Origin of the sequence: Labedella gwakjiensis (assembly GCF_003014675.1) — a bacterium.
GTDB lineage: Bacteria > Actinomycetota > Actinomycetes > Actinomycetales > Microbacteriaceae > Labedella > Labedella gwakjiensis.
Genome location: NZ_PYAU01000001.1, coordinates 794,554 through 907,670, shown reverse-complemented (window position 1 = coordinate 907,670; position 113,117 = coordinate 794,554). Strand labels below are relative to the sequence as shown.

At 69.8% G+C, this 113,117-nt stretch carries 109 protein-coding genes and 2 pseudogenes; 69 read left to right on the top strand and 42 right to left on the bottom strand.

Features of this window, described 5'->3' with window-relative positions; genetic code table 11:
• Positions 1-13 precede the first annotated feature (13 nt).
• Together CLV49_RS04235 and CLV49_RS04230 are read right to left on the bottom strand one after the other, a co-directional pair.
• Positions 14-793 carry an IclR family transcriptional regulator gene (locus CLV49_RS04235; RefSeq protein WP_243696720.1) on the bottom strand — a complete coding sequence of 260 codons (780 nt, stop codon included), beginning with the start codon at positions 791-793 and terminating at the stop codon, positions 14-16.
• A 2-nt stretch (positions 794-795) separates the two neighbouring features.
• A complete protein-coding gene (locus tag CLV49_RS04230) occupies positions 796-2,310 on the bottom strand; it encodes an APC family permease (RefSeq protein WP_106562413.1) in 1,515 nt (504 codons plus the stop codon).
• 245 nt (positions 2,311-2,555) lie between these two features.
• Between CLV49_RS04230 and CLV49_RS04225 the strand changes: the two genes are divergently transcribed.
• From CLV49_RS04225 to dnaB, 12 genes are all read left to right on the top strand, one after another.
• Positions 2,556-4,037, top strand: coding sequence for an APC family permease (locus tag CLV49_RS04225; RefSeq protein ID WP_106564878.1), 1,482 nt, complete (start codon positions 2,556-2,558; stop codon positions 4,035-4,037).
• A 76-nt stretch (positions 4,038-4,113) separates the two neighbouring features.
• On the top strand, positions 4,114-6,159 hold the full coding sequence (locus CLV49_RS04220) for a primary-amine oxidase (protein WP_106562412.1): 2,046 nt from the start codon (positions 4,114-4,116) through the stop codon (positions 6,157-6,159).
• Between the two features lie 7 nt (positions 6,160-6,166).
• On the top strand, positions 6,167-6,754 hold the full coding sequence (locus tag CLV49_RS04215) for a hypothetical protein (protein ID WP_106562411.1): 588 nt from the start codon (positions 6,167-6,169) through the stop codon (positions 6,752-6,754).
• Positions 6,755-6,905: 151 nt separating this feature from the next.
• Positions 6,906-7,724: a lytic transglycosylase domain-containing protein gene (locus CLV49_RS04210; protein ID WP_243696719.1), complete on the top strand. Its 819-nt coding sequence runs from the start codon at positions 6,906-6,908 to the stop codon at positions 7,722-7,724.
• An 84-nt stretch (positions 7,725-7,808) separates the two neighbouring features.
• Entirely contained in the window at positions 7,809-9,239 is a 1,431-nt protein-coding gene (locus tag CLV49_RS04205; protein ID WP_424978785.1) for a CCA tRNA nucleotidyltransferase, read from the top strand.
• 263 nt (positions 9,240-9,502) lie between these two features.
• Positions 9,503-10,831, top strand: coding sequence for an ABC transporter substrate-binding protein (locus CLV49_RS04200; RefSeq protein WP_106564876.1), 1,329 nt, complete (start codon positions 9,503-9,505; stop codon positions 10,829-10,831).
• Between the two features lie 455 nt (positions 10,832-11,286).
• A complete protein-coding gene (locus tag CLV49_RS04195) occupies positions 11,287-12,042 on the top strand; it encodes a hypothetical protein (protein WP_106562409.1) in 756 nt (251 codons plus the stop codon).
• A gap of 326 nt (positions 12,043-12,368) precedes the next feature.
• A complete protein-coding gene (rpsF, locus tag CLV49_RS04190) occupies positions 12,369-12,752 on the top strand; it encodes a 30S ribosomal protein S6 (RefSeq protein ID WP_106562408.1) in 384 nt (127 codons plus the stop codon).
• Positions 12,753-12,756: 4 nt separating this feature from the next.
• Positions 12,757-13,272 (top strand): single-stranded DNA-binding protein, encoded by a 516-nt coding sequence (locus CLV49_RS04185; protein ID WP_106562407.1) that lies wholly within the window; start codon positions 12,757-12,759, stop codon positions 13,270-13,272.
• A 70-nt stretch (positions 13,273-13,342) separates the two neighbouring features.
• Entirely contained in the window at positions 13,343-13,603 is a 261-nt protein-coding gene (rpsR, locus tag CLV49_RS04180; protein ID WP_106562406.1) for a 30S ribosomal protein S18, read from the top strand.
• 11 nt (positions 13,604-13,614) lie between these two features.
• Positions 13,615-14,067: a 50S ribosomal protein L9 gene (rplI, locus tag CLV49_RS04175; RefSeq protein WP_106562405.1), complete on the top strand. Its 453-nt coding sequence runs from the start codon at positions 13,615-13,617 to the stop codon at positions 14,065-14,067.
• A gap of 627 nt (positions 14,068-14,694) precedes the next feature.
• Positions 14,695-16,068 (top strand): replicative DNA helicase, encoded by a 1,374-nt coding sequence (gene dnaB / locus CLV49_RS04170; protein ID WP_106562404.1) that lies wholly within the window; start codon positions 14,695-14,697, stop codon positions 16,066-16,068.
• Positions 16,069-16,126: 58 nt separating this feature from the next.
• Here the strand turns inward: dnaB and CLV49_RS04165 are convergent, their stop codons facing one another.
• Entirely contained in the window at positions 16,127-16,792 is a 666-nt protein-coding gene (locus CLV49_RS04165) for a peroxiredoxin-like family protein (protein ID WP_106564875.1), read from the bottom strand.
• A 208-nt stretch (positions 16,793-17,000) separates the two neighbouring features.
• On the opposite strand from CLV49_RS04165, the gene CLV49_RS04160 reads away from it, so the two are divergent.
• The 3 genes from CLV49_RS04160 (at position 17,001) to CLV49_RS04150 (ending at position 18,653) form a co-directional block, all read left to right on the top strand.
• The gene (locus CLV49_RS04160) at positions 17,001-17,624 is read left to right on the top strand and encodes a DUF1684 domain-containing protein (RefSeq protein WP_106562403.1); all 624 of its coding nucleotides are present in this window, start codon (positions 17,001-17,003) and stop codon (positions 17,622-17,624) included.
• A gap of 91 nt (positions 17,625-17,715) precedes the next feature.
• Positions 17,716-18,402: a DUF308 domain-containing protein gene (locus CLV49_RS04155; RefSeq protein WP_106562402.1), complete on the top strand. Its 687-nt coding sequence runs from the start codon at positions 17,716-17,718 to the stop codon at positions 18,400-18,402.
• Positions 18,399-18,653, top strand: a complete 255-nt coding sequence (locus tag CLV49_RS04150; RefSeq protein ID WP_243696718.1) for a hypothetical protein — start codon at positions 18,399-18,401, stop codon at positions 18,651-18,653. Before CLV49_RS04155 ends, CLV49_RS04150 begins: the two co-directional genes overlap by 4 nt.
• A gap of 125 nt (positions 18,654-18,778) precedes the next feature.
• Here the strand turns inward: CLV49_RS04150 and purB are convergent, their stop codons facing one another.
• Both purB and CLV49_RS04140 read right to left on the bottom strand, forming a co-directional pair.
• Positions 18,779-20,161, bottom strand: coding sequence for an adenylosuccinate lyase (gene purB / locus CLV49_RS04145; RefSeq protein WP_106562401.1), 1,383 nt, complete (start codon positions 20,159-20,161; stop codon positions 18,779-18,781).
• Entirely contained in the window at positions 20,158-20,688 is a 531-nt protein-coding gene (locus CLV49_RS04140) for a low molecular weight protein-tyrosine-phosphatase (protein WP_106562400.1), read from the bottom strand. The genes purB and CLV49_RS04140 overlap by 4 nt, the downstream gene beginning before the upstream one ends.
• A 194-nt stretch (positions 20,689-20,882) precedes the next feature.
• On the opposite strand from CLV49_RS04140, the gene CLV49_RS04135 reads away from it, so the two are divergent.
• Together CLV49_RS04135 and CLV49_RS04130 are read left to right on the top strand one after the other, a co-directional pair.
• On the top strand, positions 20,883-21,182 hold the full coding sequence (locus CLV49_RS04135; protein WP_127054456.1) for a hypothetical protein: 300 nt from the start codon (positions 20,883-20,885) through the stop codon (positions 21,180-21,182).
• On the top strand, positions 21,179-22,585 hold the full coding sequence (locus CLV49_RS04130; protein WP_106562398.1) for a hypothetical protein: 1,407 nt from the start codon (positions 21,179-21,181) through the stop codon (positions 22,583-22,585). Before CLV49_RS04135 ends, CLV49_RS04130 begins: the two co-directional genes overlap by 4 nt.
• 19 nt (positions 22,586-22,604) lie before the next feature.
• Here the strand turns inward: CLV49_RS04130 and CLV49_RS04125 are convergent, their stop codons facing one another.
• On the bottom strand, positions 22,605-23,006 hold the full coding sequence (locus tag CLV49_RS04125; protein WP_106562397.1) for a phage holin family protein: 402 nt from the start codon (positions 23,004-23,006) through the stop codon (positions 22,605-22,607).
• A 120-nt stretch (positions 23,007-23,126) separates the two neighbouring features.
• Here CLV49_RS04125 and CLV49_RS04120 point away from each other — a divergent pair, with 120 nt between their 5' ends.
• From CLV49_RS04120 to CLV49_RS04090, 7 genes are all read left to right on the top strand, one after another.
• A complete protein-coding gene (locus CLV49_RS04120) occupies positions 23,127-24,242 on the top strand; it encodes a histidinol-phosphate transaminase (protein WP_243696717.1) in 1,116 nt (371 codons plus the stop codon).
• Entirely contained in the window at positions 24,239-25,384 is a 1,146-nt protein-coding gene (locus CLV49_RS04115; RefSeq protein ID WP_106562396.1) for a thiamine pyrophosphate-dependent dehydrogenase E1 component subunit alpha, read from the top strand. Before CLV49_RS04120 ends, CLV49_RS04115 begins: the two co-directional genes overlap by 4 nt.
• Positions 25,381-26,397, top strand: coding sequence for an alpha-ketoacid dehydrogenase subunit beta (locus CLV49_RS04110; protein ID WP_106562395.1), 1,017 nt, complete (start codon positions 25,381-25,383; stop codon positions 26,395-26,397). Before CLV49_RS04115 ends, CLV49_RS04110 begins: the two co-directional genes overlap by 4 nt.
• 22 nt (positions 26,398-26,419) lie before the next feature.
• On the top strand, positions 26,420-27,784 hold the full coding sequence (locus CLV49_RS04105; RefSeq protein WP_106562394.1) for a dihydrolipoamide acetyltransferase family protein: 1,365 nt from the start codon (positions 26,420-26,422) through the stop codon (positions 27,782-27,784).
• 479 nt (positions 27,785-28,263) lie between these two features.
• Entirely contained in the window at positions 28,264-29,583 is a 1,320-nt protein-coding gene (locus CLV49_RS04100) for a quaternary amine ABC transporter ATP-binding protein (RefSeq protein ID WP_106562393.1), read from the top strand.
• Positions 29,580-30,545, top strand: a complete 966-nt coding sequence (locus tag CLV49_RS04095; RefSeq protein WP_106562392.1) for an ABC transporter permease — start codon at positions 29,580-29,582, stop codon at positions 30,543-30,545. The genes CLV49_RS04100 and CLV49_RS04095 overlap by 4 nt, the downstream gene beginning before the upstream one ends.
• 54 nt (positions 30,546-30,599) lie before the next feature.
• Complete coding sequence (locus tag CLV49_RS04090; protein ID WP_106562391.1) at positions 30,600-31,490, top strand: glycine betaine ABC transporter substrate-binding protein; 891 nt, start codon at positions 30,600-30,602, stop codon at positions 31,488-31,490.
• 66 nt (positions 31,491-31,556) lie between these two features.
• Here the strand turns inward: CLV49_RS04090 and CLV49_RS04085 are convergent, their stop codons facing one another.
• Positions 31,557-32,357, bottom strand: a complete 801-nt coding sequence (locus tag CLV49_RS04085) for an alpha/beta fold hydrolase (protein ID WP_106564872.1) — start codon at positions 32,355-32,357, stop codon at positions 31,557-31,559.
• 160 nt (positions 32,358-32,517) lie between these two features.
• Here CLV49_RS04085 and CLV49_RS04080 point away from each other — a divergent pair, with 160 nt between their 5' ends.
• The 4 genes from CLV49_RS04080 (at position 32,518) to CLV49_RS04065 (ending at position 36,065) form a co-directional block, all read left to right on the top strand.
• Positions 32,518-33,177 (top strand): NADPH-dependent F420 reductase, encoded by a 660-nt coding sequence (locus tag CLV49_RS04080; protein ID WP_106562390.1) that lies wholly within the window; start codon positions 32,518-32,520, stop codon positions 33,175-33,177.
• 148 nt (positions 33,178-33,325) lie between these two features.
• Positions 33,326-34,339: a metal ABC transporter solute-binding protein, Zn/Mn family gene (locus CLV49_RS04075; protein WP_106564871.1), complete on the top strand. Its 1,014-nt coding sequence runs from the start codon at positions 33,326-33,328 to the stop codon at positions 34,337-34,339.
• Positions 34,340-34,392: 53 nt separating this feature from the next.
• Positions 34,393-35,235, top strand: a complete 843-nt coding sequence (locus tag CLV49_RS04070; protein WP_208019864.1) for a metal ABC transporter ATP-binding protein — start codon at positions 34,393-34,395, stop codon at positions 35,233-35,235.
• A complete protein-coding gene (locus CLV49_RS04065) occupies positions 35,232-36,065 on the top strand; it encodes a metal ABC transporter permease (RefSeq protein ID WP_106562388.1) in 834 nt (277 codons plus the stop codon). Before CLV49_RS04070 ends, CLV49_RS04065 begins: the two co-directional genes overlap by 4 nt.
• Before the next feature lie 13 nt (positions 36,066-36,078).
• Here CLV49_RS04065 and CLV49_RS04060 read toward each other — a convergent pair whose 3' ends face one another.
• The 3 genes from CLV49_RS04060 to CLV49_RS04050 are packed head-to-tail and all read right to left on the bottom strand — an operon-like array spanning position 36,079 to position 38,094.
• Positions 36,079-37,242 carry an epoxide hydrolase family protein gene (locus CLV49_RS04060; RefSeq protein ID WP_243696716.1) on the bottom strand — a complete coding sequence of 388 codons (1,164 nt, stop codon included), beginning with the start codon at positions 37,240-37,242 and terminating at the stop codon, positions 36,079-36,081.
• A gap of 31 nt (positions 37,243-37,273) precedes the next feature.
• Positions 37,274-37,885 carry a MarR family winged helix-turn-helix transcriptional regulator gene (locus CLV49_RS04055; protein ID WP_106562386.1) on the bottom strand — a complete coding sequence of 204 codons (612 nt, stop codon included), beginning with the start codon at positions 37,883-37,885 and terminating at the stop codon, positions 37,274-37,276.
• On the bottom strand, positions 37,882-38,094 hold the full coding sequence (locus CLV49_RS04050; RefSeq protein ID WP_106562385.1) for a hypothetical protein: 213 nt from the start codon (positions 38,092-38,094) through the stop codon (positions 37,882-37,884). The genes CLV49_RS04055 and CLV49_RS04050 overlap by 4 nt, the downstream gene beginning before the upstream one ends.
• 190 nt (positions 38,095-38,284) lie before the next feature.
• Here CLV49_RS04050 and CLV49_RS04045 point away from each other — a divergent pair, with 190 nt between their 5' ends.
• The gene (locus CLV49_RS04045) at positions 38,285-38,689 is read left to right on the top strand and encodes a Fur family transcriptional regulator (protein ID WP_106562384.1); all 405 of its coding nucleotides are present in this window, start codon (positions 38,285-38,287) and stop codon (positions 38,687-38,689) included.
• A gap of 76 nt (positions 38,690-38,765) precedes the next feature.
• Here the strand turns inward: CLV49_RS04045 and CLV49_RS04040 are convergent, their stop codons facing one another.
• Entirely contained in the window at positions 38,766-39,257 is a 492-nt protein-coding gene (locus CLV49_RS04040; protein ID WP_106562383.1) for an FBP domain-containing protein, read from the bottom strand.
• A gap of 327 nt (positions 39,258-39,584) precedes the next feature.
• On the opposite strand from CLV49_RS04040, the gene CLV49_RS04035 reads away from it, so the two are divergent.
• Positions 39,585-40,385 carry a DNA-formamidopyrimidine glycosylase family protein gene (locus CLV49_RS04035; RefSeq protein ID WP_106564870.1) on the top strand — a complete coding sequence of 267 codons (801 nt, stop codon included), beginning with the start codon at positions 39,585-39,587 and terminating at the stop codon, positions 40,383-40,385.
• An 11-nt stretch (positions 40,386-40,396) separates the two neighbouring features.
• Here CLV49_RS04035 and CLV49_RS04030 read toward each other — a convergent pair whose 3' ends face one another.
• The gene (locus CLV49_RS04030) at positions 40,397-41,728 is read right to left on the bottom strand and encodes an aspartate aminotransferase family protein (RefSeq protein WP_106562382.1); all 1,332 of its coding nucleotides are present in this window, start codon (positions 41,726-41,728) and stop codon (positions 40,397-40,399) included.
• 144 nt (positions 41,729-41,872) lie between these two features.
• Between CLV49_RS04030 and CLV49_RS04025 the strand changes: the two genes are divergently transcribed.
• A complete protein-coding gene (locus CLV49_RS04025; RefSeq protein ID WP_158261900.1) occupies positions 41,873-43,402 on the top strand; it encodes a PucR family transcriptional regulator in 1,530 nt (509 codons plus the stop codon).
• A gap of 75 nt (positions 43,403-43,477) precedes the next feature.
• Here the strand turns inward: CLV49_RS04025 and CLV49_RS04020 are convergent, their stop codons facing one another.
• Both CLV49_RS04020 and CLV49_RS04015 read right to left on the bottom strand, forming a co-directional pair.
• Positions 43,478-44,989 (bottom strand): CoA-acylating methylmalonate-semialdehyde dehydrogenase, encoded by a 1,512-nt coding sequence (locus CLV49_RS04020; protein ID WP_106564869.1) that lies wholly within the window; start codon positions 44,987-44,989, stop codon positions 43,478-43,480.
• 122 nt (positions 44,990-45,111) lie between these two features.
• Positions 45,112-46,128, bottom strand: coding sequence for a hypothetical protein (locus tag CLV49_RS04015; protein WP_127054454.1), 1,017 nt, complete (start codon positions 46,126-46,128; stop codon positions 45,112-45,114).
• A 112-nt stretch (positions 46,129-46,240) separates the two neighbouring features.
• On the opposite strand from CLV49_RS04015, the gene CLV49_RS04010 reads away from it, so the two are divergent.
• The 4 genes from CLV49_RS04010 (at position 46,241) to CLV49_RS03995 (ending at position 50,115) form a co-directional block, all read left to right on the top strand.
• Positions 46,241-47,293, top strand: coding sequence for a permease (locus CLV49_RS04010; RefSeq protein WP_424978772.1), 1,053 nt, complete (start codon positions 46,241-46,243; stop codon positions 47,291-47,293).
• On the top strand, positions 47,283-48,167 hold the full coding sequence (locus CLV49_RS04005) for a TIGR03943 family putative permease subunit (RefSeq protein ID WP_106562379.1): 885 nt from the start codon (positions 47,283-47,285) through the stop codon (positions 48,165-48,167). Before CLV49_RS04010 ends, CLV49_RS04005 begins: the two co-directional genes overlap by 11 nt.
• Positions 48,157-49,596, top strand: a complete 1,440-nt coding sequence (locus tag CLV49_RS04000; protein ID WP_106562378.1) for a hypothetical protein — start codon at positions 48,157-48,159, stop codon at positions 49,594-49,596. Before CLV49_RS04005 ends, CLV49_RS04000 begins: the two co-directional genes overlap by 11 nt.
• 63 nt (positions 49,597-49,659) lie before the next feature.
• Positions 49,660-50,115 (top strand): hypothetical protein, encoded by a 456-nt coding sequence (locus tag CLV49_RS03995; RefSeq protein ID WP_106562377.1) that lies wholly within the window; start codon positions 49,660-49,662, stop codon positions 50,113-50,115.
• A 27-nt stretch (positions 50,116-50,142) separates the two neighbouring features.
• On the opposite strand, the gene CLV49_RS03990 is transcribed toward CLV49_RS03995, so the two are convergent.
• Positions 50,143-51,552: an MDR family MFS transporter gene (locus tag CLV49_RS03990; protein WP_106562376.1), complete on the bottom strand. Its 1,410-nt coding sequence runs from the start codon at positions 51,550-51,552 to the stop codon at positions 50,143-50,145.
• A 219-nt stretch (positions 51,553-51,771) separates the two neighbouring features.
• Here CLV49_RS03990 and CLV49_RS03985 point away from each other — a divergent pair.
• From CLV49_RS03985 to rpsN, 6 genes and pseudogenes are all read left to right on the top strand, one after another.
• Positions 51,772-52,896 (top strand): annotated as a pseudogene (locus CLV49_RS03985) (DUF222 domain-containing protein); the annotation flags it as partial.
• A 17-nt stretch (positions 52,897-52,913) separates the two neighbouring features.
• On the top strand, positions 52,914-53,165 hold the full coding sequence (locus tag CLV49_RS18660; protein ID WP_425319796.1) for an HNH endonuclease: 252 nt from the start codon (positions 52,914-52,916) through the stop codon (positions 53,163-53,165).
• Positions 53,166-53,234: 69 nt separating this feature from the next.
• Complete coding sequence (locus CLV49_RS18270; RefSeq protein WP_158261899.1) at positions 53,235-53,399, top strand: hypothetical protein; 165 nt, start codon at positions 53,235-53,237, stop codon at positions 53,397-53,399.
• A 170-nt stretch (positions 53,400-53,569) separates the two neighbouring features.
• Positions 53,570-53,806, top strand: coding sequence for a 50S ribosomal protein L28 (gene rpmB / locus CLV49_RS03980; protein WP_106562374.1), 237 nt, complete (start codon positions 53,570-53,572; stop codon positions 53,804-53,806).
• Positions 53,806-53,973, top strand: a complete 168-nt coding sequence (rpmG, locus tag CLV49_RS03975) for a 50S ribosomal protein L33 (RefSeq protein WP_022897487.1) — start codon at positions 53,806-53,808, stop codon at positions 53,971-53,973. Before rpmB ends, rpmG begins: the two co-directional genes overlap by 1 nt.
• 3 nt (positions 53,974-53,976) lie before the next feature.
• Positions 53,977-54,282 carry a 30S ribosomal protein S14 gene (gene rpsN, locus CLV49_RS03970; RefSeq protein WP_106562373.1) on the top strand — a complete coding sequence of 102 codons (306 nt, stop codon included), beginning with the start codon at positions 53,977-53,979 and terminating at the stop codon, positions 54,280-54,282.
• An 88-nt stretch (positions 54,283-54,370) separates the two neighbouring features.
• On the opposite strand, the gene CLV49_RS03965 is transcribed toward rpsN, so the two are convergent.
• Complete coding sequence (locus tag CLV49_RS03965; protein ID WP_106562372.1) at positions 54,371-55,525, bottom strand: epoxide hydrolase family protein; 1,155 nt, start codon at positions 55,523-55,525, stop codon at positions 54,371-54,373.
• A 138-nt stretch (positions 55,526-55,663) separates the two neighbouring features.
• Here CLV49_RS03965 and CLV49_RS03960 point away from each other — a divergent pair, with 138 nt between their 5' ends.
• From CLV49_RS03960 to CLV49_RS03940, 5 genes are all read left to right on the top strand, one after another.
• A complete protein-coding gene (locus tag CLV49_RS03960; RefSeq protein WP_127054519.1) occupies positions 55,664-56,725 on the top strand; it encodes a trypsin-like serine peptidase in 1,062 nt (353 codons plus the stop codon).
• A complete protein-coding gene (locus CLV49_RS03955; protein WP_106562370.1) occupies positions 56,722-57,606 on the top strand; it encodes a hypothetical protein in 885 nt (294 codons plus the stop codon). The genes CLV49_RS03960 and CLV49_RS03955 overlap by 4 nt, the downstream gene beginning before the upstream one ends.
• The gene (locus tag CLV49_RS03950; RefSeq protein WP_106562369.1) at positions 57,599-58,693 is read left to right on the top strand and encodes a DUF4333 domain-containing protein; all 1,095 of its coding nucleotides are present in this window, start codon (positions 57,599-57,601) and stop codon (positions 58,691-58,693) included. The genes CLV49_RS03955 and CLV49_RS03950 overlap by 8 nt, the downstream gene beginning before the upstream one ends.
• Before the next feature lie 225 nt (positions 58,694-58,918).
• Positions 58,919-59,206, top strand: coding sequence for an HU family DNA-binding protein (locus tag CLV49_RS03945; RefSeq protein WP_106562368.1), 288 nt, complete (start codon positions 58,919-58,921; stop codon positions 59,204-59,206).
• A gap of 126 nt (positions 59,207-59,332) precedes the next feature.
• Positions 59,333-61,312 carry a bifunctional copper resistance protein CopD/cytochrome c oxidase assembly protein gene (locus CLV49_RS03940; protein WP_208019903.1) on the top strand — a complete coding sequence of 660 codons (1,980 nt, stop codon included), beginning with the start codon at positions 59,333-59,335 and terminating at the stop codon, positions 61,310-61,312.
• Positions 61,313-61,328: 16 nt separating this feature from the next.
• Here the strand turns inward: CLV49_RS03940 and CLV49_RS03935 are convergent, their stop codons facing one another.
• Complete coding sequence (locus CLV49_RS03935) at positions 61,329-62,981, bottom strand: ABC transporter ATP-binding protein (protein WP_106564866.1); 1,653 nt, start codon at positions 62,979-62,981, stop codon at positions 61,329-61,331.
• Between the two features lie 186 nt (positions 62,982-63,167).
• Here CLV49_RS03935 and CLV49_RS03930 point away from each other — a divergent pair, with 186 nt between their 5' ends.
• From CLV49_RS03930 to CLV49_RS03895, 8 genes are all read left to right on the top strand, one after another.
• Positions 63,168-64,376, top strand: coding sequence for a dipeptidase (locus CLV49_RS03930; protein WP_106562367.1), 1,209 nt, complete (start codon positions 63,168-63,170; stop codon positions 64,374-64,376).
• The gene (locus CLV49_RS03925) at positions 64,376-65,989 is read left to right on the top strand and encodes an ABC transporter substrate-binding protein (RefSeq protein ID WP_106562366.1); all 1,614 of its coding nucleotides are present in this window, start codon (positions 64,376-64,378) and stop codon (positions 65,987-65,989) included. Before CLV49_RS03930 ends, CLV49_RS03925 begins: the two co-directional genes overlap by 1 nt.
• A gap of 28 nt (positions 65,990-66,017) precedes the next feature.
• Complete coding sequence (locus CLV49_RS03920; protein WP_106562365.1) at positions 66,018-66,980, top strand: ABC transporter permease; 963 nt, start codon at positions 66,018-66,020, stop codon at positions 66,978-66,980.
• On the top strand, positions 66,977-67,879 hold the full coding sequence (locus tag CLV49_RS03915) for an ABC transporter permease (protein ID WP_106562364.1): 903 nt from the start codon (positions 66,977-66,979) through the stop codon (positions 67,877-67,879). The genes CLV49_RS03920 and CLV49_RS03915 overlap by 4 nt, the downstream gene beginning before the upstream one ends.
• Entirely contained in the window at positions 67,869-69,068 is a 1,200-nt protein-coding gene (locus tag CLV49_RS03910) for a M24 family metallopeptidase (RefSeq protein WP_106562363.1), read from the top strand. Before CLV49_RS03915 ends, CLV49_RS03910 begins: the two co-directional genes overlap by 11 nt.
• A gap of 49 nt (positions 69,069-69,117) precedes the next feature.
• On the top strand, positions 69,118-70,023 hold the full coding sequence (locus CLV49_RS03905) for an alpha/beta fold hydrolase (protein ID WP_106562362.1): 906 nt from the start codon (positions 69,118-69,120) through the stop codon (positions 70,021-70,023).
• Positions 69,957-71,030, top strand: a complete 1,074-nt coding sequence (locus CLV49_RS03900; protein ID WP_106562361.1) for an Lrp/AsnC family transcriptional regulator — start codon at positions 69,957-69,959, stop codon at positions 71,028-71,030. The genes CLV49_RS03905 and CLV49_RS03900 overlap by 67 nt, the downstream gene beginning before the upstream one ends.
• 77 nt (positions 71,031-71,107) lie before the next feature.
• Positions 71,108-72,409, top strand: coding sequence for an ATP-dependent DNA helicase (locus CLV49_RS03895; protein ID WP_106562360.1), 1,302 nt, complete (start codon positions 71,108-71,110; stop codon positions 72,407-72,409).
• Between the two features lie 18 nt (positions 72,410-72,427).
• Here the strand turns inward: CLV49_RS03895 and CLV49_RS03890 are convergent, their stop codons facing one another.
• Both CLV49_RS03890 and CLV49_RS03885 read right to left on the bottom strand, forming a co-directional pair.
• On the bottom strand, positions 72,428-72,958 hold the full coding sequence (locus tag CLV49_RS03890) for a hypothetical protein (protein WP_127054521.1): 531 nt from the start codon (positions 72,956-72,958) through the stop codon (positions 72,428-72,430).
• Between the two features lie 70 nt (positions 72,959-73,028).
• The gene (locus CLV49_RS03885) at positions 73,029-73,445 is read right to left on the bottom strand and encodes a DUF4383 domain-containing protein (protein ID WP_106562358.1); all 417 of its coding nucleotides are present in this window, start codon (positions 73,443-73,445) and stop codon (positions 73,029-73,031) included.
• A 350-nt stretch (positions 73,446-73,795) separates the two neighbouring features.
• On the opposite strand from CLV49_RS03885, the gene CLV49_RS03880 reads away from it, so the two are divergent.
• The gene (locus tag CLV49_RS03880; RefSeq protein WP_106562357.1) at positions 73,796-74,995 is read left to right on the top strand and encodes a serine hydrolase domain-containing protein; all 1,200 of its coding nucleotides are present in this window, start codon (positions 73,796-73,798) and stop codon (positions 74,993-74,995) included.
• Between the two features lie 60 nt (positions 74,996-75,055).
• A complete protein-coding gene (locus CLV49_RS03875) occupies positions 75,056-76,426 on the top strand; it encodes an L-serine ammonia-lyase (protein WP_106562356.1) in 1,371 nt (456 codons plus the stop codon).
• Here the strand turns inward: CLV49_RS03875 and CLV49_RS03870 are convergent.
• On the bottom strand, positions 76,413-77,351 hold the full coding sequence (locus tag CLV49_RS03870) for an AraC family transcriptional regulator (protein WP_106562355.1): 939 nt from the start codon (positions 77,349-77,351) through the stop codon (positions 76,413-76,415). The two genes, CLV49_RS03875 and CLV49_RS03870, sit on opposite strands and share 14 nt — an antisense overlap.
• Before the next feature lie 123 nt (positions 77,352-77,474).
• Here CLV49_RS03870 and CLV49_RS03865 point away from each other — a divergent pair, with 123 nt between their 5' ends.
• The 6 genes from CLV49_RS03865 (at position 77,475) to CLV49_RS03840 (ending at position 82,791) form a co-directional block, all read left to right on the top strand.
• A complete protein-coding gene (locus CLV49_RS03865; protein ID WP_106562354.1) occupies positions 77,475-78,254 on the top strand; it encodes an SDR family NAD(P)-dependent oxidoreductase in 780 nt (259 codons plus the stop codon).
• The gene (locus CLV49_RS03860; protein WP_106562353.1) at positions 78,251-79,075 is read left to right on the top strand and encodes an SDR family NAD(P)-dependent oxidoreductase; all 825 of its coding nucleotides are present in this window, start codon (positions 78,251-78,253) and stop codon (positions 79,073-79,075) included. The genes CLV49_RS03865 and CLV49_RS03860 overlap by 4 nt, the downstream gene beginning before the upstream one ends.
• Positions 79,072-79,845 carry an SDR family oxidoreductase gene (locus tag CLV49_RS03855; RefSeq protein ID WP_106562352.1) on the top strand — a complete coding sequence of 258 codons (774 nt, stop codon included), beginning with the start codon at positions 79,072-79,074 and terminating at the stop codon, positions 79,843-79,845. Before CLV49_RS03860 ends, CLV49_RS03855 begins: the two co-directional genes overlap by 4 nt.
• Complete coding sequence (gene nhaA / locus CLV49_RS03850; RefSeq protein WP_106562351.1) at positions 79,842-81,722, top strand: Na+/H+ antiporter NhaA; 1,881 nt, start codon at positions 79,842-79,844, stop codon at positions 81,720-81,722. Before CLV49_RS03855 ends, nhaA begins: the two co-directional genes overlap by 4 nt.
• A 103-nt stretch (positions 81,723-81,825) precedes the next feature.
• On the top strand, positions 81,826-82,344 hold the full coding sequence (locus CLV49_RS03845; protein WP_106562350.1) for a DinB family protein: 519 nt from the start codon (positions 81,826-81,828) through the stop codon (positions 82,342-82,344).
• 48 nt (positions 82,345-82,392) lie between these two features.
• Positions 82,393-82,791 (top strand): DUF5997 family protein, encoded by a 399-nt coding sequence (locus CLV49_RS03840; protein ID WP_208019907.1) that lies wholly within the window; start codon positions 82,393-82,395, stop codon positions 82,789-82,791.
• 38 nt (positions 82,792-82,829) lie between these two features.
• Here the strand turns inward: CLV49_RS03840 and CLV49_RS03835 are convergent, their stop codons facing one another.
• The 4 genes from CLV49_RS03835 to CLV49_RS18265 all read right to left on the bottom strand — a co-directional run bounded on the left by CLV49_RS03835 (position 82,830) and on the right by CLV49_RS18265 (position 85,539).
• Positions 82,830-83,705, bottom strand: coding sequence for a LysM peptidoglycan-binding domain-containing protein (locus CLV49_RS03835; RefSeq protein WP_106562348.1), 876 nt, complete (start codon positions 83,703-83,705; stop codon positions 82,830-82,832).
• 86 nt (positions 83,706-83,791) lie between these two features.
• On the bottom strand, positions 83,792-84,652 hold the full coding sequence (locus CLV49_RS03830) for an alpha/beta fold hydrolase (protein WP_106562347.1): 861 nt from the start codon (positions 84,650-84,652) through the stop codon (positions 83,792-83,794).
• A 106-nt stretch (positions 84,653-84,758) separates the two neighbouring features.
• A complete protein-coding gene (locus CLV49_RS03825) occupies positions 84,759-85,349 on the bottom strand; it encodes a DoxX family protein (protein ID WP_243696774.1) in 591 nt (196 codons plus the stop codon).
• 49 nt (positions 85,350-85,398) lie between these two features.
• Entirely contained in the window at positions 85,399-85,539 is a 141-nt protein-coding gene (locus tag CLV49_RS18265) for a hypothetical protein (RefSeq protein ID WP_158261898.1), read from the bottom strand.
• Between the two features lie 174 nt (positions 85,540-85,713).
• On the opposite strand from CLV49_RS18265, the gene pflB reads away from it, so the two are divergent.
• A complete protein-coding gene (pflB, locus tag CLV49_RS03820) occupies positions 85,714-88,017 on the top strand; it encodes a formate C-acetyltransferase (protein WP_106562346.1) in 2,304 nt (767 codons plus the stop codon).
• A gap of 9 nt (positions 88,018-88,026) precedes the next feature.
• Positions 88,027-88,833, top strand: a complete 807-nt coding sequence (pflA, locus tag CLV49_RS03815; RefSeq protein ID WP_243696775.1) for a pyruvate formate-lyase-activating protein — start codon at positions 88,027-88,029, stop codon at positions 88,831-88,833.
• A 25-nt stretch (positions 88,834-88,858) separates the two neighbouring features.
• Here the strand turns inward: pflA and CLV49_RS03810 are convergent, their stop codons facing one another.
• Positions 88,859-89,368, bottom strand: coding sequence for a hypothetical protein (locus CLV49_RS03810; protein ID WP_106562344.1), 510 nt, complete (start codon positions 89,366-89,368; stop codon positions 88,859-88,861).
• Between the two features lie 56 nt (positions 89,369-89,424).
• A complete protein-coding gene (gene deoC / locus CLV49_RS03805; RefSeq protein WP_106562343.1) occupies positions 89,425-90,153 on the bottom strand; it encodes a deoxyribose-phosphate aldolase in 729 nt (242 codons plus the stop codon).
• A 113-nt stretch (positions 90,154-90,266) separates the two neighbouring features.
• On the opposite strand from deoC, the pseudogene CLV49_RS03800 reads away from it, so the two are divergent.
• Positions 90,267-91,487 (top strand): annotated as a pseudogene (locus CLV49_RS03800) (cobalamin-independent methionine synthase II family protein).
• A gap of 27 nt (positions 91,488-91,514) precedes the next feature.
• Here CLV49_RS03800 and CLV49_RS03795 read toward each other — a convergent pair.
• The 3 genes from CLV49_RS03795 to CLV49_RS03785 are packed head-to-tail and all read right to left on the bottom strand — an operon-like array spanning position 91,515 to position 93,891.
• The gene (locus CLV49_RS03795) at positions 91,515-91,940 is read right to left on the bottom strand and encodes a pyridoxamine 5'-phosphate oxidase family protein (RefSeq protein WP_158261897.1); all 426 of its coding nucleotides are present in this window, start codon (positions 91,938-91,940) and stop codon (positions 91,515-91,517) included.
• Complete coding sequence (locus CLV49_RS03790; protein WP_106562341.1) at positions 91,940-92,833, bottom strand: universal stress protein; 894 nt, start codon at positions 92,831-92,833, stop codon at positions 91,940-91,942. The genes CLV49_RS03795 and CLV49_RS03790 overlap by 1 nt, the downstream gene beginning before the upstream one ends.
• A gap of 47 nt (positions 92,834-92,880) precedes the next feature.
• On the bottom strand, positions 92,881-93,891 hold the full coding sequence (locus CLV49_RS03785; protein ID WP_106562340.1) for a universal stress protein: 1,011 nt from the start codon (positions 93,889-93,891) through the stop codon (positions 92,881-92,883).
• Between the two features lie 204 nt (positions 93,892-94,095).
• Here CLV49_RS03785 and CLV49_RS03780 point away from each other — a divergent pair, with 204 nt between their 5' ends.
• Positions 94,096-94,593 (top strand): universal stress protein, encoded by a 498-nt coding sequence (locus CLV49_RS03780; protein ID WP_158261896.1) that lies wholly within the window; start codon positions 94,096-94,098, stop codon positions 94,591-94,593.
• A 6-nt stretch (positions 94,594-94,599) separates the two neighbouring features.
• On the opposite strand, the gene CLV49_RS03775 is transcribed toward CLV49_RS03780, so the two are convergent.
• The 10 genes from CLV49_RS03775 to CLV49_RS03730 form a co-directional block, all read right to left on the bottom strand.
• Positions 94,600-95,226 carry a response regulator gene (locus CLV49_RS03775; protein WP_106562338.1) on the bottom strand — a complete coding sequence of 209 codons (627 nt, stop codon included), beginning with the start codon at positions 95,224-95,226 and terminating at the stop codon, positions 94,600-94,602.
• A complete protein-coding gene (locus CLV49_RS03770; protein ID WP_106562337.1) occupies positions 95,223-96,917 on the bottom strand; it encodes a GAF domain-containing sensor histidine kinase in 1,695 nt (564 codons plus the stop codon). Before CLV49_RS03770 ends, CLV49_RS03775 begins: the two co-directional genes overlap by 4 nt.
• A gap of 131 nt (positions 96,918-97,048) precedes the next feature.
• On the bottom strand, positions 97,049-98,059 hold the full coding sequence (adhP, locus tag CLV49_RS03765; RefSeq protein WP_106562336.1) for an alcohol dehydrogenase AdhP: 1,011 nt from the start codon (positions 98,057-98,059) through the stop codon (positions 97,049-97,051).
• On the bottom strand, positions 98,056-98,562 hold the full coding sequence (locus CLV49_RS03760) for a pyridoxamine 5'-phosphate oxidase family protein (RefSeq protein WP_106562335.1): 507 nt from the start codon (positions 98,560-98,562) through the stop codon (positions 98,056-98,058). The genes adhP and CLV49_RS03760 overlap by 4 nt, the downstream gene beginning before the upstream one ends.
• A 13-nt stretch (positions 98,563-98,575) precedes the next feature.
• A complete protein-coding gene (locus tag CLV49_RS03755) occupies positions 98,576-100,990 on the bottom strand; it encodes a phosphoketolase family protein (RefSeq protein WP_106564864.1) in 2,415 nt (804 codons plus the stop codon).
• A gap of 71 nt (positions 100,991-101,061) precedes the next feature.
• The gene (locus CLV49_RS18115; RefSeq protein WP_127054523.1) at positions 101,062-102,126 is read right to left on the bottom strand and encodes a universal stress protein; all 1,065 of its coding nucleotides are present in this window, start codon (positions 102,124-102,126) and stop codon (positions 101,062-101,064) included.
• A gap of 60 nt (positions 102,127-102,186) precedes the next feature.
• Positions 102,187-102,624, bottom strand: coding sequence for a hypothetical protein (locus CLV49_RS03745; RefSeq protein ID WP_106562334.1), 438 nt, complete (start codon positions 102,622-102,624; stop codon positions 102,187-102,189).
• A gap of 7 nt (positions 102,625-102,631) precedes the next feature.
• Entirely contained in the window at positions 102,632-103,102 is a 471-nt protein-coding gene (locus CLV49_RS03740) for a universal stress protein (RefSeq protein ID WP_106562333.1), read from the bottom strand.
• A 4-nt stretch (positions 103,103-103,106) separates the two neighbouring features.
• A complete protein-coding gene (locus CLV49_RS03735; RefSeq protein WP_127054525.1) occupies positions 103,107-103,982 on the bottom strand; it encodes a universal stress protein in 876 nt (291 codons plus the stop codon).
• Between the two features lie 128 nt (positions 103,983-104,110).
• Positions 104,111-104,569, bottom strand: coding sequence for a hypothetical protein (locus CLV49_RS03730; protein WP_106562331.1), 459 nt, complete (start codon positions 104,567-104,569; stop codon positions 104,111-104,113).
• Between the two features lie 309 nt (positions 104,570-104,878).
• On the opposite strand from CLV49_RS03730, the gene CLV49_RS03725 reads away from it, so the two are divergent.
• The 3 genes from CLV49_RS03725 to CLV49_RS03715 all read left to right on the top strand — a co-directional run bounded on the left by CLV49_RS03725 (position 104,879) and on the right by CLV49_RS03715 (position 107,660).
• A complete protein-coding gene (locus CLV49_RS03725) occupies positions 104,879-105,637 on the top strand; it encodes a glycosyltransferase family 2 protein (RefSeq protein WP_106562330.1) in 759 nt (252 codons plus the stop codon).
• A gap of 128 nt (positions 105,638-105,765) precedes the next feature.
• Positions 105,766-106,995: a sensor histidine kinase gene (locus CLV49_RS03720; protein WP_106562329.1), complete on the top strand. Its 1,230-nt coding sequence runs from the start codon at positions 105,766-105,768 to the stop codon at positions 106,993-106,995.
• Positions 106,992-107,660: a response regulator gene (locus tag CLV49_RS03715; protein WP_106562328.1), complete on the top strand. Its 669-nt coding sequence runs from the start codon at positions 106,992-106,994 to the stop codon at positions 107,658-107,660. The genes CLV49_RS03720 and CLV49_RS03715 overlap by 4 nt, the downstream gene beginning before the upstream one ends.
• 28 nt (positions 107,661-107,688) lie before the next feature.
• On the opposite strand, the gene dacB is transcribed toward CLV49_RS03715, so the two are convergent.
• The 3 genes from dacB to CLV49_RS03700 all read right to left on the bottom strand — a co-directional run bounded on the left by dacB (position 107,689) and on the right by CLV49_RS03700 (position 113,093).
• The gene (gene dacB / locus CLV49_RS03710) at positions 107,689-109,062 is read right to left on the bottom strand and encodes a D-alanyl-D-alanine carboxypeptidase/D-alanyl-D-alanine endopeptidase (RefSeq protein WP_243696776.1); all 1,374 of its coding nucleotides are present in this window, start codon (positions 109,060-109,062) and stop codon (positions 107,689-107,691) included.
• 193 nt (positions 109,063-109,255) lie between these two features.
• Positions 109,256-109,984, bottom strand: a complete 729-nt coding sequence (gene pnuC / locus CLV49_RS03705; RefSeq protein WP_424978999.1) for a nicotinamide riboside transporter PnuC — start codon at positions 109,982-109,984, stop codon at positions 109,256-109,258.
• A 49-nt stretch (positions 109,985-110,033) separates the two neighbouring features.
• Positions 110,034-113,093: an alpha-mannosidase gene (locus tag CLV49_RS03700; RefSeq protein ID WP_106562326.1), complete on the bottom strand. Its 3,060-nt coding sequence runs from the start codon at positions 113,091-113,093 to the stop codon at positions 110,034-110,036.
• Between the last annotated feature and the right edge of the window lie 24 nt (positions 113,094-113,117).

The window sequence follows — 113,117 nt, the reverse complement described above, 5'->3', positions numbered from 1 at the left end:
CGCGGGCCCGGCCTCAGACGAGGAGCCGGCCGAGCTCCTCTGCTCCGTTCTCGAGCATCTCGAGGACGTCGCCGGGCTGCTCGATGCGGGAACGGGGCGCGGCGAAGCACACACTCGCGACAAGACGGCCGCCTTCGTCCCGGATGGGTACGGCGAGACAACCGAAGCCGGGTACGAGCTCGTCGACCTGCCGCGCGAATCCCGCTCTACGGGTGTCCTCGACGATGGCGGCGACCGACCGCGTCGAGCGGGTCGGCGTCTCGGAGACGTCCCGCTCGGCGAGCAGCAGCCGCCCCATCGCCGACGCGTCCCACTCCCTCACGATGCGGCTCTCGTCCGAGAGGGGGAAGTCCTCGTCCACATCCACGACGGCGATCCGGTCCGTGTCGTACCGAGCGAGGTGCACGCCGCCGCGAATGCCCGACCGCAACCGCGTCATGACCTCGCGCGCCGCCCGGGGCGGCGGAGACGGCGCCACGAGGTGGGCGAGCTGGAGGACCTTCCGACCGAGTGTGAAGCCCGTGAGGTCGGGCATACGCACGAGGTACTCCTCCTGCACGAGCAGGTTGATGAGCCTGTACGTCGTGGCGCGCGGCATCCTCAGCGCGTCGGACAGCTCGCGCGCCGTGACCCCTGCGCCGCGAGCCGCGACCTCTTCGAGCACGGCGAGGGCGCTGTGGATCGCCTTCGGTTGACGCGCGCGGAGGTCGTCGACGAACGGACGGGACGGGCGGTCGTTCCCGGGATCGTCACCGCGTTCCGTCGCGTCGGGTGCACGCCCCGCGTCGCTCACCGTCACCCTCCGCCGGACCGTTCCGTCCCTCCGGATCGGAGGGCTCCACCGAGCACGTCGCTCGCGATGGGCTCGTCGTGCACGCCGATGCGGTGTCGCAGTCCCGGCACGCTCCGGTGCCGCAAAAGCGCCCAGGCGAGGCCGGCGACCATGACGGCGAGGAACACCCACACGCCGAGCGAGCGTTCGCTCCGGGACTCCTCGCCGAGGAACACGACGAGGACGCCGAGGAGGAGCGCGACCGTCACGATGGAGCGCACGACCGGCGGCCACGTCAGCTCGCCGATGCGCCGCAGGAACACGGGGGCTGCCGCGCAGACGAGGACGTATGCGGTGATGTATCCGCCGGCCGCCACGACGATGAGCACCTGCATCGTGTCCCAGACGCCCGCGCCGGCGAGGGCGGCGACGACGGGGATCGAGGCGACGAGCGGCGTCGACGCCACGACGGCGACGAACGGCGTCCGGAAGCGCGAGTGGGTGTTCCCGAGTACCGCCGGCGCGAGCCCCTCCCGCCCCATGGAGAAGAGCACGCGCACGAGGGCCGTCATCGACGCGATCGCGCACGCGACGAACGACGCGGTGATGCTCGCATCGAGCAGCACCCCCACCCATTCGACCCCGAACGCGGAGGCGAGCTGGTCGACCGGCATGACGCTCTCGGACATCGTCTCGCCGATGACTTCGAAGCCGAGAACGAAGCTCGTGCTCGACAGGACGTAGACGGCGCCGGAGACGATGACCGTCCAGACGATCGCGCGGGGAATGCTGCGGAACGGAGTGCGCGCCTCGACACCGAGGGCTGCGGCGCTCTCGAAGCCCACGAAAGCCGTGAGGCCGAGGACCACGCCGACGGCGAGAGACGAGGGCGAGACCGCGGCGGGCGACAGCGCGCTCCAGTCGGCGCGCGGAGCGATCGCCTGCAGGAGCACGACGACGAGAGTGAGGATGATCGCGACGGAGACGGCCTCCACGACGAGTGCCACACGCGTCGAGACGCGGATGCCGCGAGCCAGCACGAGGGCGACCCCCGCCGCGATCGTGGCGATCGTCACCCCGAGGACGAGGGGAGACGTGTCCACTCCGGGGACGACGCGCGCGAGCAGGGCGGCCGCATAGGTTCCGGCGCCGCCGAGCGCGAACATCGAGACGAAGCCGTAACCGGTGAGCAGGGCGATCCCGGTGACGAACGACGCCCGCGTACCGAGGCCCTTCGCGACGAACGTGTACAGCGACCCGGTCGCCGCGACGCGACGCGTGAACTCGTTCACCCCCTGCGCCACGAGGAGGGCGACGACCGCCGCGAGGGCGAGCGACCAGACCTGGGCGGCCCCGGCGACCACGCTCAGGAGGAGGGGGACCGTCGTCGCCGCGGCCGATGGAGCGGTGGCGGATACCGACTGACCGAGAACGTCGGCGAAGCCGATGCTGCGGCGGGCCAGCCCGTGCATCGGCGATCGCGCGCCGATGCCGTCGACGGGTCGTGGGTCGCTGATCGCGCGTTCGAGTGCAGTCATGGCAGTTCTTTCCTGGGTCGCCGCTCACGATACGAGTGCGTCGTTGCGTCTGGACGACGGCCGTGTTTCGTGCGGGTCAACCCTGAATGAGACACCCGCCCGTCGCTGTCTCATTCACGCCCGACGAGTCGTTACGCCCGGGAGACACCGCCGCAACGCGGCCGCACCACAGTGGAGGCCAGCACCGCCAGCTCATGTTCCGCCCCCGATCATCCGACCCGACAACAGGAGACCCCGTGACCGTCATGAAGGACCCGGCGCAGACCGCCGGAACGATACAGAAGGACCGCGCGCTGAAGGGCTCCCTCGGCGTGACCGCGATCGTGTTCATGGTCGTCGCCGCGGCGTCTCCGCTCACCGTCATCGGCGGAGCGGCACCTCTCGGCATCCTCCTCGGCAACGGTGCGGGGTTCCCCAGCCTCTACGCGATCTCCGCCGTGATCCTCCTTCTCTTCTCGGTGGGACTCGCGGCGATGACGAAGGTCGTGCCGAAGCCCGGGGCGTTCTTCACCTTCGTCGGATACGGGCTCGGCCGGAAGTCGGGGCTCGCGGCGGCGTACCTCGCGCTCCTCACGTACACGACCATCCAGGTGAGCGTGCACGGCTATGTCGGCTATATCCTCCAGGTCACGGTCAGCGGCCTCGGCGGTCCGGACATCCCCTGGTACGTCTACTCATTGGCCGTCATCGCCCTCGTCGGTCTGCTCGGATACCGCCACATCGACCTGTCGTCCAAGGTGCTCGGTGTCCTCCTCGTCGGCGAGATCGGCATCGTCCTCGCGCTCGTCGCGGCCGTCGTGTTCGGTGGGAACGCTCCGGAGGGGCTGTCGCTCGCTCCCTTCACGATGGAGAACCTCACCTCGGGCAGCCCGGGTGTCGGGCTCATGTTCGCGATCGCCGCCTTCATCGGCTTCGAGGCCACGGCGATCTTCCGCGACGAGGCCAAGGACCCCGACCGAACGATCCCGCGGGCCACGTATGCCGCCGTGATCGGGATCGGCGTGTTCTACACCCTCGCCTCGTGGGGCCTCGTGATGGCCGTCGGCCCTGAGGGCATCCTCGACGTGCCGCTCGACGAGGCCGGCTCCCTCATCATCGTGACGACCGCGCAGTACCTCGGCGTCGTCGGCGAGGTCATCATCAACGTGCTCCTCATCACGAGCATGTTCGCGTGCGTCCTCTCCTTCCACAACGTGCTCACGCGGTACCAGCACTCGATGGCGAACGCCGGCGTGCTGCCGGCACGCCTCGGGGACGTGCACTCGACGCACCTCTCCCCGCACGCGTCGTCCCTCGTCCAGACCTTCACGGCGGCCGTCCTCATCGCCGTCTTCGCCGTGCTCGGGCTCGACCCCGTGCTGCAGGTCTTCACGTGGTTCGCGGGAGTCGCGACACTCGCGATCGCCGTGCTCATGGCCGCGACGAGCGTGGCCGTGATCGCCTACTTCCGCCGCAACCGCTCGGCGGACGCACGGCTCTGGAACACGGTGATCGCACCGGTGCTCGGGTTCGTGGGACTCGTCGTCTCGTCCGGCGTCATCGTGGCGTACTTCCCGATCATGGTCGGCGACGTCGACGCGACGGGGACCCCGACCTTCGGGGCCGTGAGCGTGTCCCTCCTGGCGCTCATCGTGGTCTTCCCCCTCATCGGATGGGTGCAGGGCGTGATCCTCCAGCGCCGTTCTCCCACCACCTACGCGGAACTCACCGAAGCGATCTCCTCCTGAGCCGGTGCATCAACCGCCCCAGTTCTCGAACCGAACCCATTCCTGAAACGCCCGACCTGAAACCGAAGGACGCACCATGACCATCGCCGACCTCCACACGACAGACGAGAGCACGGGAGCAGCGGGTGGGTCCCACCCGCTCAGCAACCTCACGGCCGCCGAGTTCGAGACGATCCGCTCGATCGTGGCGGGCTCCGCCGAGTTCACCGAGACCGTTCGGTTCGCGTACGTCGGGCTCGACGAGCCCCACAAGCGCGAGGTGCTCGCGTGGCAGGACGGCGACGGTCCGCTGCCCGAGCGCCGTGCTCGCGTGCTCCTCCTCGACATGGCGACGGGTCGGTCCACCGACAATGTCGTGTCCCTCACGGCCGGCACGTTCTCGACGACGCAGGTTCTCGACGGCTCCCGCGGACAGCTCCCCATCCTCGACGCGGAGTTCGAAGAGATCTGGACCATCGTCGCCGAGGACCCGCGCTGGGTCGAGGCGCTCGCGAAGCGCGGGCTCACCGTCGACCAGGTCATGTGTGTACCGCTCTCTGCCGGTTCGTACGACTTCCCCGAGGAGAAGGGGCTCCGCATCCTCCGTGTCCTCGCGTTCAAGCAGGACTACCCGGAGGACCACCCGTGGGCGCACCCCGTCGACGGTCTGAGCGCCTACGTCGACGCGGCCAACCGTCGCATCACGCGTCTCATCGACGACCAGGTGATGCCCATCCCCTCGACGAGCGGCAACTTCGACGACCCTGCCCTCCAGGGCGCACCGCTCGACACCCTCAAGCCGATCGTCATCACGCAGCCGGAGGGGGCGAGCTTCGACGTCGACGGCGACATGATCACGTGGGCGAACTGGCGCTTCCAGGTGGGCTTCGACGTGCGCGAGGGCCTCGTGCTCCGCCAGTTGAGTTTCGACGACCAGGGCGTCGAGCGGCCCGTGATCTACCGGGCGTCGATCGACGAGATGCTCGTGCCCTACGGCGACCCGAGCCCTGTCCGGTTCTGGCAGAACTACTTCGATACAGGCGAGTACCTCTTCGGCCGCTACACGAACTCGCTCGAGCTCGGGTGCGACTGCGTCGGAGAGATCCGGTATTTCGACGTGACGGTCGCCGACGAGCTCGGCGCCCCCCGCGTCATCCCGAACGGCATCTGCATGCACGAGGAGGACTTCGGGACCCTCTGGAAGCACAGCGACCTCTTCACCGGGTCGAATGAGGTCCGGCGCAGCCGGCGCCTCGTCATCTCCTTCTTCACCACGGTGGGCAACTACGACTACGGCTTCTACTGGTACCTCTACCTCGACGGCACGATCGAGTGTGAGGCGAAGCTCACGGGTGTGCTCTTCACGTCCTCGTACCCCGGCGACGCCGAGGACGGCTCCGCCTACCCCTTCGCCTCCGAGGTAGCCCCGGGGCTCGGAGCGCCGTACCACCAGCACCTCTTCTCCGCCCGGCTCGACATGATGGTCGACGGCGTCGCGAACGCGGTCGACGAGATCGACGCCGTCCGGCTGCCCGTGAGCGAGACCAACCCGAACGGCAACGCCTTCACGAAGCGCGTCACGCGGATCCGCGGCGAGGCCGAGTCGGGGCGCACCGCCGATGCGTCGGTCGCCCGGAGCTGGCTCGTCTCGAGCGCCGACAAGACGAACGCGATGGGGCGACCCACCGGTTACGTCCTGTACCCGCAGGACGCACCGACGCTCATGGCCGACGCCTCATCGTCGATCGCCAAGCGGGCCGAGTTCGCCACGAAGCACCTCTTCGTCACCCGGTACGACCCGGCGGAGCGGTACGCGGCCGGCGACTTCGTGCACCAGAACCCCGGAGGGGACGGACTCAGCCGGTTCATCGCCGACGACGCCCCGGTCGACGGCGAGGACATCGTCGTGTGGCACACGTTCGGCCCGACCCACTTCCCGCGGCCGGAGGACTGGCCCGTCATGCCGGTGGACTACGCGAAGTTCACCCTCAAGCCGTACGGATTCTTCGATCGGAACCCGGCGCTCAACGTGCCGGCCCCGGCGGACGCGCACTGCTCGATGTCGCCGGGCGCCGGAGTGCACGGCGAGCACGCTGGCCATGGTGCCGAGGGGCACCACGGCCACGCGCACCACGAGCACTGACCGGCCTGTGACGGATCTGCTGCACGTCGCGGCGCTCCTGCCGGCGACCCTCGGTGTCTGCTGCACCGCGGGTCGCCGGCGTATCGGCGCCGAGCTGTGGGCGGCGATCGTGATGCTCGTCGTGATGGTGGACCTCGCGCTCGGCGTCGTCTCCGTCCCGCCCGTCGTGTGGACCGCTGTGCTCGTGGCGACGGCTCTCGGCGTCGTCGCTCTCGGTGGCCGGTCGGGCGAGGACACCCACCCCGAACGAACCGGCCAGGGGTCGGGATCGGCCCGGCGGCGATCGAACGGAATGGTCGCGCTGGTCGCCGTGGGAAGCCTCGTCATGGCAGGGCTCGCCGCTCTCATGGCTGCGTCCGTCGGCGGGGCGGTCGGCCACACCTCGACTGCCGGGGTCGGGACCGGTCATCACGCGGCGACCTCCCTCACCGGTCTCCTCCCATCCGTCGTCCTCATGGCATCCGCGGTCTTCACGATCGTGGTCATGGGGGTGGCCGTGCAGGCGGCACGGGAACGTCGCTCGCGCCTCGAGATCGCTGAGCTCGGCAGCATGGCCGCATCGGTCGCGCTCATGGCGCTCGCCGTCTCCGCCTGATCGCCGTCGGCGCGCCGCGGTCACGGTAGCCGCGCCGCGCCTACCCGGGAGGTGCCGGAGTCGCCGGAGCACGGTCAGGAGCGCCGTCTACACTCGGGGACGTCATGATCGTCTTCCCGCCGGCGTCCGCCGCCCGTCCCATTCCGCGGCGGTGACCGCTCGTCGCTCGCGACGCCGCCCGCCCGGTCGCCGCTCGCGACGCCGGTCCGCGTCGTCGGGTCTCGTCGTCGTCGCTGTCGTCGCGTCTGTCCTCGTGCTCGGCGTCATCGTGTCGCTCGTGGCCCTCGCGACGGGGGCCGGATCCACGGTGGACGACCGATCCGGAGCTGCTCCCGGCGCCGCCGATCCCATCGTGGAGTCGAGCCGGATCGACGCCGTCCCGATCCCCGCCGATCGATCCATCGCCTCGCTTGCCGACCCCGACTGGGTCGCCGAGATCGCCGGCCGAACCGGCATCCCGATCCGGCCGTTGTCCGCCTACGCCGGCGCGGCCCTGCGGCTCGCGGAGGAGCAGCCCTCCTGCCGCCTCGAGTGGACGACGCTCGCGGCGATCGGCCGCGTCGAGACGGTGCACGCGACGATCTTCGACAGTGCGCTCGACCGCGACGGCGTCTCGACCCCTCCCATCGTGGGGATCCCGCTCGACGGCGACGGTGTGCTCGCCGTGCCCGACACCGACGGGGGAGCGCTCGACGGCGACACCGAGTGGGATCGTGCCGTCGGCCCGATGCAGTTCATCCCCAGCACGTGGGCCATCGTCGGATCCGACGGGAACGCCGATGGCGCGGCCGATCCGCAGCAGATCGACGACGCGGTGCTCACCGCCGCGCGCTACCTGTGCCGCTCCGATCGCGACCTCGCCGATCCCGCCGACTGGGTCGCCGCCGTGCACTCCTACAACCCGAACCTCGAGTACAACGACAGTGTCGCCGACTTCGCCGACCGCTACGCGACGGCCGCGAACGGCTGAGTGCGCCCGGCGCGTGCGCCCGTCGACCCACAGGTCGACCGGGCGCGACGGAGCGCCCCGCCGGCCGCCGATACGATGGGTGCCATGGTCGTGAACATGGCGGAGGCTCTCGTGCGCCTGCAGGCTCTCGCCGGCCACCCCACCGTCAGTGCACTCGCCGAGGCCTTCCGCGACGCCGGGCACGAGCTCGCTCTCGTCGGCGGTCCCGTCCGTGACGCGATGCTCGATCGCGGCACCAACGACCTCGATTTCACGACGAACGCCCGTCCCGACGAGATCCTGCGCATCGTCACGCCCATCTCCACGGCGCAGTGGGACATCGGGCGCGAGTTCGGCACGATCGGCGCGCGCATCGCGGGGGAGACCGTCGAGATCACCACCTACCGCGCCGACGAGTACGACGGGGAGACCCGCAAACCCGTCGTGGCCTTCGGCGACACCCTCGATGGCGACCTCGTCCGCCGCGACTTCACCGTCAACGCGATGGCGCTGCGGATCCCCGAGGTGAAGCTCGTCGATCCGTCCGGTGGTGTCGAGGACCTCGTCTCGGGTGTGCTCCGCACGCCGATCGACCCCGACGTGAGCTTCGGGGACGACCCCCTGCGGATGCTCCGGGCCGCCCGTTTCGCCGGCCAGCTCGGCTTCTCCGTGCATGCCGACGCGCGCGCGGCGATGCGTGACCGCGCCGCGACTCTCGACATCGTGAGTGCCGAGCGGGTCCAGGGGGAGCTCACGAAGCTCCTCTCGACCGACGCCCCCCGCGAGGGCATCCGGCTCCTCGTCGACACCGGTCTCGCCGAGCGGTTCCTGCCCGAGGTCCCGGCGCTCCGCCTGGAGATCGACGAGCACCACCACCACAAGGACGTGTACGAGCACTCGCTCACGGTGCTCGACCAGGCGATCGGCTACGAGAAGGAACGCCACCCCGGAGAAGCGCCCGATGTCACTCTGCGCCTCGCCGCGCTCCTCCACGACATCGGCAAGCCCGCCACGAAGCGCACGGAGGCCGGCGGGGTCACCTTCTACCACCACGACATCGTGGGTGCGAAGCTCGCGAAGAAGCGCCTCACAGCGCTGCGCTACGACGGCGACACGATCCGCGATGTGGCGCGGCTCGTCGAGCTGCACTTGCGCTTCTTCGGCTACACCGAGGCGGCCTGGAGCGACTCGGCGGTTCGTCGGTACGTCCGCGACGCTGGCCCGCTCCTCGAGCGGCTCCACATGCTGACGCGTGCCGACGTGACCACCCGCAACAAGCGCAAGGCCGACAGGCTCGGATTCGCCTACGACGACCTCGAGGAGCGGATCGCGGCCCTGCGCGAGCAGGAGGAGATGGACTCCGTCCGCCCCGACCTCGACGGCAACCGCATCCAGGAGGTTCTCGGCGTCCCCCCTGGTCGTGTGGTCGGCGAGGCGTACAGATTCCTCCTCGAGCTGCGTCTCGACGAGGGTCCGCTCGGTGCCGAGGAAGCCGAGCGGCGCCTGCTCGCCTGGTGGGCCGACCGGTCCGACTGACCCTCGGCGGCGGCCGTCCGGGAGTCCTGGGCTGCCCGTTCCGGTGTGTTGAGGCCACCCTCACTGGGCCTTCCCGGGTCGACGGGCGTATTCTGTCCATGGCCGTCGCGTCCCCTCGGACGTCGTGCGCGGCCGCGCGGGGCGGAACCCGAGGTCGCGAACGGCGCGACTCTCCGCCCGTCGGCCGACATCCTGCACGCGTCGGCCGATCGATCGGTGCCGTCCTCGGCGGTGCCGTCGAACCGACGTCACGAAGGACGAACATGTCACCTCGCATTGCCCGGACGGTCGCCCTGTCGGCCGTCGCCGCAGTCCTCCTCTCCGGTTGCGCCCCCGAGGCGGGGTCGTCGGCCGATGAGCCCACGACCGTCACGTTCCGCCTGTGGGACGAGACCGTGGCCGAGTCGTACGAGCAGTCCTTCGACGCCTTCGAGGAGGAGCACCCGGACATCGACGTCCAGGTGAACGTCGTGGGCTGGGAGGACTACTGGACCGACCTCCGCACCGACGTGGCGGACCAGACCATGGACGACCTCTTCTGGGTCAACAACTCCTACTACGGCGCCTACGCCGACGCCGGGAGCCTCGTCAACATCGATGAGACCCTCGGCGAGGCGGCGAAGGACGCGTGGGAGCCGTCCGTCGTCGACCAGTTCACGCGCGACGAGACCCTGTGGGGGGTGCCGCAGCTCTACGACGCCGGCATCGCCGTGTACTACAACACCGAGCTGCTCGAGGCGGCCGGGCTCACGCCGGAGGATCTCGAGGACCTCACGTGGTCGCCCGACCCGGAGGACGACACCTACACGGCGGCGGCGAAGGCGCTGACGCTCGACTCGTCGGGCCGCGCTGCGGGTGCTGAGGGCTTCGACGCCGGGGCCGTCAGCCAGTACGGCACCAACCTCGCCTACGACCTGCAGGCGATCATGCTGCCGTTCATCGGCTCGAACGGCGGCCAGTTCCAGGACGGAGAGGACTTCGCGTTCGCGGACGACGAGAAGACCGTCGAGGCCATCTCCTACCTCGTCTCGAAGATCCGCTCGGACCACGTCGCCCCGGACCCCGCGGACACCAACGAGGACGGCGACTTCAGCCGCGACGCGTTCATCGACGGGAAGATGGCGATGTTCCAGTCGGGCATCTACAACCTCAAGAACGTCCAGGACGGCGCCGACTTCGACTGGGGCGTCTCCATGATCCCGTCGGGCCCGGCCGGTCGCGTGTCGGTGACGAACGGCGTCGTCGTCGCCGGCAACGCCGCGTCGGAGAAGCAGGACGCGATCGCGGATGTCCTCGAGTGGCTCGGTTCGGAAGAGGGCGCAGCCCCTCTCGGAGAGTCCGGCACCGCCGTGCCCGGTGTGACCGACGCGCAGAGCACCTTCTTCGACTACTGGGAGAACGAGGGCGTCGACGTCGAGCCGTTCTTCGACGTCGTGGGCGACACGACGATCCCGGCTCCGACCGGACCGGACTTCGCGAAGGCGTTCGACGAGTACGACCCGATCCTCCGTTCGATCTTCACGGGTGACGTCACGGTGGAGGACGGCCTGCGCCAGGCCCAGGACGCGGCCAACACGGCCCTGGCCGGCTGACCCCTTCCGTTCCCTCCCCCCCCCCCGCCCCACCAAGTACAGCTTTTGAGCGTGTTCGCACCGTTGCACCGGTGAAAACACGCTCAAAAGCTGCACCTGGGTGGTCGGGTGACGGCTGAGGTGCGTTCGTCGTCCACAGCGAGGCGGGGGGCGCGGTCTGCACAGATCGTCGGACCCGTCCGAGGTGCGAGGGGTTCACACGCCATGCTCGCCGCATGGAGAACGTGCATTCGGCGACAAGCCGCCCCGAGTTGGCGGTATCCCGGGACTTCCGTGACATCGGGCGGCAGCGGAGGCCGTCGAACGATGCTGCGCGTGTCCGGATCCGTCGAGGCGTTCACATACGGCGTCAGGATTGGGACGGGGCTGATGCGACGTCTCGGCACCGCATTCGGATTCAGGCGGTCGCAGAGACACGACGCGTCGATGCTGTCTTCTCCCACACCTCGGCTGCTGTGATTCACGGTCTCCCGCTGCTCGACCCTCCTGGCGCCTTCGTCCACGCCATCACCGATCCGGCAGTCCGTCGGCGTGCATCCGCTATCGCATGGCACCGTCGCAAGCTGGCCGATTCCGACGTCGTCGAGATCGACGGCCTCCTTGTCACATCGCTCCCGCTCACACTGCTCGATCTCGCGAGGACGGAATCCTTCGCCGCGGCCGTCGTCGCGCTCGATGCAGCCGTCGATACGGTCGAGGCCCGACCGCGATGGGACGCGCGAACGTCGCGGATCGCTCGCGACGAGCTCGTCGCGCGGCTCGATGCAATCGCCGGCGCGGCCGGTGTCCGGCGCGCGAGAGATGCGGTGTCGTTCGCCGACGGACGTGCCGAGAGCGTCGGGGAGTCGCTGAGTCGCGTTCAGATGTTCCCGTGGGGAGTCCCTCTGCCGGACCTCCAGACCGAGGTCGAGTGCCCGTCTGGAGCGATGCGGCGAGTCGATTTCAGGTGGAGTGATGCTTCGCTCATCGGCGAATTCGACGGGCGAGTGAAGTACGGCCGTATGAGCGGCGGTGGTGACAGAGAGGTCGCCGACATCGTCTGGGCGGAGAAACGCCGCGAGGACGATCTCCGTGCCACCGGCGCGTCGGTCGTCCGCTGGCTCTGGAATGACGCCACGGACGGCGCGCGTCTCGTCGCGCTTCTCGCGCGATACGGAATCACAACCGCCAGGCGCCAACCGCGTCCGGTCTTCACGAAAGGAACACGATGAGCATCTCAATCACCACTCTGATCCCGACCACGGCACCGAGCCCGGTCCCCTCCCTCTCCGTCCCTCGCAGACAGCTTTTGAGCGCTGTTGCGCCAGTAGAGCGGTGTAACCGCGCTCAAATGCTGCGTGTGACAGGGGTCCACCGCGTGGGGGCGAAGGGAGGGCTGGGCCTTTCGCGGCGGCCGCACATGGCGCCGCGAGCCGAAGTCCGTTACGCTGGGGAGGTTGCCCGCGTGGACTCGATCCGTTTCCCGCGTTGCAACGATGCTACGCACCCTCCTGTTGCAGACCGTCTGCAGCCGTTCAAGTCCGAAGGAGGTGGGTTAGTGACGCATCAGTACGAACTCATGGTCATCCTCGACCCCGAGATCGACGAGCGCACCGTCGCTCCGAGTCTCGACAAGTTCCTCAACGTCATCCGCAACGATGGTGGAACGATCGACAACATCGACATCTGGGGCCGCCGTCGCCTCGCCTACGAGATCAACAAGAAGACCGAGGGCATCTACGCCGTCGTCAACTTCACGGCGAACTCGACCGCGACCGACGAGCTCGACCGCCAGCTGAAGCTGTCGGAAGCCGTCATGCGCACGAAGGTTCTCCGCGCCGAAGAGGGCTTCGCTCTCGTCGCCGCTGAGAAGAAGCGTGCAGAGGCGAAGGCCGAACGCGCCAACAAGGCCCCCGCCAAGGCTGCCGCGAAGGACGCCTAGTCCCATGGCCGGCGAGACGATCATCACCGTCGTGGGCAACCTCACGGCAGACCCCGAGCTGCGCTACACGCAGAACGGGCTGGCGGTTGCCAACTTCACGATCGCTTCCACCCCTCGCTCCTTCGACCGGGCTTCCGGCGAGTGGAAGGACGGCGAAGCGCTGTTCCTCCGGGCGAGCGTGTGGCGGGAGTTCGCCGAGCACGTCGCGGGATCGATGACGAAGGGCAGCCGCGTCATCGCGACCGGTCGCCTCAAGCAGCGCTCCTACGAGACGAAGGAAGGCGAGAAGCGCACGTCGATCGAACTCGAGATCGACGAAATCGGCCCCTCGCTGCGCTACGCCACCGCTCAGGTGACGCGGGCGCAGTCCTCCGGCGGTGCCGGTGGCGGCGGCGGTCGTGGCGGCGCTCCCGCCGTGTCCGACGAGCCGTGGGCCGCGAGTGCCCCCGCCACGTCGAACTCCGGTTCGGCCGATGGGTGGAACACCCCCGGCTCGTACTCGGACGACACCCCCTTCTGATCCTCACAACCGGTCGGGCGCTCTGCGCCCCGACCGGTGAGAACACTCTTCATACGTAAAGGAAAACCACATGGCTGGAAAGTCTGGCGGCCCGAGCCGCAAGCCCGCCCGCGGGAAGGGCGCGAAGAACGCTGCCCCCGCGAAGGCGATCCGTGTTGGCGTCATCGACTACAAGGACGTCCCCACGCTGCGCAAGTTCATCTCCGAGCGCGGCAAGATCCGTGCTCGCCGTATCACCGGTGTCTCCGTCCAGGAGCAGCGCCTCATCGCCCGTGCCGTCAAGAACGCGCGTGAGATGGCACTGCTTCCCTACGCCGGTTCTGGCCGCTAAGGAGCGCCCCCATGTCGAAACTGATTCTGACGCACGAGGTCACCGGCCTCGGTGCCCCCGGAGACATCGTCGAGGTCAAGAACGGGTACGCCCGTAACTTCCTCATCCCGCAGGGCTTCGCCGTCTCCTGGACGCGTGGCGGTGCCAAGCAGATCGAGCAGATCAAGGCGGCCCGCGCCGCCCGTGAGCTCGCGACGCTCGAAGAGGCCCAGTCGCTCAAGGCCAACCTCGAGTCGAACACCGTCAAGCTGGTCGTGAAGGCCGGCAACGAGGGTCGTCTCTTCGGCTCGGTCAAGACCACCGACATCGCGGAGGCCGTCAAGGCCGCCGGTCTCGGTGAGATCGACCGTCGCAAGGTCGAGATCCCCACGCCGATCAAGGTCGTGGGCACGCACGAGGCGAGCCTTCGTCTCCGCGAGGACCTCTCGGCGACGATCACCCTCCAGGTGGTCGCTGCGAAGTAAGTCTCCGGCGGCGTTCAGCCGCCTGTGACGCCGTGAAAGGGCGGCGACCGGATTCCGATCCGGTCGCCGCCCTTTCGCGTCCCCTCGCGCTACTGGTCGAGTCGCGTAGAGGATCGGTGAAGGTGAGAAATGCTCCGGTATCGCGCTCTCTCCCCGGCTGAAATCCGGGCCATCACGGCGCCCACTTGTGCACAGGTCGAAAGTCAAATCCAAACTCTCAAGCACTGGTTGAGGCTGTTTTTACCCACAACCAGTGGAAAGTCTAAGAACCTGATCAAGGCTTATTTATTTATTGAGACAGGTGGTCACCGCCCAAGTTGTCCACAGGCTGTCTGCACAAGCTCTGCGGCGTTTCGCCCATCTTTCCCACAGGGTTATCCACAGGTCATATTTGGCGGGCCGGGAGGACCATCCATAGGGTGGGGCGACGCCGGAAGGCGGCGGGCGACGATGCTCGGAACGCGAGTGTCAGAGGTTCCCGATTGACTGGCACGACAGGCGTCGGCGGAACGGCTGCCGGTCGTTTCCGTCAGCGGGCGCGGCCGGGAGGCCGGTGTCCCGTGGGACGTCTGGGCACGAGGGCACGCCACGCATCGGAAGAGCACCACACCACTCAGGAAGGGTCGTATGTCGATCGCTCATCTCGGTCTCACGGACGAGTTCTCCTCCGACGAGAGGCGCCAGGGCGAACGCACCCCTCCCCACGATCTGCTCGCGGAGCAGTCCGCCCTCGGCGGCATGATGCTCTCGAAGGACGCCGTCGCCGACGTCGTCGAGACCGTGCGCGGTGGCGACTTCTACGTCCCGAAGCACGAGATCATCTTCGACGCCCTGCTCTCGCTCTACTCGCACGGTGAGCCCACAGACGTCATCGCCGTCACGGACGAGCTCATCAAGACCGGAGACCTCCAGCGCGCCGGTGGAGCCGACTACCTCCACACGCTCACGGCTCTCGTCCCCACGGCCGCGAACGCCGGCTTCTACGCCTCGATCGTCGCCGAGCGCGCGCTCCTGCGCCGCCTCGTCGAGGCCGGCACCCGCATCGTCCAGATGGGATACGCGGGGGAGGGTGAGGTCCTCGACCTCGTCAACAACGCGCAGGCGGAGATCTACTCGGTCGCGGCCAACGACAACACCGAGGACTACGTGCCGCTCAACGTCGCCGTCGACGCAGCGATCGAGGACATCGAGGCGGCGAAGGGACGCGACGGTCAGTTCACGGGTGTGCCCACCGGGTTCTCGGGCCTCGACCAGCTCACCAACGGACTCCACCCCGGCCAGATGATCATCATCGCCGCGCGTCCGGCTCTCGGTAAGTCCACGCTCGCGCTCGACCTCGCGCGCGCCGCGGCGATCAAGCACAACATGCCGGCCATCTTCTTCTCCCTGGAGATGGGGCGGTCAGAGATCGCCATGCGCCTCATGTCGGCCGAGGCCTCCGTTCCGCTGCAGAGCATGCGTAAGGGCACACTCGACCAGCGCGACTGGACCACGATCGCCTCGGTGCGCGGCCGCATCAACGACGCTCCGCTCTACATCGACGACAGCCCCAACATGACGCTCGTCGAGATCCGCGCGAAGTGCCGCCGCCTGAAGCAGAAGGTGGGCCTCCGACTCGTCGTCATCGACTACCTCCAGCTCATGACCTCGGGCAAGCGCGTCGAGAGCCGCCAGCAGGAGGTCTCGGAGTTCTCCCGCGCCCTCAAGCTCCTCGCGAAGGAGCTGCAGGTGCCCGTCATCGCGCTCTCGCAGCTGAACCGTGGACCGGAGCAGCGAGCCGACAAGAAGCCCGCCATCTCCGACCTGCGCGAGTCGGGCTCGATCGAGCAGGACGCCGACATGGTCATCCTCCTCCACCGCGAGAGCGCGTACGAGAAGGAGAACCCGCGAGCGGGCGAGGCCGACCTCATCGTCGCCAAGCACCGAAACGGCCCCACCGACACGGTCACGGTCGCCTTCCAGGGCCACTTCTCCCGCTTCACGGACATGGCACCGATCTAGGCACTCCGCGAGCTCGGCGTGTCAGGCGGGCCGTGGCGCTCCCGACATCGCCCGCCGGTCACACAGCGTCGACTGCGTGCAGGATCTCCTCGGTCTCGGTGCGCGTCGTGTAGTCGACGTGGATATCGACGAACCGAACGACCCGGTCCGCGTCGACCACGACGACCGTGGGGTACGGGATCGCCGGAGTGGCGTCGGCATTGCTGTCCTTGACGGCGAATCCGAGCGCCGTGTGCGCTTCCTGTGCAGCCGCACTGGGTGCTGTGACGATGCCGAGTGCGCCCGACAGGGTGTTCGACGGGTCGGAGACGACCGTGAATCCGAGGTCGCCGTTGGTGACGGCCGCGGCGGATCCGTCCGGCGTCTGCGGGCTGATCGCGATCAATGCGACCCCCCGTTCCGCGAGTTCGGGTGCGAGCGTCTCGTTGTAGTGCTTCAGCGTGATGTTGCAGTACGGGCACCATGCCCCACGGTAGAAGACGAGCACGGAGGCGCCGTCGCCGAGGAGATCCGAGAGGGCGACCGTCGCCCCGGTCGTGCCGACCACATCCGCCTCGGGCAGGACCTCACCCACCGAGACGGTGCCGTGAGGGACTCCCGCAACCGTCAGATCGGACTGTTCCGCAGCGAAGACCGCTGCGAGATCCGGTCCGACCGTCTCGTTGAATCCGACGTTGAATTCGGCGACCTGGTCGCCGATGGTTGCTCGGGTGGGGGTAGACATCGTGCTCCTCGTGACGGGCGCCTCTTCGGCGACGGGTAGCGAGATCATAGGTCGGCTTCGCGGAAAGACACCGGGAGTCGTGTAACGAAGCGTCACCTGGCTCAGGGCGTCGAGGGCGTGGCCGTCGCGGAGCACGACAGGCGACCGTGAGGGGTCGGACTGCCCCGCGTCCGGCTCCCTCCCTTCCCACCTGGCGTACCCTGAACGGATGATCGAAAAGAGCGCCCGGACGGCCCTGGAGGTCGCCGATTGGCGACGCAGCGTGTTCGCCCTGTACGACGAGGTGCGCCGGACGGACGACCCCGCCACGGCCCACGAGCTCTGGAGCACGGGCCGCGACGACCTCATGGGGACCCACCCCGCGAGCCCGCTGTCGCCGGACGAGCGCGAGCGCTTCAACGGCCTGCCGATCGCGCCGTACGACCCGGCGTGGCGCTTCGAGCTCCCGATCGTCGCAGCGGAGCCGGGCGGCTTCGAGTTCCCGACGGGCACGGACGGCATTGTCCCGTTCGAGCGCATCGGGAAGGTCGAGATCCCGAACGCCGGCTCGCTCGACGTGTGGCGCCTCACCACGTACGGCGGCGGCCTCTTCGTGCCGGTCCGCGACGCCCTCGCCGGGCATCCAGGCGGAACGTACGGCGGAGGCCGCTACCTCCTCGACACCATCAAGGGCGCCGATCTGGGCTCGGACATCGACGCCGGCACCATCGTGATCGACCTCAACTTCGCCTACAACCCGTCGTGCGCGTACGACCCGGCCTGGGCCTGCCCGCTCGCACAACCCGGCAACGTCCTGAGCGTCCCTGTGCCCGTGGGTGAGCTCTACGGCTGAGGCGCACGCCGTCCGCCACCCCGTCCGTCCTCCCAGGGCGAGCACGTAGACTGGAGGGGTTCCACAGCACCCACCGAAAGAGGCCTTGACCGTGGCTCACCCCGCCGGAGTCGACCCCCGCGCAACGCTCGGTTCGACGAGCGGAATCGCCCGGACCTACTGGCCCGTCCCGCTCGTCCGCGCCGTCGTCGCGGCCATTGCGGCGCTCGTGACCACGTTCTCGCTCGACCACTCGAGCATCATGGGACTCCTCGTGTTCGGGGTGTTCGCCCTCGCGGCCGGTGTACTCGGTGGAGTCTTCGGCGCCTCGCGCCTCGGTGACGACCGTGCGTCGCGCACCCTCTTCCTCGTCCAGGCCGCCGTCTCGGGCGTCGCCGCGATCGCGGCCCTCGCCCTCTCCTTCGCGGCCCCGACTCCTCCCGCCTACGTCTACCTCGTCGTCGCGTGGGCAGTCGTCACGGGCCTCCTCGAGCTCGTCGCCGGCGTGATCGGACGCGAGCGCACCGTCCTCGCCCGCGACTGGACGGTCGTCGGCGCGATCACGGTCATCCTCGGCATCGCGTTCCTCGCCGTGCCGCCGGACTTCACCACCAACTTCTCGGGAGCCCAGGGCGTCTCGGGCACCATGACCACCTCCATCATGGCCGTCGGGCTCTTCGGCGCATATGCGGCGATCATCGCGGCCTACCTCGCGATCGGCGCGTTCACCCTCAAGGGCGAGCGCGTACGTGACACCGCGACGGACGAACCGGCCCGCGACGAGAGGTCGGCATCGTGACCAAGGAGAACCGTCCGAGCATGCGCGACGTGCTGAAGCCCGTCGAACTCCTCGCCCTCGCCGGCGCGATGGGTGTCTTCACCGGTCTCATCGCCTTCATGTCGACACGAGACCTCGTCATCGGCCTCATCGGACTCGGCGTCGCGTTCATCGTGGCCCTCGTGCTGCTGGCCATGTTCGCGCTGTCCGTCGCGCCGACCGACGACGAGAAGCGCGACATCGAGGAGCAGGACCGCCCGTCCTCGCACTGACCGGTCGATCGCCGCGCGTACCGCTGTCGGGCCCGTCGATCGGCGACGTCGCCGGGTAGAGCGTTCGCGCCGATAGGCGGTGGTGTGCCGCCGCGTATCGGCGCAAACGCTCTACCGGGCAGGGGCTAGGGCAGGTAGTCCACGAGCTCCGAGGCGACACCGACATACGTCGCCGGCGTGAGGGCCAGGAGGCGGGCCTTCGCCTCGTCGCCGATGTCGAGTCCGCTCACGAACGCCGTGAGGTCGTCGTGGCCGATGCGCTTCCCGCGCGTCAGCTCCTTGAGCAGCGCGTACGGGTCGGAGATCGTCGAGCGACCGGCGGCCACCTCGGCGCGGATGACCGTCTGGATGGCCTCGCCGAGCACCTCCCAGTTGGAGTCGAGGTCGGCGGCGAGGGCCGGACGATCGAGGTCGATCTCGCCGAGCCCACGCGTGAGGTTGTCGAGCGCGAGGAGCGAGTGCCCGAGCCCCACGCCGATGTTGCGCTGCGTGGTCGAGTCGGTGAGGTCGCGCTGGAGGCGCGAGGTCACGAGGGTCGCCGCGAGCGAGTCGAGGAGCGCCGAGGAGAGCTCGAGGTTCGCCTCGGCGTTCTCGAAGCGGATCGGATTGATCTTGTGAGGCATGGTCGAGGAGCCCGTCGCGCCGGCCTGCGGGATCTGGCGGAAGTACCCCATCGAGATGTAGGTCCACACGTCGGTCGCGAGGTTGTGCAGCACGCGGTTGGCGTGCGAGACGCGGTTGTAGAGCTCGGCCTGCCAGTCGTGCGATTCGATCTGCGTGGTGAGCGGGTTCCAGGTGAGCCCGAGGCCCTCGACGAACTCGCGGGACAGCGCTGGCCAGTCGGCCGACGGGTCGGCGACGACGTGCGCGGAGAACGTGCCGGTGGCTCCCGAGAACTTGCCGAGGTACTCGGTGCCCTCGATCTGCGTCGCGATGCGGGTGAGCCGGTGGGCGGTCACGGCGATCTCCCGGCCCATCGTGGTGGGCGTGGCGGGCTGACCGTGGGTACGCGCGAGCATCGCGTCGTCGCGGAACTCGCGGGCGCGGGCACTCAGCACCGCGATCACACCGCGGTATTTCGGAAGCCAGACCTCGCGGACGGCGGCGGCGACGGTGAGCGCGTACGAGAGGTTGTTGATGTCCTCGCTCGTGCACGCGAAGTGGGTGAGCTCGGCGATGTGATCGAGTCCGAGCGTCGTGAGGCGCGAGCGGACGAGGTACTCCACGGCCTTCACATCGTGACGGGTGGTGGCTTCAAGGGTGGCGAGCTCATCGATCTCGGCCTGTCCGAAGTCTCTCACGACGGCGCGGAGCCCGTCGCGCTGAGACGGGTCGAGAGGGCTCGACCCGAACATCGACCGGTCCGTGAGGAAGATCAGCCACTCGACCTCGACGTGCACCCGCGCGCGGTTCAGACCCGCCTCGCTGAGGTGCTCGCCCAGCTCCGTCACGGCGGCGCGGTAGCGACCGTCCAGGGGGCTGAGCGGTTGAGGGGGAAGTGCGGTCATAGTGTGGCTCCCTGACGGACTGCTGGTTCGAGTTGGCGGAACAGTGCGGTGCACGCCCGCTCTATCATCCCAAGAACCTCGTCGAAGGTCCGATCGTCCGAGTAGTAGGGGTCGGGGACGTCTGCGAGCGCGGCCTGTCCGGGGTCGAATCCGAGCAGCAGGCCGATCTTCGCGCGGTCCTCCTCACTCGTCGCCCACGACCGGAGGATGCGCTCGTGGCTGCGGTCGAGGGCGACCACGAGGTCGAGGCCGTCGAACCATTCCGGGTCGAACTGTCGCGCCCGGTGGGAGCGGCCGTCGTAGCCGCGACGGGCGAGGGCCGCGATGGTGCGCTCGTCGGCGCGTTCGCCGACGTGCCAATCACCGGTGCCCGACGACGCGACTCCGACGCGGGAGGAGAGGCCGGCGCGTGTCACGAGGTGTGTGAACACCACCTCGGCCATGGGGGAACGACAGATGTTGCCGGCGCACACGAAGTTGATCCGGAAGGGTTGCGCCGACTCCGTCGTCGGGGCGTCGAAGTCCATTCGCCCATTGTGGACCACTCGTCCCGTCCTGCACAGGGCGATTCCGGACCCTGTCCGCTCCACTCGTCGTCCACAGACCTCCTCGGGTCGACCCCGTCCACCGCACCGCCCGGACGGCCGGGCGCGCCCTCGCCCATCGTCGACAGTGGGGTGGTCGAGCGGGGTGCTCGACGGGGAGGACGGATATGACGGACATGACGAGGGACCGCCTGGAGCGCGTACGGGAGGCGCTCAGGTCGCAGCGATGGGCGATCGCCCGTCTCCACGCGCTGACGAGTGAGGCCGCGAGGGACATCGTGGCCCGGGCGGACGCCGAGCACTGGGACTCCGCCGCCGCGTCGCTCTATCGCGCGCGGGTGGCCGAGGTCGCGCAGGAGCTCAACACCACGCGCCGGTTTCTCGCCCAGGCGATCGATGCGATCGATCGAGCCCTCCTGATGCTCGCCGATGTGCAGGTGGCGGCGCCGTCAGCGGCGGGCGCGGTGGCGCGATGAGCGGAATCGACGTCTCCACCGGCGGGCGCACGGGCGTCGACACCGACGAATTGCACGAGGCCGCGGCGATGCTCGAGGCATTGGCCCTGCAGGTGTCGGATTGGCGCGCCGATCTGCTGGCCGCCGTGTCCGCGCTCGCCGCTGTACCGGACGCGGCTCCGTACGACTTCGCGCGCGATGACATCGCGGCGGCCGAGACGGCGCTTGTGCGAGCGGCGGACACGGCCACCCGCGTGGGCGGTGCCGCGGCCGTGGCCGCCGCGGTGTACGGGGGAGCGGAGGACGTCGCCCAGACCCTGCTCGACGGGCTCGGTGGTCTCGCGGCGCAGGCATTCGGTCTCGTCGTCGCTCGCTCACTACCGGCTCTCATCGCCCCGGTGGCCGTGGCGGCTCTCCCCGCCGTGGCGCCGGCGCTCGCCGTGGCCGGGGTGTTGTGGCTGAACCCCGTCACGCGCCGTGCGGTGTCGAGCCTCGGAGCCGACCTCGGCAGCTGGGTCGCGACCAACTCGCGGCACGTGGCCACACCGGGAGCCGTCGGTCTTCTTCGAGCAGTGGTCTCCACGAGCGACGACATCGTCGCCGGGGCCACCGGCCTCCCGCGCCGCGCCGTGGGCTCGGGGCTCGCCGGGTTGGCGTCATCGCCCTTCGTGGGCGCCGCCGCGCGTCTCGCCGACACGCCTGTCACGGTCACGTCCGTCGGCGGGGCGACGTCCGTCGCGCCGCCGAGGGGCGCGGCCGACGTCGCCTCCCGCATCCCCGCGAACGCGCCGGGACGCCCGCAGATCCGAATCGAGGAGTACGGGTCGCCGTCGGGCGAGACCCGCTGGGGCGTCTATGTGGGAGGAACGGTCGAGCTCGCGCCGGGTGCGTCCGACGAGCCGTTCGACATCGAGTCGGCCGTCGGCACCGTCGCGGGGGAGGACGGAGCGGCCTACAGGGCGGTGCTCGACGCGATGGCCGAGGCGGGCATCGATGCAGGAGATCCGGTCGCCATCGCCGGCCATTCCCAAGGCGGTCTCGTCGCCGCGGCCGTCGCCGCGTCCGGGGAGTACGCCGTCGACACCGTCGTGACGTTCGGAGCCCCCTCCGCCCAGGTCCACACTGTCGATGGCATCATCACGGTAGCGGTCGAGCACACGGACGACCTGGTGCCGGCGCTCGCCGGGACCGACGCGGTCGACGACGATCGGACGGTGGTCACGCGCGACACCGGGTCACGTCACCAGGAGGGGGACTCGCTCCTCAGCGCCCACTCGATCGAGGAGTACGAGCGCACCGCTCGGCTCATGGACGCCTCAGACGACCGTCGGATGCTCGATCTCCGGCAGGCACTCGGGCGGCTCGCGCCTGACGGTGCCGACGGCACGGCCCAGGAGTATCGCGCGGATCGGGACCGTCCGTGAGCGAGGAAGGAGGTCTCCGTCAGTCGCGCGCCGAGCGCAGCTGCGGTCGCAGGATCAGGTTGAAGATCCCGTTGATGATCGCGAAGACGAGTGCTCCGAGCACGCCCCACCAGAAGCCGTCCACATGGAGGCCGAAGCCGAAGAGCGACGTGATGGCCGCCACGAGCATGAGGAGCAGGCCGTTCACGATGAAGGAGATGAGCCCGAGCGTGAGGATGTAGAGCGGGAAGGCCACGATCCGGATGACGGTTCCGACGATGCTGTTCACGAGGGCGAACACGACGGCCACGATCAGATACGTGACGACGGTGGCGACCCAGTCCCCGCTCGTCCACGGGGTGACGGTCACACCGGCCACGATCAACGTGGTGAGCCAGATCGCGACGGCGTTGATCACGATACGAAGGAGGAGACCGCCCATGGCTCCACTATCCCACGCGGCCGGCGACAGGTTCCAGTCGCACGGTCTCATTCCGGTCGCGACGAGACCCGCACCCGGGTATACCGGCCCGGTTATGGGACCCGCGTCTACACTCGAAAGGTGACGAACTCCGAGCAGCCCGCGGTGAAGCTCCGTCCGGAGATCCTGGCCACCCCGCCGTACCGACAGGGACGACCGGCCGGTCCCGACGCCTTCAAGCTGTCGAGCAACGAGAACCCCTTCCCTCCGCTGCCCGGCGTGCTCGAGGCCGTGGTCGCTTCCGCTGCGGTCAACCGCTATCCCGATGCATCGGCTCTCGCGCTCCGCGAGGTGCTCGCCGAGCGCGTCGGTGCGAGCGTCGACGAGGTCCACGTCGGTGCCGGTTCCGTCGCGCTCCTCAGCCAGCTCATCACGGCGGCCGCCGGTCCGGGCGACGAGGTGGTCTACGCCTGGCGCTCGTTCGAGGCCTACCCGGGCCTCGTCACCGTCGCCGGCGCGACGAGCGTTCAGGTCCCGAACCGCGCAGACCACTCACACGACCTCGACGCCATCGCCGCCGCCGTCACGGAGCGCACGCGCGTCGTCATCGTCTGCTCGCCCAACAACCCCACCGGCACGGTCGTCTCGGCCGAGGGCTTCGCCGCATTCCTCGATCGCGTCCCGTCCGACGTGCTCGTCATCCTCGACGAGGCGTACGCCGAGTTCGTCACCGACGGCTCGGCTGTGAACGGGCTCGCCCTCCTCGGCACCCGGCCGAACCTCGTCGTGCTCCGCACGTTCTCGAAGGCCTACGGTCTCGCCGGCCTCCGCATCGGCTGGGCCACCGGTCCGGCCCCGATCCTCGACGCCGCGCGCGCCGCGGCCATCCCGCTCTCGGTCACCGAGCCGGCGCAGCAGGCCGCCATCGCGTCGCTCGGCCTCGAGACCGAACTGCTCGAGCGCGTCGGCACCCTCGCGTCGCGACGCGACGACCTCGCGGCGAGCCTCCGTGACATCGGCCTCGCCATTCCGGCGGCGCAGGGCAACTTCCTCTGGATCGCCGCGGGCGACGAGTCCACGGCCGTCGGCGAGATCCTCCTCGACCAGGGCGTCGTCACGAGGGTGTTCCCCGGTGACGGGGTCCGCATCTCCATCGGCGAGGCCGACGCCGTGGACGGCGTCATCGAGGCGGGCAGGCGGATCGTCGATCTGCTCCCCGCCGATCATCCCGCGAGACGGACGGAGGTCCGGGCATGACCGACCTGACAGAGACGACCACGGTGCCGACGCCGGTGCAGTTCATCGCGCCGGACGGAACGTTCGCGCCGAATGCCGGAGCAGAGGAGTACGGCGACATCGTCGCGGGACTCGACGACGCGACGCTCCAGCGCATGTTCCACGACATGACCGTCGTGCGTGCCTTCGATGTGGAGGCCGGCAACCTGCAGAGACAGGGCCAGCTGGCGCTCTGGGTCCCGAGCCACGGCCAGGAAGCCGCGCAGGTGGGTTCCGCCTACGCGACGCGGCCGCAGGACCACGTCTTCCCGTCGTACCGCGAGCACGCCGTGGGCTTCGTCCGCGGCATCGACCTCATGAACGTCGTCCGTCTGCTGCGCGGTGTGACGCACGGCGGATGGGACCCGAAGGACCCCCGCAACGGCAACTTCCACCTCTACACGCTCGTCATCGGCTCGCAAGCGCTGCACGCCACCGGCTACGCGATGGGGATCGCGCTCGACGGTGCGAGCGGCACGGGCGACCTCGAGAGCGACCAGGCCGCGATCGTCTACTTCGGCGACGGCGCGACGAGTCAGGGCGACGTGAGCGAGGCGTTCGTCTTCGCCGCCAGCTACCAGACGCCGCAGGTCTTCTTCCTGCAGAACAACCACTGGGCGATCTCCGTCCCCGTCACACGCCAGTCCCGCACGCCGCTGTTCAAGCGCGGAACGGGGTTCGGCATCCCGAGTGTGCAGATCGACGGCAACGACGTGCTCGCGAGCTACGCCGTCACGGCGAAGAACCTCGACGAGGCGCGCGCGGGCGGCGGTCCACGGCTCGTGGAGGCGCTCACGTACCGGATCGGCGCCCACACCACGAGCGACGACCCCACCAAGTACCGCACGGACGACGAGCTCGCCTCGTGGGTCGCTCGCGACCCGATCGCACGGTTCCAGACCTACCTGCGCTCCCGAGGGGCCGACGACGCGTTCTTCGCCGAGGTCGCCGCCCAGGCGAAGGACTACGCCGCCGACACGAGACGGCGGACGCTCGCCCTCGAGTCGCCGCCGGCGGATCTCATGTTCGAGAACGTGTACACCGACGAGCACCCGCTCACGGCCGAACAGTTCGAGTGGCTCGAACGCTACGAGGAGAGCCTCGAAGGGGGCGACGCACGATGACCGACACCACGGCGACGCAGGTACCGACGCGCACCGAACTCGCGACGATGCCGATGGCCAAGGCCCTCAACGCCGGCCTCGATGCGGCCCTCGCGGCCGACGACCGCGTGCTCCTCATGGGCGAGGACATCGGCACCCTGGGTGGCGTGTTCCGCGTCACGGAAGGGCTCCAGAAGACCTACGGCGAGAATCGCGTCCTCGACACCCCGCTCGCCGAGTCGGGCATCGTCGGAACCGCGATCGGTCTCGCGATGCGCGGCTACCGTCCCGTGTGCGAGATCCAGTTCGACGGCTTCATCTTCCCCGGCTTCGACCAGATCACCTCCCAGCTCGCGAAGCTCACGAACCGGCACGAGGGCAACCAGTCGTTCCCGGTCGTCATCCGTGTGCCGTACGGCGGGCACATCGGCGCCGTCGAGCACCACCAGGAGAGCCCGGAGGCGTACTTCGCGCACACGGCGGGCCTGCGTTCGGTGAGCCCCTCCACCCCGCACGACGCCTACTGGATGATCCAGGAGGCGATCGCGTCGAACGACCCCGTCATGTTCTTCGAGCCGAAGAGCCGCTACTGGCAGAAGGGCGCCGTCGACCTCTCGGCCCCGTCCGTGCCGCTCCACGCGAGCCGCGTCGTCCGGGTCGGCAGCGACGTCACGGTCCTCGCCCACGGCGCCATGGTGAGCGTGCTGCTCCAGGCGGCTGAACTCGCGGCCGAGGAAGGCATCAGCCTCGAGGTCGTCGACCTCCGTTCGATCTCCCCGATCGACTACGACCCGATCCTCGAGAGCGTGCGCAAGACGGGCCGTCTCATCGTGGCGCAGGAGGCACCGGGCTCGGTGTCGGTCGGCTCGGAGATCGCAGCCACCGTCGCGGAGCGTGCCTTCTACTCGCTCGAGGCCCCCGTGCTGCGCGTCTCCGGATTCGACGTGCCGTTCCCGCCCGCGAAGCTCGAGGGCGTCTACCTGCCCGACGCCGACCGTATCCTCGAGGCCGTCGATCGCGCCCTCGCCTACTGATCCACACCACAGGAGTCATCGCATGAGCGAGCAGAACATCACCCTCCCCGACGTCGGCGAGGGTCTCACCGAGGCGGAGATCGTGTCGTGGCACGTCGCACCCGGCGACCGCGTGGAGCTCAACCAGGTGATCGTCGAGATCGAGACGGCCAAGTCGCTCGTGGAGCTGCCGTCGCCGCTCGAGGGCGTCATCGGCTCCGTGCTCGCGGAAGAGGGGCAGACCGTCGAGGTCGGCGCCGCCATCCTCACGGTGCAGACCGATGCGAATGCGTCTGCGGGTCCGGCGGAGGCTCCAGCCCCCGTGTCCGCCGGCGTGCAGGCCGCCGCGACACCCGGTGCGACGCCCGTCTCGGACGAGGTGGCATCCGCCGCCGCCGACACGGCCGGCACGATCGCCCCGTCGAACGACGGCGAGGGCTCTGTGCTCGTCGGCTACGGCACGGGCGGTCACGCCACCTCGCGCCGCCGCAAGGGCCTCGCGGCGCGGAAGCCCACCCCGCCGGCGTCGGTCCCCGCGGCGTCCGCCGGTCCGGTGATCGCGAAGCCTCCGATCCGCAAGCTCGCGCGGGACCTCGGCGTCGACCTCGCGGAGGTCGAGGGCACGGGCCTCGCCGGGGAGATCACGCGTGACGATGTGGTGCGCCAGGCCAGCCAGGCGAGCGTCTTCCGCAACATCGAGACGCCCGAGTGGGGCGACAGCCGCGAGGAGCGCATCCCCGTCCGCGGCGTGCGCAAGGCGATCGCCAATGCGATGGTCTCGAGCGCCTTCAGCGCCCCGCACGTGAGCCTGTTCGTCGACGTCGACGCCACACGCACCATGGAATTCACGCGCCGGCTCAAGGCGTCCCCCGACTTCGCCGGCGTAAAGGTGTCGCCCCTCCTCGTCATGGCGAAGGCCATGATCTGGGCCGTGCGCCGCAACCCCACGGTCAACGCGACGTGGACGGACGACGAGATCATCGTCCACCACTTCGTGAACCTCGGGTTCGCGGCTGCCACGCCGCGCGGACTGCTCGTGCCGAACGTGAAGGACGCGCAGTCGATGAGTCTGCTCGAGCTCGCGAAGGCGCTCGAACAGAAGACGCTCGAGGCCCGCGACGGCAAGACGCCGCCGGCCGACATGCAGAACGGCACGATCACGATCACGAACATCGGCGTGTTCGGGATGGACACCGGAACGCCGATCCTCAATCCCGGCGAGGTCGGCATCGTGGCACTCGGCACGATCAAGCAGAAGCCGTGGGTGGTCGACGGCGAGGTCCGTCCGCGGTACGTCACGACCCTCGGAGCATCGTTCGATCACCGCGTCGTCGACGGCGACGTCGCGAGTCGGTTCCTGGCCGACGTCGCGTCCATCGTGGAGGAGCCGGCGCTGCTCCTCGAGTGAGCGGGCCTGTCAGTCGCGACCGCGTTCCGATGCGTAGCGACGTCCGGAATGCCGTCTGCTGCACGGTTTCCATCACGAGTTCATAACGGTCGCGAAAAAGCCTGGTCAGACGCGCTTTCGATACGTTCATACCACGTCGTAATGAGGTCGTACGTGCACAGGATCGAGGGCCTCCGGTTCGCTATCCGGACATCCGGTTGTTAGCGTTGACGAGGCCCGCGAGGGTCGAAAGCTGAGTCCGCGAGAACTCGAGCCGTTCCTGCAGCGGCACGGATTCCGTATGGCGAGGGCGTCGGACCGGTCCCATGATCGGTCCAGCGATCGTCCCGATTCGCCGTGACCTGAGCGCCGGAGCTTCCTCCTGAGGAAGACGTGCGTCGTCATGGCTTGATGGGCGAGGCGACCGCACACGTTCCTCCGCCCGGGCGAGACCAGAAGAACCGTGGGGCGTTATTCGTCGTGCGCGTTTCGGAGAATCTGTGAGCAACGACGTCGCCATTCGGGCGGACAGTATCTACAAGGTGTTCGGGCGCCGCCCGAAGGAGGCCGCCAAGCGACTCGCCGACGGCGCCGACCGTTCGACGGTCGCGGGTCTCGGCACCGCCGCGGTCATCGACGCGAGCTTCGACGTGAACGTCGGTGAGATCTTCGTCGTCATGGGGCTGTCCGGCTCGGGCAAGTCGACACTCATCCGCATGCTCAACGGTCTGCTCGAGCCGACCTCCGGCTCCGTGCAGGTGTTCGGCACCGAGGTCGCTGGCGTCTCCGAGGCTGCTCTGCGCGACGTTCGGCGGAAGCGCGTCTCGATGGTCTTCCAGCACTTCGCGCTCCTGCCGCACCGCACGGTCATGGACAACGCGGCCTACGGACTCGAGGTGCAGGGCGTCCCGGTGGCCGAGCGCCGCGAGCGGGCGCAGCGTGTGCTCGACCGCGTCGGTCTCGCCGGCTGGGAGGACAAGTTCCCCGGTCAGCTCTCCGGCGGCATGCAGCAGCGTGTCGGCCTCGCCCGCGCCCTCGCCGCCGACACCGACATCCTGCTCATGGACGAGGCGTTCTCCGCACTCGACCCCCTGATCCGCCGTGAGATGCAGGAGCAGCTCGTGGAGCTGCAGCGCGAGCTCGGCAAGACGATCGTCTTCATCACGCACGACCTCAACGAGGCGATGTTCCTCGGCGACCGGATCGCGGTCATGCGCGATGGCCGCATCGTGCAGCTGGGCACGCCTGACGACATCCTCACCGATCCGGCCAACGACTACGTCGCGCAGTTCGTGCAGGACGTCGACAGGGCCCGCGTGCTGACGGCTGCCGGTGTGATGGAGCCCGTTCGCTCCGTCGTCTCGGCGACGGCCGGCCCGCGCGCCGCCCTCCGCACCATGCGCGACCTGCAGACCTCGGCCGTGTTCGTGGTGGGCAACGGACGGAAGCTCCTCGGCGTCGTGCACGACACCGACGCGCTCAAGCTCGTGAAGCGCGGTCAGAAGGACCTCATGCCGATCGTGCGCACCGACGCCTCGACCGTCACAGGCGAGCAGCACCTCGTCGACCTCTTCGAGCCGTCAGCGGAGAGCCCGCTCCCCGTGGCCGTCGTCGACGACGCCGGGAGGCTGCTCGGCGCGATCCCGCGCGTGACGCTCCTCGCGGCCCTCGGAAACGTCACGAGCAGCGCCATCACCTCCGAGCTCGCGGTCGTCGGGCCCGCCCCGACGGTGCCCGTCGACGTCATGACGGAGACCCTTCGCGAGACGGCGGACCTCGCCGGCGAACAGGACGCCTCGATGGAAGGGACGAACGCGTGAACGACATCCGCCTGCCCATCGGCGACTGGGCCGAGGACGTCATCGACGTCATCACCGACGTCTTCCAGCCGCTCTTCGACGTGATCCGCACCATCTTCCTCGGCCTCTACGACGGGGTGGACTGGGTGCTCTCGACCCCGCCGTTCTGGGTCGTCATCATCGTCGCCGCGGCTCTCGCGTTCGTCGTGAAGGGCTGGAAGCTCGCTGTCGGATCGATCCTCGGCTTCCTGGTCATCCAGCTCGTCGGCCAGTGGTCCAACGCCATGGACTCGCTCGCGCTCGTCCTCGTCGCCGGCCTCGTCGCCGTCGTCGTGAGCGTCCCGGTCGGCATCCTCGCCGCACGATCCCAGACGGCGTCGACGATCGTGAAGCCGATACTCGACTTCATGCAGACGATGCCGGCGTTCGTCTACCTGATCCCAGCGCTCATCCTCTTCCGCGTGGGGGTCGTGCCCGGCATCGTCGCGACGATCATCTTCGCGATGGCTCCCGGTGTGCGCCTCACGGAACTCGGCATCCGCGGCGTGGACAAGGAGGTCGTGGAGGCCGGCCAGGCGTTCGGCGCATCGCCCGGACGCATCCTGCGACAGATCCAGCTACCCCTCGCGCTGCCCACGATCATGGCCGGAATCAACCAGGTGATCATGCTCGCGCTGTCCATGGTCGTCATCGCCGGCATGGTCGGTGCCGGAGGACTCGGTGGCGAGATCGTCGCGAGCCTCAACCGCATCGACGTGGGGCTCGGCTTCGAGGCCGGGCTGTCCGTCGTGATCCTCGCGATCTTCCTCGACCGGGTGACCGCGTCGTTCGGCACGAAGGGCGCCAAACGCTCCGCGAAGAAGGCCGTCGACGAGAAGCCGGCGGGCGACTCGTCGCGCGACGGCGACACACGTGACGCACGCGACGAGGCCGAGGAGGCCGTCGTCGGCGGTGCGCGCCGCGCCCCCACCACGGGCGGCTGAGCCCGCCCCCTCATACCCCCACCCCTCGCGCACCAGCGGGGACGAAAGGAAACAATGAAGAAGCACAGCAAGGTCGCCATCGCGGCGATCGCCACAGCAGGACTTCTCGGACTCGCCGGTTGCGCCGGCGGGGACTCGGCCGGAGGCTCGGCCGAGGAGTCGAAGGACATCACGATCGCGGTCTTCAACGGCTGGGACGAGGCCGTCGCCACGAGCGAACTCTGGAAGGCCGTGCTCGAGGAGCAGGGCTACAACGTCGAGCTCGAGTACGCCGACGTGGCCCCCGTCTTCGCAGGACTCGCGTCCGGCGACTACGACATGACGACCGACGTGTGGCTGCCCGGCACCCACGCCTCGTACCTCGAGGAGTTCGGCGACGACATCTCCGACCTCGGCGCGTGGAACGACGAGTCGAAGCTCACCGTCGTCGTGAACGAGGACGCCCCGATCGACTCGCTCGACGAGCTCGCCGACAACGCGGACCTGTTCGACAACACCATCGTGGGAATCGAGCCGGGCGCCGGCCTCACCCTCGCGATGGAGAACGAGGTCATCCCGGGCTACGGCCTCGAGGACATGAACTTCGTGACCTCGTCGACCGCCGCCATGCTCACCGAGCTGCAGACCGCGACGGACTCCGGCGAGAACATCGTCGCGACCCTGTGGGACCCGCACTGGGCCAACACGGCCTACCCCGTGAAGGAGCTCGAGGACCCCGAGGGCGCCCTCGGTGGCACCGAGTCTCTCCACACCTACGGCAAGCTCGACTTCGCGGACGAGTTCCCCGAGGTCGCCGGCTGGATGGGTGACTTCCAGATGGACCTCGACACCCTCTACTCGCTCGAGCAGGCCATGTTCGTCGACTACGACGGCGACGACTACGGCCCCATCGTGCAGCAGTGGATCGAGGACAACCAGGACTACGTGGACGGCCTCACGAGCTGATCCGACGGATCCGAGACGAGCGGGCGGTGCCACACGGCATCGCCCGCTTCGTCGTTGCGAGGGACGTCAGCGGTTCGCGGCGAAGGACGCGACGGTGAAGCGCGCGAGTTCCTCGGCCATGGGGTGCGGCTCCCACGAGTGGTGGGCGCCCGGCATGATCTTCGTGACCGCGCCGTCGATGGACGCGGCGATGTCGGCTGACGAGGCGATCATCTCGTCGAAGGTCTGCTCGCCGTGCATCGTGAGCACGGGGACGCCGATGTCGGAGAAGAGCTCGGCGTGAGGCGCCGAGGCCGCCCAGAGGAGGGACTCGGCGTCGGCGCGCTGGCTGCCGATGGCCGCGACCATGGAGGGGTAACCGGGGGACCGCTTCGCACCGGCGAGCCACTCCGGCGGCATGTCCTTCATGTACCACTCGAGCGCGGGCTCGAGCTCTCCGGCGTCGAGCAGGCGGACAAACTCCGTGGCCCACGCCCGTGCGTGCGCCGGATCGCCGGCGATCGGTGCTTCCCAGAGCGCGAGCCCCACGACGGGCAATCCGCTGACCGCCGCGGCGAGAGCGATGGAGCAGCCGGAGGAATGACCGCAGAGGACGGCGAACCCGCCGGCCTCCTCGATGAGGGCGGCGAGGGCTTCGAGTTCGCGGTCGAGGTCGAGTATGCCGTCCGCCTCGCTCTCCCCGCGGCCGAGGCGGTCGAAGACGATCGTGGTGATGCCGCGCTCCGCCGCCCGCTCCGCGGTCTCCGTCGTGACGGCGTCACCGGCTCGATACGGGCCGGCCCCCGCGATGAAAATGAGGGCAGGACCCTCGCCATAGCGGTCGTAGGCGACGCGGTCGCCCCGCGCGGTCGTGAGGAAGTGGGTCATGGTCGTCTCGTCTTCGTCGTGCTCGCGGGGCCGGTCGTGGTCCGGACCTCCAGTGTCGCGCACCGCCGGGTCGGCCGGTAGGGGGTGTGGACACCTGGGCGGCGCCTGCGAGAACACCGGCCGCCGGAATGCGGGGGGAGTGCTGTCCGTTCCTCCTCATATGACCAGCACAGGACTCTCCACCATCGGTTTCATCGGTTCCGGCAACATCGGGGGACAGCTCGCACGGCTCGCCGTCGCGCACGGCTACTCGGTCGTGATGAGCAACTCCCGTGGTCCGGAGACGCTCGCCGAGCTCGTCGACGAGCTCGGTCCCGGCGCCCGCGCCGCGACGCCGGATGAGGCCGCGGCCGCCGGCGACATCGTCGTGGTGACCGTGCCGCTCAAGGCGTACACGGCCGTGCCGGTCGCCCCGCTCGCGGGAAAGATCGTCATCGACACGAACAACTACTACTTCGAGCGCGACGGCCGCATCGCCGCGCTCGACGAAGGCCGGACGACCGTCTCGCAGATGCTCCAGGAGCACCTCCCGTCGTCGACCGTGGTGAAGGCGTTCAACAACATCATGGCCGCCGACCTCACGACGAACGGCACTCCTGCCGGCACGGACGGCCGTCGCGCGCTCCCGATCGCGGGAGATGACCCGGAGGCGAAGACCCTCGTCTCCGCGCTCCTCGACGAGTTCGGGTTCGACGCCGTCGATGCCGGGACGCTTTCCGAGAGCTGGCGTTTCGAGCGCGACCAGCCGGCGTACGTCGTCCGTATGACGGCCGACGAGGTCCCCGCGAAGCTCGCGGCGGCCACTCGCGCCGGAGCCTGACCTCCTCGTTCGCTCCCCGTTTCTCTCGGTCCCTCCCTGTTGTGCGGACTTCTGCTGTTCGGAACCCGAATCCGACGACAGAAGTCAGCATGTCGTGGAAGCGCCTCCGTGTTGATAATGAGTGTCAATAGCAGGTAGTGTCGTGGTCATGTCCCGACGCCTCCCCGCCCTGCTTCTCGCCGTTCCCGCCGCGGCCCTCGTTCTGTCCGGCTGCGCCTCGGGAGGCGCCGGTGCCTCTGGCGGTTCGAGCGACGGATCCGGGCTCACGATCGTCGCCTCCACGAACGTCTACGGCGACATCGCGCAGACGATCGGCGGCGACGCCGTGAGCGTGACGAGCATCATCGACTCCGCCGCGAAGGACCCGCACTCCTACGAGGCGACGGCGCAGGACCAGCTCACGATCTCGACGGCTGACGTCGTGATCGAGAACGGCGGCGGCTACGACCCCTTCGTCGACACGCTCGTGGACGCAGCCGGGTCCGATGACCTCGTCGTCCTCAATGCCTCCGAGCTGTCGGGGCTCATCCCCGGCGAGGAGGGCACGGGCCACGCCGAGGACGAGCACTCCGACGGCGAGCACTCAGAGGAGACGCACGCGGAGGAGGATCACGCCGAGGGCGACCACGACCACATCGAGGGCTTCAATGAGCACGTCTGGTACAGCGTGACGGCGATGGATGCCCTCGCCCACGAGCTGGCGCACGAGCTCGGCGAGCTCGACCCCGACAACGCGTCGACGTTCGAGGACAACTACGAGTCCTTCGCGGCCGATCTCGGCGACCTGACGTCGGCTGCCGACGCTATCGCCGCCGACCACGCCGGAGAGGGCGTCGCGATCACGGAGCCGGTGCCGCTCTACCTGCTCGAGTCCGCCGGTCTCGTGAACGAGACGCCGGCGGCGTTCAGCGAGGCGATCGAGGAGGGGACGGACGTGTCGCCCGCCGTCCTCGCGGACACGCTCGCGCTCTTCGACGACGGCAGCGTCTCGCTCCTCGCCTATAACGAGCAGACGGCGGGCTCCGAGACCGAGCGCGTCCGAGAGGCCGCTGAGGCCGCGGGCGTGCCCGTCGTGGACTTCACGGAGACCCTTCCCGACGGCGAGTCCTACATCGAGTGGATGACCGCGAACCTGACGGCGATCTCCGACGCCCTCGCGTGACGACCGGCCGCCCCGCTGCACGTACCTCCGCCGGGAGGGTGTTGGATAGGGGGGTGGATGACGGACGAGAGGCGCGCGCCGACGTGCTGCGCCTCGAGGACGCATCCCTCGGTTTCGGCCGGCGCACGCTCTGGACCGGCCTCGATCTGACCGTGCGTCGCGGCGAGTTCCTCGCCGTGCTCGGCCCGAACGGCTCGGGCAAGACGAGTCTCCTCAAGACCATCCTCGGTCAGCAGCGGCTCGACGCCGGGACCATCACCCTCGACGGCGGTCCGGTGCACCGCGGAGATCGCCGCATCGGGTACATCCCGCAGCAGAAGCTCGTGCCCGCCGGCACGCCCATGCGTGCGCGGGACCTCGTGGCTCTCGGCGTGAACGGACACCGCTTCGGCCTCCCGCTGCCGAAGCGCGGGGAGAAGGAGCGCGTCGACGAGCTGCTCGCCTCCGTGGGAGCCACGGACTACGCCGACCGGCCCGTCGGCAGTCTCTCGGGCGGCGAGCAGCAGCGACTCCGTGTGGGGCAGGCACTCGCGGACGATCCCGTGCTGCTCCTGTGCGACGAACCCCTCCTGAGCCTCGACCTCGCCCACCAGCGAGGCGTCTCCGAGCTCATCGACCGCCGTCGGCGCGAGCACGACACGGCCGTCCTCTTCGTGACCCACGACGTGAACCCCGTGCTCGACAAGGTCGACCGCATCCTGTACCTCGCGGGCGGTCGCTTCCGCGAGGGCACTCCGGACGAGGTGCTCCGCACCGAGGTGCTGAGCGACCTCTACGACTCGCCCGTCGAGGTGTTCCGCTCCCGCGGGCGCGTCGTCGTGGTCGGGATCCCCGACGCGGAGACGCACGACCATCACGACCACCACGCCGACGAGCACCCCGGGGCGCACGCGTGATCGACCTCGACACCTACCTCCAGCTGCTCGGACTCGTGCAGAACTCCATCATCGCCGGGGCCGTCCTCGGTCTGGTCGGGGGACTCGTCGGTGTCTTCGTGATGCAGCGCGACATGGCGTTCGCCGTCCACGGCATCAGCGAGCTCTCGTTCGCCGGGGCCGCCGCCGCCCTCCTGTTCGGGGTGAACGTGGTCGCGGGCTCGCTCGCGGGTTCGCTCGTCGCCGCGATCCTCATCGGGGTTCTCGGCGCTCGGGCGCGGGACCGCAACTCCATCATCGGTGTCCTCATGCCGGCGGGACTCGGACTCGGCATCCTCTTCCTCGCGCTCTATCCCGGCCGCAGTGCGAACAAGTTCAGCCTCCTCACCGGTCAGATCATCGCGGTCGACTCGCCGCAGCTGGCGTGGCTCATCGGGATCTCGGTGCTCGTGCTCGTCGGACTGCTCGTGCTCTGGCGGCCGCTCACGTTCGACTCCCTCGACCCGGAGGTCGCCGCGGCGCGCGGCGTCCCGACCCGGTTCGTCTCGCTCGCCTTCATGGTGCTGCTCGGTCTCATCGTGGCCGTGTCGGTGCAGATCATCGGCGCCCTCCTCGTGATGGCCCTCCTCGTGACGCCGGCGGCTGCGGCCCTTCGCGTGTCCTCGTCGCCCGTCGTGGTCCCTCTGCTGGCGAGCGCGTTCGGATTCGTCTCGGCCGTCGGCGGCATCCTGCTGGCGATCGCCGGCTCCCTGCCCATCAGTCCGTACATCACGACGATCTCGTTCCTGATCTACGTGGTGTGCCGACTCGTCGGTCGCACGAGCACCCGCCGGGTGCGCGCCGCGGTCTGACCCGGCGCCGTCGTCACAGGGCGTCGCGGTAGGGGCGGAAGAACGCGCGGAGCTCCTCGGCGTACAGCTCGGGTTTCTCGAACGGGGCGAAGTGTCCGCCGCGCGCGGGGTACGTGACTCGTGCGAGGTTCGTGGAGCGTTCGAGCCAGGCGTGGGGCGGGCGCACGATGTCGCCGGGGAAGAGCGAGAAGCCGGACGGCACCTCGACGCGTCGGCCGAGCTGCTCCACGGGGATCGCTGAGTTCGCGGCGTACATCCTCATCGACGAGCCGATGGTGCCGGTGAACCAGTAGATGGAGACGAGGGTGAGGATCTCGTCCCTCGAGTAGATCGTGTCGAGGTCGTCGCCGTCGCTCCAGGCTCGAAGCTTCTCCACGATCCACGCGGCGAGGCCGGACGGCGAATCCGTGAGCCCGGCCGCGGCGGTCTGCGGTTTCGTCCGGTGCATCGCAGCGTAGGCGCCCTCGGTCGCGCCCCAGGAGGCGGCGTCGGCAAGCCACTGTCGTTCCTCGGGCGTGAGGGCGCTGAGATCCGTCGTCGGGGTGGGGAGGCCGCCGTCCATCCGGTGGACCGCGGCGACGCGGTCCGGATGGTCGAGCGCGAGGTACCTGCTCACGTGGCTGCCGATGTCGCCACCCGCGGCGAGGAAGCGGTCGTAGCCGAGGCGGGTCATGAGCTCGGCCCAGAGCCCCGCGACGGCGATCGAGTCGAGTGGCTGAGCGGGGATCTGGGAGTATCCGAACCCAGGCATGTCCGGCACGATCACGTCGAACGCGTCGGACGGGTCGCCGCCATGGGATCCGGGGTCGGTGAGGAGGGGGATGACCTTCGAGTACCGCCAGAAGGAGTCCGGCCACCCATGATTCAGGAGGAGGGGCGCGGCGGGTCGACCGGCAGGGTCCGACCGTGCGTGGACCACGTGGATGTCGAGCCCCCCGACCGGCACCACGTATCGGGGGAGCTCGGAGAGGCGGGCCTCCTGCGCGCTCCAGTCGAATCCGTCCGCCCAGTAGGCGACGAGATCGCGCAGGAAGGTCACGTCGGTTCCGAGAGCCCAGCCGGCGCCGTCGACGTCGTCCGGGAATCGCGTGGCGCGCAATCGCGACCGCAGGTCGTTTACCGCCTCGGGCGCTGTGCGGGTGGTGAACGGCCGTATCGGTGGCATCGCGTCGGTCACGGGGGACACGCTACTCCCCGGGCCCGACGCCTTACGGGTGTTCCGGGGAGGAGTCACCTCGGCCGGAGTTGTGCTCGCGCACGACCTCGCGCAGTTCGTCGTCGAGGCTCTGCGACGCCTGGACGGCCGACACCATCCCGCCGAGGAACTTGGCGACGGCGGCGAGCTCGTTCTCGTCGAGGCCGTCAACGAGCGCGATCATGCGCTGGTGCATCGCGCCGAGCGTCTCGCGCACCTCGTTGTCGCTGTCGACCGTTGGTACGACGATTACCGCACGACGGTCGTTCGGGTGAGGTTCCCGACGTACGTGACCGCTCTTGACGAGGCGATCGACGAGCGCGGTGACGGAGGCCGAGGTCACGCCGAGGGTGCGCACGAGGTCGCGCTGCAGGACGACCCGATCCTCGCGCTGCGCCTTCAGGAGGTAGCGGAGTGCGATGAGGTCCGTCTCGTTCATGTTCATCGACGACCGGGTGCGGCTGCGCATGTCGGTCTCCGCCGACCGGTATCGACGCAGGAGGTTGAGGACGTCGACACTCGTCGCACCCTGGTGGTGCGGGTACCAGTAGCCGGAGGAGCGCTCCTCCGTCGTGCTGCGTCCGTTGGTCGACTGTTCGTCGGGTTCTCCGGTCGGGCTGCTCACGCGGCGCTCCGGGCGTACCGAGGGCGTCGGGTGATGGTGGCCAACCAGCGCCGCGAGGTTCCTGCGAGGGCGCGCTCGGCCTCGGCGACTGTGGCGAACGTTCCAACGACGGAGCCGTCGGTGTCGCAGGCGACGACACGGTCGCCGTTCGACCAGATCGTGGGTCCGGCGGCATCGTGGTGGAGAGTCGGTGCGGTCGGGTGCAGCATCGTGATCCTTATCGTGTAAGTAGCTAGATGGACTAGCTATATGGTCATCTCAGTAAACCTGACCGAGCGGACTCGTGCAACGGGGTGCGGAACTCCCGAAGGAGGGTCACGAGTCCCCGTCGGGCGGCGGTCGGCCCCTCGTCGCGGACTATCCTGAGGGGACGGGGTTCGACCGGGCGGAGGAGTGGTGATGGCGAAGAGGAACACGTGGCAGCGCGAGGCGGTCCGTGAGGCGCTCGACGACGCCAACGGGTTCATCAGCGCCCAATCGCTCCACTCGCAGCTCAAAGGGGCTGGCTCGCCGATCGGCCTCGCCACCGTCTATCGCGCTCTCGCCGATCTCGCCGTGGACGGCGCCGCCGACTCGTTGCAGTCGCCCGAGGGCGAGAGTCTCTACCGGGCGTGCGAGACCTCCGGCCACCACCACCACCTCATCTGCCGGTCGTGCGGGCTCACGGTGGAGATCGAGGCCAACGAGGTCGAGCGCTGGGCCGTCGCGCAGGCCTCGAAGCACGGTTTCACCGAGGCGCAGCACGTCGTCGACATCTTCGGCCTCTGCGCCGAGTGCACGGCCAAGGCCGCGGCGCTCCGTTAGCAACGTCTGCGAGGTGCGGACTCTCGTCGCCGCCCCGTGCGCACGGGGGACGGGAGTCCGCACTTCGACGACGCCATCAGGCGTCGCGGGCGATGTCCCGAACGAACGAGTCGATGCGGGAGCGGAGCACCTCGATGCGATGCTGCCTGGCGGCCTCGCGGTCGAAGCCGAGGTAGGCCGACGGCGGGAGCACGCGCACGTTGCGCGAGCACTCGAAGTGCGCGCACGCGAGGGTCGCGATCGTGTCGCCGTTCCGGCCGGCCTTACCTGAGCGGCGAGCGCTGAACAGCACCACGTCGTTCGGGAGCGTGACGTCCTCGCACCACGAGCACTGCGCCCGCGCGCCCGGCTTGTCGCCGCTCTGACGGAGGAGGACGCCGACGGGCTCGTCGTCGATGTGGGTCACGAGATAGCCGATGGCCGGTGTCTTGACGTCGCGCCAGCCCAGGTAATCCCTCTTGTCCCAGTCGATCTCGGCGAGGTCGTTGGGCGGGATGATCGCGTTGCGTTCGCGCAGCGAGGCGTTGACGACGGAGGAGGTGATGTCTTTTTCGGTCAGGGGACGCATGGGTGTGCCTTTGCTGTCAGGGTGCGTCGCGCGCAGAGCGCGGCGACGGGTGAATCGAGTGGACGGACCGTGAGGGGCGGCTGATCGGCGCGCAGGACTCGGTGGTCCGTGACGCGGCGATGAGCGCGCGCGACCACGAGACTTCGGACAGCGTTACCTGCCGCCGGCGAACGAGACGCCGACGACCTCCGATCGCCCGGAGGGCATCGAGGAGGACAGGAGAGGATTCACTCGACGATCCTACTCCCGCGTGATGCGATCGAGACCGTCGTCGACGACCCGGGTCCGTCCCGGCCTGGTGTCGGTGGTCCGACCTAGGCTGTGAGCGTGCCGGAAGGGGACAGCGTCTACCGGCTCGCGAAGCGACTGCGCGAGCCGCTCGACGGACGCGCCATCGTGTCGGGTGAGCTGCGCTCGGGCGCGGCGGCGGGTACGCGCCTCGACGGGTGGATCGTGCTCGCGCACGACACCCACGGCAAGCACCTGCTCACGCGATTCGACTCCGGATTCACGCTACGCACTCACCTGAAGATGCAGGGGTCGTGGTCCGTGACGTCGGCCGGCAAGCGGGTGCCGCGCGCGGTCGAGCCCGAGGTGCGTGTCCGGATGTCGATGGACTCGGGGCGCACGGCGTGGGGCGTCGACGTCCCCGTCGTCGACCTGCTGCCCACACGCGACGAGCACCTCGCCATCGGTCACCTCGGGCCGGATCCGCTGCGCGCCGACTGGGATGCTGCGGAGGCCGAGCGGCGTCTCACGGCGCGGCCCGATCGGCCGATCGCCGCCGCCCTGCTCGACCAGCGCAACGTCGCCGGCTTCGGCAACCTGTGGGCGAACGAACTGTGCTTCCTCCGCGGAATCGACCCGCTGACCCCTGTCGGCGCCGTCGACGTGCCCGCGCTGCTCTCCGTCGGTGCGCGCGCCCTCACCGTGTCGGCGACCGTCGCGAACATGTACCAGACCACCACGGGGTCGACGCGGCGGGGCGAGCGGCACTGGGTGTCCGGCCGCGCCGGCCGGCCGTGCCTGCGCTGCGGCACGACCATCCGCGTTCGCGCCGAGACGCCGGGCGACCCGGAGCGACGCCGCACCTGGTGGTGCCCGTCGTGTCAGCCGCTCGGCGGCTGACACACCGGGACCTACAGGGCGGCGAGCGCCTCGTCGATGATCGCGACGCCGCGACGCGCCTCTTCGTCGGTCACGACGGCGGGCGGCACCACGTGGATACGGTTCTCCGAGATGAACGGCAGGAGCCCGCGCGACAGGAGGTCCGTCTTGAAGCGACCCATCGTGGCGGCGTCGAGCGGGGTGCGCGCCTCGCGGTCGGAGACGAGCTCGACGGCCCAGAACACACCTGTTCCGCGCACCTCGCCCACGATGTCGTGGCGGCTCAGTGCGGCCAGCGCCGGAGCGAGCACCTCGGAGCCGATGCGCTTCGCGTTCGAGACGACGCCCTCCTCCTCCATCGCGGTGAGGGCGGCGACGATGCTCGCGGCGGCGAGGGGGTGGCCCGAGTAGGTGAGGCCGCCGGGGAAGACCCGCTCGTCGAAGTGGTGCGAGACCGGGTCGGAGATCACGACGCCGCCCACGGGGACGTAGCCGGAGTTGACGCCCTTCGCGAAGGTGATGAGGTCGGGCCGCACGCCGAACGCGTCGAAGGCGAACCACTCGCCCGTGCGGGCGAAGCCGGCCATGACCTCGTCGAGGATGAGGAGGATGCCGTAGCGGTCCGCGATCTCGCGGACACCGGCGAGGTACCCGGGCGGCGGCACGAGGATGCCGGCGGTGCCGGGGATCGTCTCGAGCAGGATCGCGGCGATCGTCTGTGCACCCTCCGCCTGCACGACGCGCTCGAGGTGGTGCAATGCGCGCTCGGCCTCCTGCTCCGGCGACTCCGCCCAGAACTCGCTGCGGTACAGGTACGGACCGAAGGCGTGCACGTGTCCCGTGGCGTACTCGTTGGGCATGCGGCGCCAGTCGCCCGTGGCCACGATGGCCCCTCCCGTGTTGCCGTGGTACGAGCGGTAGTGCGAGATCACCTTGTCGCGCCCGGTGAAGAGGCGCGCCATCCGGATGGCGTTCTCGTTCGCGTCGGCTCCGCCGTTCGTGAAGAAGACCTTCGAGAAGCCCTCGGGCGCGCGCTCGAGGATGAGATGGGCCGCCTCGGCGCGGGTCTCGTTGGCGTGCGCGGGGGCGACCGTGGTGAGCCGGGCTGCCTGCTCCTGGATCGCGGCCACTACCTTCGGGTGCTGGTGGCCGATGTTGACGTTGACGAGCTGGCTCGAGAAGTCGAGGTACTCGCGGCCGTCGACGTCCCACACCGTCGAGCCGAGGCCGCCGGCGAGCGGGAGCGGGGCGAGCGACCCCTGCGCCGACCAGGAGTGGAAGACCGAGCTGCGGTCGCTCTCGGACACGGAGGCGTTGGTGGCTGCCGCCTCGGTGGGGGCGGTCGTAGAAGAGGTCGTGGTCATGGCGATCCGGTCCTTGCGAGCGGCGGGCGGGGGATGTCTCCATCCAACCGTGTTCTTCCCTCTCGGCGGTGGCGGATTTGTCGATACGATCGGAAGCGGATCGACAAACTGTGCGCGATCGCCCGGACCGACGCGGAGGTGGATGTGCCCACGACGCTCCGTGCACTCCTCGCCGCACCGTCGTTCCACCTGAGGCTCCTCGCGGGCGCTGACGACTCCTCGGCCGTGCTCGACGAGCCGTTGCTCTGGGCGCACAACTCCGATCTGCTGGACCCGACGCCATGGCTGCAGCCCGGGGGACTGCTCCTCACCGACGGTATGCATCTCTCCGCGGACTCCGACCCGTCGGAGGTCGATGCGTACGTCGCCCGACTCGTCGAGAGCGGCACCCGGGCGCTCGGTTTCGCGACGGGGATCATCCACGACGAGGTTCCGGAGGTACTTCGAGCCGCGTGCGGTGGGCTGGGGATGCCGCTGCTCGAGGTCGCCGACCGCACCCCGTTCATGAGCATCATCCGCCACGTGTCCGACGTGCTCGCCGCGGAGCAGCGCGAGCGGCTCGAGTGGTCGCTCGACGCGCAACGCGCGATCGCGCGGGCCGCGCTGCGCCCCGACGGCCTCGGCGCGATCCTCACCGAGCTCGAGCAGCGGCTCGACTGCTGGGTGGCCCTCTTCGACTCGATCGGCAACCGCATCGACGTGCGCACGCGGATCGCGATGCCGACGGAGGCTGAGGCGATCGTCGACGACGCTGTGCGCGCGGCCCTCGCGCGCGGCAATCGGTCGAGCGCGCGGGTGATCGTGGGAACGGAGGCCGTCACGGTGCAGACCGTGGGCCAGCGCGGGCGGATCCGTGGTGCCCTCGCGGTGGGCACGGCCGCACCCCTCGACGCGGCGGGGAGCGACCTCGTCGCGAGTGTCATCGCGCTCGCGAGCATCGCCCTCGAGCAGAGCCGCACGGTGGAGACCGCGAGGAGGCAGCTGCGGTCGGGCCTCCTCGAACTGCTGCTCGCGGGCGTCATCGACGTGGCGGGGCGAACGGCGCAGCGACTCGGCGGTCGGCTGCCCGAGGCACCGGTGCGTGTGGCCGTGCTCGGGGCCGCCGTCGAAGGGCAATCGCTCCTCGACGAACTCGACCTCCTCGCGGGCGAGGACGCCGGTCGGGTGTTCGTCGCGGAGCGCGACGTGGAGGTCGTCGCGGTGGTGGGTGCGGACGACGGCGGAGTGCTCGAGCGCGTGCTCGCCCGGCACGGGATGCCGGTGGGGTTCTCCGCTCCGATCGACTGGGACGAGTTGCCGCGCGGCCTCACGGAGGCCCGGCAGGCCGCGGCACGGACGCGGTCGGATCAGCCGGTGGTGCGCTTCGAGCGCCTGGCCGACGAGGGCATGTTCGGTCTGCTGCGGGCGAGCGGAGCGGAGACGATCGCGCGTCGGCTCCTCGCCCCGCTCCTCGCGCTGCCCGCGGCGGAGCGCGAGATGTACGTCCGGACCGCGACCGTGTGGCTCGCCCACAACGGGTCGTGGGATCCGCCGTCGAAGGAGCTCGGGGTGCACCGGCAGACGCTCCGCAACCGCATCACCGCGCTCGAGGCCCTGCTCGACCTCGACCTCGGGACGTTCCCCGCCCGCACCGAGCTCTGGTCCGCCCTCCACCTCCTCTTCCCCACCCCATAAAGATCGCGATACACCATGGGGTTCCGTGGTGTATCGCGATCTTTTTGGGGTGAGGGGAGGGGCTTCCGGAGGGGGTCAGTTCTGGGGGAAGCCCAGGTTGATGCCGCCGTGGGACGGGTCGAGCCAGCGAGAGGTGATCGCCTTCTGCTGCGTGAAGAACTTCACACCCTCGGCGCCGTGGGCCTTCGTGTCGCCGAAGAGCGAGTCCTTCCAGCCGCCGAACGAGAACGTGGCGACGGGGACGGGGATCGGCACGTTGATGCCGATCATGCCCACCTGCACCTCGTTCTGGAAGCGACGGGCCGCGCCGCCGTCGTTCGTGAAGATCGCGGTGCCGTTGCCGAACGCGCCGCCGTTGATGAGCGCGACGCCCTCCTCGTACGACTGCACGCGCACGACCGAGAGCACCGGTCCGAAGATCTCCTCCGTGTAGGCGCGTGACGTCGTGGGGACGTTGTCGAGCAGCGTCGGTCCGAGCCAGAAGCCGTTCGGGTCGCCGTCCACCTCGATGCCGCGGCCGTCGACGACGACGCTCGCGCCGTCCTCCTCCGCGATCCCGATGTAGGACGCCACCTTGTCGCGGTGCACCTCGGTGACGAGCGGGCCCATGTCGCACGAGCGGCGGCCGTCGCCGACCGTGAGGGTCGACATCTTCTCGCTGATCTTCGCGATGAGGTCGTCGGCGACGGGCTCGACCGCCACGACGACGGAGATCGCCATGCAGCGCTCGCCGGCGGAGCCGAAGCCCGCGTTGATGGCGCTGTCGGCCACCAGGTCGAGGTCGGCGTCCGGGAGGACGAGCATGTGGTTCTTCGCGCCTCCGAGGGCCTGGACGCGCTTGCCGTGCGCCGTGCCCGTCTCGTAGACGTACTTCGCGATGGGCGTTGAGCCGACGAAAGAGATCGCGCGCACGTCGGGGTGGGTGAGGAGACCGTCGACGGCCTCCTTGTCGCCGTTGAGCACCGTGAAGACGCCGTCGGGGAGGCCGGCCTCCTTCCAGAGCTTCGCGATCCAGATGGCGGCGGACGGGTCCTTCTCGCTCGGCTTCAGCACCACGGTGTTGCCGGCCGCGATCGCGATGGGGAAGAACCACGCCGGCACCATGGCGGGGAAGTTGAAGGGGCTGATGATGCCGACGACGCCGAGGGGCTGCTTCGTCGAGTAGACGTCGATGCCCGTGGAGACCTGCTCGGAGTACTCGCCCTTGAGGTGGTGGGCGAGGCCGGTCGCGAACTCCACGACCTCCTGTCCGCGGGCGATCTCGCCGAGGGCGTCGGAGACGACCTTGCCGTGCTCGCTCGTGATGATCTCGGCGAGTTCGCCCTTGCGCTCGTTGAGGAGCTCGCGGAACGAGAAGAGGATGCTCTGCCGCTTCGCGAGCGACATGTCACGCCACGCGGGGAACGCGGCGTGCGCCGACGCGATGGCCTTCTCGATCTCCGACTGGTCGGCGAGGGCGACGTGCTTCGTCGCGACGCCGAGCGCCGGGTCGTAGACGGGAGCGGTGCGCCCGCTCGTCGAGGGGGATTCCGTTCCGTCGATCCAGTGGGGGACGACGGGGAGGTCTGTGGGGGTGTCGGTCGTCATGATCTCTCTCGCGTGGGAGGCGTCGGGCGCTGATCGCGTCAGGGACAACGCTAACGAGATCGATTTGTCCTGACAATGTCGATTTGTCGAGTCGAGGTGCAGTGGGAGTGACAAATTGTCAGTCAGTGGGGCGTCGGAGTCGGCGCATTCCCCGTGAGCGCGGTGATGTATGGCCGGTCACGCGCATTGCCGGAGTCGAGGTACGTCGTTCCCGCGACGTGCGCCGAGCTCGCTATCCCGTGCGAGAGCGGATACCGGTAGAGCACGCGTTCCGCGTCGCGGTCCAAGATCAGCACGGACGTGGGCGCGGTCCAGTCGGCATCCGTCGTCGCGATGAGCAGGCCGTCGTCCGTGCGGGTGATCACTCGACGGACGCCCAGATCCGGCCCGACGCTGAGCACCCGGAGCGATGCCGGGTCGAGCCACGCTACGCGCCCCTCGGGGTACAAGCGGGACTCGAACGGATCGATAGGGCCCGAGGCCCTCTGAACGATCGGCGCTTGGAGGTGATCCTCTCCCGGCCGACGCGACTCGACACCACTCGGAACGTAGGCGACCCGCCCGCCGACGACGACAGCGGAGGGCGAGACGGGGATCGTCATGCGCTTTCCCGCGAGCGCGCCGTCCGACACGGCGCGCGCCGTGCCCGACTCGAAGCTCAGGAGAAGGGTGTCTCCGCCGCGGTCGACGACAACGTTGGGGGCGGCCGTCCGCAGAGTGCCGAGGATGGTTAGGGATTCGGTGGACACCAGGGTGACGGCGCGGCCATATCGGTTCGATATGCCCACGACTCCGGGAGCGATCGTCTCCATCGAACGCTTGTAGGGACCGAGGCCCTTCCTGAGCGTGCGGACGGGGCGCATGCTCGACAGGTCGAGCTCGACGAGCCCGAACGAGCAGAGCAGGAGGAGCACGTCCCGCTCCTCGATGACACGTGCATCGGAGACGAGACCGCGGACACCCATCCCCCGACGCCACGTTCCCGTCGCGGTATCGAGGACGCCGAAGCGATCCGCCTGCGTGCCTTCGAGCCACGACGCGATGACGAGCCCGGCACCCGCCGCGGTGAGCGTTCCCGGGTAGGAGTGAGCCGCGGTCCCCTTCACGGGGAGAGCGATATCGGTGACGGAGAACTCCATGCAGACAGTCTGACGGACGGCATACCGGCCGCAGGTGCGCGGCGAGCGGAAGCTGGCACCGTCGACCACCGCTCTCGGTGAGAATCGATTTCACGGCGGCTACCCTGGACTGGTGCCAGCCGATCCCTCGAGAACGACCACGACAGCGGTGCCGCCGTCGGATGCCGCTCGAACGACGATCCGCAACCCGTCGGGGTCCTGGCGTACCCCCGCGATCGGGGCCGGCATCGTGCTCGTCGTCCTCGTGGCGATCCGCGCGCTGAGTCCCGAGCAGCTCGACGTCCCGCAGGCGTTCAACGACTTCTTCACGCTCACGCTGAGCGTGCTCATCGAGTCGCTGCCCTTCGTCGTGCTCGGGGTGATGCTCTCGATCCTCGTGCAGGTGTGGCTGCCCGCCGGCGTGATCGAACGCTTCCTGCCCAGCCAGCCGTTCCTCCGACGGGCGTGCATCTCCCTGCTCGGTATGTTCCTCCCGGTGTGCGAGTGCGGCAACGTGCCGCTCGCGCGCGGCCTCATCATGCGCGGCTTCACGGTGCCGGAGTCGATCACGTTCCTCATCGCGGCCCCGATCCTCAACCCCATCGTCATCGTCACGACGCACGCGGCGTTCGGGTGGGACAGCGGCATCCTGGTGTGGCGAATCCTCGGCGGATTCCTGCTCGCGAACCTCATCGGCTGGATCTACAGCCGCCACCCCCGGCCCACCTCCCTTCTCACGCCGGCGTTCGAGGAGGCGTGCCGCCGCGAGGAGCACACGCACGGCACGCGGCTCGGTCGCAGCGTCGAACAGTTCCAGACGGAGGCGCGCGCCGTCATGCCCGCGCTCATCATCGGCTGCTCCATCGCCGGAGCCGTCCAGGTGCTCGTCCCGCGTTCGGCGCTCGTCGCGCTCGGCACGAACCCCGTGCTCTCCGTCGCGGCCCTCATGCTGCTCGCCGTCGTCATCTCGATCTGCTCCAACGTCGACGCCTTCTTCATCCTGAGCTTCGGCTCGACGTTCCTCCCGGGCGCGATCGTCGCGTTCCTTGTGCTCGGGCCGGTCGTCGACGTCAAGCTCCTAGCCCTCATGCGCACCACGTTCACGACGCGCACCCTCGCCTCGATCACCCTCATCGCCGTGCTGTTCACGGGAGCACTGGGTCTGGTGGTGAACCTTGTCGGCTGATCGCACCGAGACGCACGGGCACACCGAGACGCACGAGCACGAGCCGGAGACGGCCGAGCGCGGATCGCGCCTGCTCGGCGCCGGCCTCATCCTCGTGATGAGCGTGTGCGCCCTCTGGCTCGCCGCCACGGGGCAGCTCGCGATATACGTGAATCCGGGGAACACGCCGTTCATCGTGGCGATGTCGGCGATCGCCGTCATCGCGAGCATCGCGGTGCTCGCCCGCCCGCGCGGCGCTCACGGGCACGACGGCGGGCACGAGCACCCGCACCTCGAGGACCTCGTCCACGAGGCCGACGGCACGACGTCGGCCCTCACGGGCGACCCGCGACCGACGCGACGCGTGCTCTCGGGCGTGCTCGGCGCCGCCACGGCCGCGTTCTGCGCCGTGTTCGCGCTCGCCTTCCTCGTGCTGCCGCCACGAGCGCTCAGTGCGTCGGTCGCCGAGATCCGCGACGTCAACTCCGCTGGTCTCCTCACCGAACCCGTCGACCAGACCGTGCAGCTCGCCGCCGACGCCGACTACTCCACCTACGGACTGCGGGAATGGGCGGCACTCCTGCGCCAGAGCACCCACCCGGAGGGTCTCATCGCGACGCCCTTCAGCGGCATCGGTTTCGTCACGGCGAGCGAGGAGTCGGAGGACTCCTTCGTGCTCACCCGCTTCGTCGTGAGCCACTGCGCGATCGACGCCCAGCCCGTGGGCGTCACGGTGTACTCACCGGGCTGGGAGGACCGCTTCGAGGTGGGCTCGTGGGTGACGGTCGACGGCGCCTTCGCGATCGCCCCCGATGCATCGGCCGCGAGCCCCGTGTCGGTGGCTCCGGAGTCGGTCGATTCGACGCCCGAGCCGGACGTCCCGTATGAGTACTGAGGCCCCGGGCCGCGCGGAGGCGGGCGCGAGCCGCGCTCTCCGCTCGGCCGAACGGCGACGCTCGGTGTTCCGGCGGACGCTCGCCGCCACGATCGCCGCCCTCCTCCTCATCGTCGTGGGAGCCGGAGCCGTGGGGCTCCTGCAGGGTCCGCAGCTCGCGCGCGTCGACGTCGACGTGCCGTCGACCGTCGCCGACTCGGGCGCGCGTCTCATCCTCTACGCCGACCGCCCGGTGCGCGACGTGTCGCCGGAGGACGTCACGATCGAGCCCGCGACGCCCGTCACGATCCAGACGGAGGGCACGTCGATCCTCGTCCGCTTCGACGCCGTGCTCGACTACGACACCGACTACTCGGTGACCGTCGACGACGTCCGCTCGCCGGGGTCGACGCCGCTCTCCACCTTCGAGTACAGCTTCACGACGGGGGAGCCGCCGCTCTACGTCCTCCAGCGCGACGACGCCGGCGACGACCACATCGTGAGGACCGACATCGCGGGCTCCGACCCCACCTCCGTGTACGCGGCGCCCCGGATCCAGCAGTTCGAGGTGGTGGGCGACACGATCGTCGTCGCCGAGATCACCGACGACGACCACTCCCGTCTCCTCACGATCCCGGCCGGCGGCGGGGAGGAGACCGAGATCCCGCTCCCCGGCGAGGGACGCGTCGACCAGCTGCAGTCGTCCGCGCGTCAGTTCCTCGTCGGCTTCCTCTATTCGCAGGACGCCGGCACTGCGACGAGTATCGAGAGCGGGCTCTACATCGTGCAGCTCAAGTCGGGGCCCGAGCCGACACGGGTGGAGGCGACGGGAGCCGACGAGACGAACGTGTCGCAGTGGGCCTTCGTGCCGTCGACCACGTCCGTCCTGCTCCGCACGTTCGACGACGAGCTCGTGGCCACCGACGTCGTCACACCGGGCGACCCGCTCATCCTCGGCAACGCGCTCCAGATCCAGGGCTTCGTCGCGGGGGAGCAGGTCGCGATCGTGGAACGCGTCGACGCCATCGTGCAGGTCGACCTGCTGACGGGTGAGGAATCGCCGTTCCCTGTTCCGACGGACGTCGCGGGGACGCCAGGCGAGCTGGTCTCCCTCTCCGCGACCGGATACGTGCGCATCTACTCCGACTATGACATCGCCTCGGGGTCGCTCACCCAATCGGTGGTCCTCGTGGCGAACGGCTCGTCGAGGGTGCTGTACAGCGTCGACGACGGCAGCTCGTCGGTGCTCCAGGTGTGCGTCTCGCCGAACGCACAGTTCGTGGCCGTGCTCGAGGCGAAGGACCAGGCCGAGCTCGGGAGCGACCTCTACCCGATCCTGCCGATGCCGCGCGGGGTCTCGACACTCATCATCGACCGCGCGAGCACCGAGGTGCGCTCATCGGTCGACGGCTTCGACCTGCCGTGGTGCGCGCGTCCACCGACGGACTGACGGGCGGCTCGTTACCCTGGGGAGGCGGCGTTCACGCCGCGACGAGACTTTCAGGGGGTCTTCATGGACAAGCGCACGATGCTCGTGATTCCGGCGCTCGCGGCGATGCTCGCGCTCGCCGGGTGCGGGAACGGAACGGCGGGGACCGCGTCGACGAACAGTCCGACCCCGTCGGCCACGTCGCCCGCACCGACCCCGTCCGCCACACCGACGGCGACGCCCACCGCGACGCCGTCCTCGACGGCTCCGGCCCCCGGTGCGTCCTGGACGGGCGAGACCGCATACGCCGCGTGCGTCGCCTACCACCGCGAGAAGACGGCCGCTGACGGCTTCGACCCCGACGCCTCCACGTGGAACGCCTACAATCCTGAGGTCGCCCGTCAGAACGGCGAGCAGTGGATCGTCGACCTCATCGGGAAGGTGAAGGGCGAGGACGGTACGACATACGACGGAGTCTTCTCCTGCCTCGTCACCGGCACGCCGGCCGCGCCCTCCGTCGAGGAGTACACCGCGGGCTGAGCCGATCGGCGCGGCGGGCTGGGCTGATCAGGCCTGCGGCGCCTTCACCTTCGGCATGACGATTCCGGCCGCGATCGTCGCGACCGCCGCGATGACCACGGCGAGGAACACCGCGCTCGACCCGGTCTGGACCGCGCTCGCCGACTCCTCGCCGCCCGTGCGCGCGATGATCGAGTTGGCGATGGCCCCGAAGATCGCGACGCCCACCGCGCTGCCGATGGATCGCATGAAGAGATTCGTGCCGGTGACGACGCCGCGCTCCTCCCAGTCGACGGAGGACTGGGCGGCGATGAGCGTGGGCGTGGCGACGAGACCGAGGCCGAGACCCACGACGAAGCACGCCGCCGCGGCGAGCCACGCGTTGGGGGTCCCGGCCGTCGACCACAGCATGAGGGCGCCGACGACGGCGATGCCGAGTCCGATGAGCGCGGTGGGGCGGAAGCCGATCCGGAGGTAGATCTTCCCCGACTGCGATGCCGCGATCGGCCAGCCGAGCGTGAGCGCGGCCACGGCGAGCCCGCCGATGAGCGGCGTCGCGTCGGCCGAGACCTCGAGGAAGGTCGGCACGAACGACGTGAGTCCCACGAGGATCGCGCCCACACCGAGGGAGATGAGCGACGTCGTCGTGATGAGTCGGCGGCGGAAGATGGCGAGCGGCAGCACGGGTTCGGCCGCACGCTGCTCGATGAGTCCGAAGACCACGAGGAGCAGCGCGCCGACGGCGAACGAGCCGATGCTCTGCCACGAGTTCCACGCCCAGGCGTTGCCGCCCTCGAGGACGGCGAGGATGAGGAGAGTGAGCGCCACGGTCAGCACGGTCGCGCCGGCGATGTCGACGCGGTGGCTCGTCCGCTCGATGTCCTCCTTGTGGTTGCGCTTCAGCATGAACGCGGCGAGGAGGCAGAGGGGGATGTTGACGAAGAAGATCCAGCGCCAGTCGAGGTACTGCGAGAAGAGGCCGCCGAGGGTCGGTCCGACCACGGAGGAGATCGCCCAGACGCTTGCGAGGTAGCCCTGCGCCTTCGCCCGCTCCCGCACCGAGTAGATGTCGCCGGCGATCGTCACGGAGACGGGGAGGACGGCGCCGGCGCCGAGGCCCTGGACGGCGCGGAACACGATGAGTGACGTCATGTCCCACGCGAAACCGCACAGGATCGAGCCGAGGAGGAAGAGGCCGATGCCCGTGAGGATGATGGGCGTGCGGCCGATCGTATCGGCGAGCTTCGCGTAGACCGGCACGGAGACCGCCTGCGCGAGGAGGTAGATGGAGAACAGCCACGGGAACTGCGCGAAGCCGCCGAGGTCGTCGACGATCGACGGCACCGCCGTTGCGATGATGGTCGACTCGATGGCGATGAGCCCCGTCGCGAGCATGAGCGCGATGAGGATGGGGCCGCGGTCGGAGCGGAAGCCGACCTGCGCGTCTGTCGAGGTCATGGGGCCGTTCCGTCGAGGGTGTGCACGAGGAGACCAACGTATCGCCGTCCGGCGCATTCCCGGCCCCTGGTTGACGAGTCTCCCGTGCGGTTAGCGCGCCGGTCGGCGGCCGCTGTCTCGGGTCCGTAGCCTGTCGTCCACAGGGAACATCTGCGCGAGTTTCTGACTCCTTTTCCGGATACCGTCGTCAGTGTCGGTGGTGTCGTGTTCACTGGACGCATGACCACCCACGGCGCGGCTTTCCAGGACGCGGTCGCAGTAGCGACCGAGGTCCTCACCGCGCCTGTCGCCGGCCTGGTTCCCGGCCGGTTGTCGACCTCCGAGTGGACGGGGATGGTCCGCGACGTGGAGCGTCTCGGCCGTCTCGTGGACGCCGCCCGTGTCGCCTTGGCCGGGGATGCGGAGCAGCGAACCGGCGGCCCCATCGATGCTCTCGCCGCGCTCGGGTATGCGTCCGCCGTCGATGCCGTCGCGACGCTCTCGGGGCTGTCGGATCGGGATGCGAAGCGACGCATCCGGTTGGGCGTGAAGCTCAACGCCGGCTTGTCTCTGGTCGGCGCGGAGACGGGCTCAGCGCACCCCGCCATCTCGGGGGCCGTGTCCGCCGGGAACCTCGGACTCGATGCAGCGACGATCCTCACCGACGCCCTCGATGGGGTCTCGCCGCGGGTCGATCCGGTCGTCGTTGCGGAGGCGGAAGAGGCCCTCGTCAAACTCGCTGTCGGATCCGCGGATCACCCGCCGCTGCGAGCGGACCTGGTCCGTGGGCAGGCGCAACTGTTCATCGAGGCGATCGATCCCGACGGGGTCCGGCCGCGGGAGGAACTGGCGCGGCGGAAGCGACGCTTCACGATCGGACCTGAGACGAGGGACGGCCTCATCCCCGTTCATGGGTTGCTCACACTGGAGATCGGCGCGGGCCTGAAGCGCCTGATCGACGCCCACGTCCGGAGGGTCTCGTTCACGGACGGCTCCGGGCCCCTCGGCGATCCGGAAGCGTCCACGGACCCGTTCGCACCTGTCGAGCACGTCGATGACCGCTCTCCGGCGCAGCGTCGCCACGACACGTTGGCCGACATCATCAGCGCCGCATCGCGGGTGAGAGACGCACCTGAACTGACCGGGGCCGCTCCCGCGATCACCGTCACCGTCACGCAGACGGCACTCGACTCCGGTCGTGGTGTCGGCACGATCGACGGTGTCGATACTCCGATCTCCGTCGACGTGATCGAGAAGCTGATCGACTCGCGGGGCATCCAGACCGTCACGATGAACCCGCACCGGCGCATCCTGTCCCTCGGATCCGTGCAGCGTTGCTTCACCGCGTCCCAACGCCGGGCGATCACCGCACGCGATGGCGGGTGCGTCATCCCCGGCTGCACGACCCCGCCGGTTGGTGCGAGGTGCACCATGTGGTCCCGTGGCGTGATGGCGGCCAAACCCACACCGACAACGGAGTCCTGTTGTGCTGGGGGCATCACCAGAACATCGACCGCGGACCCTGGCGACTCTCCATGCCGGATGGAGTCCCGCACGTCCGCGGGCCGGGTTACCCGGAATGGACCCACACGACGAAAACCCGCACCGGACCACCCCTCACCCGCACCGGATGAGGAGGCGGAGTCGTACTGGATGAGCACCGGAGGTGCGCCATCACGTCAGGGGTGGGCAGACTGAAGGGAATGGAACCCCGCACAGAGACCATGATGTCCACCGACCCGCGTCGGGCGGGGCTCGAGTCCGCCGGTTGGCGGCTCATCGGAGAGTCCTGGGGTGCCCGGCTGCGTCTTCCAGACCCGCCTCACCTCTCGATGACCCTCGAGGCGGTCGCGGTGAGGCGGAGGTGACGCCGTTTCCGCCGCGGACCCGCGTCGTGTAACATTGACCTTTGGCTGGACGAACTCCTTTCGTCCATGCACGCGTGACAACTCCCACCCAGTTCCATCGGGGGTTGAGTCGCGCCGACAAGAGATCTTGGGCGGAACACTCGTTCCGCGGTATCGACAGGAGATAACCAATGGCAGCAGTGTGCCAGGTGACCGGAGCCGTTCCCGGCTTCGGACACAACATTTCGCACTCGCACCGGCGCACCAAGCGTCGTTTCGACCCGAACGTTCAGAAGAAGACGTATTACGTGCCGTCGCTTCGTCGTAACGTTACCCTCACGTTGTCCGCCAAGGGCATCAAGGTCATCGACGCCCGTGGCATCGAAGCCGTCGTGAAGGACGTCCTCGCACGTGGGGAGAAGATCTAATGGCGAAGCAGCAGGACGTACGTCCGATCATCAAGCTCCGTTCGACGGCAGGCACGGGATACACCTACGTGACGAAGAAGAACCGTCGTAACGACCCCGACCGTCTCGTGCTCAAGAAGTACGACCCCGTCATCCGCAAGCACGTCGATTTCCGAGAGGAGCGCTAAACCATGGCCAAGAAGAGCATGATCGCCAAGAACAACCAGCGCAAGGTCATCGTGGAGCGGTACGCCGCGAAGCGTCTCGAGCTCAAGAAGACGCTCGTCGACCCCAACGCCACCGACGAGGCCCGCGAGGCCGCTCGTCTCGGCCTGCAGAAGCTGCCGCGCAACGCATCGCCGGTCCGCCTCCGCAACCGCGACGCGATCGACGGTCGCCCCCGTGGCCACCTCTCGAAGTTCGGCATCTCGCGTGTGCGTTTCCGCGACATGGCGCACCGAGGCGAGCTGCCCGGCATCACCAAGTCGAGCTGGTAGTCACCACCTCGCGAACGTCACGAAGGCCGGTCCCGATGGGGCCGGCCTTCGTCGTTCCCGCGGTCTGTGGATCGCTGCACAGAGGGCCTCAGTCCAGTCCGTCGAGGAAGGTGCGGATGTCGTGGGCCAGCATCTCGGGCTCCTCCATCGCCGCGAAGTGTCCGCCCCGGTCGTCGACCTCGGTCCAGTGCACGACCCGATACTCGGCCTCCGCGAGCCGCCGGATCCCGATGTCGTGGGCGAACATGATCGCGCCGACCGGCTGCGTCGGACGCTCGGACGCTGCTCCCCACGCTCCAGCGTCGGCTGCGTACACGGTGAAGGCCGCGCTCCCCGCACACCGTGTGAGCCAGTAGAGCGACACGTGTTCGAGGATCCTCCGCCGCCCGATCCGGCCGTCCGGTTCCGCGTCGAAGGGGAACGACCATGCGCGGAACTTGTCGAGCATCCACGCGAGGAGCCCGGCGGGACTGTCGGTGAGGGCGGTGCCGATGAGCTGCGGTCGTGTGGACTGGATCGAGATGTAGCCGAACTCCTCGGCCATGAACTCCCCGACGCGGCGGTAGCGGTCGCGCTCGATCTCCGTCGACCGTGCGATCTCGTCCTCGTCGGGCTCACCGGTGGGTGCGCCGATCGACCCGTTGACGTGGATGGCGACGCAATGTTCAGGATCGAGTCGACCCATCGCGGGCGCCACGCCGGCGCCGTAGTCCCCGCCCTGCGCCACGTACCGCTCATAGCCGAGGGCGTCCATCAGCTCGACGAAGGCTCCCGCGACGCGCTCCGTCGTCCAGTCGGTCCCCTGCAGTGGCATGGAGAACGCGAATCCCGGCACGCTCGGGATCACGACGTCGAACGCCCGCGCGCCAGCGTCGTCGGGCTCCGTGAGCAGGGGGATGAGGTCGAGGAACTCGAGGAACGAGCCGGGCCAACCGTGGCAGAGGAGGAGGGGTGTGGCGTCAGGCCGCGACGATCGGACGTGGACGTAGTGGATGCGCTGGCCGTCGATCTCCGTGAGGTACTGGGGAATGGCGGCGAGCCGCGCCTCGAGGCCACCCCAGTCGACGTCCTCCCTCCAGCTGGCGAGGAGCGATCGGAGGACGGAGACGGGGACGCCGGTACTCCAGTCGTCGTCGCCGATGGGATCCGGGAGACGAGTCGCGCTCGCGCGAGCGAAGAGATCGTCGAGTTCGGCCGAGGGGACGCGGACCGTGAAGGGATGGGGCTCGTGTGTGATCGTCATGCGGTCAGTGTGCCGAGCGAAGAGGACGCACCGTGTCCTGATCGGGATGGATCGGGCCGATCAGGCGGTCGGTCCGGCAGACCCGGCGGGGGAGTTCTACCCCTCGGCGGTGTCGGAGGCGGCTGTTAGCATCGCACCATGCCCAGCACTCGGAGATTCAGGGGACTCGCCGTGCTCGCGGCCACGCTGCTCACGGCAGCAGGCCTCACCGCCTGCACCGTGACGGTCGACGGCGAGGCCGTGCCCGCCGACAGCGCACCCGGTATCAACGTCGACATCCTGGCGGCGGGAGAGTCCGTCGACATCGACAGCGACCCCGGTGCCACCAACGACTTCTGGGACGACAACGCGTCGAACGCGAGCGCTCCGGAGTACGAGCCGCCGCCCGAGGGCGAGGAGACGCTCACGGACAAGCCCACAGGCGTGCTCGTCGACCCCACGACCGGCCCGGTCGACGAGGTCGACCCGGCGAGCCTGCAGGATTCGTCCGCCGGCAACCCGTTCGCGGCTCCGGGCCTCGCCGGCCAGGTCCACGGACGCCTCTACGGGGCGTTCGACGATCAGACGGCGTACGTGTGCTCTGCCACCGTCGTGAACTCCGCCGGCAAGAACATCGTCGCGACCGCGGCCCACTGCGTCTACGACGCGTACAGCAAGCGGTACGCGCAGAAGCTGCAGTTCGTCCCGGCCGATCGCAACCAGATGGAAGAGACGCCGTTCGGCATCTGGTATGCCAACAAGATCTTCGCGCCGACCGAGTTCATCGAACAGGCCGAGGCCGACGAGAGCGGCCGCACCGCCGGCAACGGCTGGTACTACGACTTCGCCTTCCTCACCATGGACGCGAACAGCGACGGCCAACAGATCCAGGACGTCACCGGCGGGCAGGGCATCTCGTTCGGAGGCGAGCTCAACGGTGTCCTCTCCATCGGCTACCCGGCGGCCCCGCCGTTCGACGGCATGTCGGAGCGCTACTGCTCGGCCAGCAACGTCGCCGACCGGTACACCAATGACTACGTCCTCAGCTGCGACATGACGGGTGGGTGCTCGGGCGGCGCGTGGCTCACGAAGTTCGACTCCACGACGGGCGCCGGCTACCTGATCGGCTCCAACTCCCGCGGTGGCGGCGGGCAGATGCTCAGCGCCGCCCTCGGTGAGGTCGCACTCGCGCTCTACAACCAGGCGGGGGGCGGGGCGTGACCGCCCGCCGCAGAGTTCTGCTCGGCGGCGTCCTCTCCGTCGTCCTCGCTGCGAGCCTGAGCGGCTGCGCGACCCGTGATGTCGAGGGTGAGGCGCACGCCGACACGGCGGCGCGACAGGACTTCCTCGGCTCGCTCTTCGAGGAGCGGATGGCGGCCGCCACCGAGCAGTTCTCGGCCGGCACGGACGTGGCAGGTCTCGAGTACGTCTCGACGGTCGGCGGGGCGGACGACTTCGACCTCACACGCGAAGTCACCCTCCTCGGCGATCCCGCGACGGTCGTGGTGCGCGAGAGTTCGAGCCGTGAAGGCGACACCATCGACGTCTACCACGAGGGTGGGTCCGACTCCGACTTCCTGCTCCTCGGCTCCAAGTTCGCCGAGCTGAGCCCCACGTTGTGGACGGAGGTCCCCACCGTCATCGGTGCGGACGACGACCCGTGTCTGCTGCCGGCCGAACGCGTCTTCTGCGGTGCGAGCGCTGCCCTCGAGGCGGACGACGCCGAGACGGCGCCCATCTACGACCTCTCGACCGACGAGGAGGGCGTCTCCCGCATCAGCGTCACGACGTCGCTCGCCAACATCGCCGCACAGGCCGAGACGCTCGACCTGCCGTCCGGCCTCCTCGATCCCGACGGCATCGAGGACGGCAGCGTCGCCACCATCACGATTCAGAGCGACGCGGAGGGGGCGTTCAACGCGATCGAACTCTCGGCCTCGCTCGGCGAGGACGGCGGTCGCCTCCTCGTCGGTTTCGAGTCGACGGGGGCCGTGGACGAGGACGAGCTGCCCGAACCGCCGTCCCCGTTCGATGTCACGACGATCGACGCCTCGGACGTCGACGCGTTCTACGAAGAGATCCAGAGGTTGAGAGATGAGTGACGGTCGCACCCCCGGAGGATCCGGCGACGAGCAGGAGAAGTGGCGCCAGGCTCAGCGTGATCAGCAGGCGCAGCAGCAGCAGGGGCAGCAGCCGCAGCAGGGGCAGCAGCCGCAGCAGGGGCAGCAGCAGCCGTGGCCGACTCCCGTCGCCGGCCAGCCGTCCCCGCAGTGGCCGCAGCCGCGCCAGCCCCAGGCTCAGCCCGGGCAGGCTCAGCCCGGGCAGGCTCAGCCCGGACAAGCTCAGTGGCCGCAGCCCCAGCAGGACCGCCCGGCGCAGGGTCAGTGGAACCAGGGTCAGTGGAACCAGGGTCAGCCGGGTCAGGGTCAGCCTGCTCAGGGTCAGTGGAACCAGCCAGGCCGGGCGCCGGCAGGGCAGCAGCCTCCGGCGGCATCGACCTACCGCCCCCAGGGCGTCGGGCACCCCACGGCTCAGCCATCGGCGCCGTCATCGCCCCCGTCCGGGCAGCCGAATCAGCCGACCCAGCAGTACCCGCGCGCCTCGGCGCCCACGGCCCCGACCGAGCGGCTCGGTTCCGCTCCGCAGGGGCCCGGTTCCGCTGCGCAGGGGCCCGGTTCCGCTGCGCAGGGTCAGGGGCGCCCGCACGGCGCTCCCACGGGTCCCGGGCAGGGGTACCCCGTCCAGTACGCCGCCGGGCCCGGTCAGCAGCACGTGAACCCGCAGGCTCCCGGGCAGCAGGGCGCCGGATCGTTCGCTCCGTATGGACAGCCGGACGGACCCGCGCCCGACGTCTCGAAGAAGAAGCGTCGTGTCGCCTGGGGCACGGCGATCACGGCGGGGCTCGTCGGTGCCGCTGTCGCGACTCTGCTCACGCTCGTCATCAGCGGGCAGTTCGTGCGCCCGGTCTTCACGGGGGCTGCGGTCGAGGAGGACGTCCAGGGAGTGCTGGAGGACGAGTACGGCCTCCCCGACGTTCGCGATGTCAGCTGCCCGGAGGAGCCGAGCGCCTCGGCCGGGGCGGAGTTCGCGTGCGGGTTCACGACGGGGGACCGGGAGTTCTCGGTGCAGATCCGTGTACTCGATTCGGGCGGTCAGTACCTCGTCGGGGCGGTCTCGTCCGGAGAGTGACCGCCGCCCGACCGCGCGACGAGTGCCCGATAGAGGGTCCTCTCGCGGTCGATCGGGCCGACACGCCGGGTGTTATCTCGTCGCAAAGTGCGTAGTTCCGCGGAATCTCGGGGTTTTCTGTTACATTCGAGGCGGTCGAGAGACCGGCTGCCGTGGGTTCGTACCGCGGCGGCGCTACAGGAGAAAACGACTGTACTTCGTAACAAGGTCCGAGGAGGACACTTCATGGCTGATAAGTCGCTTAACAAGACCGAGCTCGTTGCAAAGATCGCTTCGGAGTCGGGCCAGAGCCAGGCTGCGGTGAGCGGCGTTCTCGACGCTCTGTTCTCGGTTCTCGCTGACTCGGTCAGCAACGACGTCAAGGTCAGCATCCCCGGCTGGCTCGCCGTCGAGCGCACCTCGCGTGCCGCTCGCACCGGCCGCAACCCGCAGACCGGTGAGACGATCCAGATCGCTGCCGGCCACTCGGTCAAGGTCTCGGCTGGCTCGAAGCTCAAGGCTGCCGTCAAGTAGTCACGGCCCACACGCCGCCGAAGGGGCGGCCGACGCACTGCGTCGGCCGCCCCTTCGCTCGTCTCCGCCTCCGCGGAGGAAGACGTGACGGGCCGACGTCCAGGCTGCACCGCGTACCCTTGAGAGGTGAATCGTGCGACGCGCATCCTCGGGCCTGCCGTGCTCGTCCTCGTCGGCGTCCTCGCTCTCGTCGCAGCGCTGGCCTTCGGCGGCGGCGCCGACCCCCTCTCGATCGGCGACGCAGGTCCGGTCGCGCGCTGGGGTCTGCCCCTCTCGAAGATGCTCGTCAACGTCGGAGCAGCCGGTGTCATCGGAGCGATCGCGCTCGCACTGTTCGCCCTGAGCCCGGATCGTGAGGAGTTCCCGAAGGTCCTGGACTTCGCCTCGGCGAGTGCCGCCGTTCTCACCGTGGCATCGGGACTCACCGCTTTCTTCAGCTTCCTCGTCATCACCAACACGCCGTTCGCCCTCGACGACGACTTCGGTGTGCGGCTCGGCTTCTTCCTCACCGAGGTCGAGGCCGGCCAGGCCTGGCTCATCACGACGCTCCTCGCGGCGACCGTCACGGTGCTGTGCTTCGCCGTCCGCAATCTCACGGCCCTCTTCTTCGTGGGTCTCCTCGCCGCCGCGAGCCTCCTCCCGATGGCGCAGCAGGGCCACGCGGCCGGGAGCTCCGGCCACGACGCCGCCATCACGGCGCTCGGACTCCACCTGCTCTTCGCTGCCGTCTGGCTCGGCGGTCTGCTCGCCATCGTGGTGGTGCGGCCGGTGCTCGGGAAGGGGCGTCTGCCCGCCGTTCTCTCGCGCTACTCCACCCTCGCTCTCGTGTGCTTCATCGTCGTGGCGGTGTCCGGATACGCGAGCGCGGAACTGCGCATCGGCAGCCTCGACCGCCTCGCGACCCCGTACGGGCTCCTCGTCCTCGTGAAGGTCGCCGCGCTCGTGGTGCTCGGCCTCTTCGGGGCGTACTACCGCTCGACCATGCTGCGGCGCATGGCCGATTCGGGCCGCGAGCGCAGCCGGTTCTGGTGGATCGCCGTGGCCGAGCTCGGCTTCATGGGGGTCGCCTCGGGCGTCGCCGCCGCGCTCGCCCGTACCGCCTCGCCCATCGGCGAGGTCCTCCCCACGGTGCGCACACCGGCCGAGACCCTCACGGACGAGCCGCTCCCGACCGAACTCACGCCCATCGGGTACCTCACGTCGTGGAACGTCGACCTGCTGTGGGCGCTCATCTGCGCCTTCGCGATCTTCTTCTACCTCGCCGGGGTCGTGAGGCTGCGCCGTCGCGGCGACCACTGGTCACCGCTCCGCACGATGTCGTGGGTGACCGGGATGCTCCTGCTGTTCTGGGTGACGAGCGGCGTCGTGAACGTCTACCAGCAGTACCTGTTCAGCATCCACATGCTCGGCCACATGCTCCTGGCGATGGCCGTGCCGATCCTCCTGGTGCCCGGCGCGCCCGTGACGCTCGCGATGCGGGCGATCCGGAAGCGCGGCGACGCCTCACGCGGCGCTCGGGAGTGGATCCTCCTCGCCGTGCACTCGAAGTACGCGGGTGTCATCTCCCACCCGGTGGTGGCCGCCGTGCTGTTCGCCGGCTCGCTCTGGGTGTTCTACTTCACGCCGGTCTTCCGCTGGGCCATGACCGACCACATCGGCCACCAGTGGATGATCGTGCACTTCCTCGCCACGGGTTACCTGTTCGTCCAGGCGCTCATCGGCATCGACCCGGTGCCGCACCGCATCGCGTACCCGCTCCGCCTGTTCCTCCTGCTCGCCACGATGGCGTCGCACGCGTTCTTCGGGCTCACGATCATGTCGTCGCGCGGCCTGTTCCTCGCCGACTGGTTCGGCGCGATGGGGCGCACGTGGGGCGCGAGCCCACTCCAGGACCAGGTGGTGGGCGGTGGGATCGCCTGGAGTATCGGCGAGATCCCCACGGTGGCCCTCGCCATCGTCGTGGCGATCCAGTGGGGCCGGAACGACACCAAGGAGCAGAAGCGACTCGATCGGGCGGCCGACCGCGACGACGACGCGGAGCTCAAGGAGTACAACGCGCGCCTCGAGGCGCTCGCCGGCCGCGGCGAACGGACACCCACCGGCTGAACCGGCGGCGGCGGGCTCAGGCGGCGTCGGCGGTCAGCTTGCCGCGTTCTGCACGCGTCAGCGGCGGGATCGAGCGGAGTAGTTCCCGCGTGTAGTCGTGCTCGGGTCGATCGAAGATCTGCTCGGTGCCCCCGGTCTCCACGGCGACCCCTCGATACATCACGAGGACGCGGTGGGCGAGGTTGCGCACGACCGACAGGTCGTGCGAGATGAAGACGATGCTGAGGCCGAGCCGATCCTGGAGGTCGACGAGCAGGTCCACGACCTGCGCCTGGATGGTGACGTCGAGTGCCGACACCGGCTCGTCGCACACGAGGACGTCGGGGTCGCGCATGAGGGCCCTGGCGATGCCGATCCGTTGCCGTTGGCCACCGGAGAACTGGTGGGGGAAGCGATCCATCATCCCGGGTGTCAGCCCCACGAGGTCGAGCAGCTCGGCGACGCGGTCACGCCGCTCTGCGGCGGTCCCCGTCCGAGTGACCGCGAGGGGTTCGGCGATCACGTCGCGCACACGCATGCGGGGGTCGAGCGAGGTGTACGGGTCCTGGAAGACCATCCCCACCCCGGCCTGGGCCGGTGGGCGCGGGCCGCGGGTGCGCCGCGTGACGTCACGTCCGCGGTATTCGACCGAGCCGGAGTCGACGGTCTCGAGGCCGACGATCATGCGCGCGAGCGTCGACTTGCCGCTACCAGACTCGCCGACGATCGCGAGCGTCTCGCCGCGCCGCAGCGCGAGGTCGACCCCTGCGACGGCGTGGACGATCCGGCGCGCGAAGGGGGAGCCGCCAGCGAACGTACGGTCGAGGCCGCGCACCGTCAAGACGGGGGCCTCCGCGGCTTTGGTGGAATCGAGCACTCGAGCGGGCGACGGGTGGGGGGCCGAGTCGAACAGTTCCCGCGTGTACGGGTGACTCGGTGCGGCGAAGATCGCGTCGGCGTCACCGTGCTCGACGACGGCACCGTGACGCATGACGACGAGACGGTCGGCCACTTCGGTGACGACGCCGATGTCGTGCGTGATGAGGAGGACTCCCATGTCGAGCCGACCACGGAGGTCGTGCAGCAGGCGCAGGATCTGGGCCTGGACCGTGACGTCGAGGGCCGTCGTCGGCTCGTCGGCGATGAGCAGCTCCGGTTCGAGTGCGATCGCCATGGCGATGAGGATGCGCTGTCGCATACCGCCGGAGAACTGGTGAGGGTAGTCGTCGATACGAGAGGCGGGGGAGACGATCCCCACGAGGTCGAGCAGCTCGATCGCGCGCGCCCGTGCCGCCCGTCTCGACACCCCGCGGTGGACGCGGACGATCTCGCCGAGCTGGTCACCGACCGACAGGACGGGGTTCAGGGAGGAGAGGGCGTCCTGGAGGACCATGCTCATGCGTTCGCCGCGCAGTCTCCTGCGCTGATCCTCGCCGAGGGACAGGAGGTCGACGTCGCCGAGCCGCAGGGCGTCGGCGGTGACGGCGGCCGCTTCGTCCTCGATCCCCATGATGGCGCGGGCCGTCACGGTCTTCCCCGATCCGGATTCGCCGAGCAGGGCGACGAGCTCACCCGGGTGCACGTCGAGGTCGACGCCGGACGCCGCCGTCGTGGTGCCCTGGTCGCCGTGGAAGTCGATACGTAGTCCGCGAACGTGGAGCACGGGCGCTGTCGAGGAAGAAGGAGCCATCGTCATGCATCTCATTGTGCACCTCAAACTGCGCCGAAATGTTTCACACATGTGAACTGATAACCGAAATACCGCATTTGTATTGGCAGATACGCCGGAAATCATGATTGTTGGGTCCTGGGATGCCGATAGGCCCCGGCGTCGTCCGCTTGAGGGCGACACACGAACCACGAAGGAGGCACCACCGTGCTCGAACCCTCAGAGCGCTACACCGGCTACACGGCCTACGACTACCTCGAGGCGGGCGTCGACTACCGCGACTTCGGCTGGGCGAAGCAGATCGGCCGAGTTCCCGCGTACGCCGGTCTCGATCTGAGCTCGGCGCAGGCAGAACGGACGGCGCGACTGCTCGAGCAGGAGACCGTCATCTCCCTGCACGAGCACGTCCAGGTCTTCCCGGAGAACATGGACTACCTGCGCGACCACATCCGACAGGGCCGTGAACCGACGGGCTACGAGGGCCTCTCGCGTTCGGGCCTCACCGCCGTCTTCGACAACGGCATGGACGGCACCTGCTGCATCTCGAGCGACGCCGGATGGAAGTACCAGGACGTGCTGTTCGACCTCGGCGTCCGCATGGCGGACCTCGCCCACCAGGACTACGTCATCAAGGGCGAGACACTGAAGGACATCCAGCACGCGAAGGAGACGGGGCGCATCGCGCACATCTTCGCGCTCGAGGCCTCGACCATGATCGAGAACGAGGTCGACCGGCTCGACGTGCTCTACGGTTTCGGCGTCCGCCAGATGGGCATCGCCTACTCCGAGGCCAACACACTCGGCAGCGGACTCAAGGAGCGAGGCGACGGCGGACTCACCTACTTCGGGGAGCGTGCCGTCGCACGTATGAACAAGCTGGGCATCGCGATCGACATCTCGCACTCCGGCGACCGGACGTGTGTCGACGTCATCAGGGCGTCGACGAAGCCCGTGTTCATCACCCACGCCGGTGCGCGTGGCCTCTGGCCGACCAACCGGATGAAGACGGACGAGACGATCATCGAGTGCGCCCGCCGCGGCGGGGTGATCGGGATCGAGGCCGCACCGCACACGACGCTCTCGCCGTCGCACCCGCTCCACTCGCTCGAATCGGTCATGGACCACTTCCAGTACTGCGTCGACCTCGTCGGCCTCGAGCACGTGAGCTTCGGCCCCGACACGCTCTTCGGTGACCACGTGGGCCTGCACGACGCGTTCGCCGCCAATCTGTCCCTGGGCCAGGCGCACGCCAACGTCGACTACGAGAAGGTCCCATACGTCGACGGCGTGGAGAACCCCGCGGAGGCGTTCGGCAACATCATCGGTTGGCTCGTGAAGCACGACTACTCCGACGACGAGATCCGCGCGGTCGTCGGCGGTAACACCCTGCGCGTACTCGAGGAGGTCTGGGTCTGATGCCCTATCGGAGATCGATGATCGTCGGCGTGGCCGCCGCGGTCGCATTGACACTGAGCGCGTGCGCGCCGCAAGCGCCGGAAGGCGGCTCCACCGCCGAACCCGGCGATGCGACGCTCACAATCGCCACGACGACGGACGTCGTCAACTACAACCCGCTCATCGGCAACAGCCGGAGCGACTACTGGATCACCAACCTGATGTACCCGCACCTCCTGAGCATCGCGGACGACGGCACCAAGGAGCCTCAGCTCGCCGAGGAGTGGGGATACGTCGACGACACGACCGGCTACTACGAGATCCGCGACGACATGAGCTGGAGCGACGGTGAGAAGCTCGACGCCGACGACGTCGCGTACACGATGAACGCCGTGAAGAGGGACGCGCCGTCCGGCACCTTCTACGGCCAGCTCGCGAACTTCGAGTCGGCCGAGGCCGTCTCCGACACGCGCGTCGAGATCACGTTGACGAAGCCGGACTCCTCGATCGTCGAGGAGATCGGATTCTGGGGCAACGTCGTGCCGCAGCACGTGTTCGAGCCGGCTGGCTCCGTCGCCGAATTCGCGAACGACGGGAGTGACGGCGGCTGGGTGAGCGCCGGTCCGTACCTGCTCACCGACGTCCAGGTGGGCCAGAGCTACACGATGGAGCGCGTCGACGACTACCCGCTCGTCGAGGGCGGTACCCCCGTGGCGGCGACGGTCGTCTACCGCGTCTTCCCCGACGTGAACACGGAGATCCTCGCGCTGCAGAGCGGCGAGGTCGACCTGGTCGCGAACGCGCTCCCACCCGCCCAGGTAGAGCAGCTCCGCAACACCGACGGCATCGAGATCGCCGAGGTCACAGGGCTCGGCTACGCCCACATGGTCTACAACATGCAGAACCCCGACCTCGCCAAGGTCGAGGTACGCCAGGCGCTCGCGCACGCCGCCGACTACGAGGCGATCCGCGACGTCGTCCTGCAGGGGCAGGCCGTGTCGACAGGCTCGAGCCCGCTCATGCCGGTCCTCTCGGCGTACTACGACGAGTCGATCACCGAGTACGAGTTCGACACCGACCTGTCGCGCTCCCTCATGGAGGACGCCGGCTACACGGCGGGAGCCGACGGCATGTTCCCCGTGACGTTCCGCCTCATCTACTCGTTGCAGGACAGTGTGACGAGCCAGTGGGCCCAGCTCGTGAAGGAGAGCGCCGCTGAGGCCGGCATCGTGATCGAATTGCAGGGAACCGAGCGCAACACCTATCTCGCGATGACGAACGACGGCGACTACGACATCTACGCCGGCAACCTGGCCATCATGGACGACCCCGTGACCAACTTCACGCTGTCGTACCTCCCGGGTGGAGCGATCAACTACACCTACGTCGACGATCCCGAGCTCAACGCGCTCATCGAGGAGGCCTCGGCCACCTCGGACGAGGACGCCAAGATCGAGCTCATGCGCGAAGCCGCGGCGATCGTGCACGAGCAGGTCTACGACAACATCATGTACACGCAGAACCTCGCCGTGGCGTACAGCTCCGACTGGGACGGATTCGTCTCCAAGCCGAGCGAACTGTTGTCGATCGTGAACCCCGTGTCCGTGGCGAGCGCCTTCCCGGTCGCCGACTAACCCATCGATCGACAGGAGAGTCGCCCGCGTGTCCATCGCCCTGTTCGTCCTTCGCCGATTCGGCCGGGGGATCCTCACGATCTGGTTCGCCGTGACCGTGACCTTCCTCCTCCTCCGGCTCCTGCCGGGGGACCCGGCGCTCGCCGTCGCGAGTCCGAACATGACCGACGAGACGCGGGCGGCTCTCCTCGAGCAGTACGGCCTCGATCAACCGCTGCTCACCCAGTACATGCTCTACCTCGGGCGCCTGCTCCAGGGAGACCTCGGGACGTCGTTCACACAGTCGATCCCCGTGCTCGACGTGCTCCTGCAGCGGCTGCCCTGGACGCTCCTGCTCACGGCGACCGCGCTCGTGCTGACCGTCGTGGTCGGCATCCCGCTCGGCGTCCTCGCCGCCTCGCACAAGGGCGGCATCCTCGACCGCGTCGTCCAGGTCGTCGGGGTCACGGGTCAGTCGCTCTTCGTGCCGAGCGTCGGCATCGTCCTCCTCCTCGTCTTCGGGCTCAATCTCGGGTGGTTCCCGATCGGGGGCGCCTACACGGACGGGGTCTACGGAACCGAGTGGTACGTGTCCGTGCTCACCCACCTCGTCCTCCCGGCCGTCTCGCTCACGCTCATCCAGCTCGGATCGTACGTGCTCACGATGCGCGCGACGCTCATCGACGCCCTCGGCGACGACTATGTGACGCTCGCGAAGGCGAACGGCCTCTCTCCACGCCGTATCCTCTGGAAGCACGCCCTCCGCAACGCGCTCCTACCGGCGACGACGCTCATCGGCCTGCAACTCGGCTTCCTCGTCGGCGGTGCGGTGCTGACGGAGACGGTGTTCGCCTACCCCGGCATCGGACGCGGGATCTACGAGGCCGTCACGCAGCTCGACTTCCCGGTGCTCCAGGGAGCCTTCCTCCTGCTGGCCGTCACCGTCGTCGCGGCCAACACCCTCACCGACATCGCCTACGGATTCCTCGACCCGAGAGTGAAGACCTCATGACCGCACCCCTTCCCGAGTCCGCGCTCGTCGACACCACGATCGAGCCGGCGGCGACGGGCGCGACGCGAGCGAGTCGAGCCACGTGGCGGGCGTTCCGCCGCATGCCGCTCGGCATGGTCTCGCTCGGCATCCTCCTCGCGCTCCTACTCGTGAGCGTGCTGGCCCCGCTCCTCGCCCCGTACCCGGCGGGCTACGGTTCCGACGTGCTGCGTCCGCCGAGCGCCGGCAACGTCTTCGGCACCGACTCCCTCGGCCGCGACGTGTACGGGGAGGTGGTGTGGGGGACCCAGCAGTCCGTCCTCGTCGCTCTCGCCGCCTCCGCGATCGCGATCGCCTTCGGCACGGTCGTCGCCGTGATCGGGGCGTACGTTCCGCGGCTCGACACCATCATCTCCGTCGTCGTGGATCTCACGCTCTCGCTCCCGGTGCTCCCGCTCATGATCCTCATCGCCGCACTCGTCGGGCCGAGCACCTCGACGATCATCCTCGTCGTCGCGGCGTTCTCGTGGCCGGAGGTCACCCGCCTCGTGAGGTCTCAGGCTCTCGCCGTCGTGAAGCTGCCGTACGTCGACGCCGCGCGGCTGATGACACGGAATCACGGGTGGATCCTCGGTCGACACGTCGTCCCGGCGGTGACGCCGGTCATCGTCGTGTCGGTCGTGGTCACGGCGTCCCGCGCGGTGCTGTCCGCCGCCGGGCTCGCTTTCCTCGGCCTGGGCGACCCGACGACGTGGTCGTGGGGACGCATCCTCTACGAGGCGCAGCAGTCCGGCGCGATGGTGAGCGCGTGGTGGCTCACGCTCTTCCCCTCGCTCGCGATCCTCGCCCTCGTGCTCTCCGCCACCCTTCTCTCGATCGCGTACAACGACGCACGGAATCCGAGGAATCATGCCCGCTGATACCCGCGCGGCCCCGTTCGAGCAGCGGCTCGACCCGGCCGTCTTCCACCGCATCCGCGAACGCGTCCAGACGGCGCTCGCCTCAGAGGGCCTCTCCGCGATCCTCACGGACGACCCGGAGGACGTCGCCTACCTGACCGGCTTCTTCCACCACCCCGGCGAGCGTCCCGTCGCCGTCCTCCTGCGCGACGACGGACGCATCCTCCTGCTCGTCCCCGAGCTGGAACGCCAACACGCGGAGGAGCAGCACGCGCAGGCCGAGATCGTCACGTTCGCGGAGTACCCGGGGCTCGAGTCGCCGTTCGCGCCCCTCGCCCGGGCGGTCGGACCGCTGCGCGGCCGTGTCGGCGTGACGACTCTCGTCACGCATCACCGACTCGATCTCGCGAGCGCCGCGTTCGACGACGTCGAATGGGCACCGACCGAACTCGTGACGCGAGCACGGGCCATCAAGCTGCCCGAGGAGATCGTGTTGCACCGCGAAGCGGCCCGCATCACCGACCGCATGCTCGAGGCGGGGGTCGCGCTCGTCGCCGACGCCGTCGCAGCCGGCGGCCGACTGCCGAGCGAGCAGGAGCTCGCCGGGCACGTCGGTTCCGTGGGGATCGGGACGATGTACGCCGAGCACCGCGACGTCGTCGTGGTGTCGTTCCTCGCGGGCGGCCTCGTCTACGCAGGGGCGAATTCGGCGATCCCCCACGGGCTGCCGTCCTCCTACAGGCTCTCACCGGGAGACACGTTCATGCTGTCCCTCGGATGCGCCGTCGGAGGTCGCTTCGTGGAGGGGGAACGCACCTTCGTCCTCGGCGAGCCGAGCGACGAGCAGCGGCGCTACCACGAGACGGTCCGCCTCGCCCAAGCCGAAGGCTCCCGGGCGATCGCGCCGGGCGTACGCTGCGCCGACAGCAACGCCCGTTGCCTCGACGTGATCCGCGACGCCGGTCTCGGGCGGTACCTGCGCCACCGGCAGGGGCACGGGATCGGCCTCGGGATGCACGAGCCGCCCTGGCTCGAGGACGGCGACCGCACGCTCCTCGAGCCCGGCATGATCGTGTCGAACGAACCGGGTCTCTACGTCCCGGGCCACGCGGGGTACCGGATCAGCGACAGCATGCTCGTGACCGAGGACGGTTCGGAACCGCTCACGGTCTTCCCCCGCGACCTCGCTTCCTGCACGATCCCCGTCTGACCGCTCCATCGCACACCGTTCCACGCACGACCCACCGGAAGGACCCACCATGACCGAGAACGTCTCAGCCGAGTTCGCGAAGGCCACGAGCGAGGCGCAACGCGTCGTCATCAACGGCAACGAGCTCGCCGTAGAGGTGCTGGGACCGGAGGGCGCCCCCGTGATCCTGACTCACCACGGTGCGCCGGGGCTCGGGTCGCGGGCCGAGCCGCGCGCGAGCTTCGGCCGCCTCGCCGACGAGTACCGCGTCGTCGTGTTCGACGCGCGGGGGAGCGGCGAGAGCGAGGGCTCCGGTGTCTTCAGCCACGAACAGTGGGCGGCAGACCTCGACGCCCTCCGCGAGTGGGCGGGCGCCGAGACCGTCGCGATCGCCGGGGGGTCCTACGGCGGCTTCATGGCGATGGAGTACGCGACCCGCTACCCGGACCGTGTCGCCGCGATCGTGCTGCGCGACACCTCGCCGGACAATGGCAACGCGCACCTCGCCCGGGAGAACGCGCTCGCCTCCGACCGCGTCACCATCGACATGGAGAAGTTCGACCGCATCGACGAGGGGCGCGTGCGCGACGACGAGGACCTCAAGGACTGCTGGCGCGAGATCCTCCCGCTCTACGACTTCACCTACGATCCCGAGGCGACGGAGCGCAAGGTCGAGGCCACTCCCTACCGGTTCGAAGCCCACAACTACGCGTTCTCCACCAATCTCCCGAACTACGACCTGAAGCCGCTGCTCCCGTCCATCACGGCCCCCGTGCTCATCACGGTGGGGCGGACCGATTGGATCACGCCGGTATCGTGTAGCCAGACCATCGCCGACCTGGTGCCCGGGTCGCGGCTCGTGATCTTCGAGCACTCGGGGCACTCGCCGCAGATCGAGGAGGCCGAGGAATGGACGAAGACCGTTCGCGGCTTCCTGCACGAGGTCTACCCGGCGACCCGCTCGGCGAGCGTGTGAACCCCAACGCCCTCGACCGTCTCACCGACCTCGACAAGCGCATCGTCGTCGCCATGCAGCGAGACGGGCGCGCCTCGTGGCGGGCGATCGCCGAGGCCGTCGGGGGAACGGTCGCGACCGTCACACGTCGCGGCCAGCAGCTGCTCGCCTCCGGTGTGGTTCGTGTCGCCGCCGTTCCGGCGCTCGGCGCATACGGCGCCTATGACTCGTTCTTCATCCGCATCACGTGCCGCCCCGGTATGCAGATGGCCGTGGCGGAGCAGCTCATCGCGCAACGCGACGTGCGGTTCTGCACCGTCGTGACCGGCAACTACGACATCATGGCCGAGCTCGTCGTGCGGGGCGGAGCCACCCACTTCCCGCAGCTGATCGAGGACCTGCAGGGTATCGACGGCGTCGCCCAGTGGCGCAGCGACCTCATCATGCACGTGTACAAGGTGAGTTTCGACTGGGGGCGTCAGCTCTACGGCGAACGCATCGAGGGCGAGGCGGAGGAGCTCGAACCGGAGCAGGCCGAGACGTGCAGCCCCGAGCACTTCGACGAGGCCGACCTCGAGATCCTCGCGGCCCTCCGCGAGGACGGCCGCGAGACGTTCCAGCACGTCGCCGACCGGGTCGGTCTCAACGAGTCGAGCGTGCGTCGCCGCTTTGAGCGCATGCGCGCTGCCCGCTGCGTCGACATCCTGACGCTCGTGCCGTCTGCCGCACTCGGGATGGGGGCAGAGACGCTCATGACGGTGCGGGTGGCGCCCGCGCGACTGGACGCGGTGGCCCGGGAGCTCGCGCGTTACCCGTTCGTCCGGTACCTCGCGGCGATGCTCGATGAGAACGCGTTGCTGTGCGAGGTCATCACGCCGTCGGTCGCCGAGTTGTACCGCTTCATCACGGAGTCGCTCTCCCATCTCGACGGCGTCGAAGGCTGGAGCGCCAACATGGAGTTGCTGTACCTGAAGCGTGGATTCGTCGAGACCCCGTGGTGGCGAGGGCAGGTCGCGCTGGCGCGGTAGCCACTCTGGTCCGATGCGCGCGTTAAGATCTGAGGGGCCGTGGAGCGGCCGATCGCGCGACGGACGGAGGGGTGAGCGTGGAGACGGTGCCCCTCTCGGCGGAGCAGCAGGACGTCTTCGACATGATCGAGACGACCATGGACCATGTCTTCGTGACCGGCCGGGCCGGAACCGGCAAGTCGACGCTCCTCAACCACCTGTCGTGGAACACGTCGAAGCAGATCGTCATCGCCGCGCCGACGGGAGTGGCGGCCCTCAACGTGGGCGGACAGACGATCCATTCGCTGTTCCGGCTCCCCATCGGCGTGATTGCCGACCACCCGATCGATCAGAACCCGCAGCTGCGCAAGCTGCTGAACGCGATCGAGACCCTCGTCATCGACGAGATCTCCATGGTCAACGCCGACCTCATGGACGCGATGGACCGCAGTCTCCGCCAGGCGCGCCAGCGGCCGCTCGAATCGTTCGGCGGCGTGCAGGTGGTGATGTTCGGCGACCCGTATCAGCTCGCCCCGGTGCCGGGCGACGGCGACGAGCGCGCGTACTTCGAGGACACCTACCGGTCGATGTGGTTCTTCGACGCCAAGGTCTGGCAGCAGGCCGATCTGCGCATCGTCGAGCTCCGCGAGATCCACCGCCAGCACGACGAGGACTTCCGCTTCATGCTCAACGCCGTGCGCCACGGGCAGGTGACGGCTGAGATCGCCGGCATCCTCAACTCGACGGGCGCCCGCACCCCGCCGGACGAGGGCGTCATCACCCTCGCCTCGCGGAACGACGCGGTGACCCGCATCAACAAGCTCGCGCTCGACAAGCTGCCGGGACGCGCGCTCACGGCCGATGCCGAGGTGAGCGGCGACTTCGGCGGGCGCAACTTCCCCGCGGAGGAGGCGCTCGCGCTCAAGGTGGGGGCCCAGGTGATGTTCCTCCGCAACGACACGGCGGGGGAGGGCGGCATGCGCTGGGTGAACGGCACGATCGGCACCGTCACCCGGATCCAGGGCAACGTGCGCGTGGACGTGGACGGTGAGGAGTTCGACGTCGAGCCCGCCACGTGGGAGCGCTACCGGTACAGCTACTCCGCCACGACGAAACAGCTGAAGCGCGACATCGTCGCCGAGTTCACCCAGTTCCCGTTGCGGTTGGCCTGGGCCGTCACCATCCACAAGAGCCAGGGCAAGACGTACGACAGCGCGATCGTCGATCTCGGCCAGCGCGCGTTCAGCCCCGGCCAGACGTACGTGGCGCTCTCTCGACTCACGTCTCTCGACGGTCTCTACCTGTCGAGGCCGTTGCGGCCGTCGGACATCATCGTGGACGAGAACGTGCGGCGGTTCATGGCCGACGTGCGGAAGGCGCGGCCCCAGGCGCAGGACTGACCCGCCTCGAGGTCGGGGTCAGTGCCCGGCGTGCTCCTCGATGTCGAGGCCGGGTACGTCGTGCGACCCGTGCGGCTCGGCGAACTGGCCGGCCCAGGTGCCCGACAGGGCGGGCGTCACGATCCCCGCGACGATCGCTGCGGACGCCGCGAGGGTCCCGATGAACCGCCACGGGTGCTCCTCGTCGGCGGCCCGCGCCGGAACCACGTTCGTGCGCGCCGACCGGACCGTGGTGAGCACCACGACGACGGCGACGGCGACGGTGAGGAGCGATGCGGCGGCGAGAGGCCCGAGGGGCAGGCTCGACCCGGCGCCGACGCCGATGACGACGGTCCACACGGTGAGCGGGAGGAGGAGGACGCCGAGGAAGACACGTGCTGCCGGGACGCGCTCGAGACGGAGGACCGCGACGGCCCAGCCGATCTCTGCGACGCCGACGGCGACGAACACGGCGAGGAGGGGGAGGGGGGACCCCGCCCCCACGGCGAGGTGGACGAGTCCGGCCCCGAGGGTCGCGACCGCGACGAGCGTGTTCAGATTCGTGGGCACCGGACCGTCCACCTCCTCTCGTGATGCTGGTGCTGGTGCTGGTGCTGGTGCTGGTCGCGCGACGCCCGAGCTACGCGGCCGCGGTACGCGGGCTGCCGGCGCGCTTGTCGGCTCCGAGCCCGGCGCCCAGGAGGATGATCGCGCTTCCGAGGTGCAGGAAGTGGTCCGGCGTGTTGAGCGCGAGGATGTTGAGTGCCGTGCCCACGAGGAAGAAGCCGACGATTCCGAGCAGGAGGTAGATGACGCCGACGGTCGCGTTGACCGTCTTCGCCGCCGCGACCCCGGAGAGCCCGCCGATGAGGAGAGCCGACCCGATCAGGAGGTGCGCGATGTTGTGCAGGGGGTTCACCTCGAAGAGGCCGAGGAGGAGCCCGCCGTCGGTCGCGATGAAACCGGCTTCACCGCTCACGGTGAAACCGAGGATTCCGACGAGCAGGTAGACCGCGCCGAAGACGGTGGCGACGAGTCGATTCACTGATGTGCGCATGGTGTTTCCTCCGTGGTGCGGCCGCGTCCGGATGAACGCGGGGGTGGTGCTGTGGTGCGTGCCGACGGTGTGTCGTGGTGCTGACTGATGTTCGTGAGCCGACGTACGCCGGTTTGGTCGATCCTGGCAGTCCGCTCCCCATTGCGGTGTCCCCTACTCGGGCGGGACCACGGTGGGATAGCATCCTCGGTCGGCGCGTCGCGGATCATAGCGTGAGCTAACAGTGCGGTCACGACACCGGTTCGAGGGCCGGGCCGCCGGTAGAATCGTGCGGGTAGTCAAGCGGGGGAAGAGGCAACGTGCGAGTCGGATCCACAGTCGGACGGCGCCTTGTGGCGGCCACCGTCGCAATGGCACTTCTCGTGCTCGCCGGATGCTCGGACGATCGCTCGTCCTCGGTCGAGCTCCCGTCGCAGGCCGATTCGGCCCTGCCGAGCGACGTCACAACGCAGATCGACGACGCGGTGACGCGTGCGATGGGCCTCGCGGCGGCTCCCGGCGCGATCGTGGGGGTCTGGGCTCCCTGGTCCGGCTTCCACCTCGAGGCGTACGGCACGACGGAGGTGGGCGGCGACGAGCCGATGACCACCGACATGCACTTCCGCGCCGCGGCGACCACCAAGGCCATGACCTGCACCGTCCTCCTCGGGCTCGTGGACGACGGCCGCGTGGCCCTCGACGACCCGGTGAGCGACTACGTCGGTACGGTGGGAATCGAGGGGATCACTCTGGGGCAGTTGTGCCAGAGCACGTCGGGACTCGGCAATTTCCGCGCCACCTTCCAGAACGACTTCGTGAACAACCCCACGAGGCCCTGGGTCGACGAGGAGCTCGTCTCCGACGGCATCGCCCGCTCGGGCGACGCCGCTCCGGGCTCGGCGTACGCGGGCAACGACACGGGCTACGTGCTGCTCGGGATGGCGCTCGAGCGCATCGGCGGTACGTCGCTCTCGAACCTCTACAACCAGTACGTCTTCGATCCGATCGGTATGAGCGAGTCGCGGTTCCCGTCCGCGTCGACCACGACGCTCCCCGCCCCCGCTCCGCACGGCTACCAGGTCGTAGGGGGCGACTGCGCGGCGCCTCGTGACGTCAGCGAGCTCTCCCCGTCCATGCTCGGGGCGGCCGGCGGAGTGGTGACGACGGCAGACGACCTGCGTCGATTCGCGCAGGCGTTCGCGTCGGGAGCCCCGTTCTCCGATGCGACGGCCACGAAGCAGTGGGAGACGGTGCCGCTCGGTGGTGACACCCCCACCTGGCAGAGCTACGGCTTCGGCGGATACCAGTACGGCACGATGCGCGGACAGTTCGGCGACATCCCCGGATTCGCGACAGCCGCCTTCAGCGACCCGACCACGGGCCTCACGGTCGTCGTGATGCTCAACGCGTCGACGGCGCGCACGCAGCTCGTCAGCGCGCTCGCCCTCGAGTTGGCCTCCTATGCCTCCACCGCTGCCGCCTCTGGCGACAACACGGTGCCGGAGCCGTCGCTCCCGTGGTCGGCCGAGCAGATGCAGCAGCAGTCCGCCGATGTGGCCGTCTGCCAGTAGCGGGGGATCACCTACCCTGGAGGGGATGACGGAGAGGCCGTCCGGCTCGGAGTCGCGACCATGGTGTTGAGTGTGTTCGACCTGTTCAGCGTCGGGATCGGGCCGTCGTCCTCGCACACGGTCGGGCCGATGCGAGCGGCCAGGCGTTTCGTCGTCGGTCTCGGAGACGACGGCCTGCTGGAGCAGTGCGCGCGTATCCGCGCCGAGCTGTTCGGCTCGCTCGGTGCCACGGGTCACGGCCACGGTTCGGAGAAAGCCGTGCTCCTCGGCCTCGAAGGCGAGGAGCCCGAGACCGTCGAGACCCGCACGGCGGACGAGCGGGCTGCGGCGGTCCGTGCCGACGGAGCGATCACGCTCCTCGGCGGTCACCGGATCCCGTTCGGCGAGGACGACCTGGTCATGCACCGGCGGAGATCCCTTCCGGCTCACCCCAACGGCATGAGCTTCGCCGTGTGGGACGCGGACGGAGCGCTTCTCCGCGAACGCATCTTCTACTCCGTCGGCGGAGGGTTCGTCGTCGACGAGGCGGCCGTGGGCGCCGATCGTGTGGTCGTGCGCGACGACGATGTGCCCTACCCGTTCACGACAGGCGCGGATCTGCTCCAGCACTGCGCGCGTTCCGGCCTGTCCATCAGCGACGTCATGCTCGCGAACGAGCTCACGTGGCGCAGCGAGGAGGAGGTGCGCGCGGGTCTTCTCTCCATCTGGAAGACGATGCAGGACTGCGTGGCGGCGGGTTGCACCACCACCGAGACGACGCTGCCCGGTGGGCTTCGGGTGCCGCGGCGCGCGCCCCGACTCTTCCACCAGCTGTCGACCGAGGCCGCGGATGGCGAACCGAACCCGATGGAGTGGGTGAACCTGTTCGCTCTCGCCGTCAACGAGGAGAACGCGTCGGGTGGGCGCATCGTCACCGCACCCACGAACGGGGCAGCCGGGATCGTGCCGGCCGTGCTGCACTACTACACGCGGTTCGTACGCGGTGCGGACGACGACGGTGTCGTGCGGTTCCTTCTCGCCGCGGCGGCCGTCGGCATCCTCTTCAAGGAGAACGCATCGATCTCGGGTGCCGAGGTGGGGTGCCAGGGCGAAGTGGGGTCCGCGTGCTCCATGGCCGCCGGCGGACTGTGCGAGGTGCTCGGCGGCACGCCGGCGCAGGTGGAGAACGCGGCCGAGATCGGGATCGAGCACAACCTCGGTCTCACGTGCGACCCGGTCGGCGGTCTCGTCCAGATCCCCTGCATCGAGCGGAACGCGATCGCGAGCAACACCGCGGTGAACGCCGCCCGCATCGCGCTCCGCGGCGACGGAGTTCACAAGGTGTCACTCGACAAGGCGATCAAGACGATGCGCGAGACGGGCGCGGACATGAAGGTGAAGTACAAGGAGACCTCGCGCGGCGGGCTCGCCGTCAACGTCATCGAGTGCTGAGGGAGCGCGTCGAGTCTGATCGCTTCTCGTCCGCCGCGGAGTGGTCGCGTAGCGACGCGACGTCCTCACTCGGCGATGCACCGAACTGCCGTCGGTATTCCCGACTGAACTGCGAAGGGCTCTCGTAGCCGACGGCATAAGCCGTCGCCCCGATGTCACCAGGGCTTGCGAGGAGTCGGAGTCGTGCCTCCTGCAGTCGGATGCTCTTCTGATACTGGATCGGGCTCATCGAGGTCACGGCATGGAAGGCCCGGTGGAACGCTGATGGGCTCATCCGGGCGAGATCGGCGAGTTCGTCGACGCGGAGAGACTCGGTGAAGTGGTCGCGCATCCATCGAACGACGTGACGAACCCGGCTGAGACTGCTGTCCGCGAGCCCGAGTTGCCGAATGGTCGCGCCCTGTTCGCCCGACATGATCAGCCAGAGGATCTCTCGCTCGATCATCGGTGCGAGGACGGGGATGTCGTCGGGATGGTCGAGAAGTCGCAGCATGCGGACCGTGGCGTCGAGCAGTCGCGGCGAGACGGTTCCGACGGCGATCGCCGGGGGTGAGGATTCCCCTCGAGCAGGTCGGGTGAACCGTGCGGCGGAAGCGCTCAGCATGAGCTCCGCGATGACCTCGGGGCGCAGCTCCAGCCCGAATCCGAGTGCGGGGTGATCCGGAGACGCGTCCATGAAGCGTCCTGAGACGGGGAGGTCGACGGACGCAACGAGATACTGGCCGGCTCCGTAGTCGTGGACCGTCGTTCCGACCGAGAGCCGTTTCGTGCCCTGTGCAACGACGGCCAGGACGGTCCCGGTGGTCGACTCGTCCTGCGAACCGCTTTCGTCCATCCGCGACACGAGGACGCCGGGGATGGCCGTCGGGCTGATCCCGCCGGGGGCATGGCGCATGACGAGAGTGCGGAGGTCATCGATCGACATAGGAGCAGTGAATCAAGATCGACGGGACCGTCGCACCGATTTCTCGCAGAAGCGGCAGGATCGGGCAAGGAGTCGCTCCTTTTCCCCTACCTCCGTCTGCGCGGTCGGCTGTTGGCTGGACGCATGAACGAGAACACGAAGAACAAGAAGGTCGTCGTCATCACCGGGGCGAGCTCCGGTATCGGTCGCGCGGCCGCCGTCGAGATCGCCAACCGCGGGATGGGGGTCGTCGTCACGTACAACGCACGTCCGGAGGGAGCCGAGAGAACCGTCGCTGCGATCCACGAGGCGGGAGGTGACGCCGTCGCCCTCGCGCTCGACATCAGTCGGAGCGACACCTTCCCCGCGTTCCGGGAGAGGCTCGAAGGGGCGCTCGAGCGCGAATGGGGAACGACCCGCATCCATGCACTCGTGAACAACGCGGGCTTCGGCGGCGGCCGGGGTTTCGAGGAGATGACGGACGACGCCTTCGACGAGTACTACCGGGTACTGCTTCGGGGACCCTACTTCCTCACCCAGGCTCTCCTGCCGCTCATCGAGGACGGCGGCGCGATCGTGAACACGTCGAGTAGCGCAGCGAGGCCGGGCGAGGCCGAACCCGGCTATTCGGGTTACGCCGCGATGAAGGGCGGCCTCGTGGTCGCGACCCGTTACCTCGCGAAAGAGCTGAGCGGCCGTTCCATCCGCGTCAACTCCGTCGCTCCCGGGCCGACGCGGACCCGTCTCGGAGACAACGCCTTCGAGCGGTTCCCGGAGGTCATCGACGGCCTCGCCGCGAAGACCGCTTTCGGACGGATCGGCGAATCCGTGGATGTCGGCAAGGTCATCGCCTTCCTCGTCACGGACGACTCCGCGTGGATCACCGGCCAGGACATCGAGGCGTCCGGGGGCTACGGGCTGTGAGCGACGGATTCCGGACCGTCGTGCTGACGGGTGCGACCAGCGGCATCGGCGAGGAGACGGCGGTCCGTCTCGCGTCGATGACCGGGACCCTGGTGCTTCTCGGGGTCGAATCCGATCAGGAGGCGGCTCCCGTCCTCGAGCGGATCCGCCGCGCGGGCTCCGCCGACGTCCACTACGTGCGAGTGGACTTCACGCGCCTCGCCGAGGTCGTCGTCGCGGCACATCGGGTGATGTCGCTGGTGCCCGCGATCGACCTGCTCGTCAACGACGCCGGTGTGCCCGGCCTCCCCGAACGCACCATCACGCCGGACGGGTTCGAGCGGACGCTCCAGGTCAACGCGCTCGCGCCCGCTCTCTTCACCCGCCTCCTCGTGCCGGCCCTCGCCGAGAACGCCAGGATCGTCAACGTCGGCTCGTCAGCCCACCGTGTGGAGCGATTCCACTTCGACGACATCGATCTCGGGCGCCACTACGGTCCGATCGCCGCCTACGCGCGGTCGAAACTGGCGATGGTGACGTGGTCGTCACTCCTCGCGCAGGAGGAGGCTGGGACGTCCACCACCGTCGTCACCCTCTGCCCCGGGCTCAACGACACCCCGCTCAGTGCGGCGATGACCGGGGGAGTCGGCGGCCCGCCGTCCGAAGGCGCCGCGCGAGTACTGTTCGCCGCCTCGGCAGCCGTCGGCTCCGGGTCATACCTCGAGGGCGACCGGGTCGTGGCACCGAGCCCCGACACGATGGACCCGTCGAACCGCGACCGGCTGACACGCCTCTATGCGAGCAGGCTCGTTCCGTTCGTCACGGCGGGATCCACCCGATGAGCGACGGCGCCCCCGTCGGGGCTCTCACCGGGCGCGTCGCCGTGGTCTTCGGTGCGACGGGCTGGATCGGGAGCGCCATCTGCTCCGAGCTCGTCCGTTCCGGGGCGAGCGTCATCATGGTGGGACGTGACCGTGGCCGTCTCGACGACATGCACCGGCGTCTCGGTGGCGGCGATCGGATCATGCCGGCCGTCGCCGACGTCACCTCGCCCCTCGACGTCGACGACATCCGACGCGACGTCCTCGCCCGGTTCGGACGCGTCGATCTCCTGGTCGTCTCCTCCGGTGTGATCAGCAGCTCGTCCTTCGAGGACGGTGTTCCGGCCGATTGGGCCGAGATGATCGACGTGAATCTCCGTGGGCTGCTGCACGCCTCGCAGACCTTCGCCGAGTCCCTGCTGGCTGTCGCCGGACAGGGAGCACCGGCGGACATGGTGCTGATCGGATCCGTCGAGACCGACCCCCACACCCCTCGCTTCGCGGTCTTCAACGCCGTGTCGGCCGCGATCAAGCAGCTCGCCAGGACGCTGAGGTCCGAGTACGGCACCCGCGGGATGCGCGTGCACATCGTCGAACCGGGATTCGGCGTCGACCAGGGTCCGATGGGCCCCGACGAGCCCGCGTCGCCGGGGTCCAGCCCTCGTCCTCGGGAGTCGTCGCCCGTCACGCCCGAGACCATCGCGTCCGTCGTCGCCCTCTCGGCGGGACTGCCGCCCGGCGCGAATCTCGCGGAGGTCCTTCTCCTGCCGATGCGGACGATGCCGGCATGAGCGTCAGGACGTCCCCGCCGCCCTCCGCGCCGGAGCGCCGTCCGGTGCGGGATGTAGGCCGGCTGCTGCGTCGGCTGCGAGACGCGCCCGATGCCCTTCGCGGGGCGCTCGTCCTGCTTGCCGCCACCGTCGTCGCCCTCGTATGGGCCAACCTGCCGAGTTCGACGTACGAGTCGTTCCGGCATGTCCCGCTCGGTGTGGAGGTCGGCTCCTTCTCCTTCGAGCTGGACCTCCTCCACTGGGTCAACGACGCGCTCATGGCGCTCTTCTTCGCCCACGTCACGCTCGAGGTCCGACGAGAGCTCGAGCTGGGCGAACTGCGCGACATGCGTCGAGCGAGTGTGCCGCTCATCGCTGCCGTCGCGGGACTCATCGTTCCTGCTCTCGTCTACATCGCCATCACATGGGGGACAGGGGCGGTCGCCGGATGGGGCGTCGTGGTCTCGACGGACACGGCGTTCGTCCTCGGCCTGCTCGCCCTCGTGGGCCGCGCCATGCCGCCGGCTCTCCGGATCTTCCTCGTGACGCTCGCCGTCGCCGACGATGTGGGAGCCCTCGCCGTCATCGCTTTCGCATACACAGAGCGCTTCACGCCCGCTCCTCTCCTGCTGGTCGCACTCGGGCTCGGGATCATCGTCGTGATGCGTTTCGGGCGGGTATGGCGCAGCGCCCTGTATCTCCTCCCATCGGTTGTCGTCTGGGTCGGCCTCCTTCTGTCCGGCATCCACGCCACCCTCGCCGGCGTCGCGATCGCTCTCCTGCTGCCGATCTTCGCCACCCGGTTCGACGACCTCCGGAAGGCGCAGGACCAGGTCAGAGCGTTTCAGATGACCCCGACCGCGAGCTACGCACGCTCGGCCGAGAACTCCCTCGCGCGCGCCGTCTCGGTCAACGAGCGTGCTTACACGGCTCTCTCGCCGTACGTCACGTGGCTCATCCTCCCCGTGTTCGCTCTCGCCAACGCGGGAGTCCGGATCACTCCGGATTCGCTCGCCGATGCGTTCACGTCGAGGCTCACATGGGGGATCATCATCGGTCTCGTCGTCGGCAAGTCCGTCGCGATCACCGTCACGACCGTGGTCGTGACACGCATCCGTCCCGACGCACTCGGGCCGTCGCTCCGCATTCCGCATGTCCTCGGCGTCGGTCTGCTCTCCGGTATGGGATTCACGATCTCCCTCTTCGTCACCGAACTCGCCTTCGATGACCCCGCCGATGTGAGCCGTGCCCAGATCGGCGTCATCGCCGCCACCACGATCGCGGCACTCCTCGGTGCACTCGCCTTCGCGGTGATGAGCGGGAGGGAACGCCGCCGGTTCCCGCACCGGGACCGTCTGCTCCGTCCGTTCGACCCGTCGCGCGATCCGGTGCTGGGGGACCCGACGACCGCCGTGATCGCCGTGGTGGAGTACGGGAATTTCGCGACCCCGTTCTCGCCGGCGGCGACCGAGATGCGTCGTGAGATGCTCGCCCGCTTCGGACACGACGTCTGCCACACCGTCCGTCATCTTCCGCTCGAGGAACCCTACGGTCGCACCGCGGCGCTCGCCATAGAAGCCGCGGCCCTCCAAGGGCGCTTCTGGGAGATGCGTGACGCGCTCATCGCGGAGGCGCCGATCCGGACCGACCGCGACATCCGACGCGCGGCAGCCGCGGCAGGGCTCAACCTCCGACGGTTCGAGAGCGACGTGTCCGGAGAAGGACGGGGTCACCGTGTCGACGAGGACGTCGCCGATGCATCGGCGATGCACATCACCAGGGCCCCGACGTTCTACATCGATGACGTCCGCTACGACGGAGCGATCGACGCCGACTCCGTCAATGCCGCTGTCGCCGCGGCGCTCGCTGCGGCCAGAGCCGGTCGGTCGACTGCGTAGACGTGATCAGTCGAGTGGCGCTCCCGCACGTGGCGGGATGTCGCGCGCACCTGGCCGTTCCGGGTCTCGCGACGCGCCGCTTCCCGCCGATAGCGTCTGACCCATGCCGATCGTTCCCGACACGAAGAACTGGACCTGGGTGCTCGAGAGGCCGTGCGCGGAGTGCGGTTTCGACCCCGAGGGGGCCTCCTTCCGCGACGTCCCCGCCCGCATCCGCGCGAACGCCGCGGCGTGGCCCGCCGTCCTGAGCCGACCGGACGCGCGCGAACGTCCGGACGACGCGACGTGGTCGCCCCTCGAATACGGTGCCCACGTGCGCGACGTGTTCCGCATCTACGACGGCCGCTTCCGCCTCATGCTCGCGGAGGACGGCCCGTCCTTCCCCGACTGGGATCAGGATGCGACGGCGATCGACGACGACTACGCGTCGCAGGACCCGCACGCCGTTGCCGACGAGCTCGTGGCGGCGTCGGAGGTGGTCGCGCGCACCATCGAGGAGGTGCCGGACGAGGCACTCGGCCGCACCGGTCTGCGCAGCGACGGCTCCCACTTCACGGTCGAGACGCTCGCGCTCTACTTCGTCCACGATCCGGAGCACCACCTGCACGACGTCGTCGGCTGAGCGAGGGGATAGCCTGGGGTCGTGAGTGCGCAGAAGAAGACCCAGACGATGAAGCCGGAGACGGCAGCCAAGAAGCTCGGGATCTACCTGCCCGCCGCCCCGACCGAGTTCCAGGAGGGTCCGCTGACGCGCGACGACCTCCTCGAGCTGCAGTCGAACCCGCCGGAGTGGCTGCAGGAGCTCCGCCGCACCGGTCCCCACCCGCGCGCCGAGGTGGCGCGCAAGCTCGGGGTCTCCAATTCTGGTCTCGCTCGCGCCGACGCGCCCGACGTGCTCACGACGGCCGAGATCAAGGCGCTCCTCGAGGAGATGCCCGAGTGGCTCGTGACCGAGCGTGCGACGTTCGCCGCCGTCCGCGAGGACGCGGCTCGCACAGCCGAGAAGAAGGCAGAGAAGGCGGAGAAGGCCGAGAAGGCCGTGAAGGCCGAGAGGGCATCGCGCGCCTGACCTGCTGAGCCCCCGTCGGGTCTCCTCGGGCAGCAGTCCTAGCGGCCGTCCTTCGTGAGGTTGAGGCGCTCGCCGGCGATGAGGATCTCCGGGCCCGTGGAGGTGTCGTTCTGCCTCGCCGGGTTGAGGAAGAGCAGATCCTGCGCGCTGATGCCGAAGCGAGCGGCGACGGCGTCGAGGGTGTCGTTCGGTGCGACGACGTAGGCGACGGGTGCGCCGTCATGGATGCTCGTCTCGCCCGTGGCGCCGTCGGCGGCCGGGCCGTCCGTCACCTGGAGGTCCGGTCGGACGTCCGGCATGGACCACTCGAAGTCGGCGTGCACGGCGACGGGGAAGCGGCAACCGTTCTCATCCGGGGTCTCCGAGGCGGCGTCGAGGATGATGAGGGAGTCGTTCCAACTGGGGTCGAGGTCGCTCGACCACGAGTTCTGATCGGGGAACGGGTTGCCGAAGGCGAGAGTGCCCGCGCCGTCGGCGATGTCGAAGCTCGCGATCGGATCGCCGCCCCACGAACCCATGCAGGGAGACGTTCCGCTGTTGGGTTCGGCCACCATGCGGAACTGCGTGGGATCGGAGAACTGCTCGGGCAGCACGAGATCCCGGATCTCCAGGGTCCACTCGAAGGCGGTGGCGCCCACCTTCGTTCCCGGGGCGTGCACGACGTCGACGGTGCCCGAGACGTCGTAGACGTCGGACTCGAACGTGGCCGTCCCGACGACGGTCCCCGCGGGGATCTCGACAGCCGGGGCCTCCGGTGTCGCGGCGACGTCCACGGTGTCGGCCGTCGCGTCCGGGGACGCGGCGACCTCACTCGCGGTCGTGCCGGTCGAGCACGCGCTCGACGCTGCGGTGAGGAGGACGATGAGTCCGACACCGATCGCTCGGACCCTTCGCGTGCGTGATGTCGCCGGCATCCCCGTCCCCCTGTCGTCGGGCCGACGCTATCAGGGGATCGGGCATCGTCGCGAGCACTCGAGCGGGGGTCGTCGCCGCGAGACGGCTATCGAGGTGCGGCGTTCTCGAGAATCCAGTCGAAGGCTGCGGGGATCGCGTCGAGCACGCCGATGTGGCCGTCGTGGTGGCGCCACCAGGCCTCGCCGTTCGGCAGGTGGTCGGCCAACCACCGTCCGTGCGCGAGCGGCACCACGCGGTCGTCGCCGCCCTGGACGACGAGCGTGGGGACGCGGATGTCCGACACGTCGAATCCCCACGGTGTGGTGAAGGCGACGTCGTCGTCGACGAGCCCGCCGAGCCCCGCCGGACCCTGCGCGGCGGCCACCCCGACATCCGCGCCCAGTGCGCTCCACCGTGCGTCGAGGGCGGCGTAGTCGGCGTCGTTGAAGCTCGACGGCTCGAACTCCGCGGTCTCCTCGAAGGCCTCCCGGGCGCCACGACCCCCCTCAGCCGCGGCGCGGACCGCGCCGGTGTCGGCCATGCCGGCGTACCAGTCGAGGCCGTCGGCGTCGAACGGGGCGATGCCCGCGAGGGCGACGACCGCCGTGACCCGGGAGGGGAGAAGCGCGGCGCACGCGAGGGCGTGGGGGCCTCCGCCCGATGCGCCCACGACGGCGAAGCGTCCCACGTCGAGCGCATCGGCGATCGCGGCGACGTCGGCGGCTGCCGACGCCACGTCGCGTCCCGGGTTCGGCGTCGACCCGCCGTAGCTCGGCCGTCCGTACGACAGCAGCCGGATCCCTCGGGACACCGCCGCGTCGAGGACGGGCGCGAGGGGTGCACCCGTCTGCGGTGATCCGTGGTGCCACAGCACAGTGACGACGGGGTCCGCGGTGAGGGCGTCGCCGCCGTCGTGGGCGCGGAGGACCCGTCCGTCGCGAGTCCGCACATCCGTGGAGGTCGTCATCGTCCCAGGCTAGGACGGCGACACCTCTGCGACCAGGCCGGGATGACGGAACGGTGCCGCCGGGAGTGATCCCGGCGGCACCGCCCCCGTCCGACCCGGCGCGGGGTCAGACGAGCCAGCGCTGAGCCTTGACGAGGGGGAGGCTCTTCCACCATCCGCCGAGACCCCAAGTGTCTCCGGCGGCGGTCGCGGCCACCACGATCAGGGCGAGTGCGTAGATGATGTGGTAGTCGACGAGAGGGTTCGTCGAGGCGGCGTACGCCGCGAACGGCCACTCGGCGATGTACATGAGGAGCATCATCGCGGTGCCCGCGACGGCGCTGATCCGCAGGCCGACGCCCGCCATGACCGCCACACCGATGCCGAGCATGCCGGCCATGAAGAGCCAATCGGTGAGGGGCGTCGCGAGGCTCGCGAAGAAGCCCTTGAACGGTCCGGTCACGCCCTCGCTCATGAGGAAGCCCTGCGCCGGCGCCCCGCCGTTGATCCACGCCCGCTCGACCGGGGTCGAGAAGCCGAGACCGAACGTCTTGTCGAGGAACGCCCACAGGAAGATGAAACCGGTCGCGAGGCGGAGAACGGCGAGGCTGCGGCGACCGGTGGTGGTCGTCACGATGCTCTTCTCGGCGGCGAGCGCCCGCGGTTCGAGCGGAGCCGTCCGGGGGGTGGTGCTCAAACGGTGGGCTGTGGCGGTCATGATGCTGTTCCTTCCAGAGGTCGTGCGATGGGTGTCGTTCTCGGTGTCTTCAGTGTTGCGAGCCGTCGTCCTCGGTCGTAGGGCCCAAGGTCCCGCGCCGTCGAGCCGAGGCCGCGGTGCGCGCGTCGAAGCGCTGCCGGAACGCTCGCTTGAGCGCGGTCCACTGTTCGTCGTCCACGTGCTTCTGCATGGTCGTCCTCCTCGTCTTTCGTCGTCTTTCGTCGTCTTTCCGTCATCGTCGATCGTGTTCGGTGCGTCACCGCGCGACGAGAGGCGAAGGTCCCTCGCCCGTCGCAGGGGAACCGCCGGGCGACGGGCCCAAAGTCCCTGGTCGGCGACTCCGCCGGGACCTACCGTCGGAACCATGACGATCAGCGACATCTCCCCTCACGACCTGCTCGGCCACCACTCCGGCGACACCGGTCCGGGCGATGACGACTCCGAGCGGCCGTGGCGGGGATTCGCGCCCGGTACCTGGACGGAGCGCATCGACGTGCGCGACTTCATCCAGCGGAACGTCTCGCCGTATACCGGTGACGCCGGATTCCTCGCCGGACCGACCGCGCGGACGCAGGCGGTGTGGGAGAGCGTCTCCTCGCTCTTCCCCGCCGAGCGGGAACGCGGCGTGCTCGACGTCGACACGACGACGCCATCGAGCATCACGGCGCACGCCCCCGGGTACATCGACCGGTCGCGGGAGATCATCGTGGGACTGCAGACCGATGCCCCGCTCAAGCGCGCCATCATGCCCTTCGGCGGGTGGCGACTCGTGGCGAACGCGCTCGAGACGTACGGCTACGACGTGCCGGCCGACCTCGAGACGGTGTTCACCCGCTACCGCAAGACCCACAACGACGGCGTCTTCGACGTCTACCCTCCGTCCGTGAAGAGGGCGCGCCACAGCCACCTGATCACGGGTCTCCCCGACGCCTACGGGCGCGGGCGCATCATCGGCGACTACAGGCGCGTCGCCCTCTACGGTGTCGACAGGCTGATCGCGGCGAAGCGCGAGGAGCGGGCAGAGCTCGACGGCCTGCCGTCGACCGAGGACGTGATCAGGGAACGGGAGGAGAACGCCGAGCAGATCCGTGCCCTGCGCGAGCTCATGACGATGGCCGCGTCCTACGGCTTCGACATCTCACGGCCCGCAGCGGACGCCGGCGAGGCGGTGCAGTGGCTCTACTTCGCCTACCTCGGCGCGGTGAAGGAGCAGAACGGCGCGGCCATGTCGTTCGGACGGAACACGGCGTTCCTCGACGTGTACCTCGAGCGGGACATCGCCGCGGGTCTCCTCGACGAATCGGCCGCGCAGGAGCTCATCGACGACCTCGTCATCAAGCTCCGCATCGTGCGCTTCCTCCGCACCCCCGAGTACGACGCCCTCTTCTCCGGCGACCCCACCTGGGTCACGGAGACCCTGGGCGGGATCGGGGAGGACGGCCGCCCGCTCGTCACGAAGACGGCCTTCCGCTTCCTCCAGACCCTGTACGACCTGGGGCCGGCGCCCGAGCCGAACCTCACGGTGCTGTGGTCGCCGGAGCTGCCGGAGGGGTTCAAGCGGTTCTGCGCTCAGGTGTCGATCGACACCTCGGCGATCCAGTACGAGTCCGACGCCCTCATCCGCGGGTCGTGGGGCGACGACGCGGCGATCGCGTGCTGCGTGTCACCGATGCGCGTGGGCAAGCAGATGCAGTTCTTCGGCGCCCGCGTGAACATCGCGAAGGCTCTGCTCTACGCCATCAACGGCGGGCGCGACGAGATCACGGGGGAACTCGTCGTCCCGGATCGCGAGCCCGTGCGGGGCGACGTGCTCGAGTACGACACCGTGTGGACCGCCTACCTCGACCTGCTCGAGTGGCTCGCGGACGTGTACATCGATGCGCTCAACTGCATCCACTACATGCACGACAAGTACGCGTACGAGCGCCTCGAGATGGCCCTGCACGACCGAGAGGTGCTCCGGACCATGGCGTGCGGGATCGCGGGCCTCTCCGTCGTCGTCGACTCGCTCTCCGCCATCCGCTACGCCCGGGTCACCCCGGTGCGCGACGATCGCGGGCTCGTCGTGGACTACCTCGTCGAGGGCGACTACCCCACCTACGGGAACGACGACGATCGCGCCGACGCCATCGCCGTGGAGGTCGTCGAACGGTTCATGACGATGCTGCGGACGCACCCCGCCTACCGTGGCGCCGTGCACACCCAGTCGGTCCTGACGATCACGTCGAACGTCGTCTACGGCAAGACGACGGGGAACACCCCGGACGGACGCCGCGCCGGCGCACCCTTCGCCCCGGGAGCGAATCCCATGAACGGCCGGGACACGCACGGCATGCTCGCGTCGGCGCTGAGCGTCGCGAAGCTGCCCTACGACTCGGCGCAGGACGGGATCTCCCTCACGACGACGGTCGTCCCGGCGGGCCTCGGCCGCACGCGGGAAGAGCGCACGACCAACCTGACCGGACTGCTCGACGTCTACATCGGCGCGGGCGGGTACCACCTGAACGTCAACGTGCTCACGCGCGAGACGCTCGTCGACGCGATGGAGCACCCGGAGGAGTACCCGCAGTTGACGATCCGCGTGTCCGGCTACGCCGTCAACTTCGTCCGCCTCACCCGTGAGCAGCAGGAGGACGTCATCAGCCGCACCTTCCACGGGTCGGTCTAGATCGTGGACGTGACGATCGGGACGGTCGGCTCGGTCTCCTCCGCCGACACCTCGGCGCGATCCCTCGAGCTCGCTGCTCGGCGCGCGGGGGAGGCCGGGATCGTGCACTCGTGGGAGCTCGTGACGGCCGTCGACGGCCCCGGAACGCGGATGACCCTCTTCCTCTCGGGATGCCCGATGCGCTGCCGATACTGCCAGAACCCCGACACGTGGCACATGCACGACGGGAGCCACACGAGCCTCGACGCGATCGTCGACCGGATCCGGCGCTACCGTGCGGTCTTCGAGGCGACGGGCGGGGGAGTCACCCTCTCCGGAGGTGAACCCCTCATGCAGCCGGCGTTCGTCGAGAGGATCTTCGCGGCCTGCCGCGAGCTCGGCGTGCACACGGCGCTCGACACGTCGGGAAACCTGGGCGCTCGCGCATCCGACGCGCTCCTCGACGACACCGCCCTCGTGCTGCTCGACGTGAAGTCGGGGATCCCGGAGATCTACGAGGACGTGACGACACGCGAGCTCGCCCCGACCATCGACTTCGGCGACCGCCTCGCCTCACGCGGGAACCGCATGTGGATCCGGTTCGTCCTCGTGCCCGGCCTCACCGACGCGTGGGACAACGTCGAGGCCGTCGCGGACATCGTCGCGCGGTGGTCGACGGTCGAACGCGTCGAGGTGCTCCCGTTCCACCAGATGGGGGCGTCGAAGTGGCGGCGGCTCGGCGTTCCGTACACCCTCGCGGACACGCGGGCACCCGACGACGCCTTGCTCGAGCGCGTGCGCGGGCAGTTCCGCTCCCGCGGCCTGACCGTCTGGTGATGTCCTTCGGTGCGGGTCCTCGCGACTATTCGGTCTTGAGCGCGGGGAGCGGTGCCGGCACGCTGAGGCCGTGCTCGCCGGCGCGCGCGAGCACGCTCACGGCCCGGACGGCGGGGTGCGCCACGCGCCAGCCTCCGACGATGAGGTGGCCGTAGCCGCTCCGTTCGAGCGCGAGACCCGCCACGGTGATCGCGTCCTCGGGGTTGTAGGCGAGGTGGATGCGCACGATGTCGCCGTGGGTGGCCGACGGCGCGTCCGTTGTGGCTGCATCGACCGTCGCGGCGTCGTCCTGCTCGTCGATCCGGGTCAGGCCGTGGAGGTCCGACGGGGCCGACGTGGGCGATCCGAGGTTGAAGCCGCCGAGGTGGAGGTCCGCGCCCACGCTGCGGACGCGCCCGGTGATCGTGTAGACGCCGTAGCGAGCCGACGCGATCGTGGCCCGCCAGCGCTCGCCTGCGGCCATCGAGGCCCGAGCCTCCTTGATCGGGCCGAGGGTGCGGCGCGCGGGAACGACGAATTCATCGAGGTCGGGCATGCGGTCAGTCTAGCCAGCGCTCGATCGGTGCCGAGGCGCCGGCCGACGGGCCGACGTCAGTAGGATCCGGGTTCCGCGGGAGCCGCGGCGCCGCCGGTGCCGGCGGCCTCGGCGAGGATCGCGCGGGTGCCGGAGAGCCCGAGGCGCTTGGCGCCGGCCTCGATCATGGCCTGCGCGTCGGCGAGGGTGCGGATGCCGCCGCTCGCCTTCACCTCGGCGGCGTCGCCGACGGTCTGCTTCATGAGGCGGACGGCGTGCACGGTGGCTCCTCCCGACGGGTGGAAGCCCGTCGAGGTCTTCACGAAGTCGGCTCCGGCGGCCACGGCGGCCCGGCACGCTCCCACGATCTCGTCGTCGGTCAGCGCAGCGGACTCGATGATGACCTTGAGGACGCCGGGAGCGGGGATCGCGCCGCGCACGGAGGCGATGTCCGCCTCGACGAGGTCGAAGCGCCCGGCCTTCGCCGCCCCGATGTCGATGACCATGTCGACCTCGTCCGTTCCGCGGCCCACGGCCTCGATCGCCTCGGCCGTCTTCACGGCGGTCGAGTGCTTGCCCGACGGGAACCCGACGACGACGGCGACCTTGAGGTCGGAACCCTCAGGGATCTCGAGGGGGAGGAACGACGGCGAGACGCACGCGGAGTATGCGCCGAGCTCGACGGCCTCCGCGACGTGGGCGGAGACGTCCGCAACGGTCGACTCCGGCTTGAGGAGGGTGTGGTCGACGAAGCGCGCCAGAGCGGACGAGGGGGAGTCGGCGGAGGGGGAGCTGGGGGAGGACATCCCCCGATTTTACCTCCCACGGGGCGACACCCTCCGTCGCCGGCCGGTGCCGGACGGCGTCACAGTGCGACACCTCGTGGAGGGTGGCCGGGGGCGTCGGGGAGGATGGGGGCATGACGACGCGCAGGATCGAGACCACCCACGCCGGCAGCCTGCCGCGCACCCCCGAGCTCATCGCGGCGAACGACGCGCGCCGGCTCGCCGACGACGGGCTCACGCTCGAGCGCACGCCCGAGTTCGAGCACCTCCTGACCGAGGCCGTCGCGGACCTGGTCCGCCGGCAGCTCGACCTGGGGATCACGATCGTGGGCGACGGCGAGTTCGGGAAGGCCATGACGAGCGCCGTCGACTACGGCGCGTGGTGGTCGTACTCGTTCCAGCGCGTCTCCGGCCTCTCGGTCACGGGATCCGACATCTTCTCCCAGCAGCCCGTGCGCTCGACGCCCGGGAACGTGCAGCTCACGAGCTTCCCCGACCGGCGCGACTGGACGATCTTCGCCGACGCCTACCGCGACCCCACCTCGGGCATCTCGACGGGAGACACCGCTACGGCGTTCCCGAGCACCACGGGTCCGCTCGCGTATGTGGGACAGGAGGCGATCGCGTCCGACATCGCCAACCTGTAGGCGGCGCTCGCCGAGACCGGCGCATCAGAGGGCTTCATCACGTCGCTCTCGCCCGGCAGCGGTGCCCGCATCGCGAACGACCACTACGCGACCGACGAGGAGCACATCTGGGCGTGGGCCGACGTGCTGCGCGAGGAGTACACGGCGATCCTCGACGCGGGACTGACCCTGCAGATCGACGACCCCTCCATCGCGGAGAACTGGGACCAGATCAACCCGGAGCCGAGCGTCGAGGACTACCGCGACTTCACGCGCATCCGGGTGGAGGCCCTCAACTACGCCATCCGGGACCTGCCCCAGGACCGCATCCGCTTCCACCTGTGTTGGGGATCGTGGCACGGCCCCCACACGACCGACATCGAGTTCCGCCACATCGCCGACCTCATGCTCGCGATCGACGCTGGGCAGTACTCCTTCGAGGCGGGCAACGTGCGGCACGCGCACGAGTGGAAGGTGTGGCGGGACCTCGAGCTGCCCGCCGGCAAGAAGATCCTCCCGGGCGTCGTCTCCCACGCGACCAACGTGGTCGAGCACCCGGAGCTCGTAGCCGACCGGATCGAGGCGTTCGCGTCGGTCGTCGGTGCGGAGAACGTGATCGCCTCGACGGACTGCGGCCTCGGCGGCCGCATCCACCCGCAGATCGCCGTCGCGAAGCTCGCCTCCCTCGGCGAGGGTGCGCGCATCGCGTCTGAGCGCCTCTTCGGCTGACTCCCGGCGTCGCCGGCGAGCGGTCGGTCAGTCCGGCGCGTCGAGCACGACGTCTGTCTCGAGGGGTGCCCGCTCGACGAGTCTACCCGTCACGCTCGTCGGCGTGACGCGCACCACGACATCCTTGCGTCCTCCGGCGAACGGATCGCGCAGGATCGGTTCGATCGCCTCGAGCTCCTCCCGGTCCTCGATGCGGCGGGCGAGGCCGCGGACGACGACGCTCCACGACACCTGCTGGCCGAACTCGTCGGCCTCGACGAGCACGCTCGCGTTCGCGGCGAGACCGGCGAGCTTGCTCCCGGGTGCCGTGCGGAACAGGACGTCGCCGCCGAAGACCGTCGCCGTGACGGGGTAGATGTCGATGACGTCCGCGACGCTCACGACGAGCCGTGCGACGGGCGCGGAGCCCAGGAGGCGGAGCGACTCGACCTCGGCCAGATCATCGGTGCTCATCATCGGCCTCCGGCGTCGCGGGAGCCGGCGCCCGGTCTTCCCGCATCGGCGATGAGGACGGGGGCCGGGGCCTGCGACAGGACGCGGTGGCAGGTCGTCCCGAGCGGATTGAGCTCGGGCGCGCGGGATCGCCCCATCACGAGGAGCGAGGCGTGGCGCGCGAGCTCGACGAGCCCGTCGACCGGCGACCGGAACAGGCGGCGGGCCGAGATCTCGACATCATCGGACCGTTCCCGCAGCGCGTGCTCCACGGCCGCGAGGACACCGTCTGCCGCCGTGTCGTCTCGGGGTGCGCAGTGGACGAGCAGCAGGGGCTCGCCGAGGAGCCGGGCCTCGCGGATTCCGAGGTCGAGCAGGGCCGGGACGTCTGCGGGCGTCTCCACTCCCACGACGACGCCGTGACGCTCATCGCCGAGCAGAGGGGGGACGACGGCCACCGTGCATCGTGCGGCGGCGGCGATCTGAACACTGCGCGAGCCGAGGACACGGGGCGCGGCCTCGTCGCGCACCGCGCCGACGGGCGTGCCCACGACGAGGAGGTCGCCGTCCGTCACCGCTCGGGCGAGGGCCCACGCGACCGGACCGTGGACGATCTCGATGTCGAGCCGCGCGTCGGGAGCCGCCGCGTGCACCGTCCGAGCGACCTCGGACATCCGTTCGGCCGCTCCACGCGTGACCTCCCGGCCGTACTCGGCGCCCATCGATCCGGCTTCCTCCTCGACGACCGTCACGAGTCGGACGGCGTCGCCCGTGCGCTTCGCCCGATCGAGGGCCCACGCGAGGGCGACAGAGGACTCCACGGACTCGTCGACGCCGACGCCGATCGTCGGACGGCGCCGCGCGGGGTCGTGGGGCAAGGGGGCCGGCCGTGCGGCCGCCGTCGGTGTGCTCATGGGATCCTCCTCGATCGAACCGTGTGCTCCCGGGCGCCCCGGTGCTCTCAGACTGATCCGTGAGGCTCGACCAGCCCAGGGCCTTTGGTCCCGTCGATCGCTCCGGTGTCCGGGATCGCCGTCGTCGACCGTACGGCGCGATGGCTCCGCGACCGGATGACGAGGGTGGGACAGACCGGCGATGTCGCGAGATCGTGGCTCGTCGAGCCGACGAAGAACCGATCGAGGGCGCTCCAGCCGTGCGAACCCACGACGAGCAGGGCGGCATCGGAGGCGGCCGTGCGGAGGGCACGACTCGCTGGGACGTCGGAGAGGACGCCGGATACCGACAACTCGGGGAAGGCCTCCGCGATGCCGGACACCGCGTCGTCGAGCATGTGCTGGTGCTTCTCTTCGACGACGGCGACGTCAATCGTGAGCCCACTGCTGAGGAGCGCAGTGAGCGACGGGCTCTCCCACGAGTGGACGAGGACGAGTCGCGCGCCGAGTCGCTCGGCCTCACAGGCCGCGATGGCGATGATCACCCGATCGCCGTCGTCTCCCGCGACGCCCGCGACCACGGGTCCCGAGTCGGGATGCGCGTGCCAGCCCGCCGGGACGATCGCCAGATCGCAGCGTGCGACCGTCGCGAGTCGGGCGGCGATGGACGGGTGATGGAAGACGGGGTGACGGGTGGCGTTTGCCGTCCCGATCACGAGCAGATCGGCCCCCTCCGCCGCGGCGAGGATCTCCCGCGCGGGTGAGCCCCACGCGAGGAGGGTTCGAAGCGATTCGGCGGCGACCGCTGGCCGCAGGACGTCCGCCGCGTGGTGCAGCAGTTGTTCACCGTTCAGCATGAACTCCTCGATCATGACGTCACCGAGGACGGGATCCGGCTTCACGACCGTGACGACGTCCACCTCGACGGGCGTCCGCTGCGCCCGGTCCACGGTCCACAGGAGTGCCGCGTCGGATGCCGCGCTCCGGTCGATCGCGAGGACGACTCGTTCGGAGGTGCGTCTCGGTCCGGCCTCGATGGCGGGGAGGAGAGTCGGATGCGTGCTGGTCGTGCTGGTCATGATCGTGTCCTTTCATCGACCGTCGTGACCCGTCGACAGAGCCACTCCGGGCCGAATCCAGACTCCTCCCTCGCATCAGGACGTCATAGAGGCGTTGGTCCCGTTCCGGCGGGACGTTCGGCCCTGTCCCCGCGGGCGGTTGCACGGGATGCTCGGACGGAGGCAGCCGCCACTCGGGCCGCTCGCCGACAGGAGGAGCCGATCATGGGCAGCGAATCGACACGGATGGATCGTCCGGATGGACCGTGGATCGTCGTCGGCCACGACGGCTCGGCGAGCGCCGACGCCGCCGTCGAGGAGGCGTGCAGCCTCGCCGCCCACCTCGCGTGCCGTGTGGAGGTCGTCCGGGCGTGGACCATCGACACGGCGCCGCCCGGTGCGGTGTTCTCCGAGGGGTATGTCGTGCCGGCGGCGGAGGTGGACGAGGCGGTCCGCTCTCGCACGGAGGCCGACATCGCGCGCATCCGGGATCGGTTCCCCGCCGTCGCGGTGTCGACGGTCGCCAGACTCGGCCATCCCGCCGAGGTCCTTCTGGAGCGAGCGGCCGACGCCCGGATGCTCGTCGTCGGGTCGCGAGGCCGCGGAGGCTTCGCGACGCTGCTCCTCGGTTCCGTGAGCGATCAGTGCGTCCGGCATGCGCGCTGCCCTGTCCTCGTCGTGCCCTCCTCGCACCGTGAGCCGGTGCGGCGCGAGCACGGCTGAAGCGGGTCAGTCGGCGCGGTGCTCCGCCCCGTAGACCGCGGCCTGCGTGCGCCGCTCCATGCCGAGCTTGTCGAGGAGGGATGACACGTAGTTCTTCACCGTCTTCTCGGCGAGCCCGAGCTTCTCGCCGATCTGCCGGTTGGTGAGGCCGTCGGCGATGTGGTCGAGCACCTGGCGCTCCCGCAGCGACAGGGCCACCTCGACCCGGTCGGACGGCGGCGCCGACTCGGTGACGACGCTGCGACGGACCTGCGGATCCATGAGCCGGATGCCGGCGGCCACCGCGCGGATGCTCTCGACGAGCTTCTGCCCGCGGATGTCCTTCAGCACGTAGCCGGCGGCACCGGCGATCGCGGCGGCGTACATCGCGTCGTCGTCGTCGTACGCGGTGAGGATGAGGCAGTGCACCTCCGGGTGCGCAGACCGGATGTCGCGGCACAGGTCGATTCCGTTGCCGTCGGGCAGCCGGACGTCGATGACCGCGACGTCGGGAAGCGTGGCGGCGACGCGCTGGCGCCCCTCCCGTGCGGTGGCCGCCTCCCCGACCACGTCGAGGTCGGGCTCGCGTCCGATGAGGCCGGCGATGCCCTGCCTGACCACCTCGTGGTCGTCGATGAGGAATACGGTCGTCATGCTCGCCTTCCGGTCGTGCGGTGGAGGGGGATGGTCCAGTCGAGGACGGAACCGTTCGGGTCCCGTGGCCGGAGGTGCGACGAGCCGCCCCACCGCGCCGCGCGTTCCTCGAGGTTCGCCGTTCCGCTGCGGCGGGAACCGGAGCCTGGGCCGACACCGTCATCCTCCACGCGGATGACGAGTCTGTCGGCCTCGACCGAGACGCTCACGGTCGAGGAGGACGCCTGGGCGTGACGCGCCACGTTCGCGACGCCCTCGGACACGACGGCGAGGACGTCGGCGACCATGTCCTCGGTGACCGTCGAGTCGATCGGTCCGCTGAGGATGAGGCGCGGCGCCGGAGCCGTCGTCGTGTCGTGCGCCGTGACGACGTCCATGATGCGGTGCTTGACCGACTCCTTCGGCCGCCGGGAGGTGAGCGCGAAGATCGCCGTGCGGATCGAACCGATCGCCTCGTCGAGGGCGGTGACCTGCTCCTCGACCCGCTCCCGGAGGCGGGCGTCCTCGATCTCCGAGCCCACGGCCTGGAGGGTGAGCCCCGCTCCGAAGAGTCGCTGGATGACGTGATCGTGGAGGTCGCGTGCGATGCGCCCCCTGTCCTGGAGCACCGAGAGCTTCTCCCGGTCGACGCGTCCACGTTCGAGGGCGAGCGCGATCGCGCACTGGTCGGCGAAGTCGGACGCGAGCTCGAGGTCGGAGTCGGAGAACCGCCTGCGCCCCGCGAGGCGGGAGATCGCGAGCGCGCCGATCGTCGTGTCGTCGGCGATGAGCGGGATGATCATCGACGGTCCGAGCATGAGCGGGGCGTCGGGCTCGGCGGTGTCGACCGCTCCGAGATCGTCTCGTCGGACGGGGGCGCCCGAGTCGAGCGCTGCCGCGATCGTGCTCCCCTCCCGGGGGATCACCATCGTGCGGAACCTGTCGCCGTCGATGCCGCCGACGGTGTCGACGACGAGGTCGCGCGCGCCGTGGGGGAGGACGACGCACACGACGTCGGCGTCCGCGAGCTGTGCCGTGGTCTCCGCGATCGTCGACAGGGCGTCGTCCCGACCGCCCGACAGCAGGGACGCGGCGATCTGGGCAGACGCGGCGCTCCACTGCTGCCGCCGGCGCGTCTCCTGGAAGAGCCGCGCGTTGTCGATCGCGACGCCGGCCGTGGCCGCGAGCGCGATGAGCAACTCCTCGTCCTCCGCCGAGAAGCCGCCCTCGCCGTGCTCCGTGAGATAGAGGTTGCCGAACACCTCGTCGCGGACGCGGATGGGGACCCCGAGGAAGCTGTCCATCGGCGGGTGACCGGCGGGGAAGCCGCTCGACCTGTCGTCGGAGGAGAGGTGCTCGAGGCGGATCGGACGCGGATCGTCGATGAGCGCTCCGAGCAGGCCGTGGCCGCGCGGATAGTGTCCGATCCGCTCCGGCATGTCGGCGTCGCCGCCCACGTGGATGAAGCGCTCGAGCCCGCCCTCCTGCCCGATCACCCCGAGTGCGCCGTAGCGGGCGTGCACGAGGTCGACGGCCGCCTGGACGATCGTGCGCAGCACGCGCTCGAGGTCGAGCTCGTCGACCATCGCGCGATTGGCCGTGATGAGGGCACGGAGCCGCTCCTGGGACTCGAGGACGCGGCGACTCCACTCCTCGCGGTGCGGGACCCCATCGTCGTGTGCGGGGGTGACGGTCCCTCGAACGTCGTCCACGTCGCCTCCTCCGAGCCGTCGCGCCGCCCGAACGGTGCGGGCGGGGAACCGTCCCAGTATGGACCCTGTCCGCGTATACGCGAGAGACCACCCCCGGGGGGTCACCGTCGCGACGAGTTCCTCGGGCGTCCTCAGTACTCGAACACGAGTCGCGCGAGCGCCTTCCCCGCGAGCACCTCGTCGATCGCCTCGTTGACCTGGTCGAGCGAGCGGGTCTCGGCGATCACCGTCGTGCGGCCCGATGCGTGGAGCTCGAAGACCTCGGCGAGGTCCTGGCGTGTGCCGACGATCGAGCCGATGATCGAGATGCCCTTGAGCACCGTCTCGAAGATCGAGACCGACATCTTCTCCTCCGCGGGAAGGGCCACGCAGACGAGCCGACCGCCGCGGGCGAGCGACGAGAAGGCCTGCTCGAAGACGCGGGGCGACGCGGCCAGCACGATCGCCACGTCGGCACCGCCGAGGGCCTGGATGGCGGTGACCGGGTCCTCGCGACGCGCGTTCACGACGTGTTCGGCTCCGAGCTGCCTCGCGAGGTCGAGCTTCCCGTCCTCCACGTCGACCGCGATGACGGAGCCGCCGAAGATCCGCGCGTACTGCAGCGCGAGGTGGCCGAGGCCGCCGATGCCGAAGACCGCGACGCGCTCCGCCGGAACGATGTGAGCCACCTTGACGGCCTTATAGGTGGTGACTCCGGCGCACGTGAGCGGGGCGGCATCGATGGACGAGACGCCGTCGGGCACGGGCACGACGTAGCGCGCGTTCGCGACGGTGTGCTCGGCGAAGCCGCCGTCGACGGAGTATCCGCTGTTGTGCTGCGACTCGCACAACGTCTCCCGACCGTCGATGCAGTAGCGGCAGTGTCCGCACGCGTAGCCGAGCCACGGGATCGCGACGCGCTCGCCGACGTGGCGCTCGGTGACGCCGTCTCCGAGCAGCTCGACGATGCCGACGCCCTCGTGTCCCGGGACGAACGGCGGCGTCGGTTTCACGGGCCAGTCGCCGTGGGCCGCGTGGATGTCCGTGTGGCAGAGCCCGCAGGTCTCGAGTCGGACGAGGACCTCGCCGGGACTCGGCTGGGGGATGTCCCGGTCGACGATCTCGAGCGGGGAGGTGAAGGAGGTGACGACGGCGGTCTTCATGGTGTGCCTTTCTTCGGTGGGGGGAAATGGGGGATGGGGACGGGCTTGCGATCGGAGGGCTCGTGGATCCGCGGCGTCGTGCGCCGTGTCGTCACGCGGGCGTCGCGGAATCGTCGACCCGTGACGGTCGTCGGGACGAGCCGTACGACGATCGACTTCCCGGAGGGATGCGCCGTCGGAATGTCCTCGAGGGGGGCGTCGTCCAGCAGCCGCAGGGTGTCGGCCCGGGCTCGGACGACGACACTCCAGCGGAAGGTGCCATCGGTCCCGTCCACTTCGAAGGCGACGTCGGCCGCTCCCGTGAGGTCCGCGAGCTTCGCGCCGGGAGCCGTCCGGAGGTACAGATGGCCGGACCGGGCCACGAAGTTGAGGGGGAAGACGTCCGGCTTCCCATCGGTCGCCGACACGGCCAGGCGACCCAGCTCGGCCTGCTCGAGGAGCCGCCAGCACTCGGCTGTCGTCAGATGCTCGACGTCGTCCTGCGTGCGTTCGCGCCGTGTCATGATCGCTCCTCGTTCACTCGTTGTCCCCGCCGGTTCCGCCGGTGGCCGCCGTCTGCGCCGTGGTTCCGCCGCCGTGCGTCCACGTCCACTCGGCGACGGACGGGATGTCCTCACCGAACTCGCGGGTGTAGGCGCGCGCCTCGACGCGCGCGTCGGTCATCCGCTGGCGGAGCGCCGCGTAGCGCGCGGCGAGCCCCGGGACGCGGTCGAGCACGTCGATGACGAGCTGGAAGCGGTCGAGGTCGTTGAGCATCACCATGTCGAACGGCGTCGTCGTGGTGCCCTCCTCCTTGTAGCCGCGCACGTGCAGGTTCGCGTGTCCCGTGCGGCGGTACGTGAGGCGGTGGATGAGCCACGGGTAGCCGTGATAGGCGAAGATCACCGGCCGATCCGTCGTGAAGAGGGCGTCGTACTCGGTGTCGCCGAGCCCGTGCGGGTGCTCGCCCGCGCTCATGAGACGCATGAGATCGACGACGTTGACGACGCGCGTGCGCAGCTCCGGGATCTCCCGGCGCAGGATCGACGTTGCCGCGAGCACCTCGAGCGTCGGCACGTCGCCGGCGCATGCGAGCACGACGTCGGGCTCCGTGCCCTCCACCTCGGTTCCCGCCCAGTCGAAGATGCCCAGACCTCTCGTCATGTGCGCGATCGCGCTCTCCATGTCGAGCCAGGTGAACGTCGGCTGCTTGCCGGCCACGACGACGTTGACGTAGTCGACGCTCCGCAGGCAGTGGTCGTAGGTGGAGAGCAGGGTGTTGGCGTCGAACGGCAGATAGACGCGGACGACCTCCGGCTTCTTGTTGACGACGTGGTCGATGAAACCCGGGTCCTGGTGGGAGAGGCCGTTGTGGTCCTGGCGCCAGACGTGCGACGACAGCAGGTAGTTGAGGGACGAGATCGGGCGTCGCCACGGGATGCGCTTGCTCGACGACAACCACTTGGCGTGCTGGTTGAACATCGAGTCGACGATGTGCACGAAGGCCTCATAGGTGTTGAAGAGGCCGTGCCGTCCCGTCAGGAGATACCCCTCGAGCCAGCCCTGGCACTGGTGCTCGCTCAGCATCTCCATCACGCGACCGCTGCGGGCGAGGTGCTCGTCGGTGGGCAGGACCTCGGCGTTCCACTGCTTGTCGGTGACGTCGAGGACGGCGCCGAGGCGGTTCGACGCGGTCTCGTCCGGTCCGAAGATCCGGAACGTGTGCGGATTGTCCTCCGCGACCTGGGCGAGCCAGTTCCCGAGGACTCGCGTCGGCTCGGCGATTGTCGCGCCGGGGGCGGGGACGTCGACGGCGAAGTCGCGGAAGTCCGGGAGCACGAGGTCGCGGCGGAGCACACCGCCGTTCGCGACGGGGTTGGCGCTCATGCGCAGATCGCCGCCGGGCGCGAGCGCCGTGACACGATCCACGGGAGCGCCCGTCGCGTCGAAGAGCTCCTCCGGTCGGTACGAGCGCAGCCACCCCTCGAGGACGGCGAGGTGCTCGGGGGTGTCCCGTGCGCTCGCGAGCGGTACCTGGTGGGATCGCCAGTTGTTCTCGGCGGGGAGCCCGTCGATGAACGCGGGACAGGTCCAGCCCTTCGGGGTGCGCAGGACGATCATCGGCCACGCGGGGCGGCCGTCGAGGGTGCCGGCGCGTGCGGCGGCCTTGATGCGCGAGATGTGGTCGAGGACGTCGTCGAGCGTCGCGGCGAAACGGCGGTGCACGTCGGCGGGATCCTCTCCGTCGAAGCCGCCCGAGATGAGGTATGGCGTGTGACCGTACCCGCGCATCAGGTCCATGAGCTCGTGCTCTGGGATGCGGGCGAGCACCGTGGGGTTCGCGATCTTGTAGCCGTTGAGGTGCAGGATCGGCAGCACGACACCGTCGGCGAGGGGGTCGATGAACTTGTTCGAGTGCCAGCTCGTGGCGAGCGGGCCGGTCTCGGCTTCGCCGTCGCCCACGACGGCCGCGACCAGGAGATCCGGGTTGTCGAACGCCGCCCCGTAGGCGTGCGAGAGGGCGTAGCCGAGCTCGCCGCCCTCGTGGATCGATCCAGGGGTCTCCGGTGATGCGTGGCTCGGGATGCCGCCGGGGAAGGAGAACTGGCGGAAGAGGGCGCGGATGCCGTCCTCGTCGCGCCCGATGCTCGGGTGCAGCTCCGTGTAGGTGCCGTCGAGGTAGGCGTTCGCGACCATGCCGGGGCCGCCGTGGCCCGGTCCCGTCACGTACAGGGTGGAGATCCCGCGCTCGGCGATCGCGCGGTTGAGGTGGGCGTAGATCAGGTTCAGTCCGGGCGTCGTTCCCCAGTGTCCGAGCAGGCGCGGCTTGATGTCATCGCGCGTGAGAGGCCGCCGGAGCAACGGATCGTCGAGCAGGTAGATCTGGCCGACCGAGAGGTAGTTCGCCGCGCGCCACCACGCGTCGATGCGGTCGAGCGACTCATCGGTCAGAGGGCCGAGATCGCGCGAGGGGAAGGAGCCGGCCGCTTCAGATGCGGATGCGCTCCGCTCGTCGAGGCCGATCACGACGTCGCCCGCTCGAGCGTCGGCGCGCTGCCGTCGGCGGGGGAAGGACCGGTCGCATCGACGAAGGGATTGGTCTCCCTCTCGAACCTCTGCTCGGCGACGATCGCCTCGCGCTCGGCCGTCCGGAGCGCGTCCGGCACGACGAGGACGGGAGCGCTGGAGTGTCGCACGCACTCGTCGCTCACCGAGCCGAGGAGGAGGCCCTGGAAGCCCCCGTGTCCCCGCGCCCCGACGACGAGGGCCCGCGCGTGGGCCGCTGCCCGGATGAGGACCGAGGCCGCGCGACCCTCGCGGATGGATCCGGAGACGCCAGGGGCCGGCTCGGGGCCGAGGACGTCCTCGAGCGAGCGGACGAGGGCCGCGCGGGCGTCCTCCTCGGGGGACCACGTGAGCCCGAGGGGGTATCCGCCGAGGAACGACGTGGGTTCGTGCCAGACGAAGAGGACCTCGAGGGGGCAGGACAGCGTCCGTGCGGCCTCCGCCGCCACACGGAGGGCCTCGAGCGAACCGGGGGAGCCGTCGACGCCGACGACGATGGGGCGGTCGTCCCCGTCGTCGATCCCTGTCCGATCCTCGCGCACCACGAGGACCGGACAGGACGCATGGCGTGAGACGGCTTCGCTCACCGAACCGAGCAGCAAGCCGGCGAACCCGCCATGTCCGCGGCCTCCGACGACGAGCAGCTGCGCGCCGCGGGAGGAGTCGATGAGGACCGACGCTGGGCTGCCCGCGCCGATCGTCGCCGTGAACCACGGCGGAGCGCCGTCGTCGCCGAACTCGTGCGCGACCATCGCCTCGAGGCGCTCACGCGCATCGCGCTCCGGCGACCAGTCGAGGCCGGCGGCCCATCCGCGGTATTCCGCCTCCGGCCACTGCCAGGCGAGCACTGCGTTCAGGGGGCGGCCCAGGAGCTCGGCGATCTCACGCGCGGCGTGGAGCGCGTGCGCTGAGGTGATCGACCCGTCGACTCCGACGATGATCGGACGGACGTCGATGGGGAGCGTGTCGACGCCGATGGTCGTGACGCCCGGGAGGGGGGATGTGTGGTCGTTGTCACTCATGATCGCAGCCTCCTCCGCACCCGTTCGTCGTGACAGGGCCGAAGGTCCTGCAACACCGGGCTACAGCCCGGCGGCACCGGCGAGCCGGTCGATGTCGCGGCTCGCGACCTCGGAGCGGACGAGATCGGCGAGAGCGAGCCCCCACTCCCGCGCTGTGCCGAGGTCCGCCGTCCCGGACAGCTCGACCTCCGTGCTCGGCTCCGGCGTGCTCGGTTCCGGTGTGCTCGGCTCCGCTGTGGCCGGTGCCCGGGTCGCGATGTGTGGGGAACGCCGGAGCGTGGCGCGGAAGCGGACCAGTCGGTCCTCCGGACGCGGGTCGGGGTGGGACCGGAACCCGTCGATGAGCATCTCCCAGGAATCGGGCGGCCCATCCGGGGCGGTGCAGGCGGCGCAGAGGTGGGTGAAGACACCGCCGTCGCGCAGCCCGTCCGCCACGGCGTCGGCGAGCCTCGACGCGTCGGCGTCGTCGGGTCTCACGACGATGAGCGCGCGCGCCATGGCCGGCTCAATCCGCCGGCACGATCACGACGGGGCAGTGCGAGTGCGCGCCGACGGCCGACGTGACCGACCCCATCGTGAGGCCGGAGAAGCCGCCTCCTCCGCGACGGCCGACGACGATGAACGCCGCGTTCCTACTCGCCTCTGTCAGCACGTAGGCCGGCTGGCCGTGGACGACGCGACCGTGGACCCCCTCCGGCCGATCCGCCCCGAACGCCGCGTCGAAGGCGGAGTCGAGGACGCGGTGCGCCGCCGGTTCCGGCGACCACTCGAGGGGAGGGAAGAACCCGCCGACGAAGATCGACGGCCAGTCCCACGCGACGAGCGCGTCGACGGGACGACCGAGCGCCTGCCCGAGGGCTGCGGCCTCGCGAAGCGCGGCCACCGCCGTCGAGGAGCTGTCGATGCCGACGACGATCGGTCTCGCGTCGAGCGGGCCTCCCGCCGCGACCGGATCTGGATGCGTGTGACTGGTCATGCCCTCACTGAACCGGACCCGATGCGTTCACGGCAGAGTCGAACGTCCCATCGGTCGCGACGTCCGGTGCGCGACCGGCCGCGCGCGCCCTCGACGCGCCGACGACGGCCGTCGGAGCCACGAGGTTGAGGAGCACGTCGTGCGCGACCCGGCCCATCGGCGACGGGTCGCCCGTGCCCTGCGAGCGGCCCACGACGAGCAGCGACGATCTCGCCGACGCGCGGATGAGCGCTTGGGCCGGGAGGCCGTGAACGATGCGCGAACGCACCTGCACGCCGGGCGCGAGCACGCTCACCCGACGCCGGGCCGCCGACAGGGCGGCGATGGCGAGGGCTTCCCCGTCTCCGCCTCGCCGTCCCGTCGACGGCGGAACGCACCGCGCCACGGTCAGCGTCTGCTGCTCGACGTCGGCGAAGCGCACGGCCAGATCGAGAGCGGCCCGGCCGTCGGGCGAATCGTCGAGGCCGACGACGATGCCTGACGACGTCGGGCTCACCGTCGACGGGATCACGATGACGGGCGCCGTCGACACCGACGCCAGCTGCAGGGACCCGGAGCCGAAGGAGGAGCCACGGAGGAAGCCCGTCTTGTGCGAGCCCACGACGATCGCGCCGGCGTCCGGATAGCCGTCGGCGAGCGACCACATGGGATCGCCGGAGACGAGCTGCGTCGAGACGGCGACCGACGGGGCCGCGATCTCCGCGATGCGGCGAGCGGCCTGCACGAGCTCGTCGTCGGAGTCGCGCGACGGGGTGTCGCCCACGACGTGGACGAGGAGGAGCCGGGCGCCTTGCCGCTCGGCGCGATTCGCCGCCCACCGGACGGCCATGTGCGACGGCTGTGATCCGTCGACGCCGACGACGATCGTGTTCTCGTCCACGCCGTGCCTCCCCGTCTCGAAGGGAGACTGTCGGTGCCGTCGCTCCGACGGCGGGCGTCCCCTCGACCAGTGTGGATCCGGGTCGGCCGGCGCACGAGGGTCGAACGTCCCGCTGGCGCGCTGCGGAGTCACCGCCGTGTGCTTGCTCGCGCCGTCCACTCCTCGACGGGGAACGGATCGGAGAACAGGGAGACGAGGGCGCCCCGTGCGGCGGCACCGCCGGTGTGCGGAACGGATGACTCCCCCGCAGCGGTGACGGTGGATCCGTCGACCGAGACGAGGTGGGCGAGCTCCGCATCGGGATCCGCGGCGAGGTCGGCGCCCGTCACCACGACGAGTCGCTCACGACCCACCCGGTCGGAGAGCAGACGGACGGCCGTTCGCGTGCGGCGGGTCGCGCCGGCGGGGAAGGAGACGAGCGTCCTGTTCCCGGCCGCGACGCTCGTGACCGCCGCAGCGACGACTCGTCCGGTGGGGGCGATGGGGGAGACGCAGAGGAGGACGACGCGGCGGGACGGCCGGTGCGCGATGCAGGGGGACGTCGGGGAGACGGGGGCCCGACGGGAGGCGAGGAGGGAGGAGGGCATGGCGGTCCTTTCGAGCGGTGATTCGGGCGCGGCGGTGCCGGCGGGGGATCACGAGCAGTCTCTCGGCGCGTTCCCGCGGTCGCCAGGGACCTTGGTCCCGCTCGGGCAGTGCGGCGGCGCCGCTCCCGCCGGCGGGCTATCACCAGGCACGGGCCGGGACAATGGGGAGCGCGGCGGCCGCGCGCTTCGTAACCTGGACCCCACAACGCACGTGTGCGCCCGCACCGCCCGTACACACCCGCACACGAGGAGAACCCGCATGACGACCGACCAGCCTCCGCCGCGTCCCGGCGGCAGGGGCCTCGTCTCGTGAGCTCCTACCGCGTCTCCGTCGTCATCCCCGTCAAGGACGACGGTGCGCACCTGCGCGTGTGCCTCGCGGCGCTCGCCGCCCAGTCGGTGCGGCCGTTCGAGATCGTGGTGGTCGACAACGGGAGCGTCGACGACAGCGCGGCCGTGGCGCTCGCCGCGGGGGCGCGCGTCGTGACCGAACCCGTCGTCGGGATCTCGGCCGCAGCGAGCACCGGCTACGACGCCGCGTGCGGCGACGTGATCGCGCGCCTCGACGCGGACTCCGATCCTCCAGTCGACTGGATCGAACGCATCGCAGCGGACCTGGCCGATCCGGCCGTGGACGCGGTCACCGGACCCGGCACCTTTCCCGAACTGCGAGGGGTGCCGCAGGTCCTCGCCCGTGTGCTCTACATGGAGGCGTACTTCGTGCTCGTGGGGAGCGCGCTCGCGCACTGGCCCCTCTTCGGCTCCAACTTCGCGATGCGCACGAGCGCCTGGCGGAGCGTGCGCGGCGAGGTACACCGCGACGACCCCGAGGTGCACGACGACATGGACCTCAGCGTCGCCCTCGGCCGCGACCACCGCATCCTCCTCGACCGGGAGCTGCGCATGCCGATATCGTCCCGCCCCTTCTCGAGCCTCCCGTCGATGTGGCGCCGCAACCGCCGCGGATTCCATACCCTGCGGGTGGGGGGTCGCTCCGCGTCGCCCGTCCGCCGCTGGCGCGCCCGAGTGCACGGCCGCTGGCCGCTCGCGCTTCCCGCCTCCGACTGAACCCGAGCCGGCCGAACGGTACTCCAGGAGGAGGCGCCGTGCGGGCCTCGGCTCGTAGGCTGGTCGGACGTGCGATGTCGCGCGGCCACGGGCCGCGACGTGAGAGGGCGCGCGGGAGGATCGGGACGATGGACACGGCTGTACTGCTCGAGCGGCTGAGGGGGTGGCGCTTCGGCGCCGACATCGCCGCGGCGTTCGTCGTGACCGCCCTCGGTCTGTTCCCGCCCCTGGACGTCGAGACGGCGAGCCCCGTCGTGGCCACGCTCGCCTTCGTGTCGATCGTCGTCCGCAGCGTGAGCCCGGGAACGGCGCTGCTCCTCGTCTGGGTCATGGCGCTGTCGCAGATGATCGAGAACGAGAGGCCGGGCTTCGCGGCGATCGCGATCCTGCTCGCGGTCTACGCGAACGCCCGGCTGGGTTCACGGATCGAAGTCGTGGTGTCGGGGGCGTCCGCGCTCGTCGGAGGACTCATCGCCACGGACTTCCTCATCCAGTCGGGCACGCGGTACCAGATCTTCGCAGCGGGCATCCCGCTCGCCGCGGCGATCGCCCCCGTCGGCGTGCTCGCGTCGACGTGGCTCGCCGGCTTCGCCGTGCGCTCCTTCCGCTCGCAACGCCACGAGTCCGAGCGACGGGTGCTCGCCGAGGACCGTACAGAGCGTGCCCTCGGCGTCGCGGAGGCGGAGAAGCTGCGGGCGGACATGGCGCGGGACGTGCACGACATCGTCGGCCACTCGCTCGCCGTCATCATCGCTCAGGCCGATTCCGTCCAGTTCCTCGACGACACCGCGCGAATCCGCTCGGTGTCCGCGACCATCGCCGACACCGCGCGCCGCTCGCTCCACGAAGTGCGCGAGGTGCTGAGTGGAATGACGCCGGAGGGGGCGGAGGAGGAGCCGGCCGACCTCGACACGCTCGTCGAGCAGATCCGCGCGGCGGGGGTCAAGGTGGAGCGCTCGGTGCGCGGGGTTCAGCGGCCCGTCGACGGCCCGCCGTCGGTGGTCGTTCGACGCGTTGCACAGGAGATGCTCACGAACGCACTGCGCCACGGCGACGCGGCAGCGCCGATCCACCTCCGGGAGGTGTGGCGATCCGGCGACGTGGTCATCGAGGTCGAGAACGCCGTTCCGCCGGAGAGTCCCGGCGGGGAACGCACGGCGGGCGCGGGATCGGGCATCGCGGGCATGCGGGCGCGCGTGGAGGCCGTGGGCGGGAGCCTCGAGGCCGAGGCCGTCGACGGCGTCTTCACGGCCAGGGCCCGGGTACCGTTCGCCGACCTCGACCCGGCGGCGCTCCCGGCCGTCCCGTTCCCGGCCGCGACGACCGCCGCCGTCGAGCGGCCGGTGATCGCGCCGTGATCCGCATCGTGCTCGTCGACGACCAGGAGCTCTTCCGCGGAGGGGTGCGCGTCGCGCTCGACGCCCAGGACGACATGGAGGTCGTCGGTGAGGCCGGCGACGGATCCGAGGCGCTCGCCGTGATCGACGCGACCCGTCCCGACGTCGTCCTCCTCGACATCCGCATGCCCGTGATGGACGGCGTCGAGACCGTGCGAGCGCTGTTCGACGGCGCGCGCACGGCGCTCCAGCCGAGCGAGCTCCCGCGCGTGATCGTGCTCACGACGTTCGCGCTCGACCGGGCGGCGGCGACTGCCATCCGTCACGGGGCGAGCGGCTTCGTCCTCAAGGACGCGACGCCGGCGTTCCTCACCGCCGCGATCCGCGCGGTCCACGCGGGCAGCACGGTCCTCGCGGCCGACGAGCTCGGAGAGCTCTTCGCCACCGACGTGCTCGCGGCCCCGCCGCCGCCGCCTCCGTCGTCGTTCCGCGAGCTGAGCGCACGGGAGCAGGCGGTCTTCCGCCTCGTGGCCCGCGGGCTGTCCAACTCGGAGATCGCGGAGCGCGAGTTCGTGAGCGAGTCCACCGTGAAGACGCAGGTCAGCAGCATCCTCACGAAGCTCGCGCTGCGCGACCGCGTGCAGATCGTGGTCTTCGCGCACGACCACCGACTCGTCGGCGACTGAACCCTCATCGACCCGTGGCCGGCTCGTGTCAGAGCGACGCGCCGCAGCGATAGATCTCCGCGGCGAGGGCGTCGACAGCGGCCCGGGCCGTCGTCGACGCGGACCCGGCCTCCAGATCCTCCGCCCAGATCGTGAAAGCGACCGTGGAGCCGTCCGCGGCGTCCGCGATCCCGGCCAGCCCCGACATGCTCGACAGTGTCCCCGACTTCCCGCGCAGGTGGCCGGCCGCGTCCGTGTTCTCCGTGGCGAACCGCCCGTCCTCGGCAAGCGTGCCGGTGCGTCCCGCGACGGCGAGTCCGTCCTCCACGATCGCGAGGTCGCCGTCGCCCTGCGCGACCTCCACGAGGAGGAGGGACAGCATCGAGGCCGGCACGGCGTTGACGGCGCTGAGGCCGGAACCGTCGGCGAGGACGAGCCCGTCGGTGGGGACGCCCAGGCGATCGAGCGCGGCCGTCGTCCCCTCCTGCACGTCTTCGAAACGGTTTCCGGCACCTTCGTTCACCGCCACGAGCCGCGCGAGCGATTCCGCGAGCGTGTTGTCGGAGTTCGTGAGGAGGTACGCGACGAGGTCGCTCACGGGCGCTGAGCGGACGGAGCCCAGCTCGGTCGCGCGCTCCGGGGCATCGACGAGCGGTCCGACCTCGACGTCCGTTCCGAGGAGCTCGGCGAACGCCTGCGCCGCGCGATCCACGGCCGCCTCGCCCCTCCGCGAGTACGCGTTCGAGGGGTCGTCGCGGTCCCCGTCGACCATGAGGGCCGTGATGTTCGATACCGATCCGGAGGTGCGCGCCGACTCGGACCAGCCCCCGTACCAGGCCGGCCCTCCGAAGAGACTCGCGTCCACGTCGACACGACGGATCGGCACGTCGCGCAGCTCCGGGTCGGCCTCGCGGCTCTCGAGCACCTGGCTGGCCAGGTCGTCGAGGTGCGGAGCACCGGGGTAGACGCTGTCCTGTCCGCTCGGCAGACGGCTCAGCGTGGGATCGCCCCCTCCGACGATGACGACCGTCGCCGGATCGTCCCCCGCGACGACCCGCGTCTCGAGGGTCGTGTCCGGTCCGAGCGAGGTCACGGCCGCCGCGGCCGTGACGACCTTCATGGTGCTCCCGGTGGGGGCGGGCTCGTCGCCGCGGACCTCGCGCAGACGCTCCCCGCTCGACACGTCGCGGACGTCGAGGTGCAGCGTTCCTGTCGACCAGCCCTCGATCGCCGCGTCGCCGTTGCAGTCCTCCGGCGGCGTCGCGAACAAGTCCATCGGTGAGCCGCCGCCGTTCGCACCCGTGATCGCCGCGACGGAGCCGACGCCGACGGCTGTCAGCACGGCCGCCGTCACGAGGAGGGTGACGGCGCGTCGCCTCCGCCGCTTCATCGCGGGGGTCACACGGGTGCGTTGCCTGCTCATACCCCTACGCTACGGACACGGTCCGCCCGTCGCCTCGGTCTCGCGTACCATCGGCACCCGCCGTGAGGACGATTCGCACCGATCGCCCTCCGACAGTCGACGACGCGAGATGGTGCGTTCGCGCCGAATCGCGGCGCTGCACCGCCACGATTCGGCGCGAACGCACCACCTCGTGGTCAGTTCGGGGTCGTGGTCAGTTCTGGAGGGTCGGGTCCGGGAAGAGGGTCTCGACCGACGGCTTCCGGCGGCGTGCTCGCGCCCAGACGACGAAGCCGAAGAGCGTGAACGCGCCGTAGAAGACGTACATGAAACCGGACGCGTAGTAGCCGGCGCCGAAGAGCAGGGGAACACCGACGAGGTCGACGGCCACCCAGATGAGCCAGAACTCCACCCATCCCTTCGCCATGCCGTAGGTGGCGAGGAGCGAGCCGACGAAGATCCACGCGTCGGCCCAGACAGGCTCGTACGAGCCGAGGGCGCGGAACAGGGGGGTGATGAGCGCCGTACCGCCGACGAGGGCGATCACGAGGAGGACGCGGTTCCGCCAGCCGGCCCATCGGGGTTCCACGGCGGTGCCGCCCTCACGGCTCGCGGTCCGCCAGCGGTACCAGCCGTAGATCGAGACGGCGATGAACATGATCTGCCGGCCCGCCTGCCCGAGCAGGTTCACGGGGTTGGGTGTGCCGAAGACGGCGCCGAGGAACACGGTGAGCAGCAGCAGGTTGCCGACGATCCCGACGGGCCACGCCCAGACCTTCCGGCGCATTCCGCCGAGCGCGCTCAGCAGTCCGAAGACGTTGCCGACGACCTCGCGCCACAGGATGGTCTGGTCGCCGATGCGCAGTTGCGCGTCGAACAGCCACAGTATGAGCTCCACGCCACTCCCAACCCGCCCCACACCAAAAAGATTTCGATGCTGCATGAAATTTAGTGCAGCATCGAAATCTTTTTGGGGTTGGGGTGGGGGTGGGTCAGGAGGCGGTGACTCCGTGGAAGCGGAGCGTGACGAGGTGGAACGGGCGGAGGGCGAGGGACACCGGGGCCCCGGAGCCATCACTCGCGACGAGGGCCGCCGGCTCCACGTCGCGCTCCAGGAGGTCCGTCTCCGTGACCGAGGCGAACGCGAAGCCCGCCGTCACCGTGGCCCGCGCCTTCGCCCCGCGCGCCTCGTACAGGCGCACGACCACGTCGCCGCTGCCGTCCTCCGCGAGCTTCACGGCCTCGACGACCACGGCGGGGTCGTCGACGGTGAGGATCGGAGCGATGTCCGCCCCGCCCGTCACGGCGCGCGGCGGCACGTTGAGGCGGTAGCCCTCCGCGGCGGCGTCGAGCACGTCGGCGCCCACGCGCACCGAGGTGCGCAGCACGTGGCGGCCCTGGTCGGCGTGCGGGTCCGGGAACGTCGGCGCGCGCAGGAGGGACTCCCGGACGAGGGTCGTCGTGCCGCCGTCGCCCCCGCCGTCGACGTCGCGCGTCGACCGCGTGATGTCGTGACCGTAGGTCGAGTCGTTCGCCACCGCGACCCCGTAGCCCGTCTCGCCGACGTGCACCCAGCGGTGCGCGCTCGTCTCGAAGCGTGCGGCGTCCCATGACGTGTTCACGTGCGTCGGCCGGTTGATGTGACCGAACTGGATCTCGCTCGACGCGCGCTCCGCGTGCACGTCGAGCGGGAACGCGAGCTTCAGGAGCTTCTGCCGCTCGTGCCAGTCGATCGTCGTCGTGAGGTCGAGCGTCGGACGCCCGGCCGTGAGCGTGAACTCCTGCACGAACGTGCTCTCCCCGCGCGTGCGCGTCACCCGCACGGTCGCGCCCGACACGTCCTCCGACACGACCTCGATCGAATCGACGCCGTGGATCGCCTGGCCGTGTCGCTGGTAGTGCACGTCGATGTCCCACGCGTCCCACTGGGCGGGGGTGTCGCGATAGATCCACAGCTCGCCGGCGCGCTCGCCGGGGGCCACGACCTCGCGCTCGGCCTGCAGGTCGTAGAGCGAGGAGACGAGGCCGTCGCCGTCGATCACGACACGGACGAGCCCGTTCTTGAGCGTGATCGTGTCGCCAGAACGGTCGACGCGCACGTCGCCGGCCCCGGAGGCGGACACGGCGGCGGACCCGCCGAGGGCGCCCACCCCGTCCACCGTGTAGGGACCGGCGTTCGCGAGCAACGCCCGATCGCCGGCCCCCGCGAGGGCCGCGAGCGAACGCTCGATGACACCCTCGAGCACGCCCGCGACGCGCTCGTACTGCTCCTCCGCCACCTGGTACACCCAGGCGATCGACGAGCCGGGCAGGATGTCGTGGAACTGGTTGAGCAGCACCGTGTGCCACGCGTCCTCGAGCTCGGCCGTGGGGTACTCGGCGCCGGCGCGGATCGTGGCGGCCGTCGCCCACAGCTCGGCCTCGCGGAGGAGGTGCTCGCTGCGGCGGTTGCCGCGCTTCGTCCGGGCCTGCGACGTGTAGGTGCCGCGGTGGAACTCCAGGTAGAGCTCGCCGGACCACACGGGCGGCTTCGGCAGCTCGGCCTCGGCGCGCTGGAAGAACGACAGCGGGCTCGCCATGTCGACACTCGGGGACCCTTCGAGGCTCCGCGTGCGCTGCGCCGCAGCGATCATCTCGCGCGTCGGTCCGCCGCCGCCGTCGCCGTAGCCGAAGGGCACGAGCGAGGTGTTCGCGTCGCCCTTCTCCTTGTACTGCCGCTGCGCGCGGTGCAGGTCCTCGGCCGACAGGGTCGCGTTGTACGAGTCGACGGGCGGGAAGTGCGTGAACACGCGTGTGCCGTCGATGCCCTCCCAGTGGAAGGTGTGGTGCGGCATGACGTTGGTCTCGTTCCACGACGGCTTCTGCGTGAGGAAGTACCGCGAGCCGGTCGCACGCACGATCTGCGGCATCGCAGCGGAGTAGCCGAAGGAGTCGGGCAGCCACACCTCGGGGGTGTCGATGCCGAACTCGCGCAGGAAGAAGCCCTTGCCGGTGACGAACTGGCGGGCCATGGCCTCGCCGCCCGGGAGGTTCGTGTCGGATTCGACCCACATGCCGCCGACGGGCACGAAGCGCCCCTCGAGCACGCGCTCGCGGATCCGCTCGAACAGGTCGGGGTAGAACTCCTTCATCCACGCGAACTGCTGCGCGGACGAGCACGCGAAGAGGAACTCGTCGTTGTCGTCCATGAGGGCGAGGACATTCGAGAAGGTGCGGGCGCACTTGCGGATCGTCTCGCGCACGGGCCAGAGCCAGGCGGAGTCGATGTGCGCGTGTCCCACGGCGACGAGCCGGTGGGCCGAGGCGTAGGCGGGGGAGGCGAGGAGCGGCGCGAGCGCCTCGCGACCGGCCGGGGCCGTTCCCGCGACGTCGTCGGGGTCGACGGCGTCGATCATCCGCTCGAGCCCACGCAGGATCTCGGCGCGGCGCGGCAGTTCATCGCCGAGCTCGCGCCAGAGTCCGTCGAGCGTCCACACGTCCTGTGCGAGCTCCCACACGGCGACGTCGCGCAGCCCGATGTCCATGACGCGCGTGCGGTAGAGCGGCTCGTCGCCCGACGTGGCGAGGTCGCCGAGCGGGGTCGGCGCGTACACCGACTCGCCCTGCACGTCGGGGTTCGACGCGGCCTCCACATAGAGGTCGATCGTGTCGCCGGGGCCGACCTTCAGTGGGACCGCATTGTTGAACGGCTCGACCGCCTTGACGATGTTCCCGTCGGCGTCCCACACGAGACCCTCCGCTTGGAATCCGGGGTGGCCCTTCACGAAACCGAGGTCGAGGAGGATCTCGACGGCCGTGCCCTCGGTGCTCCAATCGGCCGGCACGGTCCCGGTGAGGTGGAACCACGTCGTGCCCCACGGCCGGCTCCACTCCTCGCCCACCGTGAACGGGCGGAACTCCTGCCCGACCGCCTCGGCGAACGGGACGGGCTCGCCGGGCACGTCCCACGCGGTCACCCTGAGCGGCTCGCGCTCGCGGTAGATCGCGGGGGTGAGGCGCTCGGTGACGAAGCGGCGGATGCGGAGGTCGACGAAGCTGGTGGGTTCTGGCATGGAGAGGATTCCTTCTGGTCGAGG

Coding starts and splice junctions, on each gene's coding strand:
- CLV49_RS04230 (WP_106562413.1), bottom strand. CDS start 2,310: ATGACTGCACTCGAACGCGCGATCAGCGACCCACGACCCGTCGACGGC.
- CLV49_RS04225 (WP_106564878.1), top strand. CDS start 2,556: ATGAAGGACCCGGCGCAGACCGCCGGAACGATACAGAAGGACCGCGCG.
- CLV49_RS04220 (WP_106562412.1), top strand. CDS start 4,114: ATGACCATCGCCGACCTCCACACGACAGACGAGAGCACGGGAGCAGCG.
- CLV49_RS04205 (WP_424978785.1), top strand. CDS start 7,809: ATGGTCGTGAACATGGCGGAGGCTCTCGTGCGCCTGCAGGCTCTCGCC.
- CLV49_RS04200 (WP_106564876.1), top strand. CDS start 9,503: ATGTCACCTCGCATTGCCCGGACGGTCGCCCTGTCGGCCGTCGCCGCA.
- CLV49_RS04185 (WP_106562407.1), top strand. CDS start 12,757: ATGGCCGGCGAGACGATCATCACCGTCGTGGGCAACCTCACGGCAGAC.
- rpsR (WP_106562406.1), top strand. CDS start 13,343: ATGGCTGGAAAGTCTGGCGGCCCGAGCCGCAAGCCCGCCCGCGGGAAG.
- rplI (WP_106562405.1), top strand. CDS start 13,615: ATGTCGAAACTGATTCTGACGCACGAGGTCACCGGCCTCGGTGCCCCC.
- dnaB (WP_106562404.1), top strand. CDS start 14,695: ATGTCGATCGCTCATCTCGGTCTCACGGACGAGTTCTCCTCCGACGAG.
- CLV49_RS04165 (WP_106564875.1), bottom strand. CDS start 16,792: ATGTCTACCCCCACCCGAGCAACCATCGGCGACCAGGTCGCCGAATTC.
- CLV49_RS04160 (WP_106562403.1), top strand. CDS start 17,001: ATGATCGAAAAGAGCGCCCGGACGGCCCTGGAGGTCGCCGATTGGCGA.
- purB (WP_106562401.1), bottom strand. CDS start 20,161: ATGACCGCACTTCCCCCTCAACCGCTCAGCCCCCTGGACGGTCGCTAC.
- CLV49_RS04140 (WP_106562400.1), bottom strand. CDS start 20,688: ATGGACTTCGACGCCCCGACGACGGAGTCGGCGCAACCCTTCCGGATC.
- CLV49_RS04135 (WP_127054456.1), top strand. CDS start 20,883: ATGACGAGGGACCGCCTGGAGCGCGTACGGGAGGCGCTCAGGTCGCAG.
- CLV49_RS04130 (WP_106562398.1), top strand. CDS start 21,179: ATGAGCGGAATCGACGTCTCCACCGGCGGGCGCACGGGCGTCGACACC.
- CLV49_RS04125 (WP_106562397.1), bottom strand. CDS start 23,006: ATGGGCGGTCTCCTCCTTCGTATCGTGATCAACGCCGTCGCGATCTGG.
- CLV49_RS04115 (WP_106562396.1), top strand. CDS start 24,239: ATGACCGACCTGACAGAGACGACCACGGTGCCGACGCCGGTGCAGTTC.
- CLV49_RS04110 (WP_106562395.1), top strand. CDS start 25,381: ATGACCGACACCACGGCGACGCAGGTACCGACGCGCACCGAACTCGCG.
- CLV49_RS04105 (WP_106562394.1), top strand. CDS start 26,420: ATGAGCGAGCAGAACATCACCCTCCCCGACGTCGGCGAGGGTCTCACC.
- CLV49_RS04090 (WP_106562391.1), top strand. CDS start 30,600: ATGAAGAAGCACAGCAAGGTCGCCATCGCGGCGATCGCCACAGCAGGA.
- CLV49_RS04085 (WP_106564872.1), bottom strand. CDS start 32,357: ATGACCCACTTCCTCACGACCGCGCGGGGCGACCGCGTCGCCTACGAC.
- CLV49_RS04080 (WP_106562390.1), top strand. CDS start 32,518: ATGACCAGCACAGGACTCTCCACCATCGGTTTCATCGGTTCCGGCAAC.
- CLV49_RS04075 (WP_106564871.1), top strand. CDS start 33,326: ATGTCCCGACGCCTCCCCGCCCTGCTTCTCGCCGTTCCCGCCGCGGCC.
- CLV49_RS04050 (WP_106562385.1), bottom strand. CDS start 38,094: ATGCTGCACCCGACCGCACCGACTCTCCACCACGATGCCGCCGGACCC.
- CLV49_RS04045 (WP_106562384.1), top strand. CDS start 38,285: ATGGCGAAGAGGAACACGTGGCAGCGCGAGGCGGTCCGTGAGGCGCTC.
- CLV49_RS04040 (WP_106562383.1), bottom strand. CDS start 39,257: ATGCGTCCCCTGACCGAAAAAGACATCACCTCCTCCGTCGTCAACGCC.
- CLV49_RS04030 (WP_106562382.1), bottom strand. CDS start 41,728: ATGACCACGACCTCTTCTACGACCGCCCCCACCGAGGCGGCAGCCACC.
- CLV49_RS04020 (WP_106564869.1), bottom strand. CDS start 44,989: ATGACGACCGACACCCCCACAGACCTCCCCGTCGTCCCCCACTGGATC.
- CLV49_RS04015 (WP_127054454.1), bottom strand. CDS start 46,128: ATGGAGTTCTCCGTCACCGATATCGCTCTCCCCGTGAAGGGGACCGCG.
- CLV49_RS04000 (WP_106562378.1), top strand. CDS start 48,157: ATGAGTACTGAGGCCCCGGGCCGCGCGGAGGCGGGCGCGAGCCGCGCT.
- CLV49_RS03995 (WP_106562377.1), top strand. CDS start 49,660: ATGGACAAGCGCACGATGCTCGTGATTCCGGCGCTCGCGGCGATGCTC.
- CLV49_RS03990 (WP_106562376.1), bottom strand. CDS start 51,552: ATGACCTCGACAGACGCGCAGGTCGGCTTCCGCTCCGACCGCGGCCCC.
- CLV49_RS18270 (WP_158261899.1), top strand. CDS start 53,235: ATGGAACCCCGCACAGAGACCATGATGTCCACCGACCCGCGTCGGGCG.
- rpmB (WP_106562374.1), top strand. CDS start 53,570: ATGGCAGCAGTGTGCCAGGTGACCGGAGCCGTTCCCGGCTTCGGACAC.
- rpmG (WP_022897487.1), top strand. CDS start 53,806: ATGGCGAAGCAGCAGGACGTACGTCCGATCATCAAGCTCCGTTCGACG.
- rpsN (WP_106562373.1), top strand. CDS start 53,977: ATGGCCAAGAAGAGCATGATCGCCAAGAACAACCAGCGCAAGGTCATC.
- CLV49_RS03965 (WP_106562372.1), bottom strand. CDS start 55,525: ATGACGATCACACACGAGCCCCATCCCTTCACGGTCCGCGTCCCCTCG.
- CLV49_RS03960 (WP_127054519.1), top strand. CDS start 55,664: ATGCCCAGCACTCGGAGATTCAGGGGACTCGCCGTGCTCGCGGCCACG.
- CLV49_RS03950 (WP_106562369.1), top strand. CDS start 57,599: ATGAGTGACGGTCGCACCCCCGGAGGATCCGGCGACGAGCAGGAGAAG.
- CLV49_RS03945 (WP_106562368.1), top strand. CDS start 58,919: ATGGCTGATAAGTCGCTTAACAAGACCGAGCTCGTTGCAAAGATCGCT.
- CLV49_RS03935 (WP_106564866.1), bottom strand. CDS start 62,981: ATGGCTCCTTCTTCCTCGACAGCGCCCGTGCTCCACGTTCGCGGACTA.
- CLV49_RS03925 (WP_106562366.1), top strand. CDS start 64,376: ATGCCCTATCGGAGATCGATGATCGTCGGCGTGGCCGCCGCGGTCGCA.
- CLV49_RS03915 (WP_106562364.1), top strand. CDS start 66,977: ATGACCGCACCCCTTCCCGAGTCCGCGCTCGTCGACACCACGATCGAG.
- CLV49_RS03910 (WP_106562363.1), top strand. CDS start 67,869: ATGCCCGCTGATACCCGCGCGGCCCCGTTCGAGCAGCGGCTCGACCCG.
- CLV49_RS03905 (WP_106562362.1), top strand. CDS start 69,118: ATGACCGAGAACGTCTCAGCCGAGTTCGCGAAGGCCACGAGCGAGGCG.
- CLV49_RS03900 (WP_106562361.1), top strand. CDS start 69,957: ATGGACGAAGACCGTTCGCGGCTTCCTGCACGAGGTCTACCCGGCGAC.
- CLV49_RS03885 (WP_106562358.1), bottom strand. CDS start 73,445: ATGCGCACATCAGTGAATCGACTCGTCGCCACCGTCTTCGGCGCGGTC.
- CLV49_RS03880 (WP_106562357.1), top strand. CDS start 73,796: ATGGCACTTCTCGTGCTCGCCGGATGCTCGGACGATCGCTCGTCCTCG.
- CLV49_RS03875 (WP_106562356.1), top strand. CDS start 75,056: ATGGTGTTGAGTGTGTTCGACCTGTTCAGCGTCGGGATCGGGCCGTCG.
- CLV49_RS03870 (WP_106562355.1), bottom strand. CDS start 77,351: ATGTCGATCGATGACCTCCGCACTCTCGTCATGCGCCATGCCCCCGGC.
- CLV49_RS03865 (WP_106562354.1), top strand. CDS start 77,475: ATGAACGAGAACACGAAGAACAAGAAGGTCGTCGTCATCACCGGGGCG.
- CLV49_RS03855 (WP_106562352.1), top strand. CDS start 79,072: ATGAGCGACGGCGCCCCCGTCGGGGCTCTCACCGGGCGCGTCGCCGTG.
- nhaA (WP_106562351.1), top strand. CDS start 79,842: ATGAGCGTCAGGACGTCCCCGCCGCCCTCCGCGCCGGAGCGCCGTCCG.
- CLV49_RS03845 (WP_106562350.1), top strand. CDS start 81,826: ATGCCGATCGTTCCCGACACGAAGAACTGGACCTGGGTGCTCGAGAGG.
- CLV49_RS03840 (WP_208019907.1), top strand. CDS start 82,393: ATGAAGCCGGAGACGGCAGCCAAGAAGCTCGGGATCTACCTGCCCGCC.
- CLV49_RS03835 (WP_106562348.1), bottom strand. CDS start 83,705: ATGCCGGCGACATCACGCACGCGAAGGGTCCGAGCGATCGGTGTCGGA.
- CLV49_RS03830 (WP_106562347.1), bottom strand. CDS start 84,652: ATGACGACCTCCACGGATGTGCGGACTCGCGACGGACGGGTCCTCCGC.
- CLV49_RS03825 (WP_243696774.1), bottom strand. CDS start 85,349: ATGACCGCCACAGCCCACCGTTTGAGCACCACCCCCCGGACGGCTCCG.
- CLV49_RS18265 (WP_158261898.1), bottom strand. CDS start 85,539: ATGCAGAAGCACGTGGACGACGAACAGTGGACCGCGCTCAAGCGAGCG.
- pflB (WP_106562346.1), top strand. CDS start 85,714: ATGACGATCAGCGACATCTCCCCTCACGACCTGCTCGGCCACCACTCC.
- CLV49_RS03810 (WP_106562344.1), bottom strand. CDS start 89,368: ATGCCCGACCTCGATGAATTCGTCGTTCCCGCGCGCCGCACCCTCGGC.
- deoC (WP_106562343.1), bottom strand. CDS start 90,153: ATGTCCTCCCCCAGCTCCCCCTCCGCCGACTCCCCCTCGTCCGCTCTG.
- CLV49_RS03795 (WP_158261897.1), bottom strand. CDS start 91,940: ATGAGCACCGATGATCTGGCCGAGGTCGAGTCGCTCCGCCTCCTGGGC.
- CLV49_RS03790 (WP_106562341.1), bottom strand. CDS start 92,833: ATGAGCACACCGACGGCGGCCGCACGGCCGGCCCCCTTGCCCCACGAC.
- CLV49_RS03785 (WP_106562340.1), bottom strand. CDS start 93,891: ATGACCAGCACGACCAGCACGCATCCGACTCTCCTCCCCGCCATCGAG.
- CLV49_RS03780 (WP_158261896.1), top strand. CDS start 94,096: ATGGGCAGCGAATCGACACGGATGGATCGTCCGGATGGACCGTGGATC.
- CLV49_RS03775 (WP_106562338.1), bottom strand. CDS start 95,226: ATGACGACCGTATTCCTCATCGACGACCACGAGGTGGTCAGGCAGGGC.
- adhP (WP_106562336.1), bottom strand. CDS start 98,059: ATGAAGACCGCCGTCGTCACCTCCTTCACCTCCCCGCTCGAGATCGTC.
- CLV49_RS03760 (WP_106562335.1), bottom strand. CDS start 98,562: ATGACACGGCGCGAACGCACGCAGGACGACGTCGAGCATCTGACGACA.
- CLV49_RS18115 (WP_127054523.1), bottom strand. CDS start 102,126: ATGAGTGACAACGACCACACATCCCCCCTCCCGGGCGTCACGACCATC.
- CLV49_RS03745 (WP_106562334.1), bottom strand. CDS start 102,624: ATGGCGCGCGCGCTCATCGTCGTGAGACCCGACGACGCCGACGCGTCG.
- CLV49_RS03740 (WP_106562333.1), bottom strand. CDS start 103,102: ATGACCAGTCACACGCATCCAGATCCGGTCGCGGCGGGAGGCCCGCTC.
- CLV49_RS03730 (WP_106562331.1), bottom strand. CDS start 104,569: ATGCCCTCCTCCCTCCTCGCCTCCCGTCGGGCCCCCGTCTCCCCGACG.
- CLV49_RS03720 (WP_106562329.1), top strand. CDS start 105,766: ATGGACACGGCTGTACTGCTCGAGCGGCTGAGGGGGTGGCGCTTCGGC.
- dacB (WP_243696776.1), bottom strand. CDS start 109,062: ATGAGCAGGCAACGCACCCGTGTGACCCCCGCGATGAAGCGGCGGAGG.
- pnuC (WP_424978999.1), bottom strand. CDS start 109,984: ATGCAGCATCGAAATCTTTTTGGTGTGGGGCGGGTTGGGAGTGGCGTG.
- CLV49_RS03700 (WP_106562326.1), bottom strand. CDS start 113,093: ATGCCAGAACCCACCAGCTTCGTCGACCTCCGCATCCGCCGCTTCGTC.